At 73.0% G+C, this 111804-nt stretch carries 113 protein-coding genes, 4 tRNA genes and 1 pseudogene (2 of these 118 cut by a window edge); 62 read left to right on the forward strand and 56 right to left on the reverse strand.

The genetic code is table 11. The features are described 5' to 3' along the window. The 5 genes in view from FHX74_RS06850 to FHX74_RS06870 are tightly spaced (at most 37 nt apart) and all read left to right on the forward strand, a layout consistent with a single transcriptional unit that may run on beyond the window. Positions 1-981: the 3' portion of an ABC transporter substrate-binding protein gene (locus tag FHX74_RS06850; RefSeq protein WP_220483582.1), read on the forward strand. Its footprint begins 147 nt before the window's first position; 981 of the gene's 1128 nt are visible here — the last part of the coding sequence; its start codon lies beyond the left edge, outside the window; the stop codon is at positions 979-981. Between the two features lie 19 nt (positions 982-1000). Further along, positions 1001-1858, forward strand: a complete 858-nt coding sequence (locus FHX74_RS06855) for an ABC transporter permease (RefSeq protein WP_182559341.1) — start codon at positions 1001-1003, stop codon at positions 1856-1858. Between the two features lie 19 nt (positions 1859-1877). After that, complete coding sequence (locus tag FHX74_RS06860; protein ID WP_182559342.1) at positions 1878-2735, forward strand: ABC transporter permease; 858 nt, start codon at positions 1878-1880, stop codon at positions 2733-2735. 37 nt (positions 2736-2772) lie between these two features. Beyond that, positions 2773-3822 (forward strand): ABC transporter ATP-binding protein, encoded by a 1050-nt coding sequence (locus tag FHX74_RS06865; protein WP_182559343.1) that lies wholly within the window; start codon positions 2773-2775, stop codon positions 3820-3822. Beyond that, complete coding sequence (locus FHX74_RS06870) at positions 3819-4448, forward strand: dienelactone hydrolase family protein (RefSeq protein WP_268925957.1); 630 nt, start codon at positions 3819-3821, stop codon at positions 4446-4448. Before FHX74_RS06865 ends, FHX74_RS06870 begins: the two co-directional genes overlap by 4 nt. Before the next feature lie 19 nt (positions 4449-4467). Here FHX74_RS06870 and FHX74_RS20690 read toward each other — a convergent pair whose 3' ends face one another. The 4 genes from FHX74_RS20690 to FHX74_RS06885 form a co-directional block, all read right to left on the reverse strand. Beyond that, on the reverse strand, positions 4468-4602 hold the full coding sequence (locus tag FHX74_RS20690; protein WP_268925928.1) for a hypothetical protein: 135 nt from the start codon (positions 4600-4602) through the stop codon (positions 4468-4470). Then, complete coding sequence (locus FHX74_RS06875; protein WP_182559345.1) at positions 4602-5675, reverse strand: M48 family metallopeptidase; 1074 nt, start codon at positions 5673-5675, stop codon at positions 4602-4604. Before FHX74_RS06875 ends, FHX74_RS20690 begins: the two co-directional genes overlap by 1 nt. A 98-nt stretch (positions 5676-5773) precedes the next feature. Continuing rightward, positions 5774-6049 (reverse strand): hypothetical protein, encoded by a 276-nt coding sequence (locus tag FHX74_RS06880; RefSeq protein ID WP_182559346.1) that lies wholly within the window; start codon positions 6047-6049, stop codon positions 5774-5776. A 136-nt stretch (positions 6050-6185) separates the two neighbouring features. Next, positions 6186-6461, reverse strand: coding sequence for a DUF4190 domain-containing protein (locus FHX74_RS06885; RefSeq protein WP_182559347.1), 276 nt, complete (start codon positions 6459-6461; stop codon positions 6186-6188). 286 nt (positions 6462-6747) lie between these two features. Here FHX74_RS06885 and FHX74_RS06890 point away from each other — a divergent pair, with 286 nt between their 5' ends. The 3 genes from FHX74_RS06890 to FHX74_RS06900 all read left to right on the forward strand — a co-directional run bounded on the left by FHX74_RS06890 (position 6748) and on the right by FHX74_RS06900 (position 9920). Beyond that, positions 6748-7737, forward strand: coding sequence for a Type 1 glutamine amidotransferase-like domain-containing protein (locus tag FHX74_RS06890; protein ID WP_182559348.1), 990 nt, complete (start codon positions 6748-6750; stop codon positions 7735-7737). A 61-nt stretch (positions 7738-7798) separates the two neighbouring features. Then, positions 7799-8953 (forward strand): alpha/beta hydrolase, encoded by a 1155-nt coding sequence (locus FHX74_RS06895; protein WP_182559349.1) that lies wholly within the window; start codon positions 7799-7801, stop codon positions 8951-8953. A 61-nt stretch (positions 8954-9014) separates the two neighbouring features. Further along, on the forward strand, positions 9015-9920 hold the full coding sequence (locus tag FHX74_RS06900; protein ID WP_182559350.1) for a GNAT family N-acetyltransferase: 906 nt from the start codon (positions 9015-9017) through the stop codon (positions 9918-9920). Between the two features lie 12 nt (positions 9921-9932). On the opposite strand, the gene FHX74_RS06905 is transcribed toward FHX74_RS06900, so the two are convergent. Continuing rightward, on the reverse strand, positions 9933-10385 hold the full coding sequence (locus FHX74_RS06905) for a DUF805 domain-containing protein (RefSeq protein ID WP_182559351.1): 453 nt from the start codon (positions 10383-10385) through the stop codon (positions 9933-9935). A 234-nt stretch (positions 10386-10619) separates the two neighbouring features. Here FHX74_RS06905 and rpsF point away from each other — a divergent pair, with 234 nt between their 5' ends. From rpsF to FHX74_RS06930, 5 genes are all read left to right on the forward strand, one after another. Continuing rightward, on the forward strand, positions 10620-10910 hold the full coding sequence (gene rpsF / locus FHX74_RS06910) for a 30S ribosomal protein S6 (protein WP_182559352.1): 291 nt from the start codon (positions 10620-10622) through the stop codon (positions 10908-10910). Positions 10911-11068: 158 nt separating this feature from the next. After that, on the forward strand, positions 11069-11656 hold the full coding sequence (locus FHX74_RS06915; RefSeq protein ID WP_182559353.1) for a single-stranded DNA-binding protein: 588 nt from the start codon (positions 11069-11071) through the stop codon (positions 11654-11656). A 78-nt stretch (positions 11657-11734) separates the two neighbouring features. Continuing rightward, entirely contained in the window at positions 11735-11971 is a 237-nt protein-coding gene (gene rpsR, locus FHX74_RS06920) for a 30S ribosomal protein S18 (protein ID WP_182559354.1), read from the forward strand. A 23-nt stretch (positions 11972-11994) separates the two neighbouring features. After that, positions 11995-12441, forward strand: a complete 447-nt coding sequence (gene rplI / locus FHX74_RS06925) for a 50S ribosomal protein L9 (RefSeq protein WP_182559355.1) — start codon at positions 11995-11997, stop codon at positions 12439-12441. Between the two features lie 232 nt (positions 12442-12673). Continuing rightward, positions 12674-14332, forward strand: a complete 1659-nt coding sequence (locus FHX74_RS06930) for an SGNH/GDSL hydrolase family protein (RefSeq protein WP_220483583.1) — start codon at positions 12674-12676, stop codon at positions 14330-14332. A 25-nt stretch (positions 14333-14357) separates the two neighbouring features. Here FHX74_RS06930 and FHX74_RS06935 read toward each other — a convergent pair whose 3' ends face one another. The 3 genes from FHX74_RS06935 to FHX74_RS06945 all read right to left on the reverse strand — a co-directional run bounded on the left by FHX74_RS06935 (position 14358) and on the right by FHX74_RS06945 (position 16953). Continuing rightward, positions 14358-15695, reverse strand: coding sequence for an MATE family efflux transporter (locus FHX74_RS06935; protein ID WP_328823680.1), 1338 nt, complete (start codon positions 15693-15695; stop codon positions 14358-14360). Positions 15696-15821: 126 nt separating this feature from the next. After that, complete coding sequence (locus FHX74_RS06940) at positions 15822-16550, reverse strand: GntR family transcriptional regulator (RefSeq protein WP_182559356.1); 729 nt, start codon at positions 16548-16550, stop codon at positions 15822-15824. A gap of 127 nt (positions 16551-16677) precedes the next feature. Next, positions 16678-16953 carry a cell division protein CrgA gene (locus FHX74_RS06945; protein WP_182559357.1) on the reverse strand — a complete coding sequence of 92 codons (276 nt, stop codon included), beginning with the start codon at positions 16951-16953 and terminating at the stop codon, positions 16678-16680. 165 nt (positions 16954-17118) lie between these two features. On the opposite strand from FHX74_RS06945, the gene FHX74_RS06950 reads away from it, so the two are divergent. Beyond that, a complete protein-coding gene (locus FHX74_RS06950; RefSeq protein WP_328823681.1) occupies positions 17119-17952 on the forward strand; it encodes a DUF881 domain-containing protein in 834 nt (277 codons plus the stop codon). 48 nt (positions 17953-18000) lie between these two features. Then, positions 18001-18648, forward strand: coding sequence for an aminodeoxychorismate/anthranilate synthase component II (locus tag FHX74_RS06955; RefSeq protein ID WP_182559358.1), 648 nt, complete (start codon positions 18001-18003; stop codon positions 18646-18648). 430 nt (positions 18649-19078) lie between these two features. On the opposite strand, the gene FHX74_RS06960 is transcribed toward FHX74_RS06955, so the two are convergent. From FHX74_RS06960 to FHX74_RS06990, 7 genes are all read right to left on the reverse strand, one after another. Further along, positions 19079-19708, reverse strand: coding sequence for an alpha-ketoglutarate-dependent dioxygenase AlkB (locus tag FHX74_RS06960; protein WP_182559359.1), 630 nt, complete (start codon positions 19706-19708; stop codon positions 19079-19081). Between the two features lie 60 nt (positions 19709-19768). Continuing rightward, entirely contained in the window at positions 19769-21556 is a 1788-nt protein-coding gene (gene pknB / locus FHX74_RS06965) for a Stk1 family PASTA domain-containing Ser/Thr kinase (RefSeq protein ID WP_182559360.1), read from the reverse strand. Positions 21557-21674: 118 nt separating this feature from the next. Beyond that, the gene (locus FHX74_RS06970) at positions 21675-23111 is read right to left on the reverse strand and encodes a peptidoglycan D,D-transpeptidase FtsI family protein (RefSeq protein ID WP_182559361.1); all 1437 of its coding nucleotides are present in this window, start codon (positions 23109-23111) and stop codon (positions 21675-21677) included. After that, on the reverse strand, positions 23108-24526 hold the full coding sequence (locus tag FHX74_RS06975; protein ID WP_182559362.1) for an FtsW/RodA/SpoVE family cell cycle protein: 1419 nt from the start codon (positions 24524-24526) through the stop codon (positions 23108-23110). The genes FHX74_RS06970 and FHX74_RS06975 overlap by 4 nt, the downstream gene beginning before the upstream one ends. Beyond that, positions 24523-26148: a PP2C family protein-serine/threonine phosphatase gene (locus tag FHX74_RS06980; RefSeq protein ID WP_182559363.1), complete on the reverse strand. Its 1626-nt coding sequence runs from the start codon at positions 26146-26148 to the stop codon at positions 24523-24525. Before FHX74_RS06980 ends, FHX74_RS06975 begins: the two co-directional genes overlap by 4 nt. Further along, positions 26148-26633: an FHA domain-containing protein FhaB/FipA gene (locus FHX74_RS06985; protein ID WP_182559364.1), complete on the reverse strand. Its 486-nt coding sequence runs from the start codon at positions 26631-26633 to the stop codon at positions 26148-26150. Before FHX74_RS06985 ends, FHX74_RS06980 begins: the two co-directional genes overlap by 1 nt. Positions 26634-26652: 19 nt before the next feature. Beyond that, on the reverse strand, positions 26653-27486 hold the full coding sequence (locus tag FHX74_RS06990; RefSeq protein WP_182559365.1) for an FhaA domain-containing protein: 834 nt from the start codon (positions 27484-27486) through the stop codon (positions 26653-26655). A 208-nt stretch (positions 27487-27694) separates the two neighbouring features. On the opposite strand from FHX74_RS06990, the gene FHX74_RS06995 reads away from it, so the two are divergent. Further along, positions 27695-27777 (forward strand) — tRNA-Leu (locus FHX74_RS06995). 65 nt (positions 27778-27842) lie between these two features. Then, positions 27843-29675, forward strand: coding sequence for an alpha/beta hydrolase family protein (locus tag FHX74_RS07000; protein WP_328823682.1), 1833 nt, complete (start codon positions 27843-27845; stop codon positions 29673-29675). Between the two features lie 382 nt (positions 29676-30057). On the opposite strand, the gene FHX74_RS07005 is transcribed toward FHX74_RS07000, so the two are convergent. Together FHX74_RS07005 and FHX74_RS07010 are read right to left on the reverse strand one after the other, a co-directional pair. Then, entirely contained in the window at positions 30058-30777 is a 720-nt protein-coding gene (locus FHX74_RS07005) for an SDR family oxidoreductase (protein WP_220483584.1), read from the reverse strand. Then, positions 30774-31556: an SDR family NAD(P)-dependent oxidoreductase gene (locus FHX74_RS07010; RefSeq protein ID WP_182559366.1), complete on the reverse strand. Its 783-nt coding sequence runs from the start codon at positions 31554-31556 to the stop codon at positions 30774-30776. Before FHX74_RS07010 ends, FHX74_RS07005 begins: the two co-directional genes overlap by 4 nt. 76 nt (positions 31557-31632) lie before the next feature. Here FHX74_RS07010 and FHX74_RS21045 point away from each other — a divergent pair, with 76 nt between their 5' ends. The 3 genes from FHX74_RS21045 to FHX74_RS07025 all read left to right on the forward strand — a co-directional run bounded on the left by FHX74_RS21045 (position 31633) and on the right by FHX74_RS07025 (position 35695). Next, positions 31633-34008 carry an alpha-L-rhamnosidase-related protein gene (locus tag FHX74_RS21045; RefSeq protein ID WP_182559367.1) on the forward strand — a complete coding sequence of 792 codons (2376 nt, stop codon included), beginning with the start codon at positions 31633-31635 and terminating at the stop codon, positions 34006-34008. A gap of 86 nt (positions 34009-34094) precedes the next feature. Further along, complete coding sequence (locus tag FHX74_RS07020) at positions 34095-34709, forward strand: DUF3887 domain-containing protein (protein WP_182559368.1); 615 nt, start codon at positions 34095-34097, stop codon at positions 34707-34709. Continuing rightward, a complete protein-coding gene (locus FHX74_RS07025) occupies positions 34709-35695 on the forward strand; it encodes a CPBP family intramembrane glutamic endopeptidase (RefSeq protein WP_182559369.1) in 987 nt (328 codons plus the stop codon). Before FHX74_RS07020 ends, FHX74_RS07025 begins: the two co-directional genes overlap by 1 nt. A gap of 21 nt (positions 35696-35716) precedes the next feature. On the opposite strand, the gene FHX74_RS07030 is transcribed toward FHX74_RS07025, so the two are convergent. The 3 genes from FHX74_RS07030 to FHX74_RS07040 are packed head-to-tail and all read right to left on the reverse strand — an operon-like array spanning position 35717 to position 37381. Further along, the gene (locus FHX74_RS07030; protein ID WP_182559370.1) at positions 35717-36160 is read right to left on the reverse strand and encodes a hypothetical protein; all 444 of its coding nucleotides are present in this window, start codon (positions 36158-36160) and stop codon (positions 35717-35719) included. Then, complete coding sequence (locus FHX74_RS07035) at positions 36153-36749, reverse strand: Asp23/Gls24 family envelope stress response protein (RefSeq protein WP_182559371.1); 597 nt, start codon at positions 36747-36749, stop codon at positions 36153-36155. The genes FHX74_RS07030 and FHX74_RS07035 overlap by 8 nt, the downstream gene beginning before the upstream one ends. Further along, positions 36746-37381, reverse strand: a complete 636-nt coding sequence (locus FHX74_RS07040; protein WP_220483585.1) for an RNA polymerase sigma factor — start codon at positions 37379-37381, stop codon at positions 36746-36748. The genes FHX74_RS07035 and FHX74_RS07040 overlap by 4 nt, the downstream gene beginning before the upstream one ends. 259 nt (positions 37382-37640) lie before the next feature. Here FHX74_RS07040 and FHX74_RS07045 point away from each other — a divergent pair, with 259 nt between their 5' ends. Beyond that, on the forward strand, positions 37641-38087 hold the full coding sequence (locus FHX74_RS07045) for an Asp23/Gls24 family envelope stress response protein (protein WP_182559372.1): 447 nt from the start codon (positions 37641-37643) through the stop codon (positions 38085-38087). Between the two features lie 203 nt (positions 38088-38290). Here FHX74_RS07045 and FHX74_RS07050 read toward each other — a convergent pair whose 3' ends face one another. Further along, positions 38291-38797, reverse strand: coding sequence for a VOC family protein (locus FHX74_RS07050; RefSeq protein ID WP_182559373.1), 507 nt, complete (start codon positions 38795-38797; stop codon positions 38291-38293). Positions 38798-38905: 108 nt separating this feature from the next. Between FHX74_RS07050 and FHX74_RS07055 the strand changes: the two genes are divergently transcribed. The 3 genes from FHX74_RS07055 to FHX74_RS07065 are packed head-to-tail and all read left to right on the forward strand — an operon-like array spanning position 38906 to position 40874. Beyond that, on the forward strand, positions 38906-39610 hold the full coding sequence (locus FHX74_RS07055; RefSeq protein WP_328823683.1) for an energy-coupling factor ABC transporter ATP-binding protein: 705 nt from the start codon (positions 38906-38908) through the stop codon (positions 39608-39610). After that, positions 39607-40221 (forward strand): energy-coupling factor transporter transmembrane component T, encoded by a 615-nt coding sequence (locus tag FHX74_RS07060; protein ID WP_235970446.1) that lies wholly within the window; start codon positions 39607-39609, stop codon positions 40219-40221. Before FHX74_RS07055 ends, FHX74_RS07060 begins: the two co-directional genes overlap by 4 nt. Positions 40222-40274: 53 nt before the next feature. Further along, positions 40275-40874, forward strand: a complete 600-nt coding sequence (locus FHX74_RS07065; protein ID WP_220483586.1) for a biotin transporter BioY — start codon at positions 40275-40277, stop codon at positions 40872-40874. Positions 40875-40969: 95 nt separating this feature from the next. Here FHX74_RS07065 and FHX74_RS07070 read toward each other — a convergent pair whose 3' ends face one another. Then, complete coding sequence (locus FHX74_RS07070) at positions 40970-41266, reverse strand: excalibur calcium-binding domain-containing protein (RefSeq protein WP_182559375.1); 297 nt, start codon at positions 41264-41266, stop codon at positions 40970-40972. Positions 41267-41418: 152 nt separating this feature from the next. Next, complete coding sequence (asnB, locus tag FHX74_RS07075) at positions 41419-43296, reverse strand: asparagine synthase (glutamine-hydrolyzing) (RefSeq protein WP_182559376.1); 1878 nt, start codon at positions 43294-43296, stop codon at positions 41419-41421. Between the two features lie 83 nt (positions 43297-43379). On the opposite strand from asnB, the gene FHX74_RS21050 reads away from it, so the two are divergent. Further along, positions 43380-43997, forward strand: a complete 618-nt coding sequence (locus FHX74_RS21050) for a TetR/AcrR family transcriptional regulator (RefSeq protein WP_182559377.1) — start codon at positions 43380-43382, stop codon at positions 43995-43997. A gap of 42 nt (positions 43998-44039) precedes the next feature. On the opposite strand, the gene FHX74_RS07085 is transcribed toward FHX74_RS21050, so the two are convergent. Together FHX74_RS07085 and FHX74_RS07090 are read right to left on the reverse strand one after the other, a co-directional pair. Continuing rightward, complete coding sequence (locus FHX74_RS07085; RefSeq protein ID WP_182559378.1) at positions 44040-44294, reverse strand: hypothetical protein; 255 nt, start codon at positions 44292-44294, stop codon at positions 44040-44042. A gap of 121 nt (positions 44295-44415) precedes the next feature. Further along, the gene (locus FHX74_RS07090) at positions 44416-45654 is read right to left on the reverse strand and encodes a hypothetical protein (protein WP_182559379.1); all 1239 of its coding nucleotides are present in this window, start codon (positions 45652-45654) and stop codon (positions 44416-44418) included. A 159-nt stretch (positions 45655-45813) separates the two neighbouring features. Here FHX74_RS07090 and FHX74_RS07095 point away from each other — a divergent pair, with 159 nt between their 5' ends. From FHX74_RS07095 to FHX74_RS07105, 3 genes are all read left to right on the forward strand, one after another. Beyond that, positions 45814-46590 carry an SGNH/GDSL hydrolase family protein gene (locus tag FHX74_RS07095; protein ID WP_182559380.1) on the forward strand — a complete coding sequence of 259 codons (777 nt, stop codon included), beginning with the start codon at positions 45814-45816 and terminating at the stop codon, positions 46588-46590. A gap of 30 nt (positions 46591-46620) precedes the next feature. Continuing rightward, positions 46621-47652, forward strand: a complete 1032-nt coding sequence (locus FHX74_RS07100; RefSeq protein ID WP_182559381.1) for a molybdopterin-dependent oxidoreductase — start codon at positions 46621-46623, stop codon at positions 47650-47652. A gap of 93 nt (positions 47653-47745) precedes the next feature. Then, positions 47746-48012: a hypothetical protein gene (locus FHX74_RS07105; RefSeq protein WP_182559382.1), complete on the forward strand. Its 267-nt coding sequence runs from the start codon at positions 47746-47748 to the stop codon at positions 48010-48012. 7 nt (positions 48013-48019) lie between these two features. Here the strand turns inward: FHX74_RS07105 and efeB are convergent, their stop codons facing one another. The 3 genes from efeB to efeU are packed head-to-tail and all read right to left on the reverse strand — an operon-like array spanning position 48020 to position 51575. Then, entirely contained in the window at positions 48020-49441 is a 1422-nt protein-coding gene (gene efeB / locus FHX74_RS07110; protein WP_328823684.1) for an iron uptake transporter deferrochelatase/peroxidase subunit, read from the reverse strand. After that, positions 49438-50625, reverse strand: a complete 1188-nt coding sequence (gene efeO / locus FHX74_RS07115; RefSeq protein WP_182559383.1) for an iron uptake system protein EfeO — start codon at positions 50623-50625, stop codon at positions 49438-49440. Before efeO ends, efeB begins: the two co-directional genes overlap by 4 nt. After that, positions 50622-51575 carry an iron uptake transporter permease EfeU gene (efeU, locus tag FHX74_RS07120; RefSeq protein ID WP_182559384.1) on the reverse strand — a complete coding sequence of 318 codons (954 nt, stop codon included), beginning with the start codon at positions 51573-51575 and terminating at the stop codon, positions 50622-50624. The genes efeO and efeU overlap by 4 nt, the downstream gene beginning before the upstream one ends. Before the next feature lie 187 nt (positions 51576-51762). Here efeU and FHX74_RS07125 point away from each other — a divergent pair, with 187 nt between their 5' ends. Further along, the gene (locus tag FHX74_RS07125) at positions 51763-52632 is read left to right on the forward strand and encodes an SDR family oxidoreductase (protein WP_328823685.1); all 870 of its coding nucleotides are present in this window, start codon (positions 51763-51765) and stop codon (positions 52630-52632) included. 131 nt (positions 52633-52763) lie between these two features. Beyond that, entirely contained in the window at positions 52764-53255 is a 492-nt protein-coding gene (locus FHX74_RS07130; protein WP_182559385.1) for a GyrI-like domain-containing protein, read from the forward strand. Positions 53256-53293: 38 nt separating this feature from the next. On the opposite strand, the gene FHX74_RS07135 is transcribed toward FHX74_RS07130, so the two are convergent. Then, positions 53294-53941 (reverse strand): EcsC family protein, encoded by a 648-nt coding sequence (locus FHX74_RS07135; protein WP_182559386.1) that lies wholly within the window; start codon positions 53939-53941, stop codon positions 53294-53296. Positions 53942-54130: 189 nt separating this feature from the next. Between FHX74_RS07135 and aat the strand changes: the two genes are divergently transcribed. The 3 genes from aat to FHX74_RS07150 all read left to right on the forward strand — a co-directional run bounded on the left by aat (position 54131) and on the right by FHX74_RS07150 (position 56102). Further along, the gene (gene aat, locus FHX74_RS07140) at positions 54131-54808 is read left to right on the forward strand and encodes a leucyl/phenylalanyl-tRNA--protein transferase (protein WP_182559387.1); all 678 of its coding nucleotides are present in this window, start codon (positions 54131-54133) and stop codon (positions 54806-54808) included. 78 nt (positions 54809-54886) lie between these two features. Beyond that, positions 54887-55750 (forward strand): Fpg/Nei family DNA glycosylase, encoded by an 864-nt coding sequence (locus FHX74_RS07145; RefSeq protein ID WP_182559388.1) that lies wholly within the window; start codon positions 54887-54889, stop codon positions 55748-55750. Between the two features lie 37 nt (positions 55751-55787). After that, positions 55788-56102, forward strand: a complete 315-nt coding sequence (locus FHX74_RS07150) for a rhodanese-like domain-containing protein (RefSeq protein ID WP_182559389.1) — start codon at positions 55788-55790, stop codon at positions 56100-56102. A gap of 36 nt (positions 56103-56138) precedes the next feature. Here FHX74_RS07150 and FHX74_RS21055 read toward each other — a convergent pair whose 3' ends face one another. Together FHX74_RS21055 and FHX74_RS07160 are read right to left on the reverse strand one after the other, a co-directional pair. Then, positions 56139-56681: a DUF2087 domain-containing protein gene (locus FHX74_RS21055; RefSeq protein ID WP_182559390.1), complete on the reverse strand. Its 543-nt coding sequence runs from the start codon at positions 56679-56681 to the stop codon at positions 56139-56141. 104 nt (positions 56682-56785) lie between these two features. After that, complete coding sequence (locus FHX74_RS07160) at positions 56786-57400, reverse strand: LysE/ArgO family amino acid transporter (RefSeq protein WP_328823686.1); 615 nt, start codon at positions 57398-57400, stop codon at positions 56786-56788. A gap of 81 nt (positions 57401-57481) precedes the next feature. Here FHX74_RS07160 and FHX74_RS07165 point away from each other — a divergent pair, with 81 nt between their 5' ends. Continuing rightward, on the forward strand, positions 57482-58378 hold the full coding sequence (locus tag FHX74_RS07165) for a LysR family transcriptional regulator ArgP (RefSeq protein WP_182559391.1): 897 nt from the start codon (positions 57482-57484) through the stop codon (positions 58376-58378). Positions 58379-58503: 125 nt separating this feature from the next. On the opposite strand, the gene FHX74_RS07170 is transcribed toward FHX74_RS07165, so the two are convergent. Together FHX74_RS07170 and FHX74_RS07175 are read right to left on the reverse strand one after the other, a co-directional pair. Further along, complete coding sequence (locus tag FHX74_RS07170) at positions 58504-59307, reverse strand: L,D-transpeptidase family protein (protein WP_182559392.1); 804 nt, start codon at positions 59305-59307, stop codon at positions 58504-58506. 199 nt (positions 59308-59506) lie between these two features. Further along, on the reverse strand, positions 59507-61165 hold the full coding sequence (locus FHX74_RS07175) for an alpha/beta hydrolase (protein ID WP_182559393.1): 1659 nt from the start codon (positions 61163-61165) through the stop codon (positions 59507-59509). Between the two features lie 163 nt (positions 61166-61328). On the opposite strand from FHX74_RS07175, the gene FHX74_RS07180 reads away from it, so the two are divergent. Continuing rightward, a complete protein-coding gene (locus FHX74_RS07180; protein ID WP_182559394.1) occupies positions 61329-62150 on the forward strand; it encodes a glycerophosphodiester phosphodiesterase in 822 nt (273 codons plus the stop codon). Positions 62151-62179: 29 nt separating this feature from the next. Here the strand turns inward: FHX74_RS07180 and FHX74_RS07185 are convergent, their stop codons facing one another. The 3 genes from FHX74_RS07185 to FHX74_RS07195 all read right to left on the reverse strand — a co-directional run bounded on the left by FHX74_RS07185 (position 62180) and on the right by FHX74_RS07195 (position 65677). Next, positions 62180-63721 (reverse strand): multicopper oxidase family protein, encoded by a 1542-nt coding sequence (locus FHX74_RS07185; RefSeq protein WP_182559395.1) that lies wholly within the window; start codon positions 63719-63721, stop codon positions 62180-62182. Positions 63722-63728: 7 nt separating this feature from the next. Continuing rightward, positions 63729-64220, reverse strand: coding sequence for a hypothetical protein (locus tag FHX74_RS07190; RefSeq protein WP_182559396.1), 492 nt, complete (start codon positions 64218-64220; stop codon positions 63729-63731). A 245-nt stretch (positions 64221-64465) separates the two neighbouring features. After that, positions 64466-65677, reverse strand: coding sequence for an arginine deiminase (locus FHX74_RS07195; RefSeq protein WP_182559397.1), 1212 nt, complete (start codon positions 65675-65677; stop codon positions 64466-64468). A 29-nt stretch (positions 65678-65706) separates the two neighbouring features. On the opposite strand from FHX74_RS07195, the gene ilvA reads away from it, so the two are divergent. The 3 genes from ilvA (at position 65707) to FHX74_RS20180 (ending at position 69643) form a co-directional block, all read left to right on the forward strand. After that, positions 65707-66954, forward strand: a complete 1248-nt coding sequence (gene ilvA / locus FHX74_RS07200) for a threonine ammonia-lyase IlvA (RefSeq protein WP_182559398.1) — start codon at positions 65707-65709, stop codon at positions 66952-66954. An 89-nt stretch (positions 66955-67043) separates the two neighbouring features. Continuing rightward, a complete protein-coding gene (locus tag FHX74_RS07205; protein ID WP_182559399.1) occupies positions 67044-67835 on the forward strand; it encodes a glycosyltransferase in 792 nt (263 codons plus the stop codon). A 29-nt stretch (positions 67836-67864) separates the two neighbouring features. Then, positions 67865-69643 (forward strand): hypothetical protein, encoded by a 1779-nt coding sequence (locus tag FHX74_RS20180; protein ID WP_328823687.1) that lies wholly within the window; start codon positions 67865-67867, stop codon positions 69641-69643. On the opposite strand, the pseudogene FHX74_RS07210 reads toward FHX74_RS20180, so the two are convergent. From FHX74_RS07210 to FHX74_RS07220, 3 genes and pseudogenes are all read right to left on the reverse strand, one after another. Next, a pseudogene (locus FHX74_RS07210) lies at positions 69597-71657 on the reverse strand (YhgE/Pip family protein); the annotation flags it as partial. The gene FHX74_RS20180 and the pseudogene FHX74_RS07210 overlap by 47 nt on opposite strands. After that, positions 71654-72415, reverse strand: coding sequence for an ATP-binding cassette domain-containing protein (locus tag FHX74_RS07215; RefSeq protein ID WP_182559401.1), 762 nt, complete (start codon positions 72413-72415; stop codon positions 71654-71656). The pseudogene FHX74_RS07210 and the gene FHX74_RS07215, both read right to left, overlap by 4 nt. Next, positions 72412-73041: a TetR/AcrR family transcriptional regulator gene (locus FHX74_RS07220; protein ID WP_182559402.1), complete on the reverse strand. Its 630-nt coding sequence runs from the start codon at positions 73039-73041 to the stop codon at positions 72412-72414. Before FHX74_RS07220 ends, FHX74_RS07215 begins: the two co-directional genes overlap by 4 nt. Positions 73042-73182: 141 nt before the next feature. On the opposite strand from FHX74_RS07220, the gene FHX74_RS07225 reads away from it, so the two are divergent. Both FHX74_RS07225 and pheA read left to right on the forward strand, forming a co-directional pair. Further along, on the forward strand, positions 73183-74367 hold the full coding sequence (locus FHX74_RS07225) for a DUF2510 domain-containing protein (protein WP_182559403.1): 1185 nt from the start codon (positions 73183-73185) through the stop codon (positions 74365-74367). Between the two features lie 73 nt (positions 74368-74440). Next, positions 74441-75382 carry a prephenate dehydratase gene (gene pheA / locus FHX74_RS07230; RefSeq protein ID WP_182559404.1) on the forward strand — a complete coding sequence of 314 codons (942 nt, stop codon included), beginning with the start codon at positions 74441-74443 and terminating at the stop codon, positions 75380-75382. A gap of 254 nt (positions 75383-75636) precedes the next feature. Here the strand turns inward: pheA and FHX74_RS07235 are convergent, their stop codons facing one another. Genes FHX74_RS07235 through FHX74_RS07245 form a run of 3 tightly spaced genes read right to left on the reverse strand, consistent with a single transcriptional unit; the run spans position 75637 to position 79358 of the window. Then, entirely contained in the window at positions 75637-76749 is a 1113-nt protein-coding gene (locus tag FHX74_RS07235; RefSeq protein ID WP_182559405.1) for a Gfo/Idh/MocA family protein, read from the reverse strand. After that, a complete protein-coding gene (locus tag FHX74_RS07240) occupies positions 76746-77567 on the reverse strand; it encodes a ThuA domain-containing protein (RefSeq protein ID WP_182559406.1) in 822 nt (273 codons plus the stop codon). Before FHX74_RS07240 ends, FHX74_RS07235 begins: the two co-directional genes overlap by 4 nt. A 57-nt stretch (positions 77568-77624) precedes the next feature. After that, entirely contained in the window at positions 77625-79358 is a 1734-nt protein-coding gene (locus FHX74_RS07245) for a diacylglycerol kinase family protein (protein WP_182559407.1), read from the reverse strand. 143 nt (positions 79359-79501) lie between these two features. On the opposite strand from FHX74_RS07245, the gene FHX74_RS07250 reads away from it, so the two are divergent. From FHX74_RS07250 to FHX74_RS07260, 3 genes are all read left to right on the forward strand, one after another. Beyond that, on the forward strand, positions 79502-80809 hold the full coding sequence (locus FHX74_RS07250; protein WP_220483587.1) for an MFS transporter: 1308 nt from the start codon (positions 79502-79504) through the stop codon (positions 80807-80809). 32 nt (positions 80810-80841) lie between these two features. After that, the gene (serS, locus tag FHX74_RS07255; protein ID WP_182559409.1) at positions 80842-82116 is read left to right on the forward strand and encodes a serine--tRNA ligase; all 1275 of its coding nucleotides are present in this window, start codon (positions 80842-80844) and stop codon (positions 82114-82116) included. A 142-nt stretch (positions 82117-82258) separates the two neighbouring features. After that, positions 82259-83023 carry an HAD family hydrolase gene (locus FHX74_RS07260; RefSeq protein ID WP_182559787.1) on the forward strand — a complete coding sequence of 255 codons (765 nt, stop codon included), beginning with the start codon at positions 82259-82261 and terminating at the stop codon, positions 83021-83023. 51 nt (positions 83024-83074) lie between these two features. On the opposite strand, the gene FHX74_RS07265 is transcribed toward FHX74_RS07260, so the two are convergent. Continuing rightward, the gene (locus FHX74_RS07265; protein ID WP_182559410.1) at positions 83075-83701 is read right to left on the reverse strand and encodes a WhiB family transcriptional regulator; all 627 of its coding nucleotides are present in this window, start codon (positions 83699-83701) and stop codon (positions 83075-83077) included. A 304-nt stretch (positions 83702-84005) separates the two neighbouring features. Then, positions 84006-84602, reverse strand: coding sequence for a bacterial proteasome activator family protein (locus FHX74_RS07270; protein WP_407941467.1), 597 nt, complete (start codon positions 84600-84602; stop codon positions 84006-84008). A 123-nt stretch (positions 84603-84725) separates the two neighbouring features. Between FHX74_RS07270 and FHX74_RS07275 the strand changes: the two genes are divergently transcribed. The 7 genes from FHX74_RS07275 to FHX74_RS07305 all read left to right on the forward strand — a co-directional run bounded on the left by FHX74_RS07275 (position 84726) and on the right by FHX74_RS07305 (position 91646). After that, a complete protein-coding gene (locus FHX74_RS07275; RefSeq protein WP_182559411.1) occupies positions 84726-86813 on the forward strand; it encodes an ABC transporter ATP-binding protein in 2088 nt (695 codons plus the stop codon). Next, positions 86806-88770, forward strand: a complete 1965-nt coding sequence (locus tag FHX74_RS07280; RefSeq protein ID WP_182559412.1) for an ABC transporter ATP-binding protein — start codon at positions 86806-86808, stop codon at positions 88768-88770. Before FHX74_RS07275 ends, FHX74_RS07280 begins: the two co-directional genes overlap by 8 nt. Before the next feature lie 22 nt (positions 88771-88792). Beyond that, positions 88793-89332, forward strand: a complete 540-nt coding sequence (locus tag FHX74_RS07285) for a GNAT family N-acetyltransferase (RefSeq protein ID WP_182559413.1) — start codon at positions 88793-88795, stop codon at positions 89330-89332. A 7-nt stretch (positions 89333-89339) separates the two neighbouring features. Then, a complete protein-coding gene (locus FHX74_RS07290; protein ID WP_182559414.1) occupies positions 89340-89831 on the forward strand; it encodes a metallophosphoesterase family protein in 492 nt (163 codons plus the stop codon). A gap of 249 nt (positions 89832-90080) precedes the next feature. After that, entirely contained in the window at positions 90081-91052 is a 972-nt protein-coding gene (locus FHX74_RS07295) for an NAD(P)H-quinone oxidoreductase (RefSeq protein ID WP_182559415.1), read from the forward strand. Between the two features lie 13 nt (positions 91053-91065). Then, positions 91066-91148, forward strand: a tRNA-Ser gene (locus FHX74_RS07300). 48 nt (positions 91149-91196) lie between these two features. Beyond that, a complete protein-coding gene (locus tag FHX74_RS07305; protein WP_182559416.1) occupies positions 91197-91646 on the forward strand; it encodes a YcxB family protein in 450 nt (149 codons plus the stop codon). A 13-nt stretch (positions 91647-91659) separates the two neighbouring features. On the opposite strand, the gene FHX74_RS20185 is transcribed toward FHX74_RS07305, so the two are convergent. After that, on the reverse strand, positions 91660-93336 hold the full coding sequence (locus tag FHX74_RS20185; RefSeq protein WP_182559417.1) for an LCP family glycopolymer transferase: 1677 nt from the start codon (positions 93334-93336) through the stop codon (positions 91660-91662). A gap of 246 nt (positions 93337-93582) precedes the next feature. Between FHX74_RS20185 and FHX74_RS07315 the strand changes: the two genes are divergently transcribed. Further along, positions 93583-93676, forward strand: a tRNA-Ser gene (locus tag FHX74_RS07315). Between the two features lie 47 nt (positions 93677-93723). Here FHX74_RS07315 and FHX74_RS07320 read toward each other — a convergent pair. Together FHX74_RS07320 and FHX74_RS07325 are read right to left on the reverse strand one after the other, a co-directional pair. Next, the gene (locus FHX74_RS07320; RefSeq protein WP_182559418.1) at positions 93724-94893 is read right to left on the reverse strand and encodes an arylsulfotransferase family protein; all 1170 of its coding nucleotides are present in this window, start codon (positions 94891-94893) and stop codon (positions 93724-93726) included. Between the two features lie 174 nt (positions 94894-95067). Beyond that, positions 95068-96030: an NADP-dependent oxidoreductase gene (locus FHX74_RS07325; protein ID WP_182559419.1), complete on the reverse strand. Its 963-nt coding sequence runs from the start codon at positions 96028-96030 to the stop codon at positions 95068-95070. Positions 96031-96163: 133 nt separating this feature from the next. Here FHX74_RS07325 and FHX74_RS07330 point away from each other — a divergent pair, with 133 nt between their 5' ends. Together FHX74_RS07330 and FHX74_RS07335 are read left to right on the forward strand one after the other, a co-directional pair. Beyond that, positions 96164-96679 carry a MarR family winged helix-turn-helix transcriptional regulator gene (locus tag FHX74_RS07330; protein ID WP_182559420.1) on the forward strand — a complete coding sequence of 172 codons (516 nt, stop codon included), beginning with the start codon at positions 96164-96166 and terminating at the stop codon, positions 96677-96679. A 92-nt stretch (positions 96680-96771) separates the two neighbouring features. Then, positions 96772-96844: transfer RNA gene (locus FHX74_RS07335), tRNA-Arg, on the forward strand. A gap of 122 nt (positions 96845-96966) precedes the next feature. Here the strand turns inward: FHX74_RS07335 and FHX74_RS07340 are convergent. Then, positions 96967-97284 (reverse strand): hypothetical protein, encoded by a 318-nt coding sequence (locus FHX74_RS07340; protein ID WP_182559421.1) that lies wholly within the window; start codon positions 97282-97284, stop codon positions 96967-96969. Positions 97285-97382: 98 nt separating this feature from the next. Here FHX74_RS07340 and FHX74_RS07345 point away from each other — a divergent pair, with 98 nt between their 5' ends. Next, positions 97383-98522 carry a mandelate racemase/muconate lactonizing enzyme family protein gene (locus FHX74_RS07345; protein WP_182559422.1) on the forward strand — a complete coding sequence of 380 codons (1140 nt, stop codon included), beginning with the start codon at positions 97383-97385 and terminating at the stop codon, positions 98520-98522. 282 nt (positions 98523-98804) lie between these two features. Here FHX74_RS07345 and FHX74_RS20190 read toward each other — a convergent pair whose 3' ends face one another. From FHX74_RS20190 to FHX74_RS07355, 3 genes are all read right to left on the reverse strand, one after another. After that, a complete protein-coding gene (locus FHX74_RS20190; RefSeq protein WP_328823688.1) occupies positions 98805-99533 on the reverse strand; it encodes a YqjF family protein in 729 nt (242 codons plus the stop codon). 77 nt (positions 99534-99610) lie between these two features. Then, positions 99611-100129: a hypothetical protein gene (locus FHX74_RS20195; protein ID WP_235970345.1), complete on the reverse strand. Its 519-nt coding sequence runs from the start codon at positions 100127-100129 to the stop codon at positions 99611-99613. Between the two features lie 141 nt (positions 100130-100270). Continuing rightward, positions 100271-101167, reverse strand: a complete 897-nt coding sequence (locus FHX74_RS07355; RefSeq protein ID WP_182559424.1) for an SDR family oxidoreductase — start codon at positions 101165-101167, stop codon at positions 100271-100273. Between the two features lie 83 nt (positions 101168-101250). Between FHX74_RS07355 and FHX74_RS07360 the strand changes: the two genes are divergently transcribed. After that, on the forward strand, positions 101251-101817 hold the full coding sequence (locus tag FHX74_RS07360; RefSeq protein ID WP_182559425.1) for a TetR/AcrR family transcriptional regulator: 567 nt from the start codon (positions 101251-101253) through the stop codon (positions 101815-101817). 129 nt (positions 101818-101946) lie between these two features. On the opposite strand, the gene FHX74_RS07365 is transcribed toward FHX74_RS07360, so the two are convergent. After that, positions 101947-102369 carry a hypothetical protein gene (locus FHX74_RS07365; RefSeq protein ID WP_182559426.1) on the reverse strand — a complete coding sequence of 141 codons (423 nt, stop codon included), beginning with the start codon at positions 102367-102369 and terminating at the stop codon, positions 101947-101949. A gap of 180 nt (positions 102370-102549) precedes the next feature. On the opposite strand from FHX74_RS07365, the gene FHX74_RS07370 reads away from it, so the two are divergent. After that, the gene (locus FHX74_RS07370; RefSeq protein WP_182559427.1) at positions 102550-102837 is read left to right on the forward strand and encodes a DUF1905 domain-containing protein; all 288 of its coding nucleotides are present in this window, start codon (positions 102550-102552) and stop codon (positions 102835-102837) included. 5 nt (positions 102838-102842) lie between these two features. On the opposite strand, the gene FHX74_RS07375 is transcribed toward FHX74_RS07370, so the two are convergent. The 3 genes from FHX74_RS07375 to FHX74_RS07385 form a co-directional block, all read right to left on the reverse strand. After that, positions 102843-104087: an MFS transporter gene (locus tag FHX74_RS07375; RefSeq protein ID WP_328823724.1), complete on the reverse strand. Its 1245-nt coding sequence runs from the start codon at positions 104085-104087 to the stop codon at positions 102843-102845. A gap of 1 nt (position 104088) precedes the next feature. Then, entirely contained in the window at positions 104089-104853 is a 765-nt protein-coding gene (locus FHX74_RS07380; protein WP_182559429.1) for an SDR family NAD(P)-dependent oxidoreductase, read from the reverse strand. Positions 104854-104919: 66 nt separating this feature from the next. After that, positions 104920-105192 (reverse strand): DUF4235 domain-containing protein, encoded by a 273-nt coding sequence (locus FHX74_RS07385; protein ID WP_182559430.1) that lies wholly within the window; start codon positions 105190-105192, stop codon positions 104920-104922. Positions 105193-105289: 97 nt separating this feature from the next. Between FHX74_RS07385 and FHX74_RS07390 the strand changes: the two genes are divergently transcribed. Beyond that, entirely contained in the window at positions 105290-106009 is a 720-nt protein-coding gene (locus tag FHX74_RS07390; protein WP_182559431.1) for a GAF and ANTAR domain-containing protein, read from the forward strand. A gap of 19 nt (positions 106010-106028) precedes the next feature. Here the strand turns inward: FHX74_RS07390 and FHX74_RS07395 are convergent, their stop codons facing one another. Next, on the reverse strand, positions 106029-107135 hold the full coding sequence (locus FHX74_RS07395; RefSeq protein WP_328823689.1) for an enolase C-terminal domain-like protein: 1107 nt from the start codon (positions 107133-107135) through the stop codon (positions 106029-106031). 222 nt (positions 107136-107357) lie between these two features. Here FHX74_RS07395 and FHX74_RS07400 point away from each other — a divergent pair, with 222 nt between their 5' ends. The 5 genes from FHX74_RS07400 to FHX74_RS07420 form a co-directional block, all read left to right on the forward strand. After that, positions 107358-108527 (forward strand): AI-2E family transporter, encoded by a 1170-nt coding sequence (locus FHX74_RS07400; RefSeq protein ID WP_182559432.1) that lies wholly within the window; start codon positions 107358-107360, stop codon positions 108525-108527. A 24-nt stretch (positions 108528-108551) separates the two neighbouring features. Beyond that, positions 108552-109319, forward strand: coding sequence for a PIG-L deacetylase family protein (locus tag FHX74_RS07405; RefSeq protein WP_182559433.1), 768 nt, complete (start codon positions 108552-108554; stop codon positions 109317-109319). Positions 109320-109519: 200 nt separating this feature from the next. Next, positions 109520-109915 carry a response regulator gene (locus FHX74_RS07410; RefSeq protein ID WP_182559434.1) on the forward strand — a complete coding sequence of 132 codons (396 nt, stop codon included), beginning with the start codon at positions 109520-109522 and terminating at the stop codon, positions 109913-109915. Beyond that, complete coding sequence (locus FHX74_RS07415) at positions 109908-110306, forward strand: response regulator transcription factor (protein ID WP_182559435.1); 399 nt, start codon at positions 109908-109910, stop codon at positions 110304-110306. Before FHX74_RS07410 ends, FHX74_RS07415 begins: the two co-directional genes overlap by 8 nt. Positions 110307-110348: 42 nt before the next feature. Then, positions 110349-111804 carry the 5' portion of an ATP-binding protein gene (locus tag FHX74_RS07420; protein ID WP_182559436.1) on the forward strand. The gene runs 767 nt beyond the window's last position, so 1456 of the gene's 2223 nt are visible here — the first part of the coding sequence; it begins with the start codon at positions 110349-110351; its stop codon lies beyond the right edge, outside the window.

Raw genomic sequence — 111804 nt, forward strand, 5'->3', positions numbered from 1 at the left:
GGCGGCATGGACGCCCTGGTGGCCGCGGCCAAGAAGGAGGGCAAGCTGAACGTCATCGCGTTGCCGCCGGACTGGGCCAACTACGGCAAGATCATCTCCTCGTTCCAGAGCAAGTACGGCATCACCGTGAACTCGGCCCAGCCCGACGCGGCCAGCCAGGACGAGATCAACGCAGCCGGCCAGCAGAAGGGCACCGACCGCGCCCCCGACGTCTTCGACCTCGGGCAGTCCGTCGCGCTGGCCAACACCGGGATGTTCGCGCCCTACAAGGTCTCGACCTGGGACACCATCCCCAGCGACCTCAAGGACGGCAACGGCGTCTGGGTCAACGACTACGGCGGCTACATGTCGATCGGGTACAACGCCGACAAGGTGCCCACCCCCACCGGCGTCAAGGACCTGCTCGGCTCGGGCTTCAAGGGCAAGGTCGCGCTCAACGGTGACCCGACCCAGGCCGGGGCGGCCTTCGCCGGTGTCGCGATGGCCTCGCTGGCCAACGGCGGCAGCGCCGACAACATCCAGCCCGGTATCGACTTCTTCTCCTCGCTCAAGAAGGCCGGCAACTTCCTGCCGGTCGACCCGACCGCGGCGACGATCGAGTCCGGTCAGACCCCCGTGGTCATCGACTGGGACTACACCAACGCGGCCGAGACCGCCAAGGTCCCGAGCTGGAAGGTCATCGTCCCGAGCAACGCGGTGGTCGGTGGCTACTACTTCCAGGCCATCAACAAGGACGCCCCGCACCCGGCGGCCGCCCGGCTGTGGGAGGAGTACCTCTACTCCGATGAAGGCCAGAACCTGTTCCTCAACGGCGGCGCCCGCCCGGTCCGGGCCGACGCGATGGAGAAGGCCGGCACCATCGACAAGACCGCCTACGCCAAGCTCCCGAAGGTCGAGGGCACCCCGGTGATCCTCACCCCTGACCAGACCAAGACGGCCGCCGGCGTGCTCAGCAAGGAGTGGAGCAAGGCGGTCGGCTGAGGCGAGAGGACACCCGCGGATGGCGAGGCGATCGGGCGTCCGGCTCCGGCCGGCGCTCGGCGTGCTCCCGTTCGGCGTCTACCTGCTGATCTTCCTCATCGTCCCCACCGTGACGGTGCTGATCGGTGCGTTCGCCGAGAACGGCCGGCCCAGCGCGGCCAACCTGGCCGCGCTGGCCGACGGCAGCGTGGCCACCGCGCTGCTCAACAGCGTCGCGGTCTCCGCGGTCACCGCGCTGATCGGCGGCGTGGTCGGGGCGCTGGCCGCCTACGCGGTGGTGACCGGGCGGCCGGACGGCGTCCTGCGCCGGCTGGTGACCTCGGTCTGCGGGGTGCTGGCCCAGTTCGGCGGCGTCACGCTGGCCTTCGCCTTCATCGCCACGCTGGGCATCTCCGGGGTCGTCTCCACCTGGCTCGACGCGCACCTCGGGACCTCGCTGACCAGCAGCGTCTGGCTGTTCGGGCTCAAGGGCCTGGTGCTGGTCTACTCCTACTTCCAGATCCCGCTGATGGTGATCGTCTTCCTGCCCGCGCTGGACGGAATCCGGCCGCAGTGGCGCGAGGCGGCGGCGAACCTGGGGGCGACCGGGTGGCAGTACTGGCGCTACGTCGGGCTGCCGCTGCTCGCGCCGGCCTTCCTCGGTGCGCTGCTGCTGCTCTTCGCCAACGCCTTCGCCGCCTACGCGACCGCCGCCGCGCTGGTCAGCCAGGGCAGCCCGATCATCCCGCTGTGGATCCGGACCGCGCTCACCAGCGAGGTGGTCCTGGGTCGGCAGAACTTCGCCTACGCGCTGGCGCTCGAGATGATCGTCGTGGTCGCCGCGGTGATGATCGGCTACACGCTGCTGGTCCGTCGCACCGCGCGGTGGATCCGATGATCACCACGGGCGGAGCCCGATGACCCCCCGCCAGGCGGCCCGGGCGCGGCTGACCACCTTCCGGGTGGTCGTCCTGGTCCTGGTCGGGCTGTTCTTCCTCGTCCCGCTGCTGAGCATGCTCGACTTCAGCACCCGCAACTTCACCGGCACCGGCCGCACCGGGGCCGCCTGGGCGCTGCTGGTCACCGACCCGCTGCTGCGCGGGTCGATCATCACCTCGCTGGTGCTCGCGGTGCTCACCGTGGTGCTGATGCTGGTGCTGCTGGTGCCGACGATGATCTGGGTCCGGCTGCGGGTGCCCTGGGTGGCCCGGCCGCTCGAGTTCTTCTGCCTGCTGCCGCTGACCGTGCCGCCCCTGGTGCTGGTGGTGGGGCTCAAGAACGTCGTGCTCTGGCTCAACTTCCTGTTCGGCGACACCCCCTACGTGCTGACCTTCCTCTACGTGGTGCTGGTGCTGCCCTACGCCTACCGCGCGCTCGACGCCGGGCTGTCGGCCATCGACGTCCCCACGCTGGCCGAGGCGGCCCGGAGCCTCGGCGCCGGCTGGGCCACGGTGATCACCCGGGTGGTGGTGCCGAACATCAGGACCGCGCTGCTCTCGGCCTCGTTCATCTCGATCGCGCTGGTGCTGGGCGAGTTCACCTTCGCCTCGCTGCTGAACTACAACACACTGCAGGTGGTGATCAACCTGCAGTCCAAGGCCAACGCGCAGGAGTCGGTGGCAGCGTCGCTGGCCTCGATCCTGTTCGCCGCGGTGCTGTTGATCATCCTGTCGGTGGTCAGCGGCGGGCGGCGTGGCCGGGCGGTCGCCTCGGCGGCTCCGCTGCCCACCGGCACCGCACCCGCCGCCGCACCGGCCGGGACGGCCGGCTCGTGATCGTCACCGGCGACGTCCGGAGAGGGAGGCACCACCGATGAAGCCCGAGCGGGGAACCGGCGTCGAGGTGCGGCTCGAGGAGCTGCACCGGCACTACGGCAGCACCCGGGCGCTGGACGGTCTCGACCTCACCCTGCGCCCCGGTGAGCTGGTCGCGCTGCTCGGGCCGTCGGGCTGCGGCAAGACGACCGCGCTGCGGATCCTCGCCGGGCTGGACGAACCGACGTCGGGCCGGGTGCTCGTCGACGGCCGCGACGTCACCACGGTGCCGGCCAACAAGCGCGACATGGGCATGGTCTTCCAGGCCTACTCGTTGTTCCCGCACCTGACCGCGCAGGCCAACGTCGAGTTCGGGCTCAAGCTGCGCAAGGTCGACCGGGCCCGCCGGGCCGCCCGGGCGCGCGAGATGCTCGACCTGGTCGGGCTGGCCGACCAGGCGTCGCGGTACGCCACCGAGCTCTCCGGCGGCCAACAGCAGCGGGTCGCCCTGGCCCGCGCGCTGGCCATCGAGCCGTCGGTGCTGCTGCTCGACGAGCCGCTGTCGGCGCTCGACGCCAAGGTGCGCACCCAGCTGCGCGACGAGATCCGCCGGGTCCAGCTCGAGGTGGGCACCACCACGCTGTTCGTCACCCACGACCAGGAGGAGGCGCTGGCCATGGCCGACCGGGTCGGGGTGATGAGCAAGGGGGTGCTGCAGCAGCTCGACACCCCGCAGGAGCTCTACGCCCACCCGGTCAACGCCTTCGTGGCCGACTTCGTCGGGCTGATGAACCGGGTGCCGGCCGAGGTCGCCGACGGCCGGGTGCGGCTCCTGGGCACCGAGGTCGCCACCCTCGACGGCTCGGTCACCGACGGCGCCGGGGTGGCGCTGCTCCGGCCCGAGCAGCTGACCGTCCGGCCCGACCCGGACGGGACCGCCGAGGTGGTCGACGTGATGTTCTCGGGCGCGGTGTCGCGGCTCCGGCTGCGCGCGGGCGAGCAGGAGCTGGTGTCCCAGCTCTCCGGGTCGGCGCTCAGCGGGCTGTCCGCCGGAACCCGGGTGCGGCTCGGCGTGGACGCCGAGCGGCTGCTGGTCACCGCGCCCTGACCCGTCCGGGTCGCGCTGTCGGACGTCCGTGCCAGGCTGGGCCCATGGCCAAGGTCGTCCTGCTCCACCACGTCCACGGGCTGACCGACGGCGTGATCGCGTTCGCCGACCGGCTGCGCCGTGCCGGGCACACCGTGCACACGCCCGACCTGTTCGACGGGCACACCTTCGCCGAGCTCGCCGCCGGGATGGCCTACGAGGAGGAGACGGTCGGCTGGGAGGGGATGCAGGCCCGGGCGCACGCCGCGGTCGAGGGCCTGCCCGCCGGACTGGTCTACGCCGGCTTCTCGATGGGGGCGGTCTACGACACCGTGCTGGTGCTCGAGCGGCCCGGGGCCCTCGGCGCGGTGCTGATGGAGTCCTGCCCGGACCCGGCGGACTTCGGCGGCTGGCCGGCCGGCGTACCGGTGCAGGTGCACGGCCGCGACGCCGACCCGTACTTCGGCGCGGAGGGCCGGGCGAACGCGGAGGCGGTGATCGCGCTGGCCGGTGCGGGGGAACTGTTCGTCTACCCGGGCGAGCAGCACCTGTTCGCCGACGCGTCGCTTCCGGGCTACGACCCCGACCAGACCGCGCTGCTCGTCGACCGGGTGCTCGGGTTCCTGGGCGGGCTCGACCGCGGCTGACCGCGCCGGCCGCCGGGGCTCAGGTCCGCTTGACCGGCGGCCGCGGTCGCCGGCGCGGCGGGTGCGCGTCGCGCCAGTAGCCGGCGAAGACGAGCGCCGCGCCCATCACCAGGGCGAGGATGCCGCCCAGCAGCAGCGCGTTCGAGAGCTCCATCAGCGCTTCTCCTCCGACCCGTCGTCGAACCGGTCCCCGGACTGGCCGCTCTGCCACCAGTCGCGGACCCGGCCCGCCGCCGCGGCCCCGACGCCGCCGACCACCCCGCCCAGCTTGCCGACGACCTTGATCAACGGGTCCGAGCTGGTGGCGAACGCCCGCTTGTAGGACTCGGCGGCGGCCCGGACGTCCTCACCCATCGGGGCGTCCTTGTCGGCCGACCGCTTCGGGTAGTGCCCGGCCAGGATCTCGCGGTACTCGCTGCCGGCGGCCCACTGCTGGAGCTCCGCAGCGCGGAGCGCGGCCATCGGGTGGCTCTGGCCCGAGATCTGCAGCAGCTTGAGCACCGAGTCCCGGACGTCCCCGCTGCCCTGGTACTCCCGGGCCTGGTCGAGGAAACCGGCGACGTCCATGTCGTCGGGGTTGAGCGCCCCGGCGAGCGCGGCGTGCACTTTGAGCGCGCTCTGCGGGTCCTGGGTGCAGAGCAGGCCGGCGCGGTCGCAGGACAGCTCCGACTTCCGGAACCACTCGTTCAGTCCGGTGATGATCGCCCGGACCCCCCACGAGCCGACCGGGATCCAGGCCACCGAGGTGGAGATGTTGATCAGCTGGAGCAGCAGCGTCCGGTAGAGCGCGTGTCCGCTGAGCACGTGACCGACCTCGTGGCCGATCACGAACCGCAGCCCTTCGGCGTCGAGCAGCTGGAGCATCCCGGTGCTCAGCACGATGATCGGCTTGTCCAGCCCGATGGTGTTCGCGCTCGGCACCGGGTCCTGCTGGACGAACAACTCGGGGACCGGGTGCAGGTCGAGGGTGGCGGCGCACTCGTCGACCATCCGGTAGAGCTCCGGGTACTGCCGCACCGAGACCCGCACCGAGGTGGCGAGCTGGAGCAGCCGGACGCTCCGCTCGCCGACCGCGCCGGAGACCGCCCGGAGCACCTGGTCGAACCCCGGGACGGCGCGCAGCGCGACCAGCGCACCGCGGTCGGCGGGGTGCTCGTAGGCCCGCGGGCTCAGGTCCGGGAACCGGATCCTCCCGGGACGGAGCTCCCGGCTGGTGGCGTAGCTCATGGCGCAAGGATGCCCGATCCGGGCCCGGACGCGACGACGCCGCCGCCGGTCGGGGACCGGCGACGGCGTCGCGTGGGTGCGTGGACCGACCGCGGAGGTCAGCCGCCCATCTGGGTGCGGGCCATCGGCAGCAGCACCGCGAGGTAGACGATCCAGAACACGATGTAGAGGACCGTCAGGATGATGCCGACGATGAGGCCGACCTTGGCCGGCGTGTTCTTGACGCCGACCGCCTTGGACTGGTTGAGCGCGACCGCGCTCAGGATCAGGCCGACCAGCGGAGCGAGGAAGGCCAGGACCACGCCGACGATGCCGAGGGTCTTCCCCGGGTAGTCGGCCGGCGCCTGGGCGGGAACCGGCTGGGTTGCACTCATGTGCGGTGTCTCCTTCTGGAGGGGATGGGCGCGGGCACATTAACCGGCGCGCGGCCCACGGGGTGGATGATTGACCTGGCTTCCGGCGATCTTGGCCGGATCGATATGAAACCGATGCTTCCCGGGACGGATCCGGTCAGTTGACGGTGCCGAGCTGGGTCGCGACGGCGATCACGTTGACGACCACCGCGATCACGGTGAGGCCGGTGGTGATCGCGCCGACGATGATCCCAGCCTTGGCGACGCCGTTCTCGAAGCCGGCGTTCTTCGACTGCTTGTAGGCCACGATGCTGACGATCAGCCCGACGACGTTGGCGACGATCGACAGCACCAGGCCGACGATGCCGAGGGTGCGGCCCGGGTCCTGCTGGGCGGCGGCGTAGGGGGCGCGGGTCTCGGTGACGTTGCTCATGGCTGCTCCTTGGTGGTGACGGTGCGCGGGCATGCGCACCGGGTCTGCGGGTTCGTGACGGGGGTCGGACGCATCGCGCGTCGGCTCGGTTCCCTGCCGGTGCGGGACCGGGAGAATCCGGATCGGTGGTGGTCGGCCGGGCCCCCGCGCCGGCCGCTCCCCACGACCGGAGAACCTAGTCAGCGACAAGATCATCGAGTCGGTGAACGGGCCGTGGCCCGGCCATGGTTTCGCCCCGAAATCCCTGAGATCCGGTTCAGATCACGGCGACGGCTACCCTGCACGGGTGGCGGTCACCCTGCTCGGCCCGCAGCGTCGGCCGGCCGCGGCCCGCGCCGCGGTGGCCGAACGCGTCCCGGACGGCCAGATCGCGACGATCAACGCGGGCTGGCAGGAGCGAGAGCCGGACACCGGTGAGCTGGGCCGGGTGCTCGAGGGCCGGATGCGCAACCTCGAGCTCTGGGCCCGCTGGCAGCAGGTGCTGCGGGAGGACGCCGAGCACGCCCGCGCCGAGGGCGAGCTCGCCGCGGCCCTCGAGCAGCAGCAACGGCTCTACACACTGCGGCTCCGGCACGCCCTGGCCGCGCTGACCGCCGTCGCCCGCCAGGACGGCGACCCCGAGGCACGGACGGCGGCGCTCGACGACTGCCTCCGCGTGGTCCGCGACCTCGACGACTGGCACCTGGCGCGGGTCAGCCGGCTGCGGACCGACTTCTACCTGGCCGTCCGTCTCGGCGAGCGCCCGGCGTTGCGGGCGCAGCGCGAGCAGGTCGCCGAGGTGGTCGCCGGGTGCCGTGGTGTCGTGGTCACCGGCGGTCACGTGGGTGTGCTGCTGCACGTGCTGCACCTCTTCGACGCCCGCCGCCTGATCACCGACGGACCGGCCGGCCGCGCGGTGATCGCCTGGTCGGCCGGGGCGATGGCCTGCTCGGAACGGGTGGTGCTCTACGGCGACTTCGCCGCCTCCGGCCCGCTCGACCCGCAGTACTGGGCCGAGGGGCTCGGTCTCTATCCGCGGGTCCTGCCGTTCCCGCACGCGCGCCGTCGGCTCGACCTGGACGACCGCGAGCGGCTCGGGGTGCTGGCCCGGCGTTTCGCCCCGAGGCGGTGCCTGTTGCTGGCCGACGGTGAGCGGGTCGACGTCGGCGACGCCGGCGAGCTGCCGCCCGCCGCCCGCACCCTCGAGCCGTCCGACCCGGGCCGCTCACCGGGGACCGCGTCCGGCTCCATGATCAGCGGCACCGTGACCGGCGATCCCGTGCCGAGCGCCTCATGATCAGCGCTTCCATGATCAGGGTCTCCATGATCAGCGCTTCCGTGGTCAGCGAGGTGGGCCGGTGACCGGGCGACGGAAGCTGGCGATCAACCGGCTGCGCTCGAACCCGCAGCTCGACCAGGCCGCGGCCGAGCGTTTCCTGGCCCGCCACACCTTCCCGATCATCGAGGGCGTCAAGGCGACGTTCGCGGTCCGGGTCGACGACGTCGACGCGGTCTACCTGCGGCACCGGGTGCAGGGACTGCCCGGCGATCTCGCGCTGCGCCGGCTGCCTGGCACCACGGTGTGGTGGGTGGTGGTCGAGATCCCGTCGAGCTCGCGGGTCGAGTACCAGTTCGAGTCGCGTCGCGGTGATCACTGGCACCGGTTCAACGACCCCGGCAACCCGCACCTGGCCCGGAGCCCGGTCGGAGACTCGTCGGTCTGCTTCGGCGACGGTTACCGCACACCCTCCTGGAGCGAGCCGGACCCGGAGGCCCGCCCCGGCGAGCTGGTCGCGTGGGAGCTGCGCAGCGTGGCCCAGCGCCGGACCAACCGGGTCACCCTCTATCTGCCGGCCCGGTTCCGCGAGACCACCCGCTATCCGTTGCTGGTGGTCCACGACGGCGCTGACTACCTCGAGTACGCGCAGATGAAGACGGTGCTGGACAACCTGATCCACTCGCTCGACCTGGCCGAGACGGTCGTCGCCTTCACCGATCCCGGCGAGCGGCTCACCGAGTACCCGAACAACGCCGCGCACGCCCGCTGGATCGCCCACGAGCTGGTGCCCACCCTCGAGGAGCGGCTGCCGCTGGCCGGCCGCCCGTCCGGTCGCTGCCTGATGGGGTCGAGCTTCGGCGGCGTCGCCTCGCTCTCCGTCGCCCACCGCAACCCCGGCTACTTCGGGTCGCTGCTGGTGCAGTCCGGCTCGTTCGTGTTCACCGACATCGGCGACGACCACGGCGAGGACCCGGCCTTCGACCCGGTGGTCGCCTTCGTCAACCGGTTCCGGGCCCGCCCGCGGCGGGTGGTCGAGCGGATGTTCGTCTCCTGCGGCGTCTACGAACCGTTGATCACGCCTAACCGCTCGATGCTCAACACCTTCCGCGAAGCCGGGATCGAGGTCGACTACGTCGAGTCCCGCGACGGGCACAGCTGGCCGTCCTGGCGGGACCGGCTGCGGGACGGACTGAGCTGGATCTACCCGGGTCCGAGCACCTTCGTCTACGAGTAGGCCTGCCACCCGCCGGGGAAACCAGTTGTCGGCGGTCGGCGTCGGCTGCTTCACTCCGCGGGTGTCCCTGACCGAACGCCCACTGGCCGAGACCGACCTCGACGCGATCATGGCGATGCTGCACAGCTACGACCTCGCCTACGTCGGCGAGCCGATGATGGACGCCGAGGACGTGCTCGGCGAGTGGCAGATGCCGAGCTTTGAGCTGGCCCGCGACACCCTCGGGCTGGTCGACGACGACGGACGGCTGGTCGGTTACGCCAGCGTCGACAGCGGCGGGACGGTCGAGGTCACCACGGACCGGGAGCTCTGGAACGGTCCGGAGGAGGAGCGGTTGCTCGACCACGCCGAGCGGCACGCCGCCGCCCGCGGGATCACCTCGGTCCGCCGCTTCGTCGCCGGCGCCGATGTCGAGGGGCAGGCGCTGATGAGGCGTCGCGGGTGGTCGGAGGCCTACACGAGCTGGGTGCTCCAGCTCGGCCCCGACGACGAGATCCGCACCCGCGAGCTCCCGCCCGGCTACGCCGTCCGTCCCTTCGCCGCCGAGGACGCCGAGGAGGTCCACCGGGTGGTCGCCGAGGCGTTCTCCGAGTGGCAGCAGAACCAGCGCAGCTTCGAGGACTGGCACGCCTCCGTCGTGGAGCGGCCCGGGGCCGACTCGACCCGGTTCCGGGTGGTCACCTTCACCGACCCGGCCGGCGGCGACGCACCGCAGATCGTCGGGGCCTGCGTGGTCTTCGACGGCCCGGAGGAGGCCTGGGTCTCGCAGCTGGCGGTCGCCCGCGACCACCGGCACCGCGGACTGGCCCAGCGGCTGCTGGCCGACACCTACCGCGGGGCCCGCGAGCGCGGCGTGGCCAGGGGCGGCCTCAGCACCGACAGCCGGACCGGTGCGCTCGGGCTCTACCAGCGGCTCGGGATGACCGTCTTCTGCGAGTACCGCTGCTTCACCCGCACGCTGGCCTGACCGGTCGCCCGGTCAGTCGAAGCGGTCGCCGGCCGTGCTGTCGGGGGCGGCGAGCAGCGCGAGCAGGATGAGCGGGCCGGCCACCGGGATCAGCACGCCGAGCACCCAGAACCCGGAGTGGCCGCTGTCGTGCAGCCGCCGCACCATCACCGCGAGCGCCGGCACCACGATCCCCAGCGCCCAGACGTAGCCGATGACGTCGCCCGCCGAGCCGGTGCTGACCAGCGAGGCACGCCAGCCGCCGGAGCTGACCACGTCGACGATCTTGAGCACCACGTTGACCGCGCTCGCGAACAGGAACCACCACCAGAACTCGCTGCGGCTGGCCCGGCCCCGGAAGACCGCGTACTTGCGGAACACCCGGGACAGCGCCTCGCGCGGGGTGGCGCCGTAGAGCGGCGCAGCGAAATCGTCGCCCTCGTCGGGGCGGCCGCTCGGACGGCCTGCGGTCACCGGTGAGCTCACGCGCCCACCGTGCTCCGCCGGAGGGTCAGCGCGGGCCGGTCCCGGTCCGTGGACCGCGGCCGCCTCGAGGATTGGGCGCCCGGGCGCCCCGCCGGGTAGAGTCGTCCCTTGGTCCCGGCTCCGGTCGGGACCGACTCGCGTCCCGCCGACCAAGAGGCGGCCGCGGGTCCGCATCGCCCTCCTGTCGCGGGGACGTCCCGTGACCGCAGAGACCAGAGGAGGAGGAGTTCGCGCATGCGCAAGTACGAAGTCATGGTCATCATGGACCCGGACGTCCAGGAGCGGGCCGTCGCCCCGGCGCTGGACCAGTTCCTGACCGTCATCACCAAGTCCGGTGGCACCGTCGACAACATCGACATCTGGGGCCGTCGTCGGCTCGCCTACGAGATCCAGAAGAAGAGCGAGGGCATCTACGCGGTGCTCAACCTCACCGCCGAGCCCGACGCCGTCCGCGAGCTGGACCGTCAGTTCGGCATCAACGAGTCGATCATGCGGACGAAGGTGCTGCGCACCGACGCCAAGTGATCCGCTGACCGTCGGCCCACCGGTGGCGGCGTCCGGCAGCCCACGACCCGAGGGTCTTGGCGTTGTCGGTGGCCGCTGACAGACTCCGGCCCGACGGCGTCCGCGATCGACGGCAGCACCGTCCACAGCACTGGTCAACCGGAGCACGGAGCAGAGACATGGCAGGCGAAACCACCATCACCCTGGTCGGCAACCTCACCGCCGACCCGGAGCTGCGCTTCACCCCCTCGGGTGCGGCCGTGGCGAACTTCACCGTGGCCTCGACGCCGCGGACGTTCGACCGGCAGACCAACGAGTGGCGTGACGGCGACGCGATGTTCATCAACTGCGCGGTCTGGCGCCAGGCCGCCGAGAACGTCGCGGAGTCGCTGCAGAAGGGCACCCGGGTCATCGTCCAGGGTCGGTTGAAGTCGCGCAGCTACGAGACCCGCGAGGGTGAGCGGCGCACCGTCTTCGAGATCGACGTCGACGAGGTCGGCCCGGCGCTGCGGTACGCGACCGCCAAGGTCACCCGGACCAGCAGCGGCGGCGGACAGGGCGGCGGCTACTCCGGTGGCGGCGGCCAGGGCGGCGGCGGGTACTCCGGCGGTCAGGGCGGCGGTCAGGGCGGGGGCCAGGGCGGCTCGCGTCAGCAGTCCGGCGGCCAGGGCGGCGGGTACGCCAACGACCCGTGGGCCACCGGCGGGGGCAGCTCCGGCGGTTCCGACCCGTGGGCCAGCAACGGCGGCGACGAGCCCCCGTTCTGATCGGGACTCGTCCCGCACCACACAGACACACACGGCACATTCCGGCTCCGGCCGGGCTCACAGAAGGAGAGCACCACAATGGCCAACGCACGTGATCCACTGCGCAAGCCGAAGAAGAAGGCCAACCCGCTCAAGAAGGGTCAGGTCGTCGACTACAAGGACACCCAGACGCTGCGGAAGTTCATCTCCGAGCGCGGCAAGATCCGCGCCCGCCGGGTGACCGGGCTGAGCGTCCAGGAGCAGCGCCTGGTCGCCATCGCGATCAAGAACGCCCGCGAGGTCGCGCTGCTCCCGTACGCCTCGACGGCTCGCTGAGCCGCGGGAAGGAGAGAACACCGATGAAGCTCATCCTGACCGCTGCGGTCGACAACCTGGGTGTGGCCGGTGACGTGGTCGAGGTCAAGGACGGGTACGCCCGCAACTACCTCGTCCCGCGCGGGTTCGGCATCCGGTGGACCCCGGGTGCGGAGAAGCAGATCGAGGGCATCAAGCGGAGCCGCGACGCACGCGAGATCCGGGGCGTCGAGCACGCCCAGGAGGTGCGGGCGCAGCTCGAGGAGATCACCGTCGAGGTGCCGGTCCGCGCCAGCGCGGGCGGCAAGCTGTTCGGCGCGGTGACCCCGAGCGCCATCGCCGGCGCGGTGAAGAAGGCCGGTGGCCCGGCGATCGACAAGCGGGCCGTCACCATCGCCAAGCCGATCAAGAGCCTCGGCACCCACCAGGTCGGCATCAAGCTCCACGACGCCGTGACCGCGCACCTGCCGGTCACCGTCGTCGCCGAGTGAGCTGACCCTCGCAGCACCCTCGCAGGACCCGTAACACCCAGCAGCACCGTCACCGCCCCGGAGCACCGCTCCGGGGCGGTGTCGTCTTCCCGGCCGGTCGCGCCGCCGCCGGGATGCGCTGTCGGGCGGAGGCCTCGTCCGTCTGCAGGGTGATGCCGGCGGCGCCGCGCCGGCCGACAATGAGGTGCGGCGCGGCAGTGGGGCCGCGCGTTCGCGTCACTGGGGAGACGTCATGGAAGCACCCGTTCCGCTCGTACCGCCGGACGCACCGGAGGAGGTGCGACGCCGGGCCGCGGGTCCGGCCCGGGTGCCCGAGTTCGACCCGACCCTCGGGCTGCCGGTGCAGCGCGCGTCCGGACCCGAACCGCGGCACCGGCTGGTCACCATCGGGGACTCGCTCACCCACGGCTTCCAGAGCGGCGCGATCCACAACACCGACCTCTCCTGGCCGGCGATCCTCGCCTACGAGCTCGGCTGGTTCGACCAGTACCGGTTCCCGATCTATCCGGGCTTCGGCGGTCTCGGGCTGAACCTGGAGTACCTGCTCCGCGACCTCGAGGAGCATCTCGGCCCGGAGATCAGCTGGTGGGAGGCGCCCGAGGCGGCTGTCCGGGTACTCGGCACGCTGACCCGCGCCGACCGGTACTGGGCCCGCGGCGCGGGGGCCGAGGTGCCGCCGCACGCCTACGTCCACGACCTCGCCGTCTACGGCTGGACCCTGCACGACGCGCTGACCGTCACCGCGGCGTCCTGCCAGGCGACCATCGACAGCGCCCGCGACCGGCTGGTCGAGCTGGTGGTGTCGCACAGCGCCGAGCGCGCCGCGCTGCGGGTCTATCCGGACACCCAGCCGGCCTACCGGCACGAGACCGTCTTCGACACCGCGGCCCGGCTCGGCGCGGAGGGCGACGACGGACCGGGCATCGAGACCCTGGTGGTGATGCTCGGGGCCAACAACGCGCTGCAGTCGGTGACCGACCTGAGGGTGCGCTGGACCGACGACACCTACGCCGCCGAGCGCGACGGCACCGGTTACACCGTCTGGGACCCGGTCCACTTCCGCGAGGAGCTCGACCAGGTGCGGCAGGCGGTGGAGCGGATCGACGCCCGGCACGTGATCTTCTGCACCGTGCCGCACGTGACCATCGCGCCGATCGCCCGCGCCGTCGGCACCACGAAGGCGCGTCCGGGGTCGCGCTACTTCCCCTTCTACACACGGCCGTGGATCAGTGACGCGGACTTCGACCCGGCCCACGACCCGCACCTGACCGAGAACGAGGCGCGGGCGGTCGACACCGCCATCGACTGCTACAACGACGCGATCACCGCGATGGTCCGCGCCGCCCGGTCCGGGCCGGCGCCGCGGGACTGGCTGTTGTTCGACCTGTCGGCGCTGCTCGACCGGCTGGCCACCAAGCGCTACCTGCGGGATCCGTCGGCGAAGCCGGCCTGGTGGACGCCCTATCCGCTGCCCGCCGAGCTCACCGCGCTCGACCCGGTGCCCAACACGGTGTTCCTCAGCGCGAAGCCGGGCGGCGGCCGGGCCGACGGGGGACTCTTCTCGCTCGACGGCGTCCACCCGACGACGGTGGCCTACGGGCTGGTCGCCGACGAGCTGGCCCGGATCATGGCCGGTGCCGGTGTCGAGTTCCGGAGCTCCGACGGCGCGGTCCGACCCGACCCGCACGTCGACTTCGCCCGGCTGGTCGCCCGCGACAGCCTGATCACCTCGCCGCCGCGGCTGGTCGACGAGACGCTGCGGGTGCTCGGCTGGTGCGACCAGACGCTCGACTGGGTCGACCGGGTGCTGCACCGTCGGCCCCGGCCGGCACCACCCTCGACCCGGGCCACCACCCCGACCGCGGACGTCGCCGCGCCGGCCACCGCCTGAACGGCCACCTCGTGAACGGCTGGGCTCAGCGGCCGGTCCGCATCCAGCCGGTGGTCCGGACGCGGAGGACCAGCGTGATCATCCGGGCGACCATGAAGCCGGCGTAGCCGACCCAGAGCCAGACCAGCCCGGCGTCGAGGTGCCGGACCAGCAGCACCAGCGGCAGGTAGGCCGCCAGCGCGCAGGCTCCGGCGAACGCCAGGTAGCGGCCGTCACCCGCGCCGATCAGCACGCCGTCGAGCACGTAGACCACGCCGGCCACCGGCGCGGTCACCGCGAGTACCACCACCACCTGGGCGAGCAGCGCGCGGACGCCGGGGTCGGGGGAGAAGAGCGGCGCGTACAGCGGGCGGGTGAGCAGCAGGGCGAGCCCGAACACCACGCCGGCCCCGACGCCCCAGCCGATCATGCGTCGGGTCATCCGACGCACCACCGCGGTCCGGCCGGCGCCGAGCTGGCGTCCGATGATCGCCTGCGCGGCGATGGCGATCGCGTCGAGCGCGAACGCCAGCAGGGTCCAGAGGCTGGTGCTGACCTGGTGCGAGGCGAGCGCGACCGCGCCGAACCCGGCCGCGGTCAGCGTGGTGAGGGTGATCGCGGTCTGCAGCCAGGCCGTCCGCAGCACCAACCAGGCCCCGGTGCGAGCGGCGGTGAGCACACCCAGCGGGTCGAACCGGACGGCGATCCGTGCCCGGCGGGCGCCGCGGACCACCACGGCGGCCAGAACCAGGGCGGCCGCGGTCTGCGCGATCAGCGTCCCGGTGGCCGAGCCGGCGATGCCCAGGTCGAGCCCGTAGACGAGCAGCAGGTTGAGCCCGACATTCACCAGGTTGGCGCTGACCGCGACGGCCAGCGGGGTCCGGGTGTCCTGCAGGCCGCGGAGCACCCCGGTCGAGGCGAGCAGCAGCAGCACCGACGGCAGCCCGTACCCGGCGATCCGCAGATAGCGCTCGGCCTGCTCGGCGACGGCCGGGGCCACGCCGTACCAGCCGATGACGGTCGGCAGCAGCAGCTCGAGGGCCAGCGCGAGCACCGCCCCGAGCAGCAGCGCGAGCACCATGCCGTCGATCCCGCCGGCCAGGGCGCCCGGTCGGTCACCGGCACCGAGCCTCCGCGCGACCGTCCCGGTGGTGCCGTAGGCCAGGAACACGCTCAGCCCGGTCAGCACCCCGAGGACGTTGGCGGCCACCCCGAGCCCGGCGAGCTGGTCGGTCCCCAGGTGTCCGACGATCGCCGAGTCGGCGGCCAGCAGCAGCGGCTCGGAGACCAGCGCGGCGAACGCCGGGACGGCCAGCGCGAGCATCTCGCGGTCGAGGGCTCGGCCGTCCGGCGTACCCGCCGTCGACTCCGGCTGCCTGCTCACGCCCACCCGCGTCCCCACTCTGCGTCCGTTTCTCGCGCTCTATGCCTGCGGCAACCGAAGCAAAGAGCACGGAGCGGACGCAAAGCCGGGGTGGGAGGTCGTGTGAGAGGCGTTGGGCGAAAGGGGTCAGGACGGGTCGCGGATCAGCGGGAAGGCCAGCTCGAACCGGTCGCCGGGGAGCGCGGCCTGGGCGTACTCGACCGGTTCGCCGCCGGCGAAGGCGCGTCGGGTGAGCCGGAGCAGCGGCCGGGTGCCCGCGATGGCGAGCAGCTTGGCCTCCTCCTCGGTCGGCAGTCCCACGGTCACCGACTCCTCGCCGCTGTCCGGGAGCACGCCGGCCTCGCGGAGGAGCGCGTACAGGCTGCCGGCGAGCACCTCCTCGGTGAGCGGCGGGACGCGGTCGGCGGAGAACCAGGCCTCCTCGAGAGCGAGCGGGGTGCCGTCGCCCAGCCGGAGCCGGCGTGAGCGGCGGAGCGTCCGCGGCGCCGGGCCGCCGCCGGGGCGGGCGGCGAAGAACTCGACCGCGGCGGGCGGCGGTTCGGGGTCGTCGTCCCACTCGAGCGGCTGGGTGCTCGGGGTCAGGCCCTGGGCGCGGACGGTCTCGGTGAAGCTCCACAGCTGGACCCGCAGCCGCATCGGATCGGCCGAGCGCAGGTTGCCCTTGCCGTGGACCGGGGTGACGATGCCCTCGCGGACGAGCCCGCCGATCGCCTGGCGGACGGTCATCCGGGCGACTCCGAGCCGGGTGGCCAGATGGCGCTCCGGGGGCAGCCGCTCGCCCGGGGACAGCGCGAGCACCTCGGCCCGCAGCTGTTCACGGATCGTTTCGTGCTTCGAGTCGCTGCGTTCGGACATCGGTCGCATTGTCGCGCAACGGGCCGGTGCAGCGTGGGAAGTTGTCGTCAGTGGGCGTTCAGGAGGCGGATCGGTCGTTGTCCACACCTGTGGTCAACACTGTGGAAAACCACACCGATGTAATTCGCTACTTCCAGAAGGTGGCGATCACGAAGGCAGCGGCCATGCCGCCCATGCCGATGAGGATGTTCCAGTTGCCCAGGTCGGACATGAACGGGATGCTCTGGCCGGCCACGTAGTAGACGATCAGCCAGGCGACGCCGAGCAGACCGACGGTGATGAACGTCGGCGGCACCCACCGGCGGCTGCCGGGGGCGCGGGGGGTCTTCTTCGGCCGGGCGTCGGGAGACTTCTTGGCCTTCTGCTTCTCCGCTGCCGCCTTGCGCACTTTCGACTCGGGCACACGCTCTCCTCACGGGTCAGTGGGTAGCGTAGTCAATGCCCCGGCCCGAAGCATGTTCCGCGACGCCCGGCCGTGGGTCGCCCCAGGTGAGACACGGGTGGGACAGGGGCGGGACACGGGCAGGACGTGGGCGGGGCCTGGCACCGGACGAGGGGAGGAGCGATCGTGACCGAGCCGTCGTCCGACGTGCCCGGGCTCCTCGGGCGGCTGCGCCGGCGGTTCATCCGGGCCCGGGTCCGGCAGCGGGTCCGCAACCCGCGCAGCCGGGGCGGCAAGGCGCTGACCGGGCTGGTCTGCCTGGTCGCCGGGCTGCTGATCACGGTCAGCGCGGTGGCGGCGCGGGGCATCGACCTGCGACCGGGACGCAACACCGACCTCATCGGTCTGGTGGAGACCCAGTCACGGCGCAACGCCCAGCAGGCCCGCGAGGTCACCCAGCTGCGTGCCGAGGTCGACGCGCTGTCGGCGCAGCAGAACGCCTCGGTCGACACCGCCCTGCTCACCGAGCGGGCCCGGGACGCCGGGGTCGAGCCGGTCACCGGGCCGGCCCTGACCGTGACCCTCGACGACGCGCCGTCCGACGAGGCGGCGACCGGCATCGACCAGGATCTGCTGGTGGTGCACCAGGAGGACATCCAGTCGATCGTCAACCTGCTCTGGCTCGGCGGCGCCGAGGCGATGACCATCCAGGGCCAGCGGGTGATCTCGACCACCGGGGTCAAGTGCGTCGGCAACGTGGTGGTGCTGCACGGCATCCCGTACGCCCCGCCGTACGTGATCAGTGCGATCGGCGACCAGCGCCGGATGGCCACCACCCTGGCCACCTCGCAGTTCGTGGCCATCTACAAGGAGTACGTCGACCGGTACCGGCTCGGCTACTCCGAGAAGCTCGAGGCGAAGGCGAGCTTCCCGGCCTACCAGGGCTCGCTCGAGCTCAGCTATGCCTCGGTGCCCGGCTCGGACGCGAGCGCCGAGCCGACCTCGTCGCCCACCGGCTGAGCTGGAACGCCCGGGTCCCTCGGCGGGTCGGCGGGGGAGAATGGCGTCATGACCGCGCGGATCCTGGTCGTCGACAACTACGACTCCTTCGTCTACAACCTCGTGCAGTACCTGGCCCAGATCGGCGCCGAGGTCGAGGTGTGGCGGAACGACGACCAGCGCTTCGCCGAGCCGGGCGCTCTGGACGGCTTCGACGGGGTGCTGCTGTCGCCCGGGCCGGGGACGCCCGAGCGGGCCGGCGTGTGCATCGACCTGATCCGCGAGCAGGCGGGGCGGACACAGGGTCAGGTGCCGGTCTTCGGGGTGTGCCTCGGTCTGCAGGCCATCGGGGTCGCCTTCGGCGGCGTGGTGGACCGGGCGCCCGAGCTGCTGCACGGCAAGACCTCGCTGGTCGAGCACGACGGCTCCGGGGTGTTCCGCGGGCTGCCCAGCCCGTTCACCGCCACCCGCTATCACTCGCTGGCCATCGAGCCCGAGACCGTCCCGGACAGCCTCGAGGTGACGGCGCGGACCGAGAGCGGGGTGGTGATGGCCGTCCGGCACCGCAACCTGCCGATCGAGGCGGTGCAGTTCCACCCGGAGTCGGTGCTGACCGAGCACGGCTACCAGATGCTCGCCAACTGGCTCGCCGACTGCGGGGACGTCGACGCGCCCGTCCGCGCGGCCGGGCTGACGCCGCTGATGTCGGCCCACTGAGGTCGCGGCTGCGGGCTGAGCTTGTCGGCGCCCAGCCCTTCGACGGGCTCAGGGCACCGTGGGTGAGGACGCGGGCTGAGCTGGTCGAAGCCCAGCCTTCGACGGGCTCAGGGCCCGGATCAACGCGGGCTGAGCTTGGCGAAGCCCAGCCCTTCGACCGGCTCAGGGCGCGGATCAACGCGGGATGAGCTGGTCGAAGCCCTGCCCTTCGACGGGCTCAGGGCCCGGATCAACGCGGGCTGAGCTTGGCGAAGCCCGGCCCTTCGACAGGCTCAGGGCACCGTGGGTGAGGACGCGGGCTGAGCTGGTCGAAGTCCAGCCCTTCGACAGGCTCAGGGAGCGGGTGTTTGCCCTTCGACAGGCTCAGGGTGCGGGGGTCTGCCCTTCGACAGGCTCAGGGCACCGTCGACGGGCTCAGGGCACAGCGAAGTCAGCGGACGCCGCGGGGGCGGAACTGGACGCTGATCCGGGGGCCGACAGGCTTGGCGGTCTTGGCGATGGCGTGCTCCCAGGTGCGCTGGCAGGAGCCGCCCATGACGATCAGGTCGCCGTGGCCGAGCGGGAAGCGGTGTACGGCCGGGCCGCCGCCGCGGGGCCGGAGGGCCAGCTGCCGGGCCGAGCCGAGCGAGAGGATCGCCACCATGGTGTCCTCGTTGCGACCGCGGCCGATGGTGTCGCCGTGCCAGGCCACCGAGTCGCGGCCGTCGCGGTAGAGGCACATCCCGGCGGTCCGGAACGGCTCGCCGAGCTCGCCGGCGTAGTGCGCGGTGAGGCGCTCCCGGGCCTGCCTCAGCGTCGGGTTCGGCAGCGGACGCTGCTCGTCGTAGAAGCAGAGCATCCGCGGCACGTCGACCACCCGGTCGTACATCTGCCGACGCTCGGCGTACCAGGGCACGGTGTCCAGCAGCTCGGCGAACACGGCGTCGGCGCCGGTCAGCCAGCCCGGCAGCAGGTCGACCCAGGCCCCGCGGCTGAGCGGGATCCGCTCGGCCCGACCGAGCGCGGCGAGCTCGGGCTCCTCGACCAGGTCGAGCAGCGAGGACTGCAGTGTCGTGGACATGGATCGAGACTAGCTCGATGCGCAGACACTTTCGAATAAGACGTCGAACAGGCGTACGGTTCAGCTGGGCGTGGGGCTCGGCGTCGGGCTCGGCGTCGCGCTCGGGGTCTCCGACGGCGTGGGCGTCGGGGTCGGCGTCGGGGTGCTCTCGGGGCCGCGCGAGACGACGATCGTCACCGTGCTGCCCTCCTTGGCCACCGAGCTGCCCGTCGGGTCCTGGTCGGCGACCACCCCGGCCGCCGTGGTGTCGGAGTACTCGCGCTTGACCGACACCTTGAAGCCCGCGCCCTCGAGCTGCTCGCGCGCGCCCTGCTCGCTCTGCCCGGTCACCGGCGGCACCGTGACCTTGCCGCTGGCGTAGCTGAGGGTGATCTTCGTCCCGAGCGAGACGCTCTCGCCCTCGCCCGGGTCGACCTGGGTCACCTCGTTCGTCTTGCCGTCGCTGTTGTCCACCGCGACGGGCTCGACGTTGTTGAAGCCGAGGTTGGTGAGCTCCTTCTCGGCGTCGGCCCTGCTCTTGCCGACGATGTCGTCGGGGATCTGCGCGGTCTTCGGGCCGTCGTTGATCGTGATGGTGACCGGGCTGTTCTCCGGCACGTTGCTGCCGGCCGTCGGGTTCTGCCGGATCACCGTGTTGACCGTGTTGTCGTCGGCCCCGTTGGTGTGGGCGACGGTGACCGGCCCGGACAGCTGGCTGTTCATCAGCTGACTCCGCGCCTGCGCCTCGCTGTAGCCGGTGACCGACGGCATGGTGACCATCGCGACCGCGGGTGGCTGGAAGTAGCGGTAGAGGCCGTAGGCGCCACCGAGGGCGAGCAGCAGCACCGCGACGATGACGATCGGGATCCAGGCCCGACGCTTCCGCGGCGCCTCATCCTCGGGCGGCTCCTCCTCGGTCTCCCGGGTGACCACCGGGATCGGCGCGGGCGGCGGCACCCGGGTCGCGACCCGGGTCGCCTCCGGGTCGGGCACCGGCGCGGTCGGGACGATCGCCGTCACCTGCTCACCGGCGAGCACCCGTGTGATGTCGGCCTTCATGTCACGGGCCGACTGGTAGCGCTCGTCCGGCGACTTGGCCAGCGCCTTGAGCACGATCGCGTCCATCTCCGGGGTGACCGCGCCGTTCAGCTCGCTCGGCGGCACCGGGTTCTCCCGGACGTGCTGGTAGGCCACGCTCACCGGCGAGTCGCCGACGAACGGCGGACGTCCGGTCAGCAGCTCGTAGAGCAGACAGCCGGCCGAGTAGATGTCGCTGCGGGCGTCGACGGTCTCGCCGCGGGCCTGCTCGGGGGACAGGTACTGCGCGGTGCCGATCACCGCCGCGGTCTGGGTCATCGTCGCCGAGGTGTCGGCGACCGCCCGGGCGATGCCGAAGTCCATCACCTTGACGTTGCCGGTCTGGGTCAGCATCACGTTGGCGGGCTTGATGTCGCGGTGCACGATCCCCGCCCGGTGGCTGTAGCTCAGGGCGTCGAGGACGCCCTGGGTCAGCTCCAGCGCCCGCTCGGGCATGATCTTGCTGCCGTCGCGCAGGATGTCGCGCAGCGTCGGCCCCTCGACCAGCTCCATCACGATGTAGGGGACCGACACCCCGGTCTGCGGGTCGGTCTCCTCGCCGGTGTCGTAGACGGCCACGATCGTCGGGTGGTTGAGTCCGGCCGCCGACTGGGCCTCGCGCCGGAAGCGGGCCTGGAAGGTGGGGTCGCCGGCGAGGTCGGTCCGCAGCTGCTTGACCGCGACCGGACGCCCGAGCCGGGTGTCCATGGCCCGGCGCACCTCGGCCATGCCGCCGCGGCCCAGCAGGTCGCCCAGCTCGTAGCGACCGCCGACGCTCACCGCCTCTGGCATCCGTCGTCTCCCTCGTGCGTGCTGCCGTGCTCCCCGTCCGACCGGCGCGGCGGGCGTCCTCCCTGGCATGCGACCTTAACGGCCGCGGTCGTCCTCGACCGGTCCGCCGTCCCGCCGGTCACCCGAGCACCGCCTGCATGGTGGCCCGGGCGATCGGGGCGGCGACCCGGCCGCCGGCGATGTCCTGGCGGGGGATGTCGGCGTCCTCGACGACCACGGCGACCGCGACGCTCTTGTCCCCCGACCGTGCGAACGACGTGTACCAGGCGAAAGGTTTCCGGTTCGGGTCCGACTGTGCGGTCCCGGTCTTGCCGCCGACCTCGACCCCGCTGATCGCGCCGTTCCCGCCGGTGCCCTGCTGGACCACCGAGACCATCATCTGCTGCAGCGCGCGGGCGTTCTGCTCGGTCATCGGCTGGCTCAGCTCGGTCGGGGTGTGCCGGTCGATCACCGACAGGTCCGGACCGCGGACGGTGGAGACCAGATAGGGGTCCATCAGCTTGCCGTCGTTGGCGATCGCGGCGCTGACCATGGCCATCTGCAGCGGCGAGGCCGCCACGTCGAACTGCCCGATCGAGCTCAGCGCGAGCTGGCTCGGGTTGAGGTCGTCGGGGAACTGGCTGGCCGCGCCGCCGACGTCGTCGAGGTGCCGGGCGTCGAAACCGAACGCCTTGGCCTGCGCGCGCAGCTTGTCCTGGCCGAGGCTCAGCCCGAGGTTGGCGAACGCGGTGTTGCAGGACACGTCGAGCGCCCGGGTCAGGGTGATCCGGGTGCCGCCGCAGTTGTTCTCGTTGGGCAGGTAGGTGGTCGTCCCGGGAAGCCGGAGCCGGCTCGGCGAGTCGATCATCGTGTCCGGCGTCCTGCCGTCGGCGAGCGCGGCGGCCGCGGTGACCAGTTTGAAGGTCGACCCGGGCGGGTAGATCTCGCGGGCCGCCCGGTTCGACATCGGCGAGCCGGAGGCGTTGATGTAGGTGTCGTAGGCCTTGTCGGCCGCGGTGACGTCGTGGCTGGCGATCTTGTTCGGGTCGTAGCTCGGGCTGGTGACCATGGCGAGCACCGCGCCGGTGGTCGGGTCGAGGGCCGCCACCGCGCCCTTCTGGTTGCCCAGCGCCTTGGCCGCGGCCTCCTGGGCGGCCGCGTCGATGGTGGTCTGGACGGTCGCTCCCTGCGGCGCCTTGTTGGTCACCGTGTCGATCAGCCGGCGGACGAAGAGGGCGCCGTCGGTGCCGGCGAGCTCGCTGTTGTAGCTGCTCTCCAGGTTGGAGCTGCCGTGGTCGTAGGAGAAGAAGCCGGTGATCGGCGCGTACAGCGGGCCGTCGCTGTAGACCCGCTGGTAGCGGAACCGGTCGTCGGAGGGCTTGGTGCTGGCGATCGCGGTCGACCCGACCAGGATCGGCCCGCGGTCCTGGGCGAACTCCTCGTCGCGGACCCGGCGGTTGTAGGGGTTCGCGTCGAGCGAGTCCTGGCGGACCACGGTCAGGTAGGTGCCGTTGGCCAGCAGCAGCGCGAACATCAGCATGGCCAGGAAGGCGATCCGGCGGATCGGTTTGTTCATGCCGGCCTCCGGATCAGCTCGGTGGTCTCGGCGGAGGCGGACCGGGTGTCACGCCCGGCGGGCGACGCCTCGAGGTCGACGGTGGTGGCGATCGGCTTGCGGACCTGGTGGCTGATCAGCAGCAGCAGACCGATGACCACCCAGTTGGCGATCATCGACGAGCCGCCCTGCGACATGAACGGGGTGGTGAGGCCGGTCAGCGGGAGCAGCCGGGTCACCCCGCCGATGATCGCGAAGACCTGCAGGGCGAAGGCGAAGGCCAGACCGGCCGAGAGCAGCTTGCCGAAGGCCTCGCGGCAGGCCAGTGCGGTCCGCAGCCCGCGCTCGACGATCAGCGCGTAGACCATGATCACCGCGAACAACCCGGTGATGCCGAGCTCCTCGCCGATCGCGGCGGAGATGAAGTCGCTGCGGGCCAGCGGAGTCAGCCCGGGCCGGCCCTCGCCGAGACCGCGGCCGAGCAGCCCGCCCCAGGCGAACCCGAACTGCGCGCTGATGATCTGCCCGTACTCGTCGTAGTTGGTGAACGGGTGCAGCCAGGCGCCGACGCGGACCCGGACGTGCCCGAAGTTGAGGTACCCGAACGCCGCCCCGGCCGCGAACATCAGGGTGCCGAGCACCGCCCAGCCGGGGCGCTCGGTCGCGACGTAGAGCATCATCACGAACAGCCCGAAGAACAGCAGCGAGGTGCCGAGGTCGTTCTGCAGCACCAGGATGGCCAGGCTGAGCAGCCAGACGCAGAGGATCGGGCCGAGGTCGCGGGCCCGCGGCAGGTCGATCCCGAGGAACCGCGGCCCGGCCAGCGCGAGCACGTCGCGCTTCTCGACCATGTAAGACGCGAACGCGATGGCCAGCAGCACCTTGGCCACCTCGGCCGGCTGGAAGCTCAGCCCGAAGGCCCGGATCCAGATCCGGGCGCCGCCGATCTCCACCCCGAGCCCGGGGATCAGCGGGAGCAGTAGCAGCACCAGGCCGGCCAGCCCGAGGGTGTAGGTGAACCGCTGCAGCGGGCGGTGGTCGCGGATCACCACGATCACCGCGATCACCAGCACCACACCGATCCCGGTCCACAGCAGCTGCTGGGTGGCGCCGTGGGTGGGCGGTGAGTTGATCAGGTCGATCCGGTGGATCATCGCCAGCCCGAGGCCGTTGAGGAAGACCGCGCAGGGCAGCAGGACCGGGTCGGCGTAGGGCAGCCGCCAGCGGATCACCGCGTGCACGACCACCGGCATCCCCACCCAGATGCCCGCCACCCAGGGCAGCACGGTGGGGATCTCACCGGTGACGTTGTAGCTGACGATCGTGTACGCGGCCAGGCCGATGGCGGCGGCGAACAGCACGAGGAACAGCTCGACGTTGCGGCGCTTGCGCGGGACGATGATCACCGCACGGTCGTCGGACAGGTTGAGGCTCAACAGCGCTGCCCTCCCGGCGGGAGGGCGCCCGAGGCGGTCGCGGTCGGCGTCGGGGTCCCGGCACCGGCGGAGGCGGTGGCCTGGCCGGTTGCCTGGCCGGTGGCTTGGCCGGTGGCCTTGCTGGTCGCCTGGCCGGTCGCCTTCGCGGTGGCCCCCGTGCTGGGCTTGCCGCTGGCCTCGACGCTCGATCCGCCGCTGACCTTGCCGGTGGGCCGGCTCGACGGCGTCGCGCTCGCCCAGGAGCTGGGCTTCGCCGACGCGCCCGGCGTCGACCCGTCGCCCTGCCGGCGGCAGCTCTCGGCGGCCTCCCGCAGCTGGCCGACGGTCGCCCGGGCGCCGTCGAGGTCGGCCACGTCGATGCCCGAGCTGACCATCTCCTGGTAGACCGGCGGGAGGGCGGCGACCGGGAGCTGCTGGATCTCGTAGACCCGGGAGAGCGGGATGCCGAGCGGCTTGGCGGCCAGGCCCTGGTAGATCGCCACCTGGGTGCCGGAGGCGCCGACGTAGTACTGGGTCCGGCTCCAGGCGTACCCGGTGCCGAGACCCGCGCTGAGCACCAGCACCAGCACCAGCAGCCCGACCAGCGGTCGCAGCACCCGGCGTCGTGACGGCAGCTGGGGCGCGTAGCGGTCCTCGTCGTCCGGCCCGTCGTCGTCCGAGCCGCTCCCGTCACCGGCCTCGTCGAGGTCGTCGAGGTCGTCGAGGTCGGCGAGCTCGTCGGGATGGTCGGGGTCGCCGAGCGGCGCCAGCCGCCCACGGACCATGGTGTCGCTGCTCGGGATGTCGCGTTCGGTGGCCGCCCCCAGCACCACCGGCGCCGCGACCGCGGCCGACGGGGCGGCGGAGGACGCGTCGGCCCCGACCAGGTCGACCAGGATGATGGTGATGTTGTCGGCCCCGCCGGCGGCGTGCGCGTCGGCCACCAGGGCGTCCATCGCGACGTCGAGGTCCTCGGCGGCGAGCTCGGCGGCGATGTCCTCGTCCTCGACGAAGCCGCACAGACCGTCGCTGCAGAAGAGCAGCCGGTCGCCGGCCCGGAGCGGGACGCGGGTCAGGTCGGGCTCGTTCGCGGGCTGGCCGTTGAGCACCTTGAGCAGCAGCGAACGGTGCGGGTGGACGGCTGCCTCGCCCTCGCTGATCTTGCCGTCGTCGATCAGCGACTGCACCCAGGAGTGGTCGTGGGTGAGCCGTTCGAGCCGGCCGTCGCGAAAGAGGTAGGCGCGGCTGTCGCCGATGTGGGCCAGGCTCAGCTGGTCGTGCTCGAGGATGCCCGCGGTGACGGTGGTCCCCATCCCCTCGAGCTCGTAGTCGGCGGTGACCAGGTCGGAGATCTTGCCGTTGGCCTCGTCGATCGCGGTGGCGAGCAGGTCGCGGTTGCGTTCGTGCAGGCTGACGGTGTCCCCGCCGGCGTCGCCCTCCGACGGGTCGGCGCCCACCTGCTCGTCGACGTGCTTGATCACGTCGACGGCGACGGCCGAGGCGAGGTCGCCGGCGGCCGCGCCTCCCATCCCGTCGGCGATCAGCACCAGGTGCCGTCCGACGAAACCCGAGTCCTGGTTCATCTTGCGGACCAGACCGATCTCGGAGTGGGCGCGGAAGACCCAGGAGAGCGTGTCGGCCATCAGGTCTCCAGCTTGATCAGCGTCTTGCCGATCCGCACCGTGTCCGCCAGCGTCAGCGAGGTCGGCGCGGTGATCCGCTGACCGTTGACGTAGGTGCCGTTGGTGGAGCCGAGGTCCTCGATGTACGGGCCGGCCTCGCCGAGCACCACCCGCGCGTGCCGGGTGGAGACGTAGTCGTCGTCGAGGATCAGCGCGCAGTCCGAGCCGCGGCCGATCATCACCACCGCGTTCTCACCGGTCTCGCCGACCAGGTCGGCCGACTGGCCCGACTGGCTGCCGTTGGTGATCGCCACCCGGCGCGGACGGCCCCGCTGGCGGCGGGTCCGTCGGGCCGGGGCGGCGGGCTCGTTGAGCTGCTGGCCGGCCCGGTTGGGGACCGCCTTGCCGAACAGGTCGGAGCGGATCACCGAGACGATCGAGGCGATGAACAGCCAGAGCAACGCCAGGAACAGCACCTTGACGATGGTCAGAGTGATCTCGGACATGCGGGTGGGTGGCCTGGGCTCAGCGTCCGGCCGGGGCGTGCACGAGCATCCGCGTGCTGCCGATCTCGATCCGGGACCCTTCGCCGAGCGGCGCCTGCTTCACCCGCTTCCCGTTCACCGTCACGCCGTTGGTCGACCCGAGGTCGACGATGTCGATGTCCAGCCCTCGCTCGCCGCCGCGCACCCGGATCTCGGCGTGCCGGCGGGACACCCCGGGGTCGTTGATCCGCAGGTCGGCGTCGGTGCCGCGGCCGATCACCAGACCGGGCGGCTCGAGCGGGTGCCGCAGGCCGTTGACCTCGATCACCAGCTGCGGTCGCCGCGGCGCGGGCGGGGCCGGTGGGGCGGCGGGGCGCGCGTAGGTCGGGGTGGGCTGCGGGTCGCGCCGGTCGTCGCGGTCGGCCCTGGGAGCGTCCTGTCGGTCGCCACCGTCCCAGGCCGGGACCTCCACCCGCTCGTGGTGGGGCTGCTCGGCCTCGTCGACGGCGACCGCCTGCGACTCCACCGTGAACCGGCCGGTGGGCAGCTGCGGGCTGAGCTCGAGGTGGACCATGATCGGCCCGTTGAAGACGTAGCCCATCGCGGTGGCGTGCGACCGCAGCTCGGGGAGCAGCTCGGCCATCAACGTCTTGCCGTAGGGCGCGAGCCGGTCGTAGTCGTGCTGGGACAGGCCGATGGCGAACTCGTTGGGCACCAGCCGGCGGTCCCGCGACATCAGCTTGGCCTCGGCGTCGAGCTCGCGCTGCAGCCGGGCGGCGATCTCGACCGGTTGCACGTCACCCTTGAACGCCCGGGCGAAGAGGCCGCTGACCGCTCCCTCGATCCGACGCTCGAAGCGTCCGAAGACTCCCACCGGCCCTCCTCCCGTTCGTCCGTTCCCTCTGTTCAGGCGTCCCTGATCGTATCCGGCGGGCCTCAAGGGTTCCTGTAGCCCGCGCCCGGGGCGGAGGGTCGATCCGGTCCGGAATCGGTGATCGGGCGGTGCGCGTGCTAGCCTTCCACGGCGGTTTCCGCAGTCGGGCCAGACTTGTCGCTCTTGTCTGTCCGGCTGTCCGCACCACGCGCGAGTGGCGGAACGGCAGACGCGCTGGCTTCAGGTGCCAGTGCCCGAAAGGGTGTGAGGGTTCAAATCCCTCCTCGCGCACCGCACACGGCCCGGGTCCTCGACCCGGGCCGTTCCGCGTCCTGGGGCCTGCATAGGTTGAACCGGTGCCCCAGCGAACCCCGGAAGAGATCGTCCGTTCCCTGCTCGACCTGCGCGCCTGGCAGGCCTTCGACATCGACGAGGAGGGCCGGGTGCTCGCCGGCCACGACGACCTCGGCAGCCTGCAGCTGGTCGAGATCGGGACCGACGGCACCCGCACCCCGCTGACCGCGCTCCCGTCGCGGTGCTCGGGCCGCTACGTACCCGGGCGCCGCCAGGTCGTGGTCGAGCACGACACCGGGGGCGACGAGCGGATGCAGCTGTCGCTGCTCGACCTCGATCCGCTGCCCGCCGCGCCGGTCGGTCTGGACGGTCTCACCCCGCTGCTCCGCGACCCCGAGTCGATGCACGTCCTCGGCGACGTCACCGCCGACCACCTGGTCTACTCCACCAACCGGCGCAACAAGGTCGACATGGACGTGATCGTCCGCTCGCTCGCGGACGGCAGCGAGCAGGTGGTTCACGACTACGGCGGGTACGTCGGCGCGATGGCGGTGAGCCACGACGGCGGCTCGGTGGCGATCACCTCGCTCACCCTGCAGCCGGCCTCGACCGCGGTCGCGGTCTCCGGGCCGCGGGCGGCCGACGGTCCGTTCGGGCCCGGGGCGGTCACCGATCCCGAGGACCACGCGCAGAACCACGGGGTCGGCTGGACCGCCGACGACACGGCGCTGGTGATCGACACCAACCACGACCGCGAGTACCTGGCGGTGGTCCGGGTCGGCCTGGACGGGACGGACCGGCAGGTGCTGGCCGCCGACGACGGGCACGACCTCACCCACTGGCTGGCACCCGACGGGTCGGCGATGGTGATCGGCACCCTGGACGACGGGGCCGAGACGCTCGCCGTCCACGAGGTCGACGGCACCCACCGGCTCGATGTCGATCTCGGGCGGCTGGGCGTCCCCGACGTGGTCTGGGCCGCGGACGGGTCACGGTTCGTGGTCACCCTGACCACCCCGACGGTGCCGACCTCGATCCTGGCCGTCGACGCCCGCACCGGCGCGGTGACCACCCTGGTGGACGGCGCCGCGCAGCTCGACCCGGACACCGCGGCCGCGCTGGTCGAGCCGACCAGCCACCGGGTGCCCACCCCGGACGGTGAGCAGGTGCCGTGCTTCGTCTTCCGGCCGGCCGCTCCGGTCCCCGGCGTCGACGGCGCCTCGGTGCTGCTGGTGCACGGCGGTCCGGAGGGCGCCTCGACCCGGATGTTCAACCCGGTGGTGCAGGCGCTGGTCGGCTGCGGGCTGACCGTGCTGGTCCCCAACGTCCGTGGGTCGGTGGGTTACGGCAAGCGCTGGTACAGCCTCGACGACGTCGACCTGCGGCTCGACTCGGTGGCCGACCTGGCCGCGCTGCACGCCTGGCTGCCGAGCATCGGGCTCGACCCGGCCCGGAGCGCGCTCTGGGGCGGGTCGTACGGCGGCTACATGGTGCTGGCCGGGGTGACCATGCAGCCCGAGCTGTGGGCGGCCGGCGTCGACATCGTCGGGATCAGCTCGCTGGTGACGTTCCTGGAGAACACCTCGGGCTACCGACGCGCCTACCGCGAACGCGAGTACGGCCGGCTCGACCGGGACCGCGAGCTGCTGGTGCGGGCCTCGCCGATCACCTACCTCGACCAGCTCCGGGCGCCGCTGTTCGTCATCCACGGGGCCAACGACCCACGGGTGCCGCTCAGCGAGGCCGAGCAGATCGTCGCCGCGCTGGCCGAGCGCGGCATCCCGCACGTGCTCAAGGTCTACGACGACGAGGGCCACGGGCTGGCCAAGCGCGCCAACCGGCTGGACGCCTACCCGGCGGCGATCCGGTTCCTGCTGGACCGGCTGGCGGGCTGAGGTTCCCTGCCCTTCGACAGGCTCAGCGTCCTTCGACAGGCTCGGGGCCCTTCGACAGGCTCAGGGACCTCCAGGACACGGAAAAGGCCGGACCGGCAGCTGCGACCTCGGGGGAAAGGACGTAGGTGCCGGTCCGGTGTGGGACTGCTCGGTTGTGGGTGCTGCGGTGACGGTCGGATGAACTCTGCCGGCGTCGGGGGCCACCGGGGTCGTTCACGTGCTGCCGTCTTGCTGTTCGCTTGCTCGGTGTCCGGTTCGGCCTCGGTGTCGGGGGCCACCTGCTCCGTTCCTGACACCCAGAACTCTACGGAGCCCGGACCGGGAGTTCTCGGCGCTCTGTGCAGACCTGGTCGGCAATCCGTGCACAGCTCGCCGGTGCCTGCTAGGCCTGCGAGACCGGGCTGATCACCAGCTCGTCGATCCGCACGTGCGGCGGACTCTGCAGCACGAACGCGACGGTCGCGGCGACGTCCTCGGGGGTCAGCATCACCGCGCGGGCGTCGGCGTCGGGGACGTTCGGACGCAGCTCGAGGAAGTCGGTGGCCACGTCGCCGGGACACAGGTGGCAGGCGCGGACCCCGTGCGCTGCCTCCTGCGCGTTGAGCATCTGGCAGACCGAGGCGAGCGCGGTCTTGGTGGCGCTGTAGGCCACCCCGGCGCCCGGACTGAACCGCCAGCCCGAGTACGAGGAGACCACCACCACCTGGCCGCCCGCCGTGCGGAGATCGGGCAGCGTCGCGTCGACCACGGCGAGCACGCCGGTCAGGTTGACGTCGACGATCGCCTGCACCTCGTCGAGCTGCTGGTCGGCCCAGGTGCGGCGTTTGGCGTTGAGCCCGGCGGCCAGCACCAGGTCGGTCACCGGACCGGTCTGCTCGCGGGCGGCGCGGACCGCCGCGGCGTCGGCGACGTCGACCGGCACCACCAGCGCTCCGCCCGGGCCGGCCTGCTCGGCCAGCCGGGCGGTCTCCTCGAGCGCCTCGCGGCGGCGTCCGCTGAGCACCACCCGGGCGCCGGCGGCGGCCGCGGCCACCGCCGAGGCCCGCCCCATCCCGCTCCCGGCCCCGGTGACCCAGACCGTCCGACCGTCGAGCCCGGTCACCGGGCGTCCCCGCTGCCGAGGTCGCCGGCGAGCTCGTAGGCCTTCTTCGGCACCTGGGTGGCCAGCTTGCCGCCGCTGACGTCGACCAGGGTGCCGGTGATGTAGCGGGCGGCGTCGCTGGCCAGGAAGACCAGCAGGTCGGCCACCTCGCCGGCGCTGCCCCAGCGTCGCAGGGTCAGGGTGTCGAGCAGCCGGGTCTGGACGTCGTCGGGGAGTTCGGTGAAGTGGTTGATCGCGGTCGGGATCATCCCCGGCGCGTAGGCGTTGACCGTCACGTCGTAGGGACCGAGCTCACCGGCCAGCACCCGGGTGAACTGGACCACCGCCGACTTCGTCGCGGCGTAGGCGGCACTGGTGATGCTCGGCACGATCGCCGCGAACGAGGCCGCGTTGATGATCCGGCCGGCGCGCTGCCGCTTCATGATCGGCACCACCGCCCGGCACATCTTGAAGACGCCGCCGACGTTGACCGCGAAGCAGCGGTCCCACTCCTCGTCGGTGTAGTCCTCGACCAGGGCCTCCGCGTTCACCCCGGCGTTGTTGATCAGGACGTCGACCCGGCCGAAACGGTCGGTGATCCCCTGGACCAGCGCGGAGACGGCCGCGGTGTCGGTGACGTCGGCGGCCAGCCCGGCGGCCAGCCCGTCGAGGTCGGGGGGCGCCAGGTCGACCCCCACCACCCGGGCGCCCTCGGCGACGAACGTCTCGGCGATGCCGGCCCCGATGCCGCGGCCCGCACCGGTGATCACCACCACCCGGTCGGTCAGGTCGAGCTGCATGCCGCTCAGCCTCTCACCAGCGTCCGGGCGCCACCCGGGCACCTCGGGGCTTCGCCGGTCGGTGATCATGGACGACGTGCCCGATGCCGTTCACGCCCGTGCCGTCCGCGTCCCCTACGACCACGACCCGTTCGCCGGGTCGGACCCGTCGTGGGCCCGCCGCGGGCAGTGGCCGGCCCGCTGGATCGCGGTCCCCGGGGCGAGCGCGCCGGTGGTGGCCGGCTACCGGCTGGCGCTGGAGGTCGAGGCCGACACCGAGCTGCTGGTGCACGTCAGCGCCGACGAGCGGTACGCCCTGCACCTCGACGGCGCCCTGGTCGGACGCGGCCCTGAGCGCAGCGAGGTCGGCGCGTGGGCGTTCGAGACCTACCGGGTGACCCTGCCCGCCGGCCGGCACTGGCTGGCCGCGCAGGTCTGGTCGCTCGGCGACGGCGCCCCCTACGCCCAGCAGTCGTTCGGCCACGGCTTCCTGGTCGCCACCGAGCCCGGCGCCTCGGTCGACCTCGACACCGGCCGCACCGACTGGCGGGTCAGCGTGCTGCCCGGTCACGGCACCCGGCCGCAGGGTGACGCCTGGGGCTGCGGGCTCAAGCACGTCTCGGACGGCCGGCTGCTGCCTTGGGGCTGGACCACCGGCGGCGACCGGCTCGACTGGACCAACCCCGTGGTCGGCGACCCCGGCTACGACACCGCCTGGGCCAACGACATGCCGCCCGGCCGGATGCTCCGTCCGGCCCTGCTCCCGCCGCAGTGGGAGCAGCCCTTCGCCGGCGGCCGGGTGCGGCACGTGGCCAGCCACCCGAGCAGCCAGCCGACCCACGAGATCCCGGTCCGCTCCGACGACTGCCTCGCCGACGAGCTGGTCACCTGGCAGGGCCTGCTGACCGGGGGCGAGGTCGAGGTGCCACCGTGGACGTGCCGGCGGGTGCTGATCGACCTCGAGGAGTACGTCTGCGCCTACCCCGAGCTGAGCCTGCGCGGCGGACGCGACGGTCGCGTCCGGGTGCACTGGCAGGAGTCGCTCTACGAGCCCGCCGAGCGGGTCCCGGCCGGCATGAAGGGGCACCCCAAGGGCCACCGCGACGCCATCGAGGGCAAGCTCTTCGGCCGCCCCAACCTCACCGAGGACGGCGCCGGCGACCTGGTGATCGCGGGCGGTGGCGCCGAGACCCACACCACGCTGTGGTGGGAGGCCGGGCGTTACGTCGAGCTGCTGGTCAGCACCTCCGACGACCCGCTGACGCTGACCGGGTTGCGGTTCGTCGAGACCCGCTATCCCTACGAGGACCGCAGCAGCTTCCGTGCGGCCGACCCGCGGCTCGACGACGTCGGCCGGCTGGCCTTCCGGACGCTGCAGATGTGCAGCCACGAGACCACCATGGACTGCCCCTACTACGAGCAGCTCCAGTACGGCGGCGACACCCGGCTCCAGCTGCTGGCCGCGTACGCGACCAGCGACGACGACCGGCTGGCCCGGCAGGCGCTGCTCGCGTTCGACCGCAGCCGGGACACCGACGGGCTGACCCGCAGCCGGACGCCGTCGCGGGTGCGGCAGACCATCCCGCCGTTCTCGCTGTGGTGGGTGGCGATGGTGCACGACTTCGCCCTCTGGCGGGGCGACCTCGACTTCGTCGCCGGGCTGATGCCGGGCGTCCGCGCCGTGATCGACGCGCACCGGCGCACCGTCGACGCCGACGGCGTCTTCCACGCCCAGCCGGGCTGGAACTTCACCGACTGGGTCGACCGCTGGCCCGACGGCGCCCCGCCCGGAGGCCACTGGGACGTCTCCGGCGTGCTCCACCTGCAGCTGGCCCACGTGGCCGGGCTGGCCGCCGAGCTCGAGGGCTGGCTGGGCGAGGACCAGCTGGCGGCCCGGGACCGCGACCTCGCCGACCGGCTGCTGGCCGCCGCCGAGACCGTCTTCTGGGACGCCGGCACCGGGCTCTACGCCGACGACCGCGACCACACCGCGTGGAGCGAGCACGCGCAGTGCCTGGCGCTGCTGGCCGGTGCCGCGCACGGCGAGGCCGCGGTCACCGGGATGCTCGACCGCGGCACCGGGACGGACCTGGCGCGCACCACCGTCTACTTCGACCACTACCTGTTCGACGCGCTCTACCGGGTCGGTCGCGCCGACGCGCTGCTCGACCGTCTCGGGCTCTGGTTCGGCCTGGTCGACGAGGGGCTGCGGACGGTGATCGAGCAGCCCGAGCCGAGCCGGAGCGACTGTCACGCCTGGGGTGCGCACCCGCTCTACCACCGGGTCGCCTCGCTGCTCGGGATCCGGCCGACCGCGCCGGGGATGCGCGAGGTGGTGGTCGCCCCCGACCTCGGCGGGCTCGCCTGGGCCGAGGTCAGCCTGCCCACGGTGCTCGGCACTCTGCACGTCCGCGCCGAGGGCGACGCGGTGCGGGTGAACGCCCCGGAGGGCATGACCGTCCGCCGTCCCTGACCGGACACTCCACGGTGCGGGAAATGGGGCAGGCAGGCTGTCAAGCGAGGGTTGACGGGGTCGGAGTGTCAACTTAGCCTTGACACGTGGATCGCGTCGAGCTGAGCGAGCAGATCGCCAAGGTGGCCGACCTGCTGCGGTTCGAGCTGGACGACCCGGCCGCCGACCCGGTGCACGCGGTCGCGGCCGCCCGGACGCTGCGGGGGCTGGCCGACGACGCGCTGGCCGAGCTGGTGGCCGCCGCCCGTAGCCGCGGCGCGTCCTGGCAGCGGATCGGGGACGCCCTGGGGACCAGCCGACAGAACGCGTTCCAGCGGTTCGGGCAGCCCCTCGACCCGAGGACCGGTGAGCCGATGTCCCGTGCCGTCGTCGAGGACGCCGAGCCCCGCGCGCTCGCCCTGCTGCGAGCGGTCGCCGAGCACCGCTGGGCCGACGCCTGCCGCGACTTCGGACCGACGATGGCCGCCGCGCTGACCCCCGAACGGCTCGCCGACGCCTGGGCGCAGGTGGTCGCGATCGGCGGCGAGCTGGAGCGGTTCGGCGAGCCGCGGAGCCACCCGCTGGCCGGGGTCACCGTGGTCGAGGTGCCGATGCACCACGAGGCGGCCGACCTGCTCGGCCGGGTCAGCCTGGCCGCCGACGGCGCCGTCGCCGGCCTGTGGTTCCTGCCCGTCCCGGACGGCAGGGGAGCGGAGGAGTGATGAACCCGGTGCCGACGACCTCGCGCCCGGAGAACCCGACGGCCACCGACCGGCGCGGACCGCAGCCGGCGGTCGCGATCGACGTGCCCGACCGGGTGCCCTGGCGGGCGGTCGGGCTGTTCGTCCTGATCGCGTACGCCCTGATGTGGCTGTTCACGGTGCCGTTCTGGCTGTCGCCGCACGGGCTGGCCGTGCCGTGGATGACCCCGGTGCTGCTGGTGGCGATGTTCTCGCCGGCGCTGGCCTCGCTGCTGGTCGTCCGGGTCGTCGAGCGCCGGTCGTGGCTGCGGGTGGCCGGGCTGCGGGCGGGTCGTCCCGGCCGGGTGGTGCGCCACGCGTTCCTGGGGCTGGGGCTGGTCGTGCTCGCGCTGGTGCTCGGGGTGCTCGTCTCGGGGCTGGCCGGCGTCCAGCGGCTCGACCTGACCGAGCTCTCCGGGGTCCGGCTGGCCCAGCGTGCGGTACCCGCACCGCTCGACGCGCTGCCGCCGGCGGTCTACCTGGTGGTGCTGGTGGCCAGCGGGCTGGTCAACCTGCTCACCGTCGGGACCGTCTCCGCGCTCGGCGAGGAGACCGGCTGGCGCGGCTTCCTGCTGTCCCGGCTGCTCCCGCTCGGACGCGTCCGGGCCATCCTGCTCACCGGGGTGGTCTGGGGCTTCTGGCACACCCCGTTGGTGCTGCTCGGCTACGAGTACCCGGGCGCGAACCGCCTCGCCGCGCTGCTGCTGTTCGTGGTCTTCACCGTGGCCTTCGGTGCGCTGCTGGCCTGGCTGCGGCTGCGGTCGGCCTCGACCGTCCCCGGCGCGGTCGCGCACGCCGCGCTCAACGGCTACGCCACCCTGACCTTCCTGCTGATGGCCGGCGGCCGCCCCGGGCCCGTCCTGCTCGGGGCGCCGATGGGGCTGGTCGCCATCGGGGTGCTGGTCGTGCTGGTCGCGGTGCTGTTCGCGCTGGCACCGGACCGGCGACCCGAGGGTCCGGTCGGCTGAGCCGGAGGGGTCGCGCCGGGCTCAGACCTCGACCGAGAGCACGGCCACCGCGACCCGACCGACCTGGTGACCGGCCCCGGTGATCAGCGCGGTGGCACGGGTCCGGACGTCCTCGGCGATCTCGTCGGCCGGCCGGACCGGGTGGACGGCCACGTCGATCCGGGCCTCCACCACCCCCGACCGCCGCGACAGCACCACGCCGTCGGGGAGCCCGCCGACGCCGATCACGTTCATCGGGCCGGTCGAGAGCGCCCGCAGGTGGCCGCGCAGCGTCGGCTCGAGCCGCGCCACTCCGGGGACCGCGAGGGTCGCCTCCGCGACGGCCTGGGCCAGGACGACGAGCTCCGCGGTCGCGCCCGTCGGGGTGGAGCCCGGCGTGCCGGTGGCCGCGTCGGCGGCCACCGCCACACCCGGGTCGGCCGTCGCCGGGCCGGGCGAACCCGGCTGGTCGGACAGGTCAGGCATCGAACACGTCCTCGACCGTGATGTCGACCGCGACCACGTCGAGCCCGGTCTGCTCGCGGACCGAGGTCCGGACCCGCTGCCGCAGGTCGGCGGCCAGGCTGGCCATCCGGGTCCGGGCGCTCAGCGCGGTGGACAGCTCGACCCGCACCCGCGACCGGCCGTCGGCGTGGTGCGCGGGCTCCACGGTGCGGACCCGGCAGCGCCGGGCCATCACGCCGGGGATGCCGTCGGCGGTCCGCCGGACCAGGGTGGCCACCGACTGCTCGCTGATGGCCAGGTCCGGCGCCTCCGGTGGCGTGGTCTGCCGCAGCGGGAGCATCTGCCCCCGGCGCACCTCGGCGCGGGCCAGCTCCATGATCGACGCCTTCGCCCGGTCGCTGGGCTGCATTCCCGGGTCGCGCTCGTCGGACGTCCGCAGGTCGCGGGCCGCCTCCTCGAGCCGGCCGAGGCTGGCCCGGGCCGCCTGGCAGTCGGGGCAGCTCCGCTCGTGCTCGTCGGGAGGTTCCTCGATCCGGGCCCAGAGGTCGTCGATCGGGCGGCCGCAGCCGAGTCGGGCCTCGTCGTGCCCCGTCTCGTTCGTGCTGGTCACCGCCACGCCTCCATTCTCTCCACCAGCGTCCGGCGGGCGCGGGCGATCCGGCCGCGGACCGTGCTCTCCGGGATGCCGAGCGCCGCGGCGATCTCGGCGTAGGCCAAGCCGTCGAGCTCCTTCAGCCGCCAGCAGACCGCCAGGTCCTCGGGCAGGGCGTCGAGCACCCGGCGGAGCTCGTCGAGCTGGGCCCGACGCTCGGCGCTCGAGGCCGGGTCCTCCCAGGCCGGGCCGGGCAGCTCTGGGGCGCTGTCGGTGTCTAGCGAGACCTGCGGCCGCCGGCGCCGGAGCAGGTCGAGGCTGCGTCGGGTGGCGACCTGGTAGAGCCAGCCGCGGAAGGCCGCCGGCTCGATCAGGGTCGGCAGCTTGCGCCAGGCCGCCACGAAGGTCTCCTGGACGACGTCCTCGGCGGCCGGGCGGTCGTGCAGGACCCGGAAGGCCAGCCGGAAGATCGGGGCCTGGTAGCGGTCGACCAGCGCCTCGAAGGCGGCCAGGTCGCCGTCCTGGGCGCGGGCGACGGCGGTTACCTCGTCGAGGACCGGGTCGGCCGGGGAGCTCGGCGACCCGGGCCCCGGTGGCCCGGCGTCCCGGCCGCGGTCCGCCTCGGGCGTGCTCACCTCGCGCTCGTCCACGACGACTCCTCCGTTCAACGTCGACCCTCCCCTGGATCCCCGCGTCTCGGATGAGGGCGGCACTCGACGGTTGTCGATCCGGCTTTCGGAGCCAGCGTCCGCCCCGATGCGGCGATCGAGGTAAGAGCGGAGTAAGAGTTCCTTCCGATGAAATCCCAGGAAATCTGAGGAAGACCCGTGACGATCCCACGGCGGGTGCGTCTTCCCTGGTGAGAGCGACGATCACGTCGCTCCGACCACGACGGAGGCACCCGGCACCATGACCGACGCCAACAGCGTAGACACAGCCTGGGACGGGTCCGCGCAGCCGGAGTACGAGCAACCGGAGTACGACGAGCTGCACACCGAGTACGGCGACACCGTGATCGCCGACACCGTCGTGCGGAAGCTCGCCGTCCTGGCGGCCGAGGCGGTGCCCGGGGTGCACGCGCTGGGCTCCGCGGCCGGTCGTGCCCTCCACCAGATCACCGACCGGGTCGGCGCGCAGCCGCCGGTCGGGAACGGGGTGAGCCTGCGCCGCAGCGACCACGAGGTGAGTATCGCCCTCGACGTGGTGGTCGAGGCTGGGGTGCCGATCCCGCAGGTGGCCGAGACGCTGCGGACGTCGGTCGCCGAGGCGATCAGCTACGGCACCGGTCTCGAGGTGGCCGGGGTCGACGTCGCCGTCAGCGACCTGCACCTCCCCGAGGAACCACCGAGGAACTGACCGGACTCCGCCGGTGGCGTGTGGAGGCGCCACCGGCGGTTCGGACGCCGACCGGTGCGGGCCGGTCGGCGGCACCCGCGATCGGGTTGCGCCCCCGACGACTCGGTTGCGGTACGGGTCGTCCCCCGGGCCCCGCCGGCCGCCACGAACGGCCGGCGGGCCGGGGACGACCTGCCATCCCCCCCCCCGACCGCGGATCGTGATCAGCGCGCGGCCTCGTCGTAGGCGCGCTGCAGGTCGGCCAGCACCAGCTTCTTCATCCCGTACATCGCCTGCATCGCCGCCTCCACCCCGGCCGGGTCCGCCTCGCCGGACATCATGGCGTAGAAGGCGGTCGGGACGACCTGCCAGGACAGCCCGAAGCGGTCCTTGCACCAGCCGCACGGTCCCTCCTCGCCGCCGTCGGTCAGGGCGGCCCAGTAGCGGTCCACCTCGGCCTGGTCGCGGCACGGGACCTGGAACGAGATGGCCTCGCTGAAGGTGAACTGCGGCCCACCGTTCAGCAGGGTGACGTGCAGACCCTGGATCACGATCTCCGCGGTCATCACCTGGCCGCGCTGCCCGTGCTCGTCGTCGGGGTAGTAGGTGCGGGTCAGCAGCTTCGAGCCGCCCGGCGCGTCGGCGAACACCCCGACGTAGAAGTCGGCCGCCTCCTCGGCGCGCCCGTCGAACCACAGGCACGGTGCGATCGTGCTGGTCAGCTCGTTCATGATCTTCCTCCGTCCACCCGCGCCGGCCGCTCCGGCGGTGTGCAGGGGAGACCCCGCCGGGGACGCGGACTCATCGGGGGACCGCCTCCGGCGTCTAGAGTCGGGGCCGTGTCGGACCCGGCCCCGCGTGCGCACCCGGGCTTCGGGCTCCGCGCGGTCTCGGTGCGGCGTGAGCAGCGGACGGTCCTGACCGGGATCGACGTCGAGCTGACCGAGCACCGGATCGGCGTGATCGGCCTCAACGGCTCGGGCAAGTCGACGCTGGTCCGCTTGCTCAACGGGTTGCTGCTGCCCACCACCGGGACGGTCACCTGGAACGGCCTGGACACCCGGCGCGAGGCGAAGCGGGTGCGCCGTGCCGTCGGGTTCGTGTTCCAGAATCCCGACAACCAGATCGTGATGCCCCTGGTCGGCGAGGACGTCGCGTTCGGGGTCCGCAACCTCGGGCTGCCGCGGGCCGAGGTCCCGGTCCGGGTCCGCGCCGCGCTCGACCGCTTCGGGCTGGGTGACCTGCACGACCGCGAGGCCCACACCCTCAGCGGCGGGGAGAAACAGCTGCTGGCCCTGGCCGGCGTGTTGATCATGGAACCCGAGGTCGTGGTCTTCGACGAGCCGACCACCCTGCTCGACCTCCGCAACGTCCGGCGACTCGGGGCCGAGATCGCCGCGCTCGACCAGCAGGTGATCATGGTCAGCCACGATCTCGACGCGCTGGCCGGCTTCGACCGCGTGCTCCGGGTCGAGGACGGCCGGGTGGTCGACGACGGCCCTGCCGACGCGGTGATCACCGGCTACCGGCGGCGGTGGGGATGAGCCTGCTCGGCACCGGACGTCCGGCCGGGCCGCTGGCCCGGGTGCCCGCGGCGGTCCTCGTCGTCGCGCTCGCGGTGCTCGGGCTGACGACCTACCTGGTCGACGACGTCGGCGTGCTCGCCGGGTCGGCCCTCGCCGGGCTGCTGGCGCTCGGGCTCTCCGGGCTCCGCGGCCGGGCGGCGGTGCGGGCGGTGGTCGGGCTGATCATCTTCGTCGGGGTCGTGGTGCTGGTGACCGCGCTGACCGACACGGCCGCCCACGCCCTCGCCCACGGGCTCCGACTGGTCGCAGTGCTGGCGTTCGCCCTGGCCGTCACCTCGAGCACGACGAGCACCGCGCTGCTCGACCTGATCGACCGCGGGCTGGCCCCATTCGCCCGGTTCGGGCTGCCGGTCCGCCGGATCGGGCTGGCCGTCACCCTCACCGTCCGGTTCGTGCCCGAGATCCGGGCGCGCTATCTCGAGGTCCGCGAGGCCCAATACGCTCGGGGGCTGCACAACCGTCCGGTTGCCGTCCTCATCCCGTTGCTGGTGCGTACGTTCACCGATGCCGAGGACATCGCCGCCGCCCTGGACGCGCGGTGCTGGGACGCCGACCAGGCCTCCCGCTGACCAGGTTCGGCCGCCGGGCGAGACCGCCCGCCGCGGTCGAGGAGGGAGCGACGGTGTCGCCGATCGATCCGGCCGCCGGGCGCGGCGTCCGCAGCACCACGACGACGCTCGACGTCGTGCTCACCGCGGTGATGGCGGCGGTGATCGCCGCCCTCGGCGTGGTGCCGCCGATCACCGTCGGCGTGCTCGGGGTGCCGATCACCCTGCAGACCCTCGGCGTGATGCTGGCGGGGGCACTGCTCGGACCGGTACGCGGGATGCTCGCCGCGGCGTTGGTGGTGGTGCTGGCCCTGGTCGGACTGCCGATCCTCTCCGGTGGCCGCGGCGGTCTGGGGGTGCTGTTCGGTCCGACCGGCGGCTACCTGCTCGGCTGGGTTCCGGGGGCGCTGGTGGTCGGGCTGCTGGCCAGGTACTGGGCGGCCCGGGTCCGGTCGACCGCGGCGCGGACGGTGGCGTTCGCGGTGAGCGCGGTGGTCGGCGGCGTCCTGGTGATCTACGCGGTCGGCATCCCGTGGACCGCGGTGGTCGCCGGGGTGAGGCTCGGCGTGTCGGCGGTCGGGGCGCTGGCTTTCGTCCCGGGCGACCTGGTCAAGGCGGTGCTCGCCGCGGTGATCGCGGTCGGGGTGCACCGCGGCTACCGGAAACTCCTCTGAGGAGGCTCCGGCTCCGGGTGGCGCCCCGCCGGGTCACCGCGGCGAGCTGACGGACCGGTCGGTCGGTGGGCCGGTGGTCGGCGGGAGCGGTTCGGTCAGCGCTTCTCGCAGGCCACGCCGTCCTTGTCGGCGTCGAGCCGCTTGTTGGCCTTGACCACCGCCTTGTAGATCTTGGTGCTCCGCTTGAAGGTGGTGACCGGCTTGGTCTTCCCCCGCACCCGGTCCTTTGCGCCGGACTTGCCGACGCCGTGCGGGTACTTCTTGTGCAGCGCGGTGCAGTTCTTGTAGCGGTAGCCGGCCGCGTCGGCCTGGCTGGGGGCGACGGCGACGGGAACGGTGGCGACCGCGAGGGCGGTCAGGGTGAGGACGGACGTCCGCAGGCGGGAGGGCATGCCCGAACCGTAGGACCCGGGTAAGCCGTTGCCGAGCGCGCAGGGCCCGTTCCGGACTGAGAAGTTCCTGTGCTTTCCAGCGCTGTATGCTCTGGGCCAGCCGGGGGGTCGCGGTCCCCGTCCGCTGCCGCGGACGGGGACGCCGCACCGGCTCAGGCCTCGTCGAGCTCGAGGGTCGGCCGGTAGAGGTCGATCCACAGCGACAGGTCGAGCGCCCGCTCCAGCCCCATCCGGCCGAACATCGACGGGTTGTCGGTCCGGGCCGCGGCGTGCTGCAACCAGTCCCGGCTGATCAGGTCGAACACCGGGTGGCTCGGCCGGGCTAGCAGGTCGCGGACGTGGCCACGGAGCTTCTGCACGTAGGCCGGGTCCTGGGTGGACGGGTAGGGCGACTTGACCCGCTCGACCACGGACTGCGGCAGCACGTCGGCGGTGGCGCCGCGGAGCAGCGACTTCTCGCGCCCGTCGTAGGTCTTGAGCGCCCACGGGGTGTTGTAGACGTAGCTGACCAACCGGTGGTCGCAGAACGGCACCCGCACCTCGAGCCCGACGGCCATGCTGGCCCGGTCCTTGCGGTCGAGCAGGATCCGGACGAAGTGGGTCAGGTGGAGATAGCAGATCTTGCGCATCCGCCACTCGAAGTCGCTCTCGCCGTCGAGCCGCTCGATCGGTGCGATGGCCGCGTGGTAGGCCTCCTTGACGTAGCGGCCGAGGTCGAGCTGACCGCGGACCGCGGACGCGAACATCGACCCGAGCGCCTCGTCGGACTGTCGGCCGGCGCCCATCCGCTCGGCGATCCAGGGGAAGGTGTCGGCCTGCTGGGCGACCGGGGAGAAGAACTGCTTGTAGCCGCCGAACACCTCGTCGGCGGACTCGCCGGACAGCGCCACCGTGGACTCGCCGCGGATCGCCTTGAACAGCAGGTAGAGCGAGGCGTCCATGTCGCCCAGCCCGGCCGGGATGTCGCGGGCCCGGATGACCTTGCTGCGCACCTCCGGGTCGGCCAGGGTGTCCGAGTCGAGCACGATGTCGCGGTGCTCGGTGCCGGACCGCTCGGCGACGTCGCGGACGTACGGCGCGTCGGGGGTGCCGCGGAGCTCGTCGGGCCGGAAGTTCTCGGTCTGGCCAACGAAGTCGACCGCGAAGCTGCGCACCTTCTCGCCCTGCTCGCCGAGCTGACGGGCGGCGATCGCGGTCAGCGCGGAGCTGTCCAGCCCGCCGGAGAGCAGCATGCAGCGCGGGACGTCGGCGACCAGCTGCCGGGCGATGATGTCGTCGAGCAGCTCGCGGACGTGGGCGACCGTCGTCTCGCGGTCGTCGGTGTGCTCGCGGGTCTCGAGCTGCCAGTAGGTGTGCGTACGCAGCCCGTTCCGGTCGACGGTGACCATCGTCCCGGGGACGACCTCGTGCATGCCCTCCCAGAAGGCGTGGCCCGGCGTCTTGACGAAGGCCCAGAGCTCGCGGAAGCCGTCGAGGGTGACCTTCCGCTCGGCCGCCGGGTTGGCCAGGATCGCCTTCGGCTCCGAGCCGAACAGCACCCCGTCGGCGGTCGGGTAGTAGTAGAGCGGCTTGATACCCATCCGGTCGCGGACCAGGGTCAGCTGCTCGGTCCGGGTGTCCCAGACCGCGAACGCGTACATCCCGTTGAGCCGGTCGACCACCGCCGGGCCCCACTCGGCGTAGCCGTGCAGCACCACCTCGGTGTCGGAGTCGGTGAGGAACCGGTGGCCGCTCTCGGCCAGTTCCGCCCGCAGCTCGACGAAGTTGTACGCCTCACCCGAGTAGACGATCCCCAGCTCGGCGTCGCGGCCGTCCGGCCCGGCGCTCTCGAGGGTCATGGTCATCGGCTGCCGCCCGCCGGGCAGGTCGATGATCGCCAGCCGACGGTGCCCGAGCGCGACGTGCGGCTGCACCCAGGTGCCGCGGTCGTCGGGGCCGCGGCAGGCCATCGTCTCGGTCATCGCGTCGATCGTCTGCTGCTGGTTCCGCAGGTCAGCCTCGAAGCTCACCCACCCGGCCACGCCGCACACGGGGTTCTCCCTCCGTCGAAGTGTCGTCCAGATCCATTGGTTGGCTATCCATCAACGTAGCACGGCCCTGCTATAAAGAACTCGTGCCCAGGGTGGTCGACGCCGCGGTCCGGCGTCGCGACATCGCCGAGGCGGTCTACCGGGTCATCGAGCGGGACGGTCTGGGCGAGGCGACCCTGGGCACGGTGGCGGCCGAGGCCGGGCTGGCCATCGGTTCGGTGCGGCACTACGTCGGCAGCCACCGCGACCTGCTCCGGCTGACCCTGGCCACCCTGGCCGACGACGTCCGGGCCCGGCTGGCCGAGCGCGGCCGTCGGCTGCTGGGGGGTGCCGAGGTGCCCGAGGGTGCCGAGCGGCTGGAGGCGCTGGTCGAGTTCCTCGGCGAGCTGCTGCCGCTCGACCCGCGTCGGCAGACCGAGGCGGTGGTCTGGATCGCCTTCGGCGAGGCGGCCCGGATCGACCCGGAGCTCCGGCCCGACCTGCAGGACCTCGACGACCGGCTCCGGGCGCTGCTCCGGCGGGTGCTCAACCGGGTCCGGCCGGCCGGGATCGGGACGGCCAACCGGCTCGACGCGCTCCGGCTGGCCGCGCTGCTCAACGGGCTCGCGCTCGAGGTCGTCCAGGTGCCCGGACGCCACGACCCCGAGCTGGTGCGCCGGTTGTTGCGGCGCGAGCTCGGGGCCGTGCTCGGGGGCTGCTAGACCGGGCCGGAACCGGTCGGGCCGGTGGGGCCGGGCGGTCCCTCAGGCGGCCAGGTGGAAGTCGTCGTCCTGGCTCGCGCCGGCGTCGGGTGCGGACCGGTGCCTGCGCGAGGCGCGGGTCGTCCCGGCGGTCCGAGAGGGGAGCGGACCCGGGTTCGGGCCGGTGCTGCCCGGTCGGGTGCCGGTGGGCGAGGCGGGGGCGGGGATCTCCATCACGGTGGGGACGATGGCGAGCAGCGCCACCACGACGATGCCGACGACCGCGCCGGCGGTGATCAACAGCTGGGTGATGTCCATGGATCCACTGTGCGCGGGTTCGCCGTGGACCACATCGCCCTCCGGTCAGCGTTCGCTGTGAGCGGGCTCGGTCCGCGGACCGGGGCCGCGGTCCGGTCTCGGTCCGCAGTCGCAGCGGCGCTCAGACCGGCGGCAGGTGCAGCCCGGGGTCCTGGATCACCGCGAGCAGCTGGGCCCGGGTGACCGGCCAGGTCTTGCGCTTGTCGACGTTGCGGGCGACCAGGGTGATCACCTCGCGACCGGCGGGGCAGTACTGCACCTCGACCCCCTGACGGGCGTCGTTGGTGTCGGTCATGGTGAAGAAGTTGAAGTCCATCATCTGCTGCCGGACGCAGCGCTGGTGGGTGATCTCGCCGCACCGGACGGCGGTCTTCCGCGAGCTGGCCACCTGGACGAAGACCTGGGTGCCGCCCTTGTCGTTGAAGATGTCGAGGCCGAGTGCGCCGCCCTGCCCGTTCCAGAGCGCGTCGCTGTCGTAGCGGGTGTCGTAGCGGTAGGAGTAGCCGTTGAAGTAGCGGGCCTTCGGATCGACCTCGGCGGCGACGATGGCGAACATCCGGTAGCGCCAGACCCGGGTGATCTGCACCCGGCAGGTGGTGTCCTGCGGGTCCATGCAGGTGACCTCGTCGGCGCTCGCGGTCGCCGTCGGGGTCGGCACCGGCGCGGGGCCGACGACGTCCTGGGTGACCCGGTCGGGCCAGACCGCGATCCCGATGACCAGCAACACCGCGGCGGCCACCGCCGCCACTGCGGACGTGCGCACCCGGCGGCGCCGGACCAGCTGCCGGCCGTGCCGGACGTCGTCGTGGACCAGCGCGTCCAGGTCCGGGCCGTCGGCGGGCCCGACCTGCAGCCGTGCGATCGCGCCGACGGCGCCCCCGCCGGCCGGGGTGCCGACGTCGCTGAGCTGCAGCAGCCCACGGGCCGCGACCGCCTCGACCTCGTCGGTGCCCAGGCCGAGCAGCTCGGCGGTGCCCACCGTGGACAGTCCCAGCCGGTGTCGCAGCACCAGCACCCGACGGGTGACCTCGGGCAGCTCGGCGAGCCGGTCCACCACCGGCGCGGAGGTGCTCCGCGCCGAGCGGGCGGGCTCCGGGTCCGTGGTCCGGTCGACCAGCTCCACCCGTCCGCGGCGGTCCCACGGCAGCACCAGCGACCGCGGGTCGGTGTGGACGAGCAGGTCGGTGGCCTGCGCGAAGTACTGGCCGTCGTGGGCGTGCACGCGGGCCAGTACCCAGTCGACCAGCCGCTCGGCCTGCACCGGGTCGCCGTGCAGGAGCAGCGCGGCCCCCGCGAGACCCGGCCGGTGCCGGCGGGCGAAGGCCGCGAACGCGGCGTCACCGGCGTTGCGCGTGACCACGGACCCACCTCCTGCCTGACGTCATCGTCGCACCGGACCGGTCGGCTGCCCAGCCCGTCCGGTCCATCGCCCGAACCGCTATTCGGAACCGGGCGCCGCGCCGATGCGATCGCCCGGCCACGACCGCCACGGCGGTGGCGCGGGAGCAGAATGAGACCCGTGGGACGCTTCCGGCGCTTCGTCGCCATCGGTGACTCGGCGACCGAGGGGCTCGAGGACGCCGACGGTCACGGCGGCTACCGCGGCTGGGCCGACCGGCTGGCGCTGTTGATCGCCAGCCGCCAGGACGAGCCGCTCGAGTACGCCAACCTGGCCATCCGCGGCCTCCGGCTGCACGAGATCCGCGAGTCCCAGCTGGCGCCGGCTCTGGCGCTGCGTCCGGACCTGATCAGCATCGCCGGCGGCGTCAACGACGTGATCAGCCCTCGGCCGCGGTTCGGTGAGCTGGCCGCCGACTTCGAGGCGATGTTCGGCGCCGCGGTCGACTCGGGCGCCACCGTGGTCACCTTCACCATGCCGGACCCGAGCACCATCAGCCCGATCGGCGCCCTGTTCGCCGAGCGGATGGCCGTCCTCAACGACCTCATCCGGGCCGCCGCCCAGGCGACCGGGGCGCTGCTGATGGACTTCGCGCCCTACCCGATCGCGGTCGACCCGAGGCTCTGGGCGCCGGACCGGCTGCACGGCAACACGCTCGGCCACCAGCGGATCGCCGCCGCGCTCGGCTGGCGGCTCGGGATCGAGGGCTGCGACGAGAGCTGGGCCGCCCCGCTGCCCGAGCAGCTGCCGAGCGAGCCGCTGCGGCACCGGCTGGCCGGGGACGTCGACTGGGCCGTGCACTACCTGGCGCCGTGGCTGGGCAAGGGCATCCGGCGGGTGCCGCACGGGCTGGGCATCTCCCCGAAGCGACCGGTGCCCCGCGTCGTCGAGGTCTGAGCCGACGCGGTGGGCGGGACCCCGACGCGCGTGGTGCCGCGGACCGGCCGGTTCGCGCGGGCCGGTAGGCGCACCAACCTGGCGATCCTCGTCTTGCTGGTCGGGTGCGCGCTCAGCGGTGGGCTGGCCTTCGCCACCGCCCGCGGGGCCGGGGCGGTGCTGGCCGCCGGGCTGCACGGGACGCTCGCGGTGGCCCTGCTCGTGCTGGCGCCGTGGAAGAGCGCGATCGTCGGTCGGGTCTGGCGCTCGCGCGAGGGGGCGCGGCTGCGGCGGATCCGGCCGACCGGCTGGCTGCTGGTCCTGCTGGTGGTGATCTGCCTCGGTGCGGGCTTCGTCCAGCTGCTGGTCGGCTACGTCGTGGTCGGCGGGCTGAGCCCGATCCAGGTGCACGTGGGCTCGGCCGCGCTGCTCGCGCCCGTGCTGGTGTGGCACGTGGTCAGCCACCGCCGGCAGCGGCTCCGCCGGACCGACCTGACCCGGCGTCGGGCCCTGGTCACCGTCGCCGGGCTGGCCGGCTCGGCCGTCGGTGTGGTGGCGCTGACCGGCGCCGCCCAGGTCAGCCGCGGTCCGGCCCGACGGCCGGCGGCCACCGGGTCGCGACCGGTGCACACGGCCCCGGCGACGATCTGGCTGTTCGACCCCGTCCCCGCGCTCGCCGACGACCACCCGGTCCGGCTGCCCACCGGCCGGCTCACGTCCGCCGAGCTCGCCGCCCGGGCCACCCCGGTGACGGCCCGGCTCGACTGCACCAGCGGCTGGTACGCCGACCAGGTCTGGTCGGCGGTCCCGCTCGAGCGGCTGCTCGGGACGGAGAGGCCCACCGACGCGCGCTCGGTGGTGGTGCGCAGCGTCACCGGTTACACCCGCACCTTCCCGGCCACCGACCTCGGGAGGCTCTGGCTGGCCGTCGCGGTCGACGACGCACCGCTCGACGCGGCGCACGGCGGGCCGGTCCGGCTGCTGGCCCCGGGACGGCGCGGCTTCTGGTGGGTGAAGTGGGTCGACGAGGTCCGCTGGGAGACCCGGCCGTCCTGGCGGCAGCCACCCTTCCCCCTGCAGTGACGGGAACCCCCCGTCAGCCCGGCAGCGCCGACCTCCGGAACGGCTAGGTTGACCGCCGTCGCCCCGACGGCCCCCGACGTCCCAGGAGGACCCATGACGCTGCCCATCCGCGGCGAGATCCCGGTCACCGAGCGCGGCGACCAGATCCGGCTGTTCACCGCCGACGGCTCGGTCGACCTGTCGGTGATCGGGCTCAACTCGGTGCCACGGGTCGGCGAGACCGTCGAGTTCGCGCCCGGCCGGCTCTACCGGGTCGAGCACGTCCGCTGGTCGTTCCCGACCCGGTCCGACGCGCTCGTCGGCGGCACCGTGGTCGCCCGGATCCTGATCGCCCCGACCGCGGACCCGCTGGGCCGCTGAGGGGGCGTCAGGCGAACAGCGCCTGACCGACGAACTGCCCCTGCTGCACACCAGGCGGGATCGCGAACAACCCCGAGCCGGTGTGCTGGACGTACTCGGCCATCGCGTCGCGCGACACCTTGTTCTGCACCGGGATGTAGTGCGTGCGCGGGTCGGTCACGTAGGCCAGGAAGAAGAGGCCGGCGTCGAGCCGACCGAGCCCGGTGCTGCCGTCGACGAAGTTGTAGCCGCGGCGGAGCATCCGGACGCCCCGGTTGACGTCGGGGTGCGCCTGGTGGACGTGCGAGGTGGTGTCGATCAGGGGTCCCGCGGCGCCCTGGGCACTGAAGTTCGGGGCGCTGAACTCGGTGCCGCCGGACAGCGGGGCGCCCTCGGCCTTGGTCCGGCCGATCACCCGCTCCTGTTCGCTCAGCGCCTGTCGGTCCCAGATCTCGATGTCCATGCTGATCCGCCGCGCGACCAGGTAGGAGCCGCCCTCGAGCCAGCCGGCGCGGGCGTCGGCGCCATGCGGCACCCAGACGTGCCGGTCGACGTCGAGGGTCTCCTCGGCCTTGACGTTGGCCGTGCCGTCTTTGAACCCGAAGAGGTTCCGCGGGGTGGCCTGGCCGGTGGTGGTCGCCGAGGTGCGGCCGAAGCCGAGCTGGGACCAGCGGACCGCGACCGTCCCGAAGCCGATCCGGGCCAGGTTGCGGATCGCGTGCACCGCCACCTGCGGGTCGTCGGCGCAGGCCTGGATGCACAGGTCACCGCCGCTGCGCGCGGGGTCGAGGTTGTCCCCGGGGAACTGCGGCAGCTCCCGGAGCGCGTCCGGCTGCCGGTCGGCCAGCCCGAACCGGTCCCGCCCGCGGGCGTCGCGGAAGAGCGTCGGGCCGAAGCCGAAGGTCAGCGTCAACCCCGAGGGCGGCAGGCCGATGGCCTCGCCGGTGTCGTCCGGCGGGGCGGCGTAGTCGCCCGAGGTGGGGCCGACCGGCCCCGCGCCGTGCCCCTGGGTCATCCGGGCCGCGGCCGCGGTCCAGGCGGTCAGCAGCGCGACCAGGTCCTCGCGCCGGCTGCTGGTCAGGTCGAAGGCGGCGAAGTGCAGCCAGTCCTGGGCCGGAGTGACGATCCCGGCCTGGTGGCTGCCCCAGAACGGGTAGCTCGACACGGCGGTGCCGGTCGCTGCCGCCGCGCCCGCGTCCGCGCGGTGCTCGACGGCCAGCGTCCCCGCGATCCCCGCACCGACCCCGGCGACACCGACCCCGGCGGCACCGAGCAGCCCGCGGCGGCTGACCCCGCGGCGCGGCTCGGCCGCCGGCTCGCCGGCCGTGGTCACCGGGTCGGGCGGCAGCTGCTCGGGGCCGGTCCGAGCGGTCGGCCCTTCCTGACCGGTCGGGCCGTGCTGACCGGTCTGGCCGTACTGACCGGTCTGGCCGTTCTGCTCGGTGCTCACAGGACGGCGGCGGCCATCTTCGACAGCGGCTCGGCGAGGGCGTTGACCGCGTTGCTCAACTGCTTGACGTCGTCCTGGCCGAGCTGCGTGTACAGCTTGAAGCCCTTGCCGTCGCGCTGCGCGTCGAGCAGCTTCTGGAGCGCGCTGAAGCGGGCGGCGATCTGCTGGTCCAGCGTCGGGTCCTTCTTCCGGAGCACCGGCTGGAGGTCCTGCCAGGCGACCCGGGCACCGTCGATGTTGGCCTGGAAGTCGTAGAGGTCGGTGTGCGACCAGTACTCCTCCTCGCCGGTCACCTTCGACTTCGCCACCTCGTCGAGCAGCCCGGTCGCGCCGTTGGCGATCTGGTCGACGGTGAAGGTCATCGTGCGGGTGCGCTGGTAGAGCAGCTTGGTGTTGGCCAGCAGGTCGTCGCCGTAGGTCTTCCGCTCGCTGGTGCTCAGCGCGCGGTAGCCGGTGGCCCGCTGCGGCCACAGGTCCTTCTCGATCCGGTGCCAGCCGGTCCACTTCTGGCCCGACTCGAGGTCGGCCTGGCGCAGGTCGAGCTTCGGGTCGAGGTCGCCGAACGACTCGGCCACCGGCTCGATCCGCTCGTAGTGGGTCCGCGCGGTCGGGTAGAGCCCGCGGGCGCGGGCGTCGTCCCCCTTCTCGTAGGCGGTGACGAAGTCCTCGGTCGCCGACAGCAGCTGCTCGGTCTGGTCCTTGACGTAGGCGGCGTAGCCCTGGGTGGCCTGGTCGACCAGCTGCTGGTCGTCGGCCGAGACGGCCGGCTCGCCGGAGTCGGCGACCGCGAAGTCGGCCCGGATGCCGTTGCCGACCATGCCCGGCTTGCAGGCGGTGATGTAGCGGCCGGGCTGCGCCGAGAGCACCAGGTCGCGGGCCAGCCCGGGGCCGATGTTCTCGACCTCCGCGATGATCCGCAGCCCGTCCGAGGCCAGCAGGTAGAACTCGGTGACCTTGGTCCCGGTGTTCTTGACGGTGAAGTGCAGCGTGCCCGACGGGGCCTGCGTGCTGGACAGCGTGCAGCTGCTGTCGGAGGCGTCGACGGCGATCGCGCGCGGGTCGCCGTCGTCGGCACCGGCGGCCGGGGCGTTGTCGGTGCACCCGGCGAGCGCCGGCAGCGCGAGCGCAGCCAGCCCGAGGGCGAGGGCGGAACGGGTCCGGACCGTGGTGGCGGTTCGGGTCACAGCTGTCCTCCGGTGCTGACGGGCGTCGAGGTGGTGGAGTCGGCCGGGGTGGCCGGGGTGGCCGGGGTGGCCGGGGTGGCCGGGGTGGCCGGGGTGGCCGGGGTGGCCGGGGTGGCCTTGGCAGCCGGCGGGGCGGGCTTGCGGTGCGCACGACGGATGAAGACCGTCAGCACCGGGATCACGTAGGCCAGCCAGGCGACCAGCTGGAGCACGGTGGTGTTCGGGCTGAAGTTGAAGACGCCCTTGAGCAGCGTCCCGTACCAGGAGTCCGGGGGCACCGCGGCGGAGACGTCGAAGGCGAGGGTGTTGAGCCCGGGCAGGATCCCGGCCTCCTGCAGGTCGTGCACGCCGTAGGCCAGCACGCCGGCCGCGACCACGATCAGGAAGTAGCCGGTCCAGGTGAAGAACCTGCTGAGGTTGATCTTGAGCGCCCCGCGGTACATCAGGTAGCCGAGCACCACCGCGACCAGCAGCCCGAGGGCGGCGCCCAGCAGCGGCGTGGTCGAGCCGTTGCCCGCACCCGCGCTGGCCTGGGTGGCCGCCCAGAGGAAGAGCGCGGTCTCCAGACCCTCGCGGCCGACGGCCAGCATCGCCACCACGGCGAGCGACCAGCGGGCGCCCTCGGCGGCCCGGTCGATGGCTCCGCGGAGCTCGCCGGAGATCGAGCGGGCGGCCCGGGCCATCCAGAAGATCATCCAGGTGACGAAGCCGACGGCGACGATCGACAGCGTGCCGCCGATCGCCTCCTGGGCCTCGAAGGTCAGCCCCTTGGGGCCGAAGGTCAGGGCGGCACCGAAGGCCAGCGAGATGACGACGGCGACGGCCACTCCGGTCCAGATCCGCGGCAGCAGGTGCCGGCGGCTGCTCTTGACGAGGTAGGCGATGAGGATGCTGACGATCAGCGAGGCTTCCAGTCCCTCGCGCAGACCGATCAGGAAGTTGGCAAGCATCCGGTTCTCGATTCCTGTGCTGACGTGACCCGGCGGGTCGGTGCCCCACCGATGAGGTGAGGCTTGCCGTACTGAGGCGAACCTAACCTAAGTACCGGGCGGCCGGGCCGGTCAAGACGGATGCCGCTCGTCCGCAGCAGGACGTGAGCAACGTCACCCTCGTGCTCACGCTGGCTACCGTGGTGGGGTGCCCTCTCCCGTCGGTCCGCGTCCGATCGACCTCCGCCGGCTGACCGCGGCCGCGCGTGCGCTGGCGGAACGGATCGAGACCGCCCGCCCCGACCCGGTGGCCGGGCCACCGCGGCGGCAGCGGATCCTCATCACCGGTGCCTCGTCGGGCATCGGCTCCGAGCTGGCCCGGGTCTGGGCGGCCGACGGCCGGACGCTGGCGCTCTGCGCGCGACGGGTCGACCGGCTCGAGGCCCTCGCCGACGAGCTCCGCACCGCCCACCCGGACGTCCGGGTCGAGACCTACCAGCTCGACGTCACCGATCCGGGGGCGGTCGACTTCGTGCTCTCCGCCGCGGCCGACCAGCTCGGCGGTCTGGACCGGGTGGTGGCCAACGCGGGCATCGGGAAGGGCGCGCCGGTCGGCACCGGCTACGACTGGGCCAACCGCGCGACGCTGCAGACCAACGCGGTCGGGGCGCTCAACACCGCCGAGAAGGCGGTTCAGCTGTTCCGGGCGGCCGGACCGGCGGGCGGCCACCTGGTGCTGGTGTCCTCGATCGCCGCACTCCGCGGGATGGGCGGTGCCCGGACCGGGTACGCGGCCAGCAAGGCGGCGGTCAGCGCGCTCGGGGAGGGGCTGCGGAGCGAGCTGCGCGGCACGCCGATCACCGTCTCGGTGGTCCACCCCGGCTACATCGACACCGCGATCAACGCCCGCGACGCCAAGAAGAAGTGGTCGCTGCCGCTGGACCGGGGCGGCCGGATGGTGGCCGCGGCGATCGACGGCGAGCGCCCGGTGAGCTGGGTGCCGCCGCTGCCCTGGGAGCTGCTGGCCGCGCCGCTGCGGGTCGTCCCGCTCGACCTGTTCCGCCGGATCCTCGACTGATCCCCGGCCAGTCCCGGTGGGTGCCGTCCGCTGGGTGCCGCCCGCTGGGTGCCGCCCGATGAGTTGCGGGCCGCCACCGGGTCAGTCCGGCAAGGGGACCGACTGGACGGTCCGGAGCGGAGGAGTGGGCGATGGGTGAGCCACAGGTGGTCGAGCGGGCGGCGCAGCCGTACGCGGCGATCGGCCGGAGCGTCACGATGGCGCAGCTGGGCGAGGTGCTGCCGCCGCTCAACGCGCGGGTGGCGGACTGGCTGGACGAGCACGGCGGGCGGATCAGCGGACCGCCGTTCTGGCGCTACCGGGTGATCGACATGGAGCGCGAGCTCCGCGTCGACGTCGGGTTCCCGACCGAGACGGTGCTCGACGGTGACGACGAGGTGAGCACCGGTGAGCTGCCGGCCGGGCGCTACGTCGACGTGGTGCACCACGGCCACCCGGACACGCTGGTGGGTGCGACCGCCGACCTGCTGGCCTGGGCCGAGGCGCAGGGGCTGGTCTTCGACCGGCACGACGGGCCCGACGGGGACGTCTGGGAGAGCCGGCTGGAGTTCTACCTGACCGACCCCGACGACGAACCCGACCTCGGCGCCTGGGACACCGAGCTGGCCTTCAAGCTGGCCTGACCGGCCCCGTTCGTCGGGCCGGGAGGCCCGCGTGCTGGTCAGCGCTGGAGCGACCGGCGGGTGAGCAGCTCGCTCTTGGCGTAGCGGCCGAGCTGGTAAGTGGTCAGCCCGTCGATCACCGCGCCGACCCCGCCGCCGAGCAGCGGGATCCGCTTGGTGACCACCAGGCCGGCCTTCTTGCCGCCGACCCGCGCGAGCAGGTCGGCGACCACCTCCTGCGCGACCCGGGCGTCCAGACCGGCGTCGAACATCGGTGCGGTGGCGATGGCCATCGGCGAGGTCGGCAGCCTGCCCTGGGTGATCCGCTTGGCCACCTGCTCGCCGCCGAGCAGGCACATCACGATCGCGGTCCGTACCCGGTTGTCGTTGACGTCGTACCCGCGGAGGTGGGCGATGGCGGCGATCATCCGCACCTGGACGATGGCGGTGCCGGTGAGGTTGGCCGGGATCGACACCGGCAGGGTGGCGACGCCGCCGAGGTTGGTGACGAAGCCCTGCGCGCCCGCGAGCCGGACGTGGTTGTCGATCACACCCTCGATGGCGTCATCGACCAACCCGTCGTGCCGACCGAGCTGGCGGGCCGCGACCGCCCGGGCGCTGGGCACCCGGCCGTACCCGTCGATCGCCACCTCGAGCACCCGGCGGAGCATCCCGCCGGCGGCCTGCGGGGCGACCTGGGTGGCCATCGGGCCGAGGCTCCGCGCGACCGCCTGACCGACCTCACGCGGCGTGGGCAACGAAACCTCGCATGGCGAAACCTCCCGGGCTGTGGACCGACCCGTCCAGCGTAGGGGCGGCAGCGGGAGCGGCTAAGGGGAGGCGACCCCGAGCCGACCCTGGTCCGTGCGGGGCGGTCGGGGTGCCAGACTGCGGAGGTGGCCGGACGCGGAGGATCGCCGTTCCCGCCGACGAACCGGTGGCCCGAGAGCGACCTGATCGCCGTCTCCGAGCACTTCGACGCCGAGCTGGTGCTGGCCGGCTACCGCCGGGGCGTCTTCCCGATGCCGCAGGGCAGCTTCCGCGGACGCTGGCTGATGGGCTGGTTCGCCCCGGTCGACCGTGCGGTGCTCCCGCTCGACGGGCTGCGGGTCACCCGGTCGCTCCGTCAGTCGGCCAAGCACTACACGCTGAGCGTCGACCGGGCGTTCGGCGAGGTGCTGGACCGGTGCGCCGATCCCCGGCGCCCGGGCGGCTGGATCGACCGGCGGATCCGGCGGACCTACCTCGACCTGTTCGATCGCGGGATCGCCCACTCGGTGGAGTGCTGGACCGCCGCCGGCGAGCTGGCCGGCGGTCTCTACGGGGTCGGGATCGGTGGGTTGTTCGCCGGCGAGTCGATGTTCCACCGGCCCGACATCGGCCGCGATGCGTCCAAGGTGGCGCTGGTCGAGCTGGTGCGGCGGCTCTCGGCGGACGGCTTGCCGCGGCTGCTCGACGTCCAGTGGCAGACCGGGCACCTGCGCAGCCTCGGCGCGGTGGAGATCGGCCGCGAGGAGTACCTGCGGCGGCTGGCCGCCGCGCTCGCGCTGCCCGAGCCCGACTGGACCCCCTGACCTCTGCGCTCCTTCGTCCTCGCCGCAGGTGGGAGCAGAGCCGTCGCGGCTGTCCGAGGGGCGCGCCATAATCACCGTGTGCCCGAGATGCCGGAGGTCGAGTCGCTGGCGCGGTTCCTCACGGCCCACTGCGTCGGGAAGACGATCGCGCGGGTCGAGCTGACCGCGTTCAGCGCGCTCAAGACGTACGCGCCGCCGCTCTCCGCGCTGCACGGGCTGGAGATCGAGAGCGTCAGCCGGCACGGCAAGTTCCTCGACCTGGACGCGTCCGGCCTGCACCTGATCTTCCACCTGGCCCGGGCCGGCTGGCTGCGGTGGAAGGACGAGCTGCCGGCGGCGCCGGCCCGGCCCGGCAAGGGCCCGCTCGCACTCCGGCTGCGGCTCGACGACGACTCCGGCTTCGACCTGACCGAGGCCGGCACCCAGCGCAAGCTCGCGGTCTACGTGGTGAGCGACCCGGCCGAGGTGCCGCACATCGCCGGGCTCGGGCCCGATCCGATGGCCGACGACTTCGACCAGGCGGCGTTGGACGCGGTGCTCGACGGGGCCGGACGCGCCCAGCTCAAGGGCGTCCTCAAGGACCAGCGGACCCTCGCCGGGATCGGCAACGCCTATTCCGACGAGATCCTGCACGTCGCGAAGCTGAGCCCGTTCAAGGCGTCGAACTCGCTGACCCCGGACGAGCGCGGAGTGCTGTTCCACGCGATCAAGGACGAGCTGGCCGACGCGATCCGCCGGTCCGAGGGGCTCGCCGCCAAGGACCTCAAGAGCGAGAAGAAGCTCGGGATGCGGGTGCACGGCCGAACCGGGCAGCCGTGCCCGGTGTGCGGGGACACGGTGGCCGAGGTGTCGTTCGCCGACTCCTCGCTGCAGTACTGCCCGACGTGCCAGACGGGTGGCAAGAAGTTGGCCGACCGGCGGCTGTCCAAGCTGCTGAAGTGACCCCGCCCGGGTCCGGACGCTCGCGTAGGTTGGCCGGGTGAGCACCGATCCGTTGCCCCAGGTGGACCCGGCCGACGTCGAGGGCCGGTTGGCCGACGGTTGGCAGCTGCTCGACGTCCGCACCGACGCCGAGTGGGCCGAGGCCCGCGTCGAGGGCGCCACCCACATCCCGATGGACCAGGTCGTCGCCCGGCTCGACGAGGTCGGCGACCGGGTGGTCTGCATGTGCGCCGCCGGCGGCCGTTCGGCCCGGGTCACCCAGTACCTGCTCGCCAACGGCCGCGAGGCGGTCAACCTCGACGGCGGCATCCACGCGTGGGCGGCCGAGGGCCGCCCGCTGGTCACTGGCTGATCTTCCCCCGACCGTGCGCGGAGCCTGTCGAAGCGTTCAGCACCTCGTGTAGCGGTCGGAGCCGGGGGAGCGGTGCAGGTGGCCCCGCTCGACCAGACCGCGACGGAGCGCGGCCGGGTCGTCGGCGAAGGTGGCTAGCCAGGAGTTGAGCTCGGACTCGGTCCAGTCGCTCCGCGGTAGTTGTTCGGCGATCGCCGTCCAGCACTCGTCCTCGAGGCCGGGCCGGGTCGGCCAGCCGGTCAGGCGACCGGCGGTGACGAACGCAGCGAGCGCCGGGTGCGCGGCGACCATCGCGACCGCCGGGCTGTCGGCGACCAGGGCCTCGGCGAGCGCGGCGAGCCGGTCGGTGGCCACGGACCAGCGGTCCCCGTCCCGGTGGACGAGCCCGAGTTCGTGCGCGCGGGCGGCGGCCGGGGCGGCCTCGCGCGGGGTCAGCCCTGAAGCGGCGACCAGCTCCGACCAACCGATCGACGTCCCGGGCCCGTCCGGCAGCGCGGCGAGCAGCCGGCGGAGCGGACCCTGCGACCAGGCCTGGACCAACCGGGCGGCGCGGTAGCGGTCGTACGCGGAGATCGTCACGACCGCCGACGCTAACCAGACCCGCCGGGGGCCGCACCGCCTTTTCGTCCGCCCGGCCGGCCCGCGGGCGGTCGGCGAGAGGGCGCGGGCGGCGGACTCGCGCGTCAGGCGAGGACGAGCCGGACGGCGGTGACCAGCATGACCGCGGCGATGGCCAGGTCGAGCACCCGCCAGGCGCGACGGCTCCGGAGCAGCCGGGACAGCGCGCGCGACCCCAGACCCAGGGCGGTGAACCAGATCGCGCTGGCCACCATCGCGCCCGCCGCGAACCACCAGCGCAGCTCGCCCTCGCGGGCCGCCACCGTCCCCATCAGCACGACGGTGTCGAGGTAGACGTGCGGGTTGAGCCAGGTCAGCCCGAGCGCGGTGACCAGCACGGTGCCGAGCGGGCGGGCCGGCCCGCCGTGGACGTCCAGCCGCTGTCCCCGCACGGCGCGCCGGAGCGCGAGCACCGCGTAGCCGACCAGCAGCGCGGCTCCGGCCCACCGGGCGACCGTGACCACCAGCGGCGCGCGGTCGAGCAGCGCCCCGGCGCCGAGCACGCCCGCGCTGATCAGCACCAGGTCCGAGACCGTGCACACCGCGACCACCGCGAGCACGTGCTGACGCAGCAGACCCTGCTGGAGCAGGTAGGTGTTCTGCGCCCCGATCGCCACGATCAGCGACAGACCGGTCAGCAGTCCGGTCAGGGAGGCGACCAGCGCCGGGGTGAGGTCCACGACGTCGACGCTAGGGGCTCGAGCTGCTTCAGGCCAGCTAAGGATTGTGCAGATCCGTTAGCAGCGCTTACGTTGACGGCCATGGCCGACCTCCCGCTCGACCAGCTGCGGACGTTGCTGGCCGTCGTCGACACCGGCACGCTCGACGCCGCCGCCCGCGAGCTGATGATCACGCCGTCCGCGGTCAGCCAGCGCCTCAAGGCCCTCGAGGGCGCCGCCGGACGGGTGCTGGTGCAACGGACCCGTCCGGTCCGCCCCACCGAGTCCGGCGAGCGGCTGCTCCGGCTGGCCCGGCAGATGATCCTGCTGGCCGACGAGAGCGGGCGCTGGCTCGCCGACCGGGACGGGCCGGGCACCGAGCGGGTCAGCATCCCGGTGGTGATCAACGGGGACTCGCTCCACACCTGGGCGTTGGCCGCACTGGCCGCGGTGCCGGTCGAGCTGGGGATCTGCTTCGACGTGCACCGCGAGGACGAGGCCACCTCGACCCGGTTGCTCCGCTCGGGCACCGTGATGGCCGCGATCACCTCGGTGGCCGAGCCGGTGCAGGGCTGCAGCGTCCGGCGGCTGGGCCGGATGCGCTACCGGCCGATGTGCAGCCCGGCCTTCCGTGACCGGTGGTTCGCCGACGGGCGGACGGTCGACGCCCTCGCGGTGGCACCGCTCGTGGCCTTCGACCGGGTCGACCGGCTGCAGGACCGCTATCTGGCCCGTCGGACCCGCCGACGGATCGACCCGCCGCGGCACCACATCCCGACCTCGGCGGACTTCGCCGAGGCCGTCGCGCTCGGGCTCGGTTGGGGGATGCTGCCGCACCAGCAGAGCGGCCCGTACGAGGCCGCCGGTCGGCTGGTGGTCTTCGACCCCGACGTCCGGCTCGACGATGCGCTCTACTGGCAGCAGTGGAAGCTGCACACGCCGGCGCTCGACGCGGTCGCCGACGCGGTGGTGCGGGCGGCCGCGGTGGCGCTGCGCTGACGCGCTTCGACAGGCTCAGCGCACGGGTGCGGCGCTTTGACGGGCTCTGCGCGCGGGTGCAGCGCTTCGACGGGCTCACGGCCCGGGTGCGGCGCTTTGACAAGCTCAGCGCGCGGGGCCGTTGATCACGAGGTGATGGTGATCTTGTCGCCGGAGTGCAGGTAGGCCATCACGGTGAGCAGCTGGCTCTGACTGATCGCGACGCAACCGGCGGTCGCCCCGGCACCCTTGACGTGCAGGAAGATCCCGGCCCCGCGGTAGCGCTTGCGGAAGTCCGGCGCCCGGTTGAAGTTGATCACCACGGCGTAGCGGTACTGGGTGGTGTAGGAGGGCAGGTACTCCGAGCTGTTCCGGTCCGAGGACGGGAGCTTCCAGCCGAACCCGCCCTGCGAGCGGTTCCGCAACGAGTTGTAGTAGCGGCTGTTGTTGTCCTCGACCCAGTAGTCGCCCTTCTTCACCCGGTGATAGGGCAGCCACATGCCGGGCTCCGGCGCGATGCCGAAGGCCTCGGTCATGGTGTAGGTGCCGCGGGGTGTGGTCCCGGTGCCCTGTGTGCGCGTCCGGCCGTCGGTGGTGCCGTTGTAGCCGATCCGACCGGTGGTGGTGAGGAACATCCGGGTGAAGCCGCACCGGCTGTTCGTCCGCACCCAGAACGACACCCGGGCGTAGCTGCGGCCGGTCTGGTTGACCATGGTGACGGTGCGCTGGCGGGCGCCGACCGAGGTGAGGTGACCGTCGAGCTTGGGACGGCAGGCCCGCCAGGCCGAGGAACTCTGCGGGTGGCCGGCCGCCTGCGCGACCTCCGCGGGCGCCGTCGCCCAGAGCGTCGGGACCGCGAGCAGGGCGGCGAGCGGGACGGCGAGGCGGCGAAGCGCGAGGCGGCGAAAGGCACCGCGGCGGATCGCCAACGGTGCGGCGGGTCGGGTCATCCAGGCTCCTGCGGTCGTGACCCCGTGATCATGGTCCCCGCTGCGCCGGGTGTGGGGGAGGCCCCGGCGCGCGGTCATCGTAGGCACGGGATCGCTTCACGGGCGAGCGTTTCGCCTCGATCCCGGGTTCAGGGTGGGGTGATCGCCGCCGTGGTGGCAGCGCCCTCCGACAGGCTCAGGGCGCTGTGTGCGGGGGTGCTCAGGGGCGGCCGACCGCGCGGTGGCGTTGGTTGATCAGCTCGAGGGCGCGGTCCGAGGGGCCCGAGGGGCGCGCGGTGCGGGCCGCGCTCCGGTCGAAGGCGGTCGGGTCCGGTTGCGCAGTGGCCGTGCAGACCGCGTCGGCCCCGTGGTTCGACACCCGGCGTGGCATCGCCCCGGTGGCCAGGTAGGCCTGGATCCGGGCGTCGACGCAGCTGTTCCAGCCGGGGCTCATGGCGTGCGAGGTGCCGCCGGGCTCGGCCACCAGCCGGGCGTTGCGGAACCGCTTGCGCACCTCGAGGCTGCCGCTGTACGGAGTCGCCGCGTCCAGGGTCTCGTCGATCATCAGGATGCTCGAGACCCCCTTGTCGACCACCGGGACCGGCTTCTGGAAGAAGCCCGGCCAGTGCCGGCACGGCTCGTTGTACCAGGTGTTGCCCCAGGTCTCGAAAGGTGCCTTGGCCCAGGTGTTCCAGCTGTCCTTCGACCAGCGCGACCAGCTGGTCGGCCAGCTGGTGTCGGTGCACTGGACGCCGAGGTAGACCGCGTAGCCGTTGTCGTCGCCGTACCCGCTGGCGTCCTGGTAGGCGGCGGCGAGCTTGGCGGCCGCGTTGTGCTTGGCGTAGGCGTTGAACAGCGTCCCCAGGCTGGTCCAGCTGCTCTGGTAGTAGCCGGCGTCCAGGAAGGTGTCGATCCACTCGCTGCCACCGATCCGGCCGCGCGCGGTGTTCACCGGCTTGGCGTAAAGCTTCTCCTGGATCGCGTAGAACCGGTTGCGCACCGCGGTCTGGGTGGTGCCGAGGTGGTAGACGCGGTCGTACCGGGCCAGCCAGCCGAACCAGGTGTTCATGTTCTTGTCGAAGGCGACGTCCTGGTCGAGGTTCGCGCCGTACCAGACCCGCCGGGGGTCGACCGTGCTGTCGAACACCGCCCGGCGCAGCTGCTTGGGGAACAGCGAGGCGTACACCTGACCGAGGTAGGTGCCGTAGGACCAGCCCCAGTAGTTGATCGTCGGCGCACCCAGGGCCTTGCGGATGCTGTCCATGTCCTTGGCGTTGGCCCGGGTGCTCATGTGGACGAGGATCTTGCCGTTCTTCTTGCCGCACGCCGTGGTGTAGGCGCGGGTCTTCTTCATCCAGGCGTCGTACTCCTTCGACGTCCACGGCCGGTAGTCCGGGCGGTTGAAGCCGGCGTACTTCGGGTCGCAGCTGACCAGCGGGCGGCTGGCGCCGACGCCGCGCGGGTCGAAGCCGATCAGGTCGTAGTCGGCCATCGCGTTCATCGAGCCGGCCAGGTAGACCGGGCCCAGCAGGCCCGACCCGCCGGGACCGCCGGTGTTGATCAGCATCGGGCCCTGATAGTGCGCGCTGGTGTGCCGGAGCCGGGAGACCGCGACCGAGATCTTGGTCCCCGACGGCTTGGCGTAGTCGAGCGGCACCTTGATCGTCGCGCACTGCAGACCGTAGCTGTCGAGCAGCGGATCGCTGCAGGCCTTCCAGGCCACCGTGCTGCGGCCCAGCGTGACGGTGTCGCCCGCCGGCGCGGCCGGACCGCTCGGCCGGGCGGGTGCGGCACCGGCCGTCGGGACGCTTCCGCCCGCGGTCAGCGTGCCGGCGACCAGGGTGAGCGCGAGCAGGGAGCGGAGCAGGCGACGACGCATCGGGGGCCTCGATTCCGGTGGGGGGTGCGGGGAGGCGGACGGGGGCGAGCAGGACGCGGCCGGAGCCGACGCACCGTCACCGTGCCAGCCGCCGACCCGCTCGCGCAAGCACCCCGGCCGCGGGAGCGACGCCGGTCGTGGGTCGCCGTGGTTGACTGCGGCCGTGACGACGGAGGACGAGCCGCTCGTGATCTTCGCCCACCGGGGCTTCAGCGGCCGGGTGCCCGAGATGACCCGGGCGGCCTATCGCGAGGCGATCTCGTTCGCGGCCGCGGAGGCGATCCCGCTCGGGCTCGAGGCCGACCTGCACTTCGCCGCCGACGACACCCTGGTCTGTCTGCACGACCTCGACCTCGACCGGACCACTGACCGGAGCGGCCCGGTGTTCGCCCGGACCACCGCCCAGCTGCGGGAGGTCGACTTCGGCGCGCGGCGCCGGGCCAAGCTCGGCGCGCGTCCGGACGACGGTGCGCTGGTGACCTGCACCGACCTGCTCGACCTCGCCGCCCGGGCGATCGAGGACGGCGTGCGGATCAGCCTCAACCTGGAGACGAAGCACCCCAATCCGCGCGGGTTCGCGGTCGACGACCGGGTGGCCGCGCTGGTCACCGACCGCGGCTGGGACGTGGCCGGCTCACCGGCGCGGGTGATCAGCTTCGCCCCGGCCTCGCTGGCCCGGGTCGGACGGCTGTTGCCGCAGGTGCCGCGCACCTATCTGGTCGAACGCACCCTGGCCCCGGTCGCCGACGGCCGGCTGCCCGACGGCATCCGGATCGTCGGGCCGGACCTCGCCCTGGTCCGGGCCGACCCCGACTTCGTGGCCCGCGCCCGTCGGCGCGGGAACGCGGTGCACGTCTGGACGGTCAACGACCCCGACGACGTCGCGTTCTGCCTCGAGGTCGGGGTTACCGGGTTCACCACCGACTTCCCCGACCGGGTGCTGGCGGTGCTGCGCGACCACGGGCTCACCCACCGGCTCGGCTGAGACGCGCGGCCGCGTCGGCGACCAGCGCGTCACTCGGGGTCGTTGCCGTGCGGACCGCCGATGGTGAACGGCGTGCTGTACCCCTCGTAGGCCAGGTGCGCGACCATGCCCTGGCTGGCGTGGGTGAGATTGTGGCAGTGGTCCATCCAGATGCCCGGGTTGTCGGCGCGGAAGGCGATCACGTAGCTCTCGCCGTCGCGGACGTTGAGCGAGTCGACCCACCACGGGCTGCCGGTGGCCGCGACGCCGTTGCGCGACAGCACCACCGCGTGGTGCCCGTGCAGGTGCATCGGGTGCACCTGGCCGCTGTGGTTGGAGACGTCCATGATCACCACGTCGCCGGTGCGGACCATGAACATCGGCACCCGCGGATAGAGGCGGCCGTTGATCGACCACCAGATCCCCGGCCGGCCGTGGACGAAGCCGGGTCGCCGCCCGATGCTGTAGGTGAAGTGCCGGGTGGCCCGGGCCGGGTCGAACGGCAGCGCGGCCGGGGCACCGTAGGAGAGCAGGTCGAGCTCGGCGGACGGCTGGCGGACCGGGACGGCCGGCGCGCCGCGGCCGACCAGCACCGCGGTGTCGGTGCCGATCTGGACCCGGGCGGCGCTCCCGTCGGCCGGCGCCGTCACCGCGAGGTCGAGCCGGCCACCCGCCGTGACCGTGGCGTACCGCTCGGTGACCGCCGTGGGCCGGTGCACGTCGGTGCCGTCGACCGCGACCACCGTGTACGGGCTCGAGGACCAGACGGCCATCGGGCCGTTGTCGGTGTTGATCACCCGGACCCGGGCGGTGGCGCCGGGGGCGACCGGCACCCGCTGGTCGCCGGGGCGGCCGTCGAGCGTGCGGACCGCCCCGTAGCCGTGGGCCAGCGCGACCACGTCGGCGGCGACCGGACGATCCCCGCTGCCGCCGGGTCCGCCACCGCGGGGTCGGACGACGAGCGCGCCGAGCAAGCCGCCCGCCACCTGCGCGTCGGAGACCTGGTGCGAGTGGTACCAGAACGTCCCGACCTGGTCGGCGACGAAGCGGTAGGTGAAGTCCTGGCCGAAGCCGATGTCGTCCTGGGTCACGCCGGCCACGCCGTCCTCGGCGTTGGGGACGTCGACCCCGTGCCAGTGCAGGGTGAGGCCGCGGGCCACCGAGGCGTTGTGGACGCGCACCTCGACCAGCTGCCCCTGGGTGGCGGTGATCGTCGGTCCGGGCGTTCGGCCGTTGAGCGTGTAGCCGTCGAGGGTCTGCCCGCCGACGGTGATCGTCTGCTGCCGGGCCACCAGGTCGACACGGACGTCGGCCGGCCGCTTCGGATCGGCGACCAGGGTGGTGATCGGGACGGCCGGGCTCCCGGTACCGGGGGGTCCGTCCATCCCGGCCATGCCGGCCATCGACCCGCCGGGTCCGCCGCCCCAGTCGGCGTCGCCCATCGACACCGCGGAGTAGGCGCTGCCGGTGAGGCTGCGGTACCAGAACACGCCGAGCGGCGTGATCACCAGCAGCACCGAGGCGATCGGGATGATCAGCCGGAGCCGGCGGCCGCCCCGTCGGCGCGCCGGTGCCGGCTGATCAGGCTCCATCCCGGCGTCAGCCGGCGACGGGCTCGGCCGAGCGCGCCGGCGCGGCCTCGACCGTGGTGGGCGCCGACGCCCGGCCGATCCGGTGCGCGGCCATGAAGGCCACCGCGAACAGCCCGAGCGCGACGATGCCGTGCAGCATGCCGAGCTGCGGGACGCTGTGCGCGCCGAGACCGAGCGCGACCTGGACCACGGTGACCACCAGGGTGATCACCGACCAGAGCAGCGCGCCCCTGATCTTGGTCGTCACCTGGGTGATGATCCCGACGATCAGGAAGAGCAGCGCGACGCCCGGGACGACCATGGTCCCGAACATTCCGTGCACCGCCAGACCCTCGACGCCGGGGAAGGTGAAGTTCGGGTTGTTCATCGCGGCCTGGTCGATCGAGCCACCGCCCTCGATGTACTTGCCGAGGCTGAAGAAGCCGTAGGCGACCGCCGCCGCCTGCACCGCGACCAGCGCGGCGATCAGGTACCCGAGCACCCGGTAGACGATTCTCATGACTGCTCCCACGCTGGACGGGCCGCACCCCCAGCGGGTGGCCCTTGGCTGGCTCTCAGCATGGACCTTCTGCGCCGCTGATGCTGCGATTTTCTGACGATCAGTCCGCAGAATCACCCTGCAGGATGACGCCGCTCATCCTCCGGGTGGGCTGTCCGGCCGGTGAGGGCGCTTTCCCGCGGCGACGCTCTGTCGCGCGGCACCGGATCAGTCGCGCAGCAGCGGATCAGTCGCGCAGCACCGGATCAGTCGCGCAGCACCGGGCAGGACATGCACCGCGGCCCGCCGCGGCCGGAGCCGAGCTCCGAACCGGAGATCCGGACCACCTCGACGCCCTCCTCCTCGAGCCGGGCGTTGGTCTCGACGTTGCGCTCGTAGGCCACGCAGAGGTTGGGCGCGATGGCCAGGGTGTTGTTGCCGTCGTCCCACTGCTCGCGCTCGGCGGTGACCGGGTCGAGCCCGGTGTCGATCAGCCGCAGCCGGTCGATGCCCATCGCCGCCGCGGCGGCTTCGAGGAACGGGCGCGACGGGCCGAGCCGCAGCGTCCCGCCCTCGTCGCGGGTCACCGGCACCGCGGCCAGCCGGTGCGCGACGTTCGGGTACATCACCACCGCGTCGGTGTCGACCATCGTGCAGATCGTGTCGAGGTGCATGGTCGCCCGGTCCTGGTCGATCGGCACCGCCAGGATGGTGTGGGCCAGCCCGAGGTCGAAAGCGGTGGTGGCCAGACGCTCGACCCCGGCCGGCGTGGTGCGTTCGCCGACCCCGACCGCCAGCACGCCCTCGGCCAGCGCGAGCACGTCGCCGCCCTCGACCGGCTCGGCTCCCCAGCCGAGGATGAGCTGCACGCCGGCGAACCGCGGGTGGTGGGCGTAGATCAGCTCGGTCAGCTGGGTCTCGCGGCGCCGGGCCGGCATGGCCAGCGAGGTCACCGCGGCCCGGTCGCCGATCCACACGCTCGAGTCGCGGGTGAACAGCAGGTTGGGCAGCGGGTCGATCAGGAACTCCTCGGGCGGCAACAGCCCGGTGACCAGGCTGTGCACCCCGGTCAGCTCGTCGTTGCGGAGTCCGGCCATCAGCACGCCGGCCAGCTCGTCGGGGGCGAGGTCGCCGAGCCGGGCCACCAGGGCGGCGCGGAGGGTGGCTCCGAGCCGCAGGTCGGTGCAGGTGAGGTCGATGGCCCGGGCCCGGGCCTCCTCCACCCCGAGGGCCTCGGTCAGCAGCTCGCTGAGGTAGAGCACCTCGACGCCGTGACCGCGCAGCGCGTCGGCGAAGGCGTCGTGCTCCTCCTGGGCCCGGCCGACCCAGGGGATGCCGTCGAAGAGCAGCGCGTCGTTGTTGCGCGGGGTCAGCCGCCGCAGCTCGGGGCCCGGTCGGTGCAGCATCACCGTCCGCAGCCGGCCCACCTCGGACCGGACGCCGACCGCGGCCGTCCGCCCCTCCGCTCGCTCAGCCATGGCGGCGACCCTACCGGCATGATGGACGGGTGACGGGCTCGGTGGACGCGGCCTTCGACCGGCTGGCCGGCGTGGTGACCCGGACCCCGCTCGAGCTGTCGACCCGGCTCAGCGAGCGCACCGGGGACCGGGTCTGGCTCAAGCGCGAGGACCTCCAGGTGGTCCGGTCCTACAAGCTCCGTGGGGCCTACCACCTGATCAGCCGGCTGGCCCCCGAGGTGGCCGCGCGCGGCGTGGTCTGCGCCAGCGCCGGCAACCACGCCCAGGGCGTCGCCCTCGCCAGTGCCCGGCTCCGCACCCCGGCCCGGATCTACGTGCCGCGCACCACTCCGCGGCAGAAGCGCGACCGGATCCGTGCGCTGGGCCGCGAGCTGGTGGAGCTCGTCGTCGAGGGCGACAGCTACGACGAGTCTGCCGCGCTGGCCGCGGCCGACGCGACGGCCAGCGGCCGGGTGGTGGTGCCGGCCTTCGACCACCCCGACGTGGTGGCCGGTCAGGGCACGGTGGTCCGCGAGATCTGGGACGAGCTCGAGCGGCTCGGCCGCCGGCCCGGCCTGGTGGTGGTCCCGGTCGGCGGCGGTGGGCTGCTGGCCGGGTGCCTGAGCTGGCTGGCCGAGCACCACCCGGACACGCCGGTGCTGGCGGTCGAACCGGCCGGCGCGGCCAGCCTGACCGCCGCGCTGGGCGAGGGCGGTCCGGTCGCGCTCGACCGGATCGACAGCTTCGTCGACGGTGCCTGCGTCCGGCAGGTCGGCGCGCACCCGTTCGCGCTGATCGCCGCCTATCCCGGCCCGCTCCGGGTGCTCAGCGTCGACAACGGGCTGGTCTGCGAGGAGATGATCGACCTCTTCCAGACCGAGGGCGTGATCGCCGAACCGGCCGGGGCGTTGGCTCCGGCGGCCCTCCGGCTGACCTCGCCGGGCACCGGGACCGACGTGGTGGCGGTGATCTCGGGTGGCAACCAGGACATCAGCCGTTACGCCGAGGTGGCCGAGCGGGCGCTGGTCTCGGCCGGCCTCAAGCACTACTTCCTGGTCGAGTTCCCGCAGGAGCCCGGTGCGCTGCGACGGTTCCTCGACGACGTCCTCGGGCCCGAGGACGACATCACGCTGTTCGAGTACGTCAAGCGGACCAACCGCGAGTACGGGCCGGCGCTGGTCGGGATCGAGCTCGGGACGCCCGGTGACCTGGACCGGCTGCTGGCCAGCCTGGCCGCCTCGCCGATCCGGGCCGAGCAGATCGACCCCGACAACCCGGTGTTCCGCTACCTGGTCTGATCGCCGGGGTCTGATCGCCGGGCCGCCCGTCCGGCGGCACTCAGCCGAGGCTGCGTCGGGCCGGGTGGCCGGGCACTACCCTGGGCGACGTGTCCGCCGCGCTCTCCCGGGTTGCCGTCGTCATCCCGGCCAAGAACGAGCAGCAGCGCATCGCCGACACGGTGACGGCGGCGCGCTCGTTGCCGCACGTCGAGCTGGTGGTGGTCTGCGACGACGGCAGCACCGACGACACCGCCGAGTACGCCCACGGCGCCGGCGCGGTGGTGGTCAACCACGACCGCAACCGCGGCAAGGCGGCCGCGCTCGACTCCGCGGTCAACGCGATCGGTGTGCTCGAGCAGCGCGACCGGCGACCCGAGTGCGGCACCCTGCTGCTGCTCGACGCCGACCTGGCCGACAGCGCGGCCAACGCCGGCCCGCTGCTCACCCCGGTGCTGGACGACGAGGCTGACCTGGTGATCGGGGTGCTGCCCGCCCAGCAGACCCCCGAGGGGGCCGACGCCGGCGGGTTCGGGCTGGTGATGGGCACCGCCCGACGCGGGATCGCCGAGCTGGCCGGCTTCGAGGCCAAGGCGCCGCTCTCCGGGCAGCGCTGCCTCACCCGTCGTGCCTTCGAGCTGGCCAGCCCGCTGGCCGCCGGGTTCGGGGTCGAGGTCGGGATGACCATCGACGTCTGCCGGGCCGGGCTGCGGGTCCGCGAGGTGGACGTCGACCTGCGGCACCGCGCCTCGGGCACCGACCTGGCCGGGCAGCTCCACCGGGCCAAGCAGCTCCGCGACGTGACCCGGGCGCTGGCCGCCCGCGGCTTCGTCGGGAACGCGCTCGACGACCTGAAGAGCTCCTCCCCGGTCGCCGGGCTGCTCCAGCGGTTCAAGCGGTGACAGCGGCGGTCCGACCGCTCGGGCGCGAGGTGAGGGAGCCGCGCACCGGCTTCGTCCCGCGGGTCTGGCACCGCGACCACCGGATCGGGCTGGCCGGGATCGTGGCGGCCACCGCGCTGGTGCTGGTCGCCGGGTTCCTCGGACCCTCGGTGGTCACGCTCACCCTCGGCCCGCGGAAGAGCCTGCTGCCGCCCTGGTACCTGCCGCACGGCGTGGTGGTGCCCAACGAGTGGGTGGTGTCCGCGCTGGTCTGGGCCTCGATCATCGTCGGCGGGTTCGGGCTGTGGTTCGCGATGCGCGCCCTCCGCGACGGCTGGCGACCGGCCTGGAAACGGCTGTTCGCGCTCGGCACCGCGCTCAGCCTGCTGACCATCACGGTGCCGCCGCTGACCTCGGCCGACGTGCTGATGTACGCGGCGTACGGCCGGCTGCAGGTGCTCAAGATCGATCCGTACACGATCACCCCGGCCGAGATCTTCCGCAGCCAGTACGACCCGGTGCTGCACTGGACCGAGCGGCCCTGGCAGGACACCCCGAGCGTCTACGGCCCGATCCTGTCCTGGAGCCAGCTGGCCGCCAACAAGCTCGGCGGCACCAACATGCACGACATCGTCTTCTGGCTGCAGGTCTGCGCCGTGGTGCCGTTCATCGTCATGTCGCTGCTGGTGGTGATGCTGGCCCACGGCGACGCCGGCCGGCAGGCCCGGGCCGCGCTGTTCACCATCGCCAACCCGCTGCTGATCTGGGCGGTGGTGGCCGGGGCGCACAACGAGGCGATGTCGGTGATGTTCGCGGTCGCCGCGATGCTGATGGTGCGCAAGACGCCGTTCGGCGCCGGGATCGGGATCGGGCTGGCCGGCTGCGCCAAGATCAGCATCGGGATCTGGGGCATCGCCATGCTCTGGGCCTACCGGCGCGAGCCGAAGAAGGCGGCGCTGCTCTGTCTCGGCACCCTGGTGCCGATGGGGCTGGCCTACGGGCTGTGGAAGCCGACCGCGTTCTTCCAGGCCATCCGCAACGGCGGCTACGTCTCGGTGGGCTCGTGGGTCAACCCGATGTACACCCTGTTCGCGCACCTCACCACGCCGCGCACCGGCAAGATCATCGTCGGGGTGATCAGCTATCTGGTGCTGATCTTCATCGCCTGGATCCTGTCCCGGGTGGTGCCGTGGCGGGCGGCCCCGGGCCTGCCCGCGGGCGCGGACCCGCAGCGCGACCCCTTGACCATCGCGCTCCGCACGGCGCTGGTGATCTCCACCGCCTGGCTGGTCAGCTCGATGTACACCCTGAGCTGGTACGACCTGATCGCCTGGGCCCCGCTGGCCGTGCTGGCCGGCACCCGGCTCGACAGCGTGATGGTGTTCCGCGGCGTGCCGTTGTCGCTGGCCTACGTCCCGGGCCGGGCGATCGAGTTCGGCCACGCGCTCGACGTCACCGCGCACCGGATCCGCGACACCCTCTCGCCGATCGCGCAGATCCTGGTGCTGGTGATGATCGTGCTCTGGTGGCGCGACCCCGAACGCCGGCAGCTGCTGTGGTGGCCGTTCCCGAAGCCGCGGCGCTGGACCGACCGGCCGCACCACGAGCACAGCACCGGGCCGGACCACGACACGGACGGGCTGACCGTGACGGTCACCGACCAGCCGTCGGACCCGGTCAGGGAGCGATCAGGGGCGGGTGCAGGTCCCGCAGCCGGAACTGCTTCCGTCGTCGCACCACCAGCGCACACGCCGCCAGGGCCAGCAGCGCGACCGCCGCGAGTACCAGCAGGTCCCGGGCCAGATGACCCGGCTGGCCTCCCGAGATGACCACCCGGAACGCGTCGATCAGGTAGGTCATCGGCATCACCTTGCCGACCGCGGCGAAGAAGCCCGGCAGCAGCGGTCCCGGATAGGTGCCGCCCGCCGAGGTGAGCTGGAGGATCAGCAGCACCAGCAGCAGCGACGAGCCGGGCGTCCCCAGCGCGGTGCGCAGCAGGTGGGCGATCAGCGAGAAGCTGACGCTGGCCAGCACCACGGTGAGCAGCAGCAGCCACGGGTGCACCGGATCGAGACCGAGCCCGAGCCAGACCGTCCCGACCATCAGCAGCCCGCCGACGGTGGCCAGGGCGCCGATCGGCAGCCAGCCGGTGAGAGCCAGCCGGAGCGGGTCGATCCGGCCGGCCAGCGCGCGGGCGGTGATCGGGCGGACCACCAGGAACACCGAGATCCCGAACACCCACAACGCGATCGAGAAGAACAGCGGCGCCAGACCGCGGCCGTAGTAGGTCGCCGGGTGGTCGATGGTGGTGGTGACGTCGGCGGGGGAGGACAGCACCTGGACGGCGCGGTCCTGCTCGGCGCTGGTCGGGGCCGGGATCCGGTCCACCGCCGCGGCCAGCTTGTCGTGGAGCGTGTCGGCCCCGGTGGCCAGGGTGGTCAGCCCCGTGTGCAGCTGGTGCGTGCCGGTGGCCAGGGTGCCCAGTCCGGTGGACAGCGAGCTCGCCCCGGCGGAGAGCCGGTGGGCCCCGGTGGCGGCCGAGTCGATACCGCTGGACAGGGTGTCGGCGCCGGTCGAGGCGGTGCCGAGCGCGGTGTGCAGCTGCCCGGCGCCGGTCGCGACCTGCTGGGCGCCGCGGTCCAGCCGGTCCAGGCTGTCGGTGATCCTGGTGATCCGCGCCGACAGGCTGTCCTTGCCCTGCAACCGGTTCGTCAGGTCGTCGATGGTCGTGGCTCCGTCGCGGGTCGCGGTGGCGATGCCGTCGGCGCGTCCGGAGGCGCTGCTCACCGCCGAGCTGACCCGGGTGAAGTTCGGGTCGTCGGCGAGCTCGGGATGGTCGCGCTTCAGCTGGGCCAGCGCGCTCGAGGCGGTGTCCAGGTCCGAGGCCACCGAGGCGGTCCGCCCGGCGGCGCGGTCGGCGACGTCGCTGAGCGTGGCGCCCGCCTGCTGGGCGCTCTTCCGGAGCGCGGGCAGGTTCTGCTGGACCTGCTTGAGCGGCGGCACCACGGTCTGGTCGAGCGTCCGGGTGCCGGCGGCGACCTGCCGGGCCCCGGTGGCCAGGTCGCCCGACCGCTGGTCGAGCGTGTCCAGTCCGGTGGCCAGGTTCGCGGCGCCGGTCCGGGCCGTGCCGAGCCCGCGGTCGAGCTCGCTCGCGCCGGTGGCCAGCGTCCGTGCGCCCCGCGCGGCCGAGGCCGCCCCGGTGTCCAACGTGGCGGCACCGTCGCGGGCTCCGGCGGCACCGTCGGCCAATTTCCCGGCACCACCGGCGGCGTCCGAGATCCCCGAGCGGATGAGCTTGAGGTTGGCGAACACGGCGTCGAAGTAGGACGCCTCGGCCGACTCGTCGACCGCGCGCGCGATGCTGTTCTGCGCGGAGTTGGTGATGCTGCCGACCACGAACCCGTTGGCGTCGTCGCGGCGGATGCTGATCTTCGCCCGGCGCGGGTCGTCGCCCGCTCCGCTGATCAGGTCGGCGGAGAACGTCGACGGGACGTCGACCACCAGGTAGTAGTCGCCGTCGCGCAGGCCTCGCTCGGCCTCGGCGGCGTCGACCTGGTGCCAGTCGAAGGTGCGCTTGGCCACCAGGCTGTCGACGAAGTCACGGCCGGCGTGGATCTGCCTGCCGTCGAAGGTCGCGCCCTGGTCGGTGTTCACCACCGCGACCGGCAACCGGTCGAGCTTGCCGTAGGGATCCCAGTTGGCGGTCAGGTAGATGGCGCCGTAGAGCACCGGGACCAGCGCGACGAAGATCAACGCGATCTTGGGCAGCGGGCCGCGGAACCGGCGGAACTCGTACCGGGCCAGCCGGGAGATCGGGAAGGCCTGGAGCGGGCGGAAGGTCATCGTGATCGTCTCGGTTCGGTGCTGGGGTGGACGTCGTGCTCGGCGTCGGATGCCGGGTTTGGTTGGGGGTCGGGGGCCGGATCCGACCCAGGCGCTGCGGACAGGTCGACCACCGGGGTCCGACGGGGCAGCGCGGCCGGTTCGCGGCTGCTGACCACGATCGCGGTGTGGTGACCGGCCAGCGTCTCCAGGGCGTCGTAGAGCCGGTGCTGCTCGGCCACGGTCAGCCCGCGGTCCGCGTCGTCGAGCACCGTGACCACGGCCGGGCGGAGTCGCGCCAGTGCGACCGCGAAGACCGTGCGGTCGAGGGCGTCGAGGTCGTCGACCAGCCGGTCCGGGTCGTCGGGGAGGTCGAGCTGCGCGGCCAGCGCGGCCATGCGGGCGCCGGCCTCGGCGGTCGGCACCCGCTCGATCAGCGCGCGCTCGGTGACCGACTCGCCGACGGTGAGCCGGCCCTCGAGGTCGATCATCGTGTCGATCCGCGCCACCGAGGTCAGGGCCCGCACCCTCCGCGCGTCCGCGACGGCGTCGATCCCGGCGACGGCCAGTCCTCCGCGGACGCCGGACATCCGGCCGGTGAGCGCGAGCAACAATGTCGACTTGCCGCTGCCGGTCAGTCCGGTGACCGCACCCAGGCCGGGACCGAAGGCGAAGTCGAGGCCGGACCAGACGGTGTGCCGGCGCGCGGTCAGGCTCAGGTCCTCGGCGACGACCAGCGCGGCCGGGCCGGTCGTCTCCGGGGCCGCGGACGCGCTCATCGGACGATGCTCCGTAGCGCGAGCTCGAGCGTGCTGCTGACCAGCGACGCCGGCAGCGCGTCGGGGGCGGCGCGGCGTTCGAGGGCGAGCGTGTTGACCAGCAGCATCAACAGGGTCGCGGCGGCCTGGGTGTCGACGGCATCGGGGCGACCGAGGGCGGCGCGGCGTGCGGCGATCTGCGCGGCCAGCTGGTCGCGCTGGGCGGTGCGCCACTGGGTGTAGACGGCCCGCAGCTGCGGGTCCTCGGCGGCGAGCGCCCGGAACTCCTCGAGCAGCACCGGCCACTGGTCGTCGGTGGTGAGCGAGCCAGCCAGCCGGGCGGCCACGACGTCGGTGCTGCCGCTCGGCTCACCCTCGGTGAGCACGGCGTCGAACTGGGCCAGCGCACGGTCGGCGAAGTCGCTGGCGCGGGCGGCGACCACCGCGGCGAACAGCTCGGGCTTGCCGCCGAAGTTGCTGTAGACCGCGCCCTTGGAATAGCCGGCCTCGGCGGCCAGCTCGTTCAGGCTGGTCCGCCGGTAGCCGCGGGTGAGGAACGATCGGGTGGCCGCGGCCAGGACGTCCGCGCGGACCTCACTCCGCGGCGGTCGCCGGGTCGGCGCCGGCCGTTCGGCGGTCTCGGTCATGGTCTGCTCCTGCTCTCTCACGGTGCCGCGTTCTCGTGCTCACGATCGATACTCAGGGTATCCGATACCGATGGTATCGGATCGGCGGTGGCGTTCGACGAGTAGCCGACGTGACCTCGGTCTCTGTCTAAGGTGGGCGCCGTGACCGAACCCGCCGACGGAGCGCCGCCACCCGGCTGGTTCCCCGATCCGGCGGGTCGACCCGACACCTACCGCTGGTGGGACGGGACCACCTGGACCCCGTGGTTGACCGGGGACGCCGACGCCGACGCGCCGGACACCACGACCGCTGAGCCGGAGACCCCGCACGCTGAGCCCGTCGAAGCGCAGGAGATGACGTCCGCTGAGCCCGTCGAAGCGCAGGGGAGCACGCGCGCTGAGCCGGAGATGACGCCCGCTGAGCCCGTCGAAGCGCAGGGGAGGACGCGCGCTGAGCCTGTCGAAGCGCCACCGGGCCCGGCGCCGCTCGGCCGCCCGCGACCACCCGGCTACGAACGGGGTCGCCGCAGCAGCGCGCTGGCCACCCCGCCCGCCACCCGCCTGGCGCCCCCGTCGGGAGCGTCAGGCGGTGGCGGCCACGAATCCGCCGGCGCCGGGGCCGACCACGAGGGCGGCTCCAGCCGGACCGCCCTGCGGGTGATGGCCGCGGCCGCCGCCGTCGCCGCGGTCGTGGTGGTCGGCGGTGTGGTGGTGCTCGGCAACCGGGCTCCGGCCGACCCCATCGCCCTGCCACCGATGACCGAGACCGGGTCCTCCCCGTCGGGCAGCGCCTCGGGCACCGCGGCGGCCAGCCCGGCCACCTACGACGCGCGGTCACGGCTGCTCAGCATCGGCACCTTCAGCACCACCCTGCCGGGCTCGCCCTACGTCACCAGCAGTGCGCTCGCCCCGACCCCGCCGCTGTTCAGCACCGCGGTCGAGGCGCAGGCGGTGGTCACCCCCAAGTACGACGGCAGCGCGGACTGGACGGCCGGGCTGCTGGTCGGGGTGCTCGACCCGTCGGTGGTCGTCGACGGCGACGCGGACGCCACCGCCGACAAGCTGCTCGACGGCCTGGCCGAGTTCGCCTTCGCCGATGTGACGGTGACCAAGCAGGGGTTCACCCCCAAGAAGGTGACCACCCCGAACGCCAAGGCGGCCGCGATCCTCCAGGGCCGGCTGGCCTACCGGGTGAAGAACGTGCCCAGCCGGTACGACCAGGTGAGCATGCTGGTGCTCGAGCTCGACGACGGCACCTGGGTCGGGTGGGTCTCCACCCGCCCGGAGAAGGCCTCGGCGAAGGTCAAGGCGTCGCTGCAGACCTCGATCGACACCATCCGTTCCTGAGCGTGGCCGCGCGGTCCTGCTCCGGTGGTGGAATACCGGTGGCCGGCCGGGCTGCGGCTCGTACGCTGAGCCGGTGCCCGGCGTACCTCCTGCCTCGTTCGGCTACTTCGGCCCCGAGGGCACCTTCACCCACCAGGCGCTGCTGACCCTGCCCGCCGCCAAGACCGGCGAGGCGATCCCGTTCGCCACGGTGGGCGCCTGCCTCGACGCGGTCCGGGCCGGCGAGGTCACCGCCGGTCTGGTGCCGATCGAGAACTCGGTCGAGGGCGGGGTCTCGGCCACTCTGGACAACCTCACCTACGGCGATCCGCTGTTGATCACCCGTGAGGTGCTGCTGCCGGTCCAGTTCTGCCTGTTCGCGCGCCGCGGCACCCGGCTGGCCGACGTCCGGCGGGTGCTGACCCACCCGCACGCGGCCGCCCAGACCCGCAGCTGGCTGTCCGCGCACCTGCCGCAGGCCGAGATCACCGAGGCCGGGTCCACCGCGGGGGCGGCGGCCGAGGTCGCCGACCCGGGGTCGAGCTACGACGCCGCGGTGTGCGCCCGGATCGCCGGCGAGCTCTACCGGCTCGACCCGCTCGCGGTGGACATCGCCGACAACGCCGACGCGGTCACCCGGTTCGTGCTGGTCTCCCGCCCGGGTCCGGTGCCGCCGCCGACCGGCGCGGACAAGACCACCCTGGTGCTCTTCATCCGGGTCGACCAGTCCGGCGCGCTGCTCGAGATCCTCGAACAGCTGGCCAGCCGCGGGGTCAACCTGTGCCGGATCGAGTCCCGGCCGACCAAGACCACGCTCGGCAGCTACTGCTTCTCGGTCGACGCCGAGGGCCACATCGACGACGCCCGGCTCGGCGAGGCGCTGATGGGCCTGCACCGGGTCTGCGCCGACGTGATCTTCCTGGGCAGCTATCCGCGCGCCGACGGGCTCGAGCCGAACATCCTCCCCGGCACCTCGAACGCCGCCTACGCCGACGCCGCCGCCTGGCTGGCCCGGCTCCGCCACCCGCAGGCCTGACGCTCGACCCGGGCTCTGGGCCCACCCCGCCACCGCACACCCGTGCCCTGAGCCCACCCACCCGTGCCCTGAGCTTGTCGAAGGGCGCTTCGACAGGCTCAGCGCGCGTCATCGGACCCGTGCCTGAGCCCCCACACCCGTGCCCTGAGCTTGTCGAAGGGCGCTTCGACGGGCTCAGCGCACGGGCGCTTCGACGGGCTCAGCGCACGGGCGCTTCGACGGGCTCGGCGCGCGTCTCCGGGGCCGGACGCTGTTCAGCCGGCGAGCTGCGGAGCCGGCGGGCGGACCACCGCGCCGATGTCGTCCCAGGAGCGGATCACCGCGAGCAGCTCGGGGTCGGTCTCGGTGGCCAGCGCGCTCCGGTGCGCATCGGCCAGCACGTCGGCGATCGCCACCGCGCCGCCGGTCTCCGAGGCCCGCACGGCGGCCTCGACCATGGCCAGACTGACCACGTTGCGGTGCGCCTCGCCCGACGGCTCCGCGCCGGTCCGGACCGCCCGGACGAACTCGACCAACGAGCCGGCGATCTCCTGCGGGACGTCGTCGGCGTCCTCCTCGATCGCCGCGCCGTCGACCGTCCGGGCCACCGGCAGGTCGTCGCCGTCCCAGGCGGCCCCGCCGTCGGCCGCGCTGAACCGCCAGTCGCCGTTCCACGAGGTCTCGACGCCGCCGCTGACCCAGCTGCCCGTGTAGGAGAACCGGCAGCCGTTCGCGAAGACGAACCCGACCCGGGCGGCCGCGTCGCCGCGGAACCAGCTCCACGGCGGGTTGAACGCGTCGCAGGTGACGCTGACCGGATCGGCGCCGACCAGGTCGCGGGCCAGGTCGAACTGGTGGATGGCCATGTCGACCAGCAGCGGGTGGTCCATCTCCTCCCGGAAACCGCCGAAGTGCGGGGCCTTGAGGAACGAGCACTCCACCAGCCCGAGCGGGCCGAGCCGGCCGAGCTGGCGGCGCAGCGCGGTAAGTGCCCGGTAGTAGCGGCGCGACTGCGAGATCATCAGCAACCGCCCGGACGACTCCGCGGCGGCGATCATCGACAGCGCCTCGGCCACCGACGCGGCGATCGGCTTCTCGCACAGCACCGGCAGCCCGGCCCGCAGCGCCTCGACGCTGGTCGGTCGGTGCGCGGCCGGGACGGTCACGTTGACCACCGCCTCGGCCCCGGTCCGGGCCGCGACCGCGGACACCGACCGGTCGACCTCGAGGTCGGGGTGGCCGTGGTCGGCGGCGGCCTGTCGCGCCACGTCGAGGTCGAGGTCGACCAGCCCGACGAGCTCGACGTCCGGGTTGGCCTCGATGGTGCCCAGCCAGCCGCGCCCCATCGCCCCCGCGCCGACCTGGACGACCCTCAGCGGCGCGGTCACGCGGTCCCGTCCTCGGTCTCGGCGGTCTCGTCCGCAGCGGGGTCGGCGATCGGCCCGGTGTAGCCGTGGCCGCGGTAGAAGTCGTCGACCTCGTAGCGCAGCAGCACCGGGATCTCGCGCCGCGGCCGGTCGGTCATCGCCCAGCCGACCCCGTTGGCGATCACCCGGCGGACGTCGCGGTGGTGGTAGACGGGGAAGTCCTGGTCGCCGGGGGAGAAGAAGAAGATCTTGCCGTGGCCGCGGCGGAAGGTGCAGCCGGACCGGAAGACCTCGCCGCCGGTGAACGAGGAGATGAAGATCAGCTCGTCCGGGGCCGGGATGTCGAAGGTCTCGCCGTACATCTCCTGGCGGTCGATGACGATCGGGTTCGGCACGCCCTGGGCGATCGGGTGCGTGGGGTCGATCGTCCAGACCAGCTCGCGGTCCTCCTCGCTGCGCCAGCGCAGCGTGCAGGTGGTGCCCATCAGCTTGCCGAAGATCTTCGACCAGTGCCCCGAGTGCAGGACGATCAGGCCGAGCCCGGAGAGCACGTGCTGGTGGACCCGCTCGACCACCTCGTCGGCCACCTCGCCGTGCGCGGCGTGACCCCACCAGACCAGCACGTCGGTGTCGGCGAGCACCTCCTCGGTCAGCCCGTGCTCGGGCTCGTCCAACGTGGTGGTGCGGACCCGGGCGCCGTCGCCGAGGTTCTCGATGATCCCTTCGGCGATGGTGGTGTGCATCCCGTCGGGGTAGAGAGCGCGGACGTGCGGCTCGACCTGTTCGTGCCGGTTCTCGCCCCACACCAGGACGCGGATCGGCTTCGTTGCTGACGACACGGGGACTCCTCGGTTCGGTTCGCGGGCTTCGCTCTGGTGGTTCGGGATCGGGCGGGTTCAGGACGAGCGCGGCGCCGGGACCGGCTGCTGGTCGGCCGCGGCGCCGCTGTCCTGGTCGCGCGGCCCATCCTCCGGGAGCGGCTCCGGGACCGCGTCACCGAGGTGGGCGGCGGCGGCCTCGGCCGGCCGCGGCGAGCGCACCGGCGTCGGCACCCGGACCAGCAGCGCGCCGGGCAGCACCTCGGCCTCGAGCACCGAGCCGTCGCCGGCGGTGTCGCCGTCGAGCTGGTAGTGGTCGGGGTCGGCCACCTCGATCCGCACCTTGCGGCCGGTCAGCCGGTCGAGCTGGTCGTCGTCGCGCTTGGCCCGGGTCAGCACCCGCCCGGTCAGCCGGATCCAGTCGGTGACGCTGCGGGGCGAGGCGATCAGCACGTCGAGCAGTCCGTCGTCGGGCTTGGCGTCCGGGATCAGCGGGATGTTGGCCTGCAGGTAGCCGACGTTGCCGACCACGATCACGTGCGCCCGGCGCCGGAACGGCTCGCCGTCGTCGACCTGGATGGTGGCGTGCGCGGCCGGGTGGTTGGCGTGCTGGGCGGCCGAGACGAAGTAGGCGGCCGAGCCCACCGCCTTCTTCAGGTCGGGGTTGGTGCCCTGCATGATCACCGCGTCGAGGCCGATCCCGGCCATCACCATGAAGTGGTCCGGCGGGCCGCCGTCGACCCGGATCTGCACCACGTCGGTCGGCTTGGCCGCGCCGTCGAAGGCCACGTCGAGCGCCGCGGCCAGGTCGAGCGGGATGCCCAGGTTGCGGGCCAGCAGGTTCCCGGTGCCGGCCGGGATGATCCCGAACGGGATGCCCGAACCGGTGAGCCCGGAGGCGATCGAGCGGATGGTCCCGTCGCCGCCGGCGCCGAGCACCAGGTCGACGCCCTGCCGGACGGCGTAGCGGGTGACCCGGTAGCCGGGGTCGTCGACCGTGGTCTCCAGCCAGATCGCCCGGGACCAGCCGCGGCTGCTGAGCTCGAACTCCACCTGCCGCCGGAACGCCGCCCAGTCGAGGATCTTGGCCGGGTTGTAGACCACCGCGCAGCGTCGCGGCGGGGTGTCCTCGTCGTCGTCCGGGTTGCTCCGCCGGGTGAAGGTGACCAGCCCGGGCAGCACCCGGACGCCGGCCGCCAGCAGCGCGACCGAGGTGACCGCCCCGCCGAGGAACAGCGCCCCGACCAGGTCGGTGAGCCGGTTGGCGCCGAGCACCAGCCGGTCGACGGCGATCACCAGGATGATCACCGAGGCGATCAGCCCCCAGATCACCTGGGTCTGCCGGCTCCGCCTCGTGATCACCAGGGTCGCGCCGACGGCGGCCAGCCCCGAGACGGCGACCGAGAGGTGGTTCGACGGGTAGGAGAGCCCCTCGGTGGTGAACAGGGGCAGCGCGTCGGCCGGGGCCGGCCGACGGAGCGCGTACTTGAGGGCGGTGTCGGCGACCAGACTGATCACCACGATCAGCGCGGCCCCGGCCGACAGGTTGCGGAACCGGTAGCGGTGCGCCCAGGCGGCCAGCCCGAGCAGCCCGCCGTAGACCAGCGGTGGCCAGCTCAGCAGCGCGATCGCCCCCGCGACCTGACCGGCCGGGGAGCCGAGGCGGACGGTCGGCAGGTCGACGGCCCTGTCCAGCCGGGACAGCCCCGGGACGAACAGCACCAGCAGGGTCCAGCCCACGAACGCCAGCACCGTGCCGACGGTGAAGCCGAGCGAGAAGCCCGACGGCGGCTTGCGGACCATGATCGCCATGATCTCATCGGTGCCGGCGGCGACCGACCGGCGGACCGCCGGGTCTAGGGTCGGCAGCGGTCGAGCGGCCGGTCCGAGCGAACGGGCCCGAGGGTGCGGGGAGGGATGCCGGGGTGTGTGCAGCGTGCGGGAACGCCGCGCACGTGCCGACCCGTCCGGAGCCGGCCCCGGCGGTGGGCGGGACGGCCGCGGAACCCACGGCGGTCGCCCCGCGCCGGTTCGCCGCACTGCGGAACCGCGACTGCCGGCCCTACCTCGTCGGTGGCGCGCTGGCGATGATGGCCGACAACATCGAGCACGTCATCACCTACTGGGTGCTCTGGCAGACCTTCCACAACGAGCTGCTGGTCGGCTTCCAGGTGATCAGCCACTGGGTGCCCTTCCTGCTGCTCAGCGTCTGGTCCGGCGGGCTGGCCGACCGCTACGACTGCCGCCGGGTGATCCAGGCCGGGCAGGCGCTGTTCATGATCGTCTCGATCACCTGGGGCGTGCTCTTCCTCACCCACAGCCTGCAGCTGTGGATGGCCTGTGTGCTGCTGGTGCTGCACGGGCTGGCCGGGACCCTGTGGGGGCCGGCCGAGCAGCTGATGCTGCACGACTTCGTCGGCACGGCCGAGCTGCCCAGCGCGGTCCGGATGAACTCGACCTTCAAGAGCCTCGGGGTGCTGTTCGGCCCGGTGGCCGGCTCGGCGCTGCTGCTGGGCCTCGGCCCGACCTGGGGCATCTTCGCCAACGCCGCGATCTACCTGCCACTGACCGTCTTCCTGTTCCGCACCCGGTTCACCGGCCACACCCGGGAGGCGGCCGCGGGCGACACCCCGGTCCGGAAGCCGCGGCTGACCCTGGCCGACGCGGTCCGCACCCTGCGGCAGGTCGCCGACAACCACGTACTGATGTCGATGATCATCCTGGGCGGACTGGGGTCGTTCTTCGTCGGCGCGTCGCTGCAGTCGGCGATGCCGGTGTTCGCCGGCGAGCTCGGGGCCGGCTCGGCGGGCGGCGCCGGGTACGGGGCGCTGCTGTTCGCCACCGGGGCCGGCGGGGTGCTCGGCGGTTTCCTGCTCGAGGCCACCGGACGGATCCCGGCCTCGGTGCGCGCCGCGGTGGTCAGCACCGCCGTCTACGGTCTCGCGATCCTCGGCTTCGCGGTCACCCGCAGCTACCCGGTGGCGCTGGCCCTGCTGTTCGTGGCCGGGATCGCCAACCTCGCCTCGATGTCGATCGGCCAGACGGTCGTCCAGCTGACCGCCGACCCGGCCGAGCGCGGACGGGTGCTCGGCGTCTACGGAATGAGCTCGAGCGGTCTGCGGGCCGGCAGCGGCTTCACCGTCGGCATCCTCGGGGCGGCCGTGGGGATCCACTGGTCGCTCGGGCTGAGCGCGGCCGCGTTGTGCGTCGGCACCGGGCTGGCCGCGCTGTACGCCCGCCGCGGGGCGCTGATATCGGCCTGACCGGGCCGACCGGGGTTGGTTAACCTGAGCCGGTGATCGACCAGAGACTGCTGCGCACCGACCCCGACCGGATCCGAGCCTCCCAGCGGGCCCGGGGCGAGTCGGAGCAGCTGGTCGACGACCTGGTCGCGGCCGACGAGCGCCGCCGCAGCGCGATCGCCGCGTTCGAGTCCGCCCGCGCCGAGCAGAAGGAGCTGGGCAAGCAGATCCCGAAGGCGCAGGGTGAGGACAAGGCCGCGCTGCTGGCCCGGACCAAGGAGCTGGCCGAGACGGTCAAGCGGACCGAGGCCGAGGGCAAGGAGGCCGAGGCGACCTTCAGCGGGCTGTTCGGCGCGCTGCCCAACCTGGTGCTCGACCAGGTCCCGGTCGGCGGTGAGGACGAAGGCACGGTCCTCGGCAGCTACGGCACGCCGCGCGACTTCGCGGCCGAGGGGATCGAGGTGGCCGACCACCTGGAGATCGGCCAGCGGCTCGGGGCGATCGACGTCGAGCGCGGGGCCAAGGTGTCCGGCAGCCGGTTCTACTACCTGACCGGGCAGGGGGCCGAGCTCGAGCTGGCCCTGATCAACCTCGCCATGCAGACCGCCATCCGCAACGGGTTCACCCCGATGATCCCGCCCGCCCTGGTCCGCCCGCCGGCGATGGAGGGGACCGGGTTCCTCGGCCAGGCGGCACAGGACGTGTACCGGCTCGAGGCCGACGACCTCTACCTGGTCGGCACCGCGGAGGTGCCGCTCGGCGCCTACCACAGCGACGAGATCCTCGACCACGACCGGCTGCCGCTGCGCTACGTCGGCTACAGCCCCTGCTACCGCCGCGAGGCCGGTTCGCACGGCAAGGACACCCGCGGCATCTTCCGGGTGCACTGGTTCGACAAGGTCGAGATGTTCGTCTTCACCGACCCGGCCGACGCCGAGGCCGAGCACGAGCGGCTGCTCGGCTTCGAGAAGGACTTCATCACCGCGCTCGAGCTGCCCTTCCAGGTGCTCGACGTGGCCAGTGGTGACCTCGGCGCCAGCGCCGCCCGCAAGTACGACTGCTACGCCTGGATCCCCAGCCAGCAGCGCTACCGGGAGATCACCTCGACCTCCAACTGCACCACCTTCCAGGCCCGCCGGCTCAACGTCCGCAGCCGCGGCGAGCACGGCACCGCGCCGGTGGCCACCCTCAACGGCACGCTCTGCGCGGTGACCCGGGTGATCGTCGCGCTGCTGGAGAACCACCAGCAGGCCGACGGCGGCGTCCGGGTGCCGGAGGCGCTCCGTCCCTACCTCGGGGGCCGCGAGTCGCTGGTGCCGGTCCGCTGAGCATGCCGTCGGCTCGACCCGGGAGCAGGACCGCGGCCCGCAGGCCCGGCGGTGCGACGGCGTTCACGTCGTGTTCGCCGTCCGCTCACCTGGGCGCCGGACGATCGGCGGTGTGCTGATGGCTGACGCCTGGCGGCCCGGTCTGGTCGCGCTCGACATCGACGGCACCGTCGTCGACCACGAGGGACGGCTGCCGGCCGAGGTCCGCGAGGCGGTGCAGCGGGTGCTCGCCGCCGACGTCCCGGTGGTGCTGTCCACCGGTCGCGCCTGGCACTCGACGCTGCCCGTGTTCACCGCGCTGGGGCTGACCGAGGGCCCGTCGGTGTGCAGCAACGGCGCGGTCACCGTCGCCTACCCGCCGCAGCAGATCGTCAAGGCGGTGACCTTCGACCCGCGCAACGTGATCAGCCGGGTCCGGGAGTACTCCCCGCAGACCCTGATCGCCGTCGAGGAGATCGGCCGCGGGTTCCGGCTGACCGAACCGTTCCCCGACGGCGACCTGACCGGCGAGATCATCGTCGAGGACGTCGAGCAGCTGATGGCCCGGCCGGTCACCCGGGTGATCATGCGCGACCCCGACGGCTCCGACGAGGACTTCATCGCGCTGGCCGAGCACCTCGGGTTCCACGGGTGCACCTACTTCATCGGCTGGAGCGCCTGGCTCGACATCGCGCCCGAGGGCGTCAACAAGGCGACGGCCCTGGCCGAGGTGGCCGCCGGGCTCGGGGTCGACCGGGCCGACGTGCTGGCGCTCGGCGACGGCCGCAACGACATCGAGATGCTCCGCTGGGCCGGCCGCGGTGTCGCGGTCGGCGACGCGCCCCCCGAGGTGCGCGAGGCCGCCGACCACGTGACCGGGCGGTTCGCCGACGGCGGCACCGTCGACGAGCTCACCCGCTGGTTCTGAGCGCTCTCTGGATCCGGACCTCCCGACCCGGACCCGCCGGGACGGGACCGGTCAGGCCGCGGACTGGTCGAGCAGACCGGTGCCGAGCACCGCGGCGGTCACCGCGAGCACCTGGGCCGGGCTGGTCCGTGGCTCGCGCCGCAGCACCGTGACCCGGTCCGGGTCGGACTCGGCGGCCGCCTCGGCGCGGGCCCGGCGCAGGTGGCGCTTGACCGTCGACAGCGAGCAGCCGAGCCGCTGGGCGATCTGCTCGAGGGTCTCCTGCGGGTTCGCCGCGCGCAGCCGGACGACCTCGGCGTGGTCGACCTCGCGGTTCGGGGCGGTGACGCCGGCCAGGGTGTCGAAGTCCTCCGGCGCGACTTCCACGCCGAGCCGCTTGCGGATCTCGGCCCGCTGACGCGGGGTGGTGCCGCCGACGAACCCGGCGACGTCGTGCTCGACGACGGCGGTGTAGAGGCAGCGGGCCTGCACCGGGCAGGCGGCGCAGATCTCGGCGGCCTGCTCCACCAGAGCGGCGTAGCGGCGACGCTCGGCGGCGGGGGCGCTGTTGCTCGGGGGCTCCTCGAGCAGCCGGTCCTGGAACAGCCCGGCGAAGGTGACGCACGGGGTGCTGCCCGGACGGGTGGCGGTCGAGCGGGTGTCCGAGACGGTGGTCGGGTGGGTCTGCGGCGCGATCATGTTGTGGGTTCTCCAGGGTCTGGGTCGTCAGGACGTTGCTGAGACGCAGACATCGCGATGCCGGTTCCACCCGTGGCCGTCATCGTCGGTGTTGCGAGACAAGGTTCGGAGTCCGGCCCGTGTTTTGCCAGGTCGGAGACAGGTTTTTGGCGAACCTTGCCCCGACTTTGAACCAACCCTCAGGTTGGCGGGGCACCGTGCGCGCAGCGCCGACCCGCAGTGCGTTCCCTGCTGGTCGGCCGGCGGTCAGGCCGCTGTTCGGCCGTCGGTCAGGCCGCTGGTCGGGCCGCTGGTCGGGCGGGGATCAGAGGTACATCCCGCCGGAGCCCGGCTGCTGCGGCGGGCGCTGCGGCTCGCCGCCGCTGGGGAGCGCCCGGCGCATCTGCTCGAGCTGGGCTCGGGCGGCCATCTGCTGGGCGAACAGGGCGGTCTGGATGCCGTGGAACAGCCCCTCCAGCCAGCCGACCAGCTGGGCCTGGGCGATCCGCAGCTCGGCGTCGGTCGGCGTCGAGCCCTCGCTGAACGGCAGCGAGATCCGCTCCAGCTCCTCGACCAGCTCGGGGGCCAGGCCTTCCTTGAGCTCGGCGATCGACGCGGAGTGGATCCGGCCCAGCCGCTGCCGGCTTGCGTCGTCGAGCGGTGCCGCCTTCACCTCGTCGAGCAGCTGCCGGATCATGTTGCCGATCCGCATCACCTTGGCCGGCTGCTCGACCAGGTCGGTGACCGAACGCGGTTCCTCGACGGTGCCCTCGGCGGTCTCGCCCTCGGTCGCCGCTCCGGCACCGGGCTGCCCGGGCGCCGCCTCGACGGCCATCGCGTTCGGTCCGACCACGTAGACCCGTCCGTCCTCGGTCTGTCCGGCGATCGCCTGGCCGCCCTGCTCGGGGTTCTCGCTGCTCACCGTTCGATCGTAGCCACCGGCGAAGGGCCCCGACCCGGCCGTTCGACCGGTCGGCCCGGACGTCCCGGCCGGCGTGAAACTCGGTGGAGTCGTCCCACCGCGCTCCTTAGAGTGAGGGCTCTTATGCAGGACTTCCCACCCACGGTCGCCGACTTCCGCGCTGCGCCGACGGCTTCGGACGCCGTCGGTGCGCTCGACCCCGCGCGGAGCCGCTCCGGCCGGGGCCCGGAAGAGCGCAGGGGACGCGCCGCGCGCCGGCCGTCGGACGGCCAACCCGACCTGACCAGCCCGACGCGTTTCCTGCTCTGGCTGCTCGGCCAGCAGCGCGGCGTGTTGATCACCGGCAGCGTGCTGGCGGTGATCTGGTTCCTGCCCGGCACCGTCGGTCCGTTCCTGGTCGGCCGGGCGGTCGACGCCGGCATCACCGGGGGCGACACCGGCGCGTTGATCATGTGGTCCGGGCTGCTGCTGGTGGTGATGGTGATCGCCGCGGTGTTCGGGATCGTCGGTCACACGGTGATCGTCCGCGGCTGGCTGATCGCGATGTTCCGGACGATCAAGCTGGTGAACCGCAAGGGCAACCAGCTCGGCCACATCCTGCCCCAGCGCACCCCGACCGGCGAGGTGCTCAGCGTCGCCTCCGGCGACTCCGACCAGTTCGGCGCGATGACCGAGATCACCTCGCGGGTGTTCGGGTCGACCGTCGCCTTCCTGGTGATCGCCGGCATCGTGCTCAGCACCTCGGTCCCGCTCGGGCTGATCGTCCTGCTCGGTGCGCCGATCCTGGTGCTGGCCTCGGTGCCGCTGCTCCGGCCGATGCACCGCAGCCAGGCCATCGAGCGCGACCGCAACTCGACGCTGACCTCGCAGGCCACCGACATCGTCGCCGGGCTGCGGATCCTCCGTGGCGTCGGCGGCGAGGCGACCTTCGGCCGCAACTACGCCGACCAGTCGCAGAAGGTCCGTCAGGCCGGTGTGCGGGCCGGGCTGTGGCAGTCGGTCTCCGACGCGGCGAGCGTGCTCTTCTCCGGGCTGTTCCTGGTCGGGCTGACCTGGGCCGGTGCGCACGAGGTGCTGGCCGGCAACCTCAGCGTCGGCTCCTTGATCAGCTTCTTCGGCTACGCGCTGTTCCTGGTGGTGCCGATCCAGACCCTGTTCGAGTTCGCCCAGAAGTGGGTGCGGGCGATGGTCTCGGCCACCAAGGCGGTCGCGGTGTTCGAGCAGCAGCCCCCGTGGACCGACCGGGAGGACCCGCTGCCGCTGCCGACCGGCGCCCCGCTGGTCGAGGAGCGGTCGGGGTTCCTGGCCGAGCCCGGCCGGCTGACCGTCGTGGTCAGCGGCCAGCCGGACGAGAGCGCCGCGCTGGCCGACCGGCTCGGCCGCTACCTCACCGTCGAGCGCGACCCGGTGAGCCTGGAGATCGACGAGAAGGCGAAGGGCCGGCAGGCCAAGCGGCTGCGTCAGCAGCGGCTGGCCGAGCTCCGCGAGCTGGCCGCCCGCGACCGCGAGGCCGCCGGCGGCACCTGGGGTGTCCGGCTGGGATCGGTCGACCTCGGGGACGCGGCGCTGGCCGACGTCCGGGCGACCATCCTGGTCAGCGACACCGGCAGCCGGGTCTTCGCCGGCACCCTGCAGGACCTGATCGACCCGCACCACCGGCTGAGCCGCGAGCAGGCCGAGGAGGCCCTCCGGATCGCGTCGGCCGAGGACGTCTGGGACGCGCTGCCCGAGGGCTGGCAGAGCCGGATCGACGAGGGCGGCCGCGGACTGTCCGGGGGCCAGCGGCAGCGGCTGGTGCTGGCCCGGGCGCTGGCGGCCGACCCGGAGGTGCTGGTGCTGGTCGAGCCGACCTCGGCGGTCGACGCGCACACCGAGGCGCGGATCGCCGAGCGGCTGGCCGAGCACCGGCGCGGCCGCACGACGGTGATCGTGACCGTGTCGCCGCTGGTGCTGCACCACGCCGACCGGGTGCTGTTCTACGAGGACGGCCGAGTCACGGCGCGCGGCCGGCACGCCGAGCTGCTGGCCACCCACCCGGCCTACCGCCGGGTGGCCGGTCGCAGCCTCGACGACGAGGCGCTGCCCGGCCCGGCCGACGCGCTGGACGACCCGCCGGCCGAGCCGGCCCTGGTGACCGGTGAGCCGGGCACCGACGGACACCACCATGCGCGCTCTGCCGCCCGCGACGAGGAACGGAAGAGCGATGACTGAGCTGGCCGGCCAGGTGGCCGAGCGGGGGCTGCCCGGCTCGTCCTCCAGTTGGCGCGCCTACGTCGACGCGGACGGGCGGAGCAGCGAGCCGCCGCGGATCCCGGCCGAGCTGATTATCCACCGGGACCGCCCGGTGGGGGACCGGCTCCGGGCCTGGCAGGTCCGGCACCTGCTGCGGGCGCGCCGGGCCCAGGAGACCTACACCTCCTCGCGGCACCCCGAGCGCGGCCTGCCGGTGGCCGGCTGGCAGCAGATGATCACGTTCGTCGGCGGTCTGCTGCGCAACCACCGGCTGATGGTCATCGCCCTGCTGGTCGGCAACGGCCTGGCCGCGGTGGCCGGGCTGGTGGTGCCGCGGATCCTCGGCGCGCTGGTCGACAAGGCGTCCGGCACCGGCACCCTCGCGGGTGAGCTGACCGGTCTGGCCCTGGCGGTGGCCGCGGTGGTGCTGGTCCAGGCGGTGCTGACCTTCGGGGCCGGGATGGCGGCCAACCTGCTCGGGCAGAACCTGCTCGCCCAGGCCCGCGAGTACGTCGTCGGCACGGTGCTGAACCTGCCGTTGAGCCGGGTCGAGCAGGCCAGCAGCGGTGACCTGGTCACCCGGGTCACCCGCGACGTCTCGACCATGAGCGACTCGATCCGGTCGGGTCTGCCGCAGGCCGTGGTGGCGCTGGTCACCACGGTGCTCGCGGTGGTCGCGATGGTGATCAACTCGCCGCTGCTCGCGCTGCCGTTGCTGCTGTCGGTCCCCGGGCTGTGGATCTCGGTGTCGCGCTATCTCAAGCGCGCACCGATGGGCTACATCACCGAGGGCGCGGCCTACTCGACGATCAACACCTCGCTGACCGAGTCGGTCGAGGGTGCGCGGACCGTGGAGGCGTTCGGGCTCGAGGGCCGCCGGCGGGCACTCACCGACGACGACCTCGACGAGGCCGGGCAGGCCGAGCGCTACACGATGGCGCTGCGGAACTTCCTGTTCTGCGTGATGGACCTCTGCTACAACGCTCCGCTGGTCTGGACGCTGCTGCTCGGCGGGCTCGGCTACGCCAACGGCTGGGTGACGCTCGGTCAGATCACCGCGGCGACGTTGTACATCCAGTTCATCGTCGAGCCGCTGGACCGGCTGATCAGCAACGTCGACCGGTTGCAGGTCGGGGTCGCCTCGACCACCCGGCTGCTCGGCATCGCCACCGTGCCGCCGGACCGCGAGGTCGGTACGGAGCGGCCGCACGGCGACCACCTGGTCGGCCGGGACCTCCGGTTCGCCTACCGCGCCGACCACGACGTGCTGCACGGCGTCGACCTCGACCTGCGGTCCGGGGAGCGGTTGGCCATCGTCGGGCCGAGCGGGTCGGGCAAGTCGACCCTGGGCCGGCTGCTGGCCGGGATCAACGGTCCGCGGACCGGTTCGGTCACCGTCGGTGACGTCGAGCTGACCCGGCTGCCGCTCGACCTGCTGCGCACCCAGGTGGCCCTGGTCACCCAGGAGCACCACGTGTTCGTCGGGTCGATCCGGGACAACATCGTGCTGGCCCGCGAGGACTCCGGCGACGACGTGGTGATCAACGCGCTGCGCACGGTCGACGCCTGGAGCTGGGTGCAGGCGCTGCCCGACGGTCTCGACACCAAGGTCGGGTCGGGTCAGGTGAAGCTGACCCCGGCCCAGGCGCAGCAGATCGCGTTGGCCCGGCTGGTGGTGGCCGACCCGCACACCCTGGTGCTCGACGAGGCGACTTCGTTGATCGACCCGCGGACCGCCCGGCACCTCGAGGGGTCGATGGCCGCGCTGCTCGAGGACCGCACGGTGGTGGCGATCGCGCACCGGCTGCACACTGCGCACGACGCCGACAGGATCGCGGTGATGGTCGACGGCCGGATCGCCGAGCTGGGCAGCCACGACGAGCTGCTGGCCGCCGACGGCGAGTACGCCGCGCTGTGGCGGGCCTGGAGCTCGTGAACCGACGACGCGGCGGCCCCTCGTGCGGCTGATCACGGACGCGGTCGCCGCCGACGACCGGATCCGGATCCGCCCCTGGCGCTCGGACGAGGCCGACGTGCTGTTCGCGATCCTCAGCCGGCCGGAGGTCACGGTCTGGCTGGGTGAGCAGTCCCGGCGGCCGATGGCCTCGGTGGCCGAGGCGGCCGCCCGGATCGACACCTGGGCCGGGATCTGTGCGGCCGCCGGCCCGGACGGGGTCTGGGCGATCGAGGAGGTCGCCACCGGGCGTCCGGTGGGCACCGTGCTGCTGATGCTGGTGCCCGAGGACACCGCCGGTGAGCGCGAGCTCGGCTGGTACCTGCACCCGGACGCGTTCGGCCGCGGCTTCGCCACCGACGCGGCCCGCCTGGTGACGGCCCACGCGGCGGCCGCCGGGATCGAGGAGGTCTGGGCCCAGACCCACGTCGACAACGTGGCCAGCGGGCGGGTCGCCGCGCGCCTGGGGATGACGGACCTCGGCGTCGTCGACGGGCTGTGGCGCGAGGGGCCGAGCCGGCTGTACGTGGTGGCCACCCGGTGAGGCGACCGTGAGGGTCGGGCTGATCTCGGACACCCACGCCCCGCGGCGGTGGAGGCGCTGCCCCGACGCGGTCGCCCGCGCCGTGGACGGCGTCGAGCTGATCCTGCACGCCGGTGACGTCTGCGTCCCGTCGGTGCTCGACGAGCTGGCCGCGATCGCTCCGGTCCAGGCGGTGCTCGGCAACAACGACGGGCCCGAGGTGGCGGCCTGGGGCGCGCCGGAGACCCTCGAGCTCGAGCTCGCCGGCGTCCGGGTGGGGATGATCCACGACAGCGGCGCCAAGCAGGGCCGGGTGGCCCGGATGCGCCGCCGGTTCCCGACCGCCGATTTGGTGGTGTTCGGTCACTCGCACATCCCCTGGGACGACAGCGCCGACGGGCTGCGGGTGGTCAACCCGGGCTCGCCCACCGACCGGCGCCGCCAGCCGCACGGCACCGTCGCGCTGCTCGACCTCGCCGACGCCCGGGTCCGCGGGCTCACGTTCGTCGACGTCACCTGATCGCTGCGCTGAGCTCGTTCCCCACGTGCGCTGAGCCTGTTCCCACGTGCGCTGAGCCTGTCGAAGCGCTGTTTCCCCCACGCGCGCTGAGCCTGTCGAAGCGCTGTTCCCCCACGCGCGCTGAGCCTGTCGAAGCGCTGTTCCCCCACGCGCGCTGAGCCTGTCGAAGCGCTGTTCCCCCACGCGCGCTGAGCCTGTCGAAGCGCCGCCGCCCGTCCACCCGCTCGACCCGCGTGGCAGCCTGGACGTGTGCAGGCGATCCAGATCCGCGAACCCGGCGACCCTTCGGTGCTCGAGCTCGGCGAGGTCGACACCCCGACGCCCGGTCACGGCGAGGTGTTGATCAAGGTCGCCGGGGCCGGCATCAACCGGGCCGACCTGCAGCAGCGGCAGGGGCACTACCCGCCGCCGCCCGGAGCGTCGGAGATCCTCGGCATGGAGGTGTCCGGGGTGATCGCCGACGTCGGTGCCGGGGTCACCACCTGGGAGAACGGGCAGGAGTGCGTCGCGCTGCTGGCCGGCGGTGGGTACGCCGAGTACGTCACCGTCCCGGCCGGTCAGGTGGTGGCGCCGCCTGAGGGCGTCGACCTGGTCACCGCGGCCGGTCTGATCGAGGTGGCCGCCACCGTCACCTCCAACCTCAAGCTGGCCCGGCTGCGCGAGGACGAGGTGTTCCTGGTCCACGGCGGGGCCGGGGGCATCGGGTCGTTCGCGATCCAGTACGCCAAGGCCAAGGGCGCCACGGTGGTCGCCACCGCCGGCTCGCCGGACAAGATCGACTACTGCTACCGGGTCGGCGCCGATCTTGCGGTGTCCTACCGCGACGACTGGGCCGGCGCCGCCCGCGACGTCGGCGACGGGCGTGGGGTCGACGTGATCCTCGACAACATGGGGGCCAAGTACCTCGAGGCCCACGTCGACCTGCTGGCCATCGAGGGGCGGCTGGTGGTGATCGGGCTGCAGGGCGGGCGCCGCGGCACGCTCGACCTCGGCGCGCTGCTGCCCAAGCGGGCCTCGGTCAGCGCCACCGCCCTGCGGTCACGGCCGGTCGCCGAGAAGACCGCGATCGTCCGGGCGGTGGCCGAGGAGGTCTGGCCGATGATCGCCGACGGACGGATCCAGCCGGCGCCCACCACCAGCTTCGGCCTGGCCGAGGCGGCTGCCGCGCACACCCGGCTGGAGTCGGGCGACAACCTCGGCAAGCTCGTCCTGGTCCCGTAGGATCGGCGGCCCAGGCGAGGTCGCATAGTGGACTAGTGCAGGCGCCTTGAAAGCGCCCGAGCGAAAGCTCCGTGGGTTCGAATCCCACCCTCGCCGCCCCGGCCCGGACGCGGACGCGGGGCCCGACCGCCAGGAGGGATCCCGATGGCCGCCCGTCGCTTCGTGCTCCGGCCCGCCCCGGCGGTCCGCCCGGTCGCGATCATCGCCGTGGTGGTGCTGGCCGCCGCCGTGCTGGTGGTCGTCGGCGCCGAGGTGGACAGCCTGCTGATCGTCCTGCTGGCCGCTGCGCTCGCGGTGGTCGGGGCGGCCCTCGCCGTGCTGACCCTGGTCGGGCGGCGCCGGCTGACCACCACCGTGGACCTCGACGACGACGGGCTTTCGATCCGGAGCAACGGCCGACGGGCCCGGGCGAGCTGGCGCGAGGTCAACGAGGTCCGAGCCCGGGACCACCACATCTACGTCGGGACCGACCGCGACGACGGCACCACGCTGCAGATCATCTGCCCGCGCGGCAGCGACGACCCCGAGGTCGAGGAACTGACCCGCGTGCTGGCCCGTCGGCTCGACGCCGACCGCGGCTACCGCTCGCTCTGAGGTCGGCGGCTCGTCAGCTGCCGGGGTGGTAGGCGCAGGCGTCGGAGACGTCGACGCTGGCCGTCTGCTTCGCGGTCGGCTTCTTCGAGGACGTGGAGCTCGGTGAGCCCGACGAGCTGCTCGGACTCGAGGCGCTGCTGCTCGACCCGCCGGACGAGGTCTTGGTGGCCGAGCTCTCGGTGATCGCCGCCTTGACCCGGGCGCGCATCAGGGCGAAGTTCGGGTTGGCGCTGATGAAGCCGTCCTCGCCGTTGACAAAGGTCACGCTGCGGACGCTGTCGGCCTTCTTGACCCGCATGCTCAGGTCGACCAGCGCCGACAGCTCCTCCTGCGGGATGTCGGTCTGCACCAGGTCCTTGCCGGCCTCGGCGATCTGCTGGTAGCGGGCCAGCACGTTGGCCGGGTTGGCCTGCTCGACGATCGCGTTGACCACGCAGCGCTGCCGGTCCATCCGGTCGAAGTCACTGCTGTCGTAGCGGCTCCGGGCGTACCAGAGGGCCTTCTCACCCATCAGGTGCTGGTTCGGACCGGGCGTCAGATAGCCGGTGGGCAGCCGGCCGTCCTCGTGGTCGCCGCCGATCGGGATCCGGGTGTTGATGTTGACCGTGATCCCGCCGAGGGCGTTCACCAGCTCCTTGAAGCCGGCCAGGTTGAGCATCACGTAGTAGTCGACCGGGAGCCCGGTGGCCGCGCCGACCGAGAGCTTGAGGGCGTCGGCGCCGAGGTTGTCGGTCTTGCCGAGCACGTCCTTCGGGACCTGGGTGGGCAGCATCCCGTAGATCGCGTTGGCGAAGTACTGCGCGTCCTCCCCGTTGCCGTCGGTGTAGCCGTTCGGGAAGTACTTGTGCAGCGGCGAGTTCTTCGGGAACGGCATCCGGGCGGTGTTCCGGGGGATGCCGATCAGCGTGGTCGCGCCGGTCCGGGTGTCGATGCTGGCCAGCATGATCGAGTCGGTCCGGGTGCCGGTGCGGTCCGGGCCCGAGTCGCCGCCGAGCAGCAGGATGTTGACGCGCGGCGTCTGCGCCCACGGGTCGCCGCTGTTGGGGCGCACGGTCCGCTTCGGCACCGTCGCGCTGTTGCTGTCCTTGTCGCTCTTGAAGACCGAGTTGACGACGTCGGCGGAGGTGTAGCTGTACTTGGCCGCGACCGCCATCGGGGCGGCGACCACGAAGGCGAGCAGCGCGACCAGGATGCTCCCGCCGACCCGCTGGGCGGGGGCGAGCCGACGGCCGCGGAGCGCGAGGTGGCTGACCACGATCACGGTGACCCAGGCGACCGCGACCACGATCAGGGCCACGGTCAGTCGCTTGAGGTTGGCGCCGTTGGCCATGAAGCCGAGGAAGGCGTCGGTGTTGCCGAGGCCCCACAGGGCGAGGCCGCCGACGGCCAGCACGAAGACGGCGAGCACGGCGACACCGGCCACTCGGCGGCGCGCGGCGATCAGGCCGACGCCGGGGATGATCGCGCCGAGGATGGTGAACAGCACGGTCCGCTGGAAGTTGTCCGCGTGCACCCCGGCGCGGTGCGCACCGGCGGCCCGACGTGGACGGCGCTCGGTCGCCTCCGCGCGGCGGGCGATGTGGGTGTCCTCGGTGGCCTCGTCGACCGGTCCCAGGTCGCGGGGGGACGACGTCTCGGCCGGGCGTTCGGGCTCGGGGGTGGTGGGCCAGTGGTCCTGGTCGTCGGGCACCCCTGCCTCCTCACGTTCGGTGCTCGTCGGTGCGTGCTGAGAGCACGGCTCGGTCGCGACCCGCCCCAGTACAGGCCGCGATCAGTGTAGGAGGAGCCCTCCGGGTGAACCACATGAAGATGCTGAGAGCAAGGGTGCCACGCCGGGAACCGTCGAGGTCACCGTGAGGTCACGCCGGTCCGCCGGAGTGCCCGGACGCTTTTGGCGATGCCCGAGCCGAGTCTGTAGGGTTGCCGGGCGGTGTCGGGAGGTGTCGCCTAGTCCGGTCTATGGCGCCCGCCTGCTAAGCGGGTTGAGGGCACAAACCCTCTCGCGGGTTCAAATCCCGCCACCTCCGCCACCCACACTCCTCCGCCCCACCGGCCCGGTCGGTCGCGTCCGGCGCGGTCAGCGCCAGGTCGCGCGGTAGGCGCGGTAGCTCATCTCGGGCAGCGTGGCGTCGAAGACCAGCTCGCCGTACGGGTCGAACTCGCTGATCCGCTTCGCGGTGCCCCAGCCGACCATGACGTTGCCGTTGTCGAGCCGCTGGGCGTTGCCCATGGCCAGCGCGCTGACCTGGTCGGGGTGGGTGAAGCGACGGACCAGGGTGGCCTGCCGGCGTCGTTCGTCGAGCTTCAGCCAGAGGATCTGGCTCTCCTTGCTGACCGTGACGGTGCCGTCGGTGCCGTTGTCGAACAGCCGGACCGTGGTCGCGTCCTCGAATTCGGCGTCGTGCTGCCAGGCGAAGGTCGCCGCGGTCGGGACGTGGAAGTCGCTGCGCTTGCCGCCGAGCCGCCAGCGGACCGCTCCGGTGTCCAGACCGACCTTGTAGACCGCCCAGACGTGCCGGGCCGAGATCAGCACGTCCCCGTCGGGGGTCGGCTTGGCGGAGTTGATGTGGAAGTAGTCCCAGGGCTCGGCCGGGTCGGTCGGGACGCCGGCGTGGCTCTCGGCGAGGTCGGCGTGGTCGAGCGACTCCCAGTGGTGCAGCACCGCGCCGGTGGCGAGGTCGATCTCCTCGAAGACGCCGTTGAGCACCGGCTGCTTCGTCGCGCCGCCGTAGTCGCTCAGGTCCCGCTCGACCTCGACGTAGCTGACGATGTAGGCGGTGCCGTGGTCGGTGAGGAAGAACTCGTGCTCGTCGGGGCTGACGCCGTCGTGGCTGCCGATCGTGGTGATCACCTGGTGGTCGGTGCCGGTGACCACGTCGCGACCGGAGCCGTAGGCGGCCAGTCCGGTGGTCGGGGACTCCCACCAGGTGATCACCGGGCTGCCGTGGTAGCTCTGCAGCCGGGTGTCGGCGTAGGACTTCTGCCCGGTGGCCGACCAGACCGTCTCGCCCGACGGGTCGGCGATCAGCGCGGCCGGGGCGCTGGTGCCCATGTTGCTGAGGAACAGGTCGCCCGCCGATGCCGACGCGCTGATGGTGTTCACGGTGAACGCGCGCGGCAGAGCGGTGCTGGCCTTCGTCCCGCCGATCTTCGACGCGGCTCGCCGGACCACCCCGCCGGCTGCGTAGTCGGTCACTCCGCCGACGGCCGCGACGCCGGCGACGCCGGCTCCGGCCAGGGTCAGCAACCGGCGTCGGCTCAGGCGGCGCCCCCGGGCCTCACCCGGCCTCGCGGGTCGGTCGGCGGGTGAGCCCTCGGTTCCTCGGCGCATGCCCACCACGCTGCCGCGGCCCGCTCGGCGGGCGCTGTCCCGTGTCTGTGGCCTCGCTGTGGATGGCCGCGGGCGGTCCGGAGACGGCGGTCAGGGGATCAGCACGATCTTGCCGTGCGTGTGACCCTCCTCGAGCTCGGCGAAGGCGTCGGCCACCCGGTCGAGCGGGTAGGTTGCGGCGATCGGCAGCTCGAGCTCGCCGGCGGCCAGCCGGCCGGCGAGGGCGCGCAGCACCTCGGGGCGCGAACCGGCGACGCTGCCCTCGGCGTGGGCGCCGAGCCGCTCGGCACCGGCGAAGTCGATGATCGTGTCGATCCGGTCCGGGCTGATCCCGAGGTCGACGGCGAGCTGGACGTAGGGGTCGCCGTGCAGGTCGATGAACGCGTCGATCCGGTCGGCAGCCGCGCGGAGGTGGGCGGCGACGTCGCCGTGGTAGTCGACGAACTCCGCGCCGTGCGCGGTCAGCCAGTCCGCGTTGGCCGCCGAGGAGATGCCCAGCACGCGGACACCGCGGGCGGCGAGCAGCTGGGTGACCAGGGTGCCGACGCCGCCGGCGGCTCCGGAGACCGCGACGACCTCGCCGGGCTGCGGGTCGACGGCCTCGATCGCCGCCCAGGCCGTGGCGCCGACCACGTAGAGCCCGCCGGCGACCTCCCAGGAGAGCCCGGCGGGCTTGGCGACGAGCTGGGTGGCGGGGACGGCGGCGTGGGTGGCGTGGCTCGATCGGGTCCAGCTGTAGCCGAGCACCTCGTCGCCGACGGCGAACCGTGGGGCGTCGGGCTGCTCGGGGTCGTCCGGGCCGACCTCGAGGACGACGCCGGCCAGGTCGCTGCCCTGCCCGCTCGGGAAGGTGGACGGGGCGACGGCGTCGAGGAAGCCACGGCGGATCGCGGCCTCGCCGGGGTTGATCCCGGCGGCGCGGATGGCGACCAGCACCTCACCGGGGCCGGGGACCGGGCGTTCGACGGACTCGACGCGGAGCACGTCGCGGTCGCCGTAGCGGTCGAAGCGAACCGCGCGGGTGCCGTCTGCGGGAGTGGTGGTCTCGGTCATGCGATCTCCTCGAGGTCTTATCGTGTAGCCGGCAACATGAATCTAGCGCTCCTTCGAGTAGCCGGCAACGAATCTTCGGCGAACGTCGGCGTGGACGTGGCCTGCGGAGTGCCCGATTGCGGATGATGCAGGCATGGCGACGGTGGAGGGAACGGACTCCGGGGCGTCCGGGACCGGCCGCCCGGAGGCGGAGCTGCTGGCCGCGCGTTGCCCGGTGAGCTATGCGATCTTCGCGATGGCCCGGGTGCACCGCGGGCTCGCGGCGAGCCGACTGGCCGCGTTCGGGCTCTACCCGGGGCAGGAGATCCTGCTGATGGAGCTCGCCGGCGGGGACGGGCGGCCACAGAAGCAGCTGGCCGCGACGCTGCAGGTGAGCCACGTGACGGTGGCCAAGATGGTGGCGCGGATGGAGCAGGCCGGCCTGGTGCGCCGGCAGACGTCAGACCATGACCGCCGGGTGAGCCTGGTCTTCCTGACCGATCGGGGGCGGGAGCTGCAGCAGCTGATGCTCGACGCCTGGCTCGACCTCGAGGCGGCCGCCACGCGCTATCTCAGCGACGCGGACGGCGAGCGGTTCGTCGCGCTGAGCGCCGCCGTCCGCCGTTCGCTCGACGAGACGGCATCGCCGACCGACTACCAGCCCGGCTGAGCCGTCCTGGCCCGCGGACGGTTCCGGTTCGCACTCCGGCGTCGCGTTGGCTATGATCGACTGTCGTTGTCCGCTCCACCGGGCAACCACCAGCACCCGTGGCTCAACGGATAGAGCATCTGACTACGGATCAGAAGGTTGGGGGTTCGAATCCCTCCGGGTGCGCCGGACAAGAACTCGTCAGCGTCACCTTCGGGTGGCGCTGAACTTGTTTTCCGGCCCGGCTGGGCCTCGCGCAGCGGCATCGGGACCGACGGGCAGTCGCCGCACGAGTGGCCCTCGGTCTGTCAGCCGGGCGTTCGTCCGTAGCGCTTCCGCACCTCGGCGCGCCAGACGAGCAGGAGTGCGATCAGCAGAGCGACCGTCACGACCGCGAGGAAGATCGCCAGGACCCTGGTCGCGCCCGACGCCAGGTCGAAGTAGGAGGCGGTCTCCAGGTAGGACGACGGGAGCCCGACGGTCGTGGCGTACCGGTGCAGGCGCTCGTCGAAGATCCGGTGTGTGATCGCGCTGGCGACAGCCGAGCCCAGAGCGAGGACGCCGGTCACCACCGCGGCGACAAGCAGGCACGAGCGCGTCGGCGAGCTGCGAACGGAGGGCTGCACCGAGCGAGAGTAGGACGCAGGAGGTCCGCCCTGCGCGCCGTCGATGCCTGCGGTGCACCAGACTGGCCGAACCGAACGACCGATCGAGCGAGGGCACCGTGAAGATCACCGGCTACCGGACCGTCAGCGCACCGCGGGATCGCGGCCGGCTGATCGGGGACGTCAACGGCGTCACCCGCTGGTCGCGGACCGAGGTCGTGATCATCGAGACCGACACCGGCATCGAGGGGATCGGCGTCGGGTCGGTCGGGGCGATCGAGGCTGTTTTCCCCACCGTCGAGGGTGAGGACCCTCGGTCGACGTCCGCTCTCTACGACCGGATGCTGGCGGCGGTGTTCAAGCTCGGGCACGCCGGCGCGACCTTCGCGACCATCGGCGCCGTCGACCAGGCGCTGTGGGACCTCAAGGCGAAGGCCGCGGACGAACCACTCTGGCGGATGCTCGGCGCCCGAGACCGCTTCGTCCCCGGCTACGCCTCCGGGCTCGAGTACGGGCTCGACGACGAGGAGGCCGGAGCGCTCTGGACCCGGTTCGCCGAGCGCGGGTTCAGGGCGGGCAAGACCAAGGGCGGCCGTGAGTTCTCGCGCGATCTTCGCCGGCTCCGACTGCTCGAGGAGATCCTGCACGCCAACACCGAGACGCCCGCGCTGATGATCGACGCCAACGAGTCCTGGCACGTCTCGCAGGCGATTCGGTACGTGAGCCGGCTCGAGGCGGAGCTCGACCTTACCTGGATCGAGGAGCCGGTCCGCCGCTGGGACGCCGACGGTCTGGCCACGGTCCGCCGTGGCGTCCGGGCCGGCGTCGCGTCGGGGGAGAACCTCACCGGACTCGAGCAGACGCGCGCGCTGGTCGCGGCCCAGGCCGTCGACGTCGTGCAGCCCAATGCCGCGTTCGGCTCCACGAACTTCCTCCGGGTCGCGCACCTCGCGCACGCCTACGACCTGCCGGTCAGCCCGGTCGGCTTCGCGCCGGCCATCGCTGCGGCGGCCGCCTCGATCCCCAACCTGCTGACCGTCGAGGTCCAGGAGCTCGAGCCGCCGGCCTGGCTCCACTTCGACCTGCAGATCGCCGACGGCGGTCTGGTGCTCGGGGACGAGTCCGGAGCCGGGATCACGGTCGACGAGGCGGCGCTGCGGGACATGGCCGACACCGTGGTGTTGGGGATTCCGTCGACGACCGGTCCGCACGTGCGGCCACGGCGAGCCGGGTTGCGGATGACGCCGGACGAGGACTGAGCGCGTCGCCGACGCGCTTCGACGAGCTCAGCACTCGTCTACGCGCTTCGACGGGCTCAGCGTGCGCGGTGCGCGCTTCGACGGGCTCAGCGTGCGGGGTTGCGCGCTTCGACAAGCTCAGCGTGCGGGGTCCGCGCCCGACGGGCTCAGCGTGCGGGGTGCGCGCTTCGACAGGCTCAGCGCTTGAATATTGCCGTGTGACGGGCTCAGCGTGGGGGTTGCCCGCCCGACAAGCTCAGTGTGCGGGGTGCGCGCTTCGACGGGCTCGGCGCGCGCCCGTGATCAAGGGATCGGTGGGCCGAAGGTCACCCGGACGCCGGGGGAGTAGCGGACGCTGGCCGGTGGCCCGGTCAGGCCCGGGAAGCCGGCGGCCTCGAGCAGTTGATCATCGAGGTCGAGCAGCTCGGCGCTCCACAGCGGCCAGGTGGGGTGCTCGTTGGGCAGGTGCACCGTCCGTCGGCCGATCCGGGTGTGCAGGCCCCAGCGCGCGGTCAGGAAGTGGTCGAGCTCGGTCGTCTGCTCGAGGGGGCGTCCGACCCGGATGGTCATCCGGCTGGTCGCGCCCGCCGGTCCGGGCCAGCGCCGACGGCAGGTGTAGGTGATGTCGGTGTCGACCCGGCTGAACCGCATCCGCGACCACTTGTACGGCAGCCACAGCGCGACCTGCGCGGTCAACACCGACAGCAGCCGGGTCGCGTCGAGTGAGCGGAACACCACCCCGCGCTGACCGAGCCGGTCGCGGCTGTACAGCCGGACGTTGGTCTCCAGGAATGTCCCGACCCAGGGCAGGGCCGGACCGCGCCCCAGACCGAGCCCGACCATCCGGAAGCCGATCAGCCCGACGTAGCTCGATCCGTCGAGCACGTCCGGTTCGGTGCCGGGCGGCAGGAAGGGCGCCACCCGCCCGGGATCGACCGCCCAGTGCAGGAAGCAGAGGTCGAGCCACCGCTGCGAGAGCACCGGCCGGGTGACCGGCCGCGTCGTCACCGGCGTCACGGCCTCGAGCTCCACGCCGCCAGTGTTCCACCCGGTCGGTCGCCGCCCGGCCGGAGCCGCCTGCCCGTGGCTCCGGCCGCCGGCGTCGTCGCTCAGCTGGTCGTCTCCCAGTAACGCCAGCCCTCGGACGTGCTCGGGAACTTGATCACGCCGCTGCGCAGCGTCTTCACGGCGCACCGACCGTTGCTGGTGTACTGCTGCCACTTGCTCCAGCTCACGCGCTTGCCCCAGGACACGTACTGGGCGTGACCGTAGTGACCCCTGCTGATGTCGTGGGAGTAGGTGTGGGTCGTGCTGGTCGAGTTGGTCTTGGTCAGCGACGCGCTGATCGACACCTTCGCCTTGGCGAGGATCGCCCCCACCTCGGTCTCGGCTCCGGCCGTCACCGAGAACGAGACGCTGCCCGAGTAGGCCCGCGACACGGTGATCGTCCCGCCCTTGCCGTCCTTGAACACCGGGACGCCCCGGAACGGCATGGCCACCGACGTGCCGTGCACGGTGTAGCCCGTGTCCGGCGGACACATGGCGAGCGCCGGCGAGGCGCCCACCACCGCCAACCCGCTCGACACCAGGGTGATGGCGGCGCCCAGCCCGGCCACGCGTCGAATCATGTGCAGATCCCTTCCCCAACGGCGATCGACCGCGACCGCCGGAACGATGATGACCCGCACCCTTGCACAGCGCGAGGGTCATCGGGTTCGTCCGCACGAGGCGGGACGGGCCGCTCGCTCCCGACGAGGTCGGGGCCGCGCTCACGCCGTCGCGAAGTACTCGCCGGCGGCGAGGTCCTCGAGCAGGGTCGGGCCGGTCGGGGTCCAGTCGAGCAGCGCGCGGGTCCGGGCCGAGCTCGCGGCCATGTCCATCGCGAAGAAGAAGCCGATCGGGCCCAGGACGTCGAGCTCGTCGGGTCCGAGCGGACCGACCGGGACGCCGACGCCCGCGCCGATGGCCTCGGCGATCTCCCGGACCGGGATGCCCTCCTCGGCGATCGCGTGCAGCCGGGCCCCGGCGGGAGCGCGGTCGAGAGCGGCGACGATGAGCTTGGCCGCGTCGGTGACGTGAACGGCGGCCCACCGGTTGCTGCCGTCGCCGGCCCAGCCGAACCGGCCGTGCTGGCGGGCCGCCGCGGTGAGCGCCGCAACGAACCCGTGGTCGCCGGTCCCGTGCGTCGTCGGGGCGAACCGGACGGCGACGGCGTGGACGCCCCGGTCGACGGAGTCGAGCGCCAGGTTCTCGCTGCCGCCGCGCGGGGCGTCCGGACCGACGAAGGGCGACGGGTCGTCCTCGGTGGCCGGGCGACCCTGCGCCAGTCCGGCGACACCGGAGGCCATCAGGAAGCGCCGGTCCGAGCCCTCCAGCGTGTCCACGATGGTCCGGACGGCGTTGCGCTCGGCCCGGTTGGAGACCTCGGGGTGGACGAAGTCGTGCTTGTTGGCCAGGTGCAGCACGGCGTCGGCGTCGGTCGCCCCGGCCCGGATGCTCTCGAGGTCGTCGAGATCGCCCCGCCGGACCTTGACCCCCTTGGCGGTCAGCGACGCGGCCGAGGCGTCGGACCGGGCGAGCCCGACGACGTGGTGCCCGGCGGCGAGCAGCTCGTCGACGGTGGCCGAGCCGATCCAGCCGGACGCCCCGGTGACGAAGATCCGCATGATCTACTCCTTTGGTGATGACAGTTACTGACGTTCGACTGTACTCCGCGAAGTCAGTCGCTGTCATCACCTAGGATCAGGGTATGGGTCGATGGCAGCCGGGAACGCGGGACCGCCTGCGCGCGGCCGCGATCGACCTCTTCGTGCGTCAGGGCTACGAGCAGACGACGACCGCCGAGATCGCCGCGGCCGGCGGGGTGACCGAGCGGACCTTCTTCCGGCACTTCGCCGACAAGCGCGAGGTGATCTTCGCCGGGCAGGAGGACTTCGTCGGGCTCTTCGTCGACGGCATCGTCCGAGCACCGGACGGTCGCACGCCGATGGAGCTGGCGGCGGCCGCACTCGAGGCATCGGCGGCCTTTTTCCCCGACGAGCACCGCGACTACGCGCGGCGGCGGATGGAGGTGGTGACCACCAACCCCGCGCTGCAGGAGCGCGAGCTGCTCAAGATGGCCGGGCTCGGCGCGGCGGTCGCCCAAGCGCTGCGGGCCCGGGGGATCACCGAACCGCAGGCGACCCTCGCGGCCCAGTCGGCGGTGACGGTGTTCGGGGTGGCGTTCCGGACCTGGACGACCGAGGGCGAGACCCGGTCGCTGGCGGAGATCGAGCGCGAGGTGATGGGCGAGCTGGGCGCGGTCACCGCGGGGTGAGGGCTCCGCTCCGCCCTTCGACAGGCTCAGGGCACGGGGTGCCCTTCGACATACTCAGGGCCCTTCGGCAGGCTCAGGGCACGGGGTGCCCTTCGGCAGGCTCAGGGCACGGGGTGCCCTTCGACAGGCTCAGGGGGCGTCGTCGGTGGGCTGACCGTCGAGGTGCCGGGTGATCAGGTCGTCGGCGCCGAGCGCCCGGAGGTAGTTGGCGTAGGCCAGCGCACGCTCGGGGTGGGTGCGGCGCAGCTCGTCGGCGGTCTCGGCGGCCAGATCGGTGAGCTCGGTGAGGAACTCGTCGGGGTCGCCGCCGTTCCAGGAGCTGAGCGCCTCGCCGACCGGACCCTCGTCGAAGAGGTGCCGCTCGAAGATCGTCAGCACGTGGCCGAGGGTCTGCACCCGCTGGTCGTAGGGCACCGAGTTGATCAGGATGGCCAGCCGGAGCAGCGACGGATGGAGCCGGGTGTCCGGGTCGTCGCCGCGCACCTGCTCCCAGCGCTCCTCGAGCGCGGCGGTCATCGCGTTGGCGGCGCGACCGGCGGTGAGCTGGCTCACGATCGAGACTCGCGCAGGCGGGGGTGAACCGGGCTGGGGGGCAACTCGTTCACGAGGGCTGCCTCCTTCCTCAACGGGATCCGACGGGGGGATGATCCGGGCCGAGCGTGAACGCAACTAGTTTCGAGTGTAAACCGCCAGGGGTCGGCATCGAAGAGGGCGGGCAGCCATCATGGTGCCGTGCGGCATGAGTTCACCGACGTGCTCTGGTACTGGCGCGGTCTGGCGCCCTGGTACTTCGTGTCGGTGCCCGCGTTGCTGGTCGAGCAGCTGCACGAGCTGTCGGGCCGTCTCAGCTACGGCTGGGGGATGATCCCGGCCGAGGTCCGGGTCGGACGCACCACGTTCGCGACCGCGCTCTGGCCGAAGGACGGCGGGTACATCGTCCCGATCAAGGCCGACGTCCGGCGTCGGGAGCACCTCGCCGAGGGCGAGCCGGTGACCGTCGAGCTCACCTTCGCGGTCTGACGTCGTCACGCCGGGTCGCCTGACGCGGGACGCTCCGCTCGCGGGGGCCGCAGCGCGCCCGCGCAGAGGAACCCGACGACCAGCAGCGCGAGGATCACCCACATCGCCTCGAGCAGACCGACGCGTTCGGACAGGGCCCCGATCGCCGGCGGCCCGGCGAGGTTGGCCAGATAGCCGATCGAGGCCACCACGCTGGTCCGGGCTGCCGGGTTGGGGCCGCTCTCGGCGGCGGCGGACATCCCGAGCGGGAAGCCGAGCGAGACCCCGACCGCCCAGAACAGGATGCCGACCAGCACCACCCAGGCCGGGCCGCCGAGGATGAACAGCACCAGCCCGACCACGCCGATCGCCGTGGTCACCCGGATGGCGGCCACCCGGCCGATCCGGTCGACCAGCGGCCCGCCGAGCACCCGGGCCGCGGTCTCGCCCACCGCGAAGACGATGAAGAACGCAGCGGCCACCGCGTCGGTCTGCCGGTGACCGTCCCGGACCGCCAGGGTGAGCCAGTTGTTGGCCGAGCCCTCGCCGAGCTCGACGCCGAGCATCACCAGCCCGATGACCAGCAGGCGCAGGTGGGTCCAGCCCGAGAGCCACTCACGGAACCGCTCGCGCACGGGCGGTCGCTCCTCGGCGGCCTCGGCGGGGACGCCGCTCGGCAGGTGCCGGGCCACCACCAGGCCGACCACCACGATCAGCACCGCCTCGGCGGCGAACTGGACCGCGAACGCGATCCGCAGCGCCGCGCACGCCGCCCCGATCCCCGAGCCGACCACCGCGCCCAGGGACCAGCCGGCGTGCATCAGCGGCATCAGCGTCCGGCCGGCGGCCCGTTCGACCGCGGCGCCCTCGACGTTGATCATCACGTCGAGCGCCCCGATGCTGAAGCCGACCACGGCGAAGCCGAGCGCGGTCACCGGCACCGAGTGCAGCGGTCCCGCCCCGACACCGATCAGGGCCAGGCTGACCGCGGTGGCCATCAGCGCGGCGCCGATCCCGCGCCGCGGCCCGAAGGTGGTGAAGATCGGCGACGAGGCCAGCAGGCCGAGGACCGCGCCGACCGTGACGCCGGCCAGCACCAGGCCGAGACCGGCGTTGTCGAGGGCCAGCGAGCTGCGCATGCTCGGCAGCCGCGGCCCCCAGGCGGTCATGGTGACGCCGCCGAGCGCGAACGCGGTCAGGACGGCGTTGCGCCAGGGTCCGATCCGGGCCGTGCTCCGATCCGGACCGCGCCCGGAGGCGTCGACCGCGATCTCAGCTCTCCTGCTCCGTCGGCCGGATCAGGATCTCGTTGACCGCCACCCGACGGGGCCGGGTGACGACGTACGCGATGGCGTCGGCGATGTCGACCGCCTCCATCCGCTCCATCCCCTCCCAGCGACCCCGGTTCTGCTCCTGGATCTCCGGCCGGTTGTGCCCGGTCAGCTCGGTGATCACCGCGCCCGGCTCGACCAGCGACACCCGGACGTGGCGGCCGGTGACCTCCTGCCGCAACGACTCGCCGAACGCGCCGACGCCGTGCTTGGTCAGGTTGTAGACCCCGCTGCCGCGGCGGGCCACCCGGCCGGCCACGCTGCTCACCAGCACCAGGTCGGCGACCTTGCGCGGCTCGGTCTCGGCGGCCGCGAGCAGGTGCGGCAGCGCCGCGTGCGCGGTCCAGAGCAGCCCCATCACGTTGAGGTCGACCATCCGGGTCCACTCCTCGACCGGCGCGTCGACGATCGGTCCGAGCAGCATCACCCCGGCGTTGGCCACGACGGTGTCCAGCCGGCCGAGTTCCTCGACGGTCCGCGCCACCGCGCTCCGCGCCGCCTCCTCGTCGGTGACGTCGGCCTCGATCACCAACGGTGTACCGCCGGACCGGGTGATGGTCTCGGCCAGCTCGTTCAGCCGGTCGCCGCGACGGGCGACCAGGGCCACCGAGGCGCCGTGCCGGGCCAGCTCGACGGCGGTGGCCGCGCCGATGCCGCTGCTCGCCCCGGTGACGAGGGCGACGGTGCCGTGGAGTCGTTCGCTCATGGGCTCATCCTCACCGGTCGCGCACGGGCCCCGACACCGGGTGCGGGTGACAGACCGGCGTCGGGCTCAGCTCCCCGGCCACTCCCCGGTGGCCCGCTCGAAGCCCTTCGCCCCGCCCCGGTCGATGGCCGCCTTCACGGCGGCGAAGATCGCGCCCTGCAGGGTCGCCGCGAGCAGCATCTTCGGCCACGAGTACTCGGCCTGGAGCGCGTCGGGGGCGTCGTGCTCCCGGTCCACGATCTTCCACACTCGCTTGAAGATCGCGCCGGCCACGATCCCGGCCACCACACCGCCGACGAGCCCGACCGGGCGATAGACGATCTTGGCGAGATTGGCCATGCTCAGCTCCTCGGGACAGCGGCTCCGCATCGGACGTGGCCAAGCTAGCATCGGCACACCACCGGTCCCTGCGGGACCTGGGCGAAGGGACCCTTGCATGCACGACAACGCCAGCACCGCTGCCCCGGCCGACCTGGCCCAGACGATGGACACGGTGGCCCGCTCGCTCAACCGGGAGGTGCCGCTCGACGAGCTGCTCCAGCTGATCGTCGAGTCGTGCGTCGACACGGTGCCCGGCGTCGACGAAGCGGGCATCTCGCTGCTCCGCCGGAACGGCCGGATCGAGACGGTGGCGGCCACCGCGCAGGTGGTGCGGGACCTGGACGCCGTCCAGTACGAGGTCGGCGAGGGCCCCTGCCACGACGCGATCCGCGGGGACGGGATGCGCTGCGTCGACGACCTCGCCCACGACGACCAGTGGCCGGCGTACGCCCCGCGGGCGGTCGAGCTCGGCATCCACTCCCAGCTCGGTCTGCAGCTGTACGTCGAGGACACCACGCTCGGCGGGCTCAACCTCTACGCCTTCCAGCCGAACGCGTTCGACGAGATGACCCCGCGGGTGGCCGGGCTGTTCGCCACCCACGCCGCGCACGCGCTCGGCCGGCGGATCACCCATGATCAGCTCTCCGAGGCGATGGACTCGCGGAAGATCATCGGGCAGGCGCTCGGCATCGTGATGGAGCGCTACCACCTCGACGAGGACCGCGCGTTCGCCTTCCTCACGCGCGTCTCGCAGACCGGCAACGTCAAGATCAGGACGCTGGCCGCACAACTGGTCGAGGACCTCAACCAGGGCCGGCGCACCACGCTGGCCTGAGCCGACCCCGGTCCGAGTCTCAGAAGACCCGGTAGGGGCTGGCCACCTCCTCGCGCCAGGTCAGGCCGTGGCCGTCCACGTCGTCGGCCAGCGGGAGCACCCCGTCCACCGGGTCGGCCGTGCCCGCGAACAGCAGCTGTTCGACCCGGACGTGGTCGTGGAACCACTCGGTGTGCCGCAGGTTCGGCACCGCGGCCAGTGCGGGGGCGGACAGGTAGGGCGCGCCCTGGCCGGAGACGTCGAGGTTGTGCGCCGCGGCGACCGCGGCGATCCGCAGCAGCTCGGTGATCCCGCCGCACCGGGTGAGGTCGACCTGCAGGCAGTCGAGCGCGTCGGCCGCGCAGACCCGGCGGAAGTAACCGAGGTCGTAGCCGTAACTGCCGGCCACCACGTCGGCCCGGCAGCGCGTCCGCACCTGCCGCAGGCCGGCCAGGTCGTCGCTGCTCACCGGCTCCTCGAACCACCGCACGTCGAGGTCGTCGAGGTCGCGGCAGATCCGGGTGGCCTGGCCGACGTGGTAGGCGCCGTTGGCCGCGACGTACAGCTCGACCCCCGGCCCGACCACGTCGCGGGCCAGCCGGAGCCGGTCGAGGTCACGGTCCGGCCGGCGGCCCCAGTCCTCGCCGATCTTGATCTTGACCCGGGACAGCCCGAGCTTGTCGGTCCAGCCGCGGAGCTGGTCGGTGAGCTGCTGGTCGTCCTGGTTGACGAAGCCTCCGGAGGCGTAGACCGGCACCGCGCTGCGGTAGGCGCCGATCAGGTGGTGCAACGGCAGCTCGACCAGGCGCGCCTTGAGGTCCCAGAGCGCGCAGTCGACGGCCGACAGCGCCATCGAGCCGATGCCGGGACGGCCGATGTTGCGCAGCGCGATGACCATGTCGGCCCACAGCCGGGCGATGTCGGCCACCCGCCGGCCGACCAGCATCGGGCCGAGGGTCTGGCGGATCAGCGCGGCGGTCCCCATCGAGCCGTAGGTCCAGCCGGTGCCGAGCTCGTCGCCGGCCCAGACCTGGACCAGGACCAGCGTCGACTCCTCCCAGGCGAAGGTGCCGTCGGTCTCCGGGCGTTCGGTGGGGACGCTGTAGGCGGACGCCTCCACCCGGTCGATGGTCTTGATCGGCTTCACGCGAGCACCTCCAGGGCGGTGCCGGTCCGACGGGGCCCGGGTGCCGGCACGGCGGAGCCGCTGCCGGTGGTGCGGGACCGCCGTCAGGGCAGCTCGCTGCTCAGCCGCGGGCACAAAATAGCTCATCGCCCGGAGAGCCGCCTGGGTCAGGTCGGGCCGGTGACACTGAGCCACCGGACGCGGGTTTTGGACACTGTCGGTGCGAGGGCGTAAGAAACAGCCATGCCAGCCAGCCCGGCGCGGGGCCCGGTTCCCGTCCGCACCATCGCGGTCACCATCCTGATGGTCCTCGGTGCCGCCGCGGCCGTCCTGATCCTCTACCAGATGCGTCACGTGGTGGTCTGGCTGGTGGTGGCGCTGTTCTTCGCCGCCGCGCTCTACCCGGCGGTGAACTGGACCCAGCGGCGGATCACCTTCCGGCGTCGGCTGCCGGCCACCCTGATCGTCTTCGCCCTGGTCATCGTGGTGGTGGCCGGCGTCATCACCCTGTTCGCGGTCCCGCTGGCCCAGCAGGGTTCGGCGTTCGCCGACCAGGTGCCCAAGCTGATCGACGACGCCCGCACCCACCGCGGTCCGCTCGGACATCTGCTCGACCGGCTGCACGCCTACACCTGGCTGCAGCAGAACCAGGCCCGGATCGCCTCGCTGGCCACCGGGCTGAGCACCCCGGCGGCGAGCATCGTCCGCGGGCTGGCGCTCGGGCTGGCCGGGGTGGTCACCGTCTTCGTGCTCGCCCTGCTGATCGTCCTCGAGGGGCCGCTGATCACCCGGGGCGGGCTCGGGCTGATCGGCTCGGCCGAGCGCCGTGAACGGGTGCAGCGGGTGGTGGCCGACTGCGGCAAGACCATCAACGGCTACATCTTCGGCAACCTGCTGATCAGCGTGATCTGCGGCGTCCTCACCTACCTGGTGCTGCTGGTGATGGGGGTGCCGTTCTCGGGGCTGCTGGCCCTGCTGGTGGCCATCACCGACCTGCTGCCGATCCTCGGCGCCTTTGTCGGCGGGGTGGTGGCGATGGCGGTGGCGGCCACCCACTCGCTGCCCGCGTTCATCGTGGTCGCCGTCTTCATCGTGGCCTACCAGCAGGTGGAGAACCACGTGCTGACGCCGGTGGTGCTGTCCAAGACCGTCAAGCTCAACCCGCTGACCGTGGTGATCGCCTTCGTCGCCGGGTTCGAGCTGGCGGGGATCCTCGGCGCGCTGCTGGCCATCCCGGTGGCGGGGATCATCCAGGTCGTCGTCCGCGACCTGTGGGCCGGCCGGTCCGGCGGACCCGGGCTGCCGCCGGAGGCTTCGCCCTCCGCCCGGGCCCGGCTCTGGGCGACCCGACGGCGTCCGGCGGCACCCGAGGCTGCCGTCCCGGCCGCGCCGGAGGCTCCCGGCTCCTCGTAGGGCGGCTGCTCATAGGGTGGGCCGGTGACCGAGCCGCGCGCCGACGACCGCAGTCCGTTCGACTGGGCCGAGCCGCTCCCGGACGACCAGGTGGAGCGTGCGCTGGTGGTGGCCGCCCACCCCGACGACGCCGACTTCGGCTGCTCCGGGACGGTGGCCGGCTGGGTCGACGCGGGGATCGAGGTGACGCTGGTGCTCTGCACCCGCGGCGACCAGGGCGGCTTCGACGACACCGAACGGGCCGAGATGCCGCGGATCCGCGAGGCCGAGCAGCGGGCCGCCTCGGCCGAGCTCGGGGTGACCGACGTCCGCTTCCTCGACGGCTTCCACGACGGCTGGCTCGAACCGAACTGGGAGCTGCAGAAGCAGCTGGTCACGGTGATCCGTCAGGTCCGGCCGCAGCGGGTGCTCTGCCAGTCGCCCGATCGGAACCTGCGCCGGCTGCAGGGGTCGCACCCCGACCATTTGGCCGCCGGCGAGGCCACCGTCCGTGCCGTCTACCCGGCCGCGGAGAACCCGTTCGCCTGGCCCGAGCTGGTCGAGCAGGGGTTGCCCGCCTGGAAGGTCACCGAGCTGTGGGTGATGGCGCACCACGAGACCTCGCATGTCGTCGACATCACCGAGCGGTTCGACCGCAAGCTCGCCGCGCTGCGCGCGCACCGCTCACAGACCGCCCACCTCGGCGACCGGCTGGAGGAGATGCTCCGCGGCTGGAACGGCACGAACGCCACCCGCGCCGGCCTGCCAGCAGGGCGGCTGGCGGAGGCGTTCGTGGTCACCCGGATCAACTGACCGCAGCCCCGCCCGGGCCGCCGCGGGGCTGCTGGACACTGCCGGAGGCGGCAGGGATACTGACGCTGCGCCACCGTGGTGGCGCGAACGACGGGTTGCCGGGGGCAGCGCGTCGCCCCCCGATCCCACGACAGGACCTCCGTGCCGTCTGCTCCCCAGTTCCCCCCGCGCTCCGCCGACCGTCGCCCCGGGTGGTGGCGATGACCGACCGCGCGCTCGTCGTGGAGAACGAGCCCGACGTGGCGTCGCTGTTCGTCCACCACCTCGGCCGGATGGGCTTCGACTGCACCGCCACGGACAGCGCCGAGGGGGCGCTCGACCTGCTCGACCACGAGGACTTCGACCTCGCGGTCGTCGACATCCTGCTCCCCGGGATGACCGGGTCGGAGCTGATCGACCGGGTCCGCAGCGGCAGCCGGCACCCCGACCTGGCCATCGTGGCCAGCAGCATCCTCGACCTCCAGGACCTCCCCGGCATCGGCGCCGACGCGACCCTGGGCAAGCCGTTCCGGGCCCAGTCGGTGGCCCAGGCGGTGGCCAAGGCCCAGCGGGCGGTCCAGGCGCGCACGGCGGGACGAAAGGACCGGAATGTCTGAGAACGGCGCGTCGAACGCGGCGCGGATCCTGGTGGCGGACGACGAGGAGGACATCCGCGACTTCGTCGAGATCAAGCTCCGCTCGGCCGGGATGGACGTGGTCACCGCCGACAACGGTGACGACGCGCTGAAGATCCTCAGCACCGACACCGGGCTCGACCTCGCCGTGCTCGACGTGATGATGCCTGGCATGACCGGGATCGAGGTGCTCCGCGAGGTGCGGGCGCACGGGGCCAGCAAGGACGTCCCGGTGATCCTGCTGACCGCCAAGGCGCGCGAGTCGGACGTGGAGCTGGGCTACGCGGTGGGCACCACCGACTACCTGACCAAGCCGTTCAGCCCGATGGAGCTCCTGCTGCGGATCAAGGCCACGCTCGGCTACGTGGAGTGAGGCCGTGCAGGAGACCGGGCCGGCGATGACCGCGCGGCCGGGATGATCTGGTCGGTCGCGACGGTGATCATGGCCGTCGTGCTGCTGGTCCCCGTGGCCTACCTGGTGCTGTCGCGACGCTCGGCGGCCGCCGCCCGGACGGCTCGCGACGCGGAGCCGGGGGGACGCGGCCGGGTGCGGGCGGGCCGCGGCCCGCTGCCGTCGGTGCGGGTCAAGATCACCGAGATGATCCGGACCGCGACGGTCTGCATCCTCGCGCTGTGTGCGGTCGGGGTGGCCGGCTCGGCCTTCTCCGCGGCCAGTCGGTTCGAGTCGGCCAACCGGATCGGGCCGGGCGAGCGGGCCAACGTCCTCGTCGCCCAGCAGATCCAGGAGAGCCTGCTGGCCTACCGGGGCTATGAGCGGACCGGCGACGCCAGCTTCCTCGCACCGCTCCGGTCGGCCCGGACCGTGGTCGACGCCGCGGTCGGGACCCTGGACGACGCCCTCGGCGACGACGCCCCGATCTCGCGCGACGTCGTGCACCAGCGCGACCTGGTGGCCCGGTTCTGGCAGCGGTACGGCGACCCCGCGCTGAGCGGTGTCCGCCAGTCGTCGGCCGACGTGACCGACGCGTCGGCGCTGGTCGACTCGATCCTGCAGTCCAACGGGGCGATCGCGGGCTGGACCAAGCAGCGCCGGATGGAGCTGACCACCATCTCGGTGGTCGCGGCGATGATCACCGGCGGCCTGCTGGTGATCGGTGCGGCGGTCGGGTTGGTGATCGGTCTGCGCCCGGCACGCCAGGTGCTGACCGGGATCGCCCCGCCGCTGGAGAACCTGGAGCGGGTGGTCCGCCGGTTGCAGCAGCAGGACTTCAGCGCCCGCGCCGACTCGGCCGCCGGCGTGCTGGAGATCCGCGACGTGGCCGAGGCGCTCAACGAGCTCGCCGCCGGCCAGGAGCGAGCGGAGGAGCGGGCGGCCGAGGAGCTCCGGCTGACCTCGCTGGAACGCGACTGGGGCTCCTCGCTGCACTCGCTGACCGAGGTGGAGGAGATCCTCGAGGCGATCCTGGTGCCACTGTGCGAGGGTCTGCACGCCCGGGTCGGCTGGGTGCGCGTCTTCCCTGGCACCGAGGACCTGCCCGGGCGCAGTCTCGGCCTGATGTACCCGCCGATGCCCGAGCGGCGGGCGGCCCCGGAGGACCTGGTGATCGCCGCGCAGCGGTTGGCCCGGCAGATCTGGCGGCTGCAGCAGTCGCTGGTGATCTACCGGGACGACGCCGCCTCGGCCACCCTGGTGCCACCCGACCTGCGCGACACCGTCCTGGACATCATGAAGCCGCTCGGCGTCGCGTCGATGATCTTCGCCCCGCTCGGCATCCGCGAGACCTGCCTGGGCTACCTGATCATGTCGCGGACCGACGAGGACGAGGTCTGGTCACCGCTGGAGATCCGGGCGATCAACCGGATGGCCCGCGAGATCGGGCTGGCGATCGGCCAGGCCCGCTCGTTCGCCC

Source organism: Microlunatus kandeliicorticis (assembly GCF_014137855.1).
GTDB lineage: Bacteria > Actinomycetota > Actinomycetes > Propionibacteriales > Propionibacteriaceae > Microlunatus > Microlunatus kandeliicorticis.

What these genes read in the sequence shown, in the direction of transcription:
- FHX74_RS06855 (WP_182559341.1), top strand. Translation starts at nt 1,001, where the DNA reads ATGGCGAGGCGATCGGGCGTCCGGCTCCGGCCGGCGCTCGGCGTGCTC.
- FHX74_RS06860 (WP_182559342.1), top strand. Translation starts at nt 1,878, where the DNA reads ATGACCCCCCGCCAGGCGGCCCGGGCGCGGCTGACCACCTTCCGGGTG.
- FHX74_RS06865 (WP_182559343.1), top strand. Translation starts at nt 2,773, where the DNA reads ATGAAGCCCGAGCGGGGAACCGGCGTCGAGGTGCGGCTCGAGGAGCTG.
- FHX74_RS20690 (WP_268925928.1), bottom strand. Translation starts at nt 4,602, where the DNA reads ATGGAGCTCTCGAACGCGCTGCTGCTGGGCGGCATCCTCGCCCTGGTG.
- FHX74_RS06875 (WP_182559345.1), bottom strand. Translation starts at nt 5,675, where the DNA reads ATGAGCTACGCCACCAGCCGGGAGCTCCGTCCCGGGAGGATCCGGTTC.
- FHX74_RS06880 (WP_182559346.1), bottom strand. Translation starts at nt 6,049, where the DNA reads ATGAGTGCAACCCAGCCGGTTCCCGCCCAGGCGCCGGCCGACTACCCG.
- FHX74_RS06885 (WP_182559347.1), bottom strand. Translation starts at nt 6,461, where the DNA reads ATGAGCAACGTCACCGAGACCCGCGCCCCCTACGCCGCCGCCCAGCAG.
- rpsF (WP_182559352.1), top strand. Translation starts at nt 10,620, where the DNA reads ATGCGCAAGTACGAAGTCATGGTCATCATGGACCCGGACGTCCAGGAG.
- FHX74_RS06915 (WP_182559353.1), top strand. Translation starts at nt 11,069, where the DNA reads ATGGCAGGCGAAACCACCATCACCCTGGTCGGCAACCTCACCGCCGAC.
- rpsR (WP_182559354.1), top strand. Translation starts at nt 11,735, where the DNA reads ATGGCCAACGCACGTGATCCACTGCGCAAGCCGAAGAAGAAGGCCAAC.
- rplI (WP_182559355.1), top strand. Translation starts at nt 11,995, where the DNA reads ATGAAGCTCATCCTGACCGCTGCGGTCGACAACCTGGGTGTGGCCGGT.
- FHX74_RS06930 (WP_220483583.1), top strand. Translation starts at nt 12,674, where the DNA reads ATGGAAGCACCCGTTCCGCTCGTACCGCCGGACGCACCGGAGGAGGTG.
- FHX74_RS06940 (WP_182559356.1), bottom strand. Translation starts at nt 16,550, where the DNA reads ATGTCCGAACGCAGCGACTCGAAGCACGAAACGATCCGTGAACAGCTG.
- FHX74_RS06955 (WP_182559358.1), top strand. Translation starts at nt 18,001, where the DNA reads ATGACCGCGCGGATCCTGGTCGTCGACAACTACGACTCCTTCGTCTAC.
- FHX74_RS06960 (WP_182559359.1), bottom strand. Translation starts at nt 19,708, where the DNA reads ATGTCCACGACACTGCAGTCCTCGCTGCTCGACCTGGTCGAGGAGCCC.
- pknB (WP_182559360.1), bottom strand. Translation starts at nt 21,556, where the DNA reads ATGCCAGAGGCGGTGAGCGTCGGCGGTCGCTACGAGCTGGGCGACCTG.
- FHX74_RS06970 (WP_182559361.1), bottom strand. Translation starts at nt 23,111, where the DNA reads ATGAACAAACCGATCCGCCGGATCGCCTTCCTGGCCATGCTGATGTTC.
- FHX74_RS06980 (WP_182559363.1), bottom strand. Translation starts at nt 26,148, where the DNA reads ATGGCCGACACGCTCTCCTGGGTCTTCCGCGCCCACTCCGAGATCGGT.
- FHX74_RS06985 (WP_182559364.1), bottom strand. Translation starts at nt 26,633, where the DNA reads ATGTCCGAGATCACTCTGACCATCGTCAAGGTGCTGTTCCTGGCGTTG.
- FHX74_RS07010 (WP_182559366.1), bottom strand. Translation starts at nt 31,556, where the DNA reads ATGCAGCTCGACCTGACCGACCGGGTGGTGGTGATCACCGGTGCGGGC.
- FHX74_RS07025 (WP_182559369.1), top strand. Translation starts at nt 34,709, where the DNA reads ATGAACCCGGTGCCGACGACCTCGCGCCCGGAGAACCCGACGGCCACC.
- FHX74_RS07030 (WP_182559370.1), bottom strand. Translation starts at nt 36,160, where the DNA reads ATGCCTGACCTGTCCGACCAGCCGGGTTCGCCCGGCCCGGCGACGGCC.
- FHX74_RS07045 (WP_182559372.1), top strand. Translation starts at nt 37,641, where the DNA reads ATGACCGACGCCAACAGCGTAGACACAGCCTGGGACGGGTCCGCGCAG.
- FHX74_RS07050 (WP_182559373.1), bottom strand. Translation starts at nt 38,797, where the DNA reads ATGAACGAGCTGACCAGCACGATCGCACCGTGCCTGTGGTTCGACGGG.
- FHX74_RS07060 (WP_235970446.1), top strand. Translation starts at nt 39,607, where the DNA reads ATGAGCCTGCTCGGCACCGGACGTCCGGCCGGGCCGCTGGCCCGGGTG.
- FHX74_RS07070 (WP_182559375.1), bottom strand. Translation starts at nt 41,266, where the DNA reads ATGCCCTCCCGCCTGCGGACGTCCGTCCTCACCCTGACCGCCCTCGCG.
- FHX74_RS07085 (WP_182559378.1), bottom strand. Translation starts at nt 44,294, where the DNA reads ATGGACATCACCCAGCTGTTGATCACCGCCGGCGCGGTCGTCGGCATC.
- FHX74_RS07105 (WP_182559382.1), top strand. Translation starts at nt 47,746, where the DNA reads ATGACGCTGCCCATCCGCGGCGAGATCCCGGTCACCGAGCGCGGCGAC.
- efeU (WP_182559384.1), bottom strand. Translation starts at nt 51,575, where the DNA reads ATGCTTGCCAACTTCCTGATCGGTCTGCGCGAGGGACTGGAAGCCTCG.
- FHX74_RS07130 (WP_182559385.1), top strand. Translation starts at nt 52,764, where the DNA reads ATGGGTGAGCCACAGGTGGTCGAGCGGGCGGCGCAGCCGTACGCGGCG.
- FHX74_RS07135 (WP_182559386.1), bottom strand. Translation starts at nt 53,941, where the DNA reads ATGGCCACCCAGGTCGCCCCGCAGGCCGCCGGCGGGATGCTCCGCCGG.
- FHX74_RS07165 (WP_182559391.1), top strand. Translation starts at nt 57,482, where the DNA reads ATGGCCGACCTCCCGCTCGACCAGCTGCGGACGTTGCTGGCCGTCGTC.
- FHX74_RS07170 (WP_182559392.1), bottom strand. Translation starts at nt 59,307, where the DNA reads ATGACCCGACCCGCCGCACCGTTGGCGATCCGCCGCGGTGCCTTTCGC.
- FHX74_RS07175 (WP_182559393.1), bottom strand. Translation starts at nt 61,165, where the DNA reads ATGCGTCGTCGCCTGCTCCGCTCCCTGCTCGCGCTCACCCTGGTCGCC.
- FHX74_RS07185 (WP_182559395.1), bottom strand. Translation starts at nt 63,721, where the DNA reads ATGGAGCCTGATCAGCCGGCACCGGCGCGCCGACGGGGCGGCCGCCGG.
- FHX74_RS07190 (WP_182559396.1), bottom strand. Translation starts at nt 64,220, where the DNA reads ATGAGAATCGTCTACCGGGTGCTCGGGTACCTGATCGCCGCGCTGGTC.
- FHX74_RS07195 (WP_182559397.1), bottom strand. Translation starts at nt 65,677, where the DNA reads ATGGCTGAGCGAGCGGAGGGGCGGACGGCCGCGGTCGGCGTCCGGTCC.
- FHX74_RS07215 (WP_182559401.1), bottom strand. Translation starts at nt 72,415, where the DNA reads ATGAGCGCGTCCGCGGCCCCGGAGACGACCGGCCCGGCCGCGCTGGTC.
- FHX74_RS07220 (WP_182559402.1), bottom strand. Translation starts at nt 73,041, where the DNA reads ATGACCGAGACCGCCGAACGGCCGGCGCCGACCCGGCGACCGCCGCGG.
- FHX74_RS07245 (WP_182559407.1), bottom strand. Translation starts at nt 79,358, where the DNA reads ATGGCGATCATGGTCCGCAAGCCGCCGTCGGGCTTCTCGCTCGGCTTC.
- FHX74_RS07265 (WP_182559410.1), bottom strand. Translation starts at nt 83,701, where the DNA reads ATGATCGCGCCGCAGACCCACCCGACCACCGTCTCGGACACCCGCTCG.
- FHX74_RS07275 (WP_182559411.1), top strand. Translation starts at nt 84,726, where the DNA reads ATGCAGGACTTCCCACCCACGGTCGCCGACTTCCGCGCTGCGCCGACG.
- FHX74_RS07280 (WP_182559412.1), top strand. Translation starts at nt 86,806, where the DNA reads ATGACTGAGCTGGCCGGCCAGGTGGCCGAGCGGGGGCTGCCCGGCTCG.
- FHX74_RS07305 (WP_182559416.1), top strand. Translation starts at nt 91,197, where the DNA reads ATGGCCGCCCGTCGCTTCGTGCTCCGGCCCGCCCCGGCGGTCCGCCCG.
- FHX74_RS07325 (WP_182559419.1), bottom strand. Translation starts at nt 96,030, where the DNA reads ATGACCGAGACCACCACTCCCGCAGACGGCACCCGCGCGGTTCGCTTC.
- FHX74_RS07330 (WP_182559420.1), top strand. Translation starts at nt 96,164, where the DNA reads ATGGCGACGGTGGAGGGAACGGACTCCGGGGCGTCCGGGACCGGCCGC.
- FHX74_RS20195 (WP_235970345.1), bottom strand. Translation starts at nt 100,129, where the DNA reads ATGATTCGACGCGTGGCCGGGCTGGGCGCCGCCATCACCCTGGTGTCG.
- FHX74_RS07355 (WP_182559424.1), bottom strand. Translation starts at nt 101,167, where the DNA reads ATGCGGATCTTCGTCACCGGGGCGTCCGGCTGGATCGGCTCGGCCACC.
- FHX74_RS07360 (WP_182559425.1), top strand. Translation starts at nt 101,251, where the DNA reads ATGGGTCGATGGCAGCCGGGAACGCGGGACCGCCTGCGCGCGGCCGCG.
- FHX74_RS07380 (WP_182559429.1), bottom strand. Translation starts at nt 104,853, where the DNA reads ATGAGCGAACGACTCCACGGCACCGTCGCCCTCGTCACCGGGGCGAGC.
- FHX74_RS07385 (WP_182559430.1), bottom strand. Translation starts at nt 105,192, where the DNA reads ATGGCCAATCTCGCCAAGATCGTCTATCGCCCGGTCGGGCTCGTCGGC.
- FHX74_RS07390 (WP_182559431.1), top strand. Translation starts at nt 105,290, where the DNA reads ATGCACGACAACGCCAGCACCGCTGCCCCGGCCGACCTGGCCCAGACG.
- FHX74_RS07400 (WP_182559432.1), top strand. Translation starts at nt 107,358, where the DNA reads ATGCCAGCCAGCCCGGCGCGGGGCCCGGTTCCCGTCCGCACCATCGCG.
- FHX74_RS07410 (WP_182559434.1), top strand. Translation starts at nt 109,520, where the DNA reads ATGACCGACCGCGCGCTCGTCGTGGAGAACGAGCCCGACGTGGCGTCG.
- FHX74_RS07415 (WP_182559435.1), top strand. Translation starts at nt 109,908, where the DNA reads ATGTCTGAGAACGGCGCGTCGAACGCGGCGCGGATCCTGGTGGCGGAC.